This is a genomic window from Nitrospira sp., from assembly GCA_015709715.1.
Classification (GTDB): Bacteria; Nitrospirota; Nitrospiria; order Nitrospirales; family Nitrospiraceae; genus Nitrospira_A.
On the sequence record CP054184.1, the window covers coordinates 288358 to 401929 of the forward strand.

Sequence of the window (113572 nt, forward strand, 5' to 3'; positions counted from 1 at the left end):
GCGGCTCTTTTTGTCGAGCCAGGAGGAAATCTGGAAGGATCATGAATGAGACGGCGACGTTTGAGACAAGCGGGCCTGAGGGGAAGTCTTTGCCGCAGAAGAAGGAAAGTTCTGCCGAGTGGCAGGGACCACAGGAAAGGAGAATGCGTCAGGCCGCGATGACGGAGGCAGCCGCCGGCTGTGCGATGGTCACTGCCCCGTTGAGCCCATAGACCACGTACCCATCTGCGCGGGCGATCGCCGCAGCTTGGAGCGCGGCCCGTACCGTGGCGCGGCCGTCAGTTCCATCTTGCGGACAGAAGCCGATGCCGACACGGGCCATGCACTGACTCTCAACGCCTTCCATGGTAAACGGGAGGGAAACCACGAATTGAATTTTCTTCGCGATGGCCACCAGCTCATGCTCGGATCTCACCTGATCAAGCAGCACCCCAAAAACTCGCTTGCCTAGCCGCCCCACCCCATCGGTCGATTTCAAAGCGCTTTTCACACGAGCCGCCTGGACCCGAACAAACAGAGCGGCGTGGGCAGACTCCTCCCATGCCGGTCCCGTGACCTCCGTCAGGTCGATCACCAACACGGCCACCTGCGCGCCGGGCATCCGGCTTCTCCCGATCGCCTGATTCACCTCTGACGTAAACAGACGGGTCATCGGCAAGCCCGTCACCGAATCGTACGCCTGCCGGTCGTCGGCGCCCGACCCATTCCAGTCGGTTTCCTGTTCATCCATCCGACCTCCGGTGGCGGACATCAGTAGAATAAGGCAGGCGACGGCAATGATCAGGGCCAACGCGGCGAGCCAGGCCTCATCCAGCACTCCGACGAAGGGAAGATGGCTGAGTCCATTGAAGGCCACGGCCCAATAGAGCCCGGCGCCCCCGCAGGTAGTTGTCACGAGGAGTCCGAACCTGAGCCATTCTGCCGCTCGCTCCTCCACTTGGGCGGAAGGAGTCGCGTGCAGGCGCTCTGGCTGCCGAGCTGTAGCGTGAGGGACACGCGCCGCGCGAGGCTTCATACCGCCTGATAGTGGATGGAGATGGATCTGTCGAGAGGGGTATCGGCAGGAGGAAAGGAAAACTGAAGGCAAGCGGACAGGGGCGATCGCCAGGCGCGATCGCCCCATCGCTTCAGGCGTCGACCAGTTGCAGCCTGGCCTTGAGATGGATGATGGCCTTCGAATGAATTTGGCACACCCGCGACTCCGTCACACGGAGCATGGTGCCGATCTCCTTCATCGTGAGTTCTTCGAAGTAATACAGGGACAACACCATACGTTCTTTCTCGGGCAATTCCTGAATGGCCGACTCGAGCACATGCCGGGAGCGCTCACTGACCAACACCGCCAACGGATCGGGCTGGTTCGGGTCGGTCAGCGCCCCCAAGATCTTCTGCCCGTCCGTGTCGTGCACGCCCAAATCATCCAAGCTGATGACCACCGCGCCGCGCGAACGCGTGAGAAACTCCTCCAACTCCTCGATGGACATCTTCAATTCCTTCGCAACTTCCTGATCCGTGGGCGGGCGTCCCAGTCGGTTGAGCAACTCCCCATAGGTCTTCTGCAACAAGGTGATGCGTTCATGCACCGAACGGGGGACCCAATCCATGGAGCGGATCTCGTCGAGCATCGCGCCGCGGATACGGAACTCCGCATAGGTCTTGAATTTGGCTTCGCGTGTCGGATCGTACTTATCCATCGCGTCCATCAGCCCGATGATGCCGACGGAGATCAGATCCTCTGCATCCATATAGGCCGGCAGACGAAAGGCCAAGCGATGGGCCATCGCCTTGACGACATGCGCGAACTCCTGAATGACCCGTTCACGATCCCCTTCGGCAATCGCTTTGCGAGGAACACTCTTCGCAACGGCTGTCTTGCGAGTATCCATCATGGGCCGGCATTCCTTTCAGTCAATGCGTCCGCAGCAGTTGCTGCCAGAGGAACTGGACGGTGCCCTTGGGCAACGCCGGTGGCGTCAAGCGCGCGACCGCCTCGGTCAGGTCCCGGAACGCGCGGCTCGCCGGCGCGTGGGGATATTGATCGATCACAGCCCGTTGCTGAGACACGGCCATGGGCACGTAATCATCGGAGGGAATGGCCCCCAGGTAGTGCACCGAGATGTGGAGAAAGCGGCTGACCGCCAATTCGAGTTTCCGAAACACCCGGGCGGCATCTTTCGGGGACTTGGCCATGTTCACGAGAACGTAGAACCGACGCTCTCGATATTGCCGCAGCAAGACCTTCATGAGGGCATAGGCATCGGTCAGCGAGGTGGGTTCCGGTGACACCACCACCACAATCGACTGGGCCGCCGCCGCGAAATAGGTCACCGTCGAGGAAATACCCGCTCCCGTATCGATCAAGAGGACATCCATCCTCGACGCCAACCGCTCCAACTCCTCCTGCAAGATGACTTGCTGGCTCTCCGTCAGGGTCGTCAGTTGGGAAATGCCCGTGCTCGCCGGCAGCACCACGATCCCCTTCGGGCCGGTCAACGCAATCTCCTCCAAGCGGCAGGTGCCCGCCAGCACATGTTCCAACGTGTACTTGGGCGTCAGCCCCAGCAGAATGTCGATATTGCCCAACCCGAGATCCGCATCGAGCACCAGCACACGTTTGCCCGTCTGCGCCAACGCGATGGCCGTATTGGCCACGACGTTCGTCTTCCCCACGCCACCTTTTCCGCTGGTTACGGTGATGACCTGGGTGCGGGAGGGAATGACGTTCTCTTCGCGGTCCTTGGTCTGCGAGTCCAGCGTGTCCGGCTGCATCGTCATCGTCGTTCCCCTCTTGTTCAACTGCGATCCGTCTGGAAGGCCCTGGTACCGGACGTGGGCTCCGGTACGATCTGTTGATCCCATGGACGATGTGACGTATTGCCGGGAGAACGCACTCGCCCGCCCAACAATAGGTCGCCCAAGCGGTCGACGTGAGCCGCCATGAGATCGTCCGGCACGCGCTGGCCGACTCCCCAGTACGAGAGGGGGACACCGGTGCGATGGCTGGTCTCGAAAATCCCGCCGTAGCCGCTCGTTTCATCCAGCTTCGTAAAAAGCAATCGCAAGGCCGGCAGGTCCACGCATCGGCTTGCGCTCACGACAAGGTCCGGCACACGAGTGCTGGCCGCCAACACCAGGTGGACCTCGATGGGAAGGTCCTCCTGCAACAGCCCGCGCCATCGTTGGTCGGCGATGGGCTCGTAGGGACCGAACCCCGGCGTGTCGATCAAGACCAACTCGGCCTCGCGCGCCTCTCTGATGGCGGCGCGCGCTTCTTCACAGGACCCGGCCACCGCCAGATGGATGCCCAGCACATCCGCATACAGACGGAGTTGCTCCACCGCGGCTGGCCGGTAGGTGTCCATGGTGATCAGGGCCAGACTGCGCTGTTCGACGATGCCATACTTGGTGGCAAGTTTGGCAATGGTCGCGGTCTTCCCCACCCCGCTCGGTCCCACGAAGAGTGCGATTTTTTGGTCGCCTCCCGCCCCCAGCAAGGGCCCGGCCGTCCTCACCTTCGCCAAGAGCACGGTGCGCAACAACTGCAGCGACGAACTGGAACGTGATGCGCCCGGCTCAATCAGGGTCGCCTGCAACTCGCGGAGGCAAGATTCCGCCGTAGCCTGTTCGACCCCCTGCGACAGTAAATCTTCATAGACCCGTTGAAAGGAGTAGACCGTTCCCCGTTCGCCTGCGCCCTCCGCATGGGACAGGGCTCGCACCGCAGAGGATTGCTCCATCGCTCCTTGCAGGGTCTTCTGGAAACGGGTCTCGTCCTTCGGCAAGGTTGGCGGCTGTGCGAGCAGAGCGGGAGCGGCGTCGTCCTGTCCCAGCAGCGGCGCAGGATCGGGCACGACCGCATCGTCTTCGACGGCCGCCATCACCTCCAGCACCGACCCGCCCAACAAACCGAACCCGTTGTCCCAGGAACGAATGCGCTTGGTAGACAAAATCACCGCGTCAGGCCCGAGCGTTTCCTTGATGGAGCGAATGGCGTCATGCATCGACTTCACATGGAACGTCCGCACCTTCATGCCAAGCTCCTCGTCTCACCGGCATCCAACTCGAGGCGAACCGTTTCAATCGCCTGCAATCGCACCACGGTATCCACTTCGTTCAACCCCAGCACCGGAACCGAATGCAGGATTCGGTCCGTGAGCCGGCGCAGGTGCCGCCGCAACGACGGAGAACAGAGGATGACCGGTTGATGCCCGCGCCCGACCATACGCTCCGCGGCTTGCTTCAAAGCAGCGAGCAGTTTTTGTGCCACCATGGGATCCGGAATCCATTGATTCCCCTGTGCCGTGGAATTGGCTTGATCGGCCAAGGTGCGGTCCAGACGCGGGTCTAACCCAATGATCGGTAGTGACCCGTCCGGCGCGAGGTATTGACGAGTGATGGTGCGTCCGAGCGATTGCCTGGCAACCTCTGTCAAAATTTCGGCATCTTTCGTCGTCGGCGCATGGTCGGCAATAGTTTCCAGGATGGTCCGCAGGTCTCGGATCGGCACACCTTCCCGCAGCAGATTCGCGAGGACCCTGACGAGGGTACCCAGAGGAATCAGATTAGGCACGACTTCCTCAACCAGTTTGGGGTGATTTTTACCCAGCTGATCCAGCAGACCCTGCACTTCCTGCCGCCCGAGGAGTTCATGCGCATGGCGTTTGATGAGTTCCGAGAGATGGGTCGCCACGGCCGAGCCCGGATCGACGACCGTATACCCGGCGATTTGCGCCTGCTCACGCGCCTGCTCCGGCACCCACAGAGCGGGCAATCCGAAGGCTGGCTCTTTGGTCGGGAGCCCATGCACGGCACCGCGCTGTGCGGTGCCGGGATCGATGGCGAGCACGTGGGCCGGCATCACCTCCGACTTGGCCAGTTCCACTCCCTTTAACAACACCGCATACTCATTCGGCCGCAGTTGGAGGTTGTCGCGAATATGGATCGGCGGCAGGACGAAGCCCATTTGTTCAGCGAACTGCCGGCGCAGGCCCTTGATGCGGTCGAGGAGCGCGCCGGTCTGTCCGGCATCCACCAACCCGATGAGGCCGTACCCGACTTGGACTTCCATGAGATCCAACGGGGTCACTTGCGTGGTGGGTTCTTCGGCCTTGGCTTGCGGGGCCGCCTGTGCCGGCGCGGCCTCCGCCGCCTTCTGCTGTTCATTCATTTGGTAGGCCATCCAGGCTGTCAGCCCACCCAGTGCCAGGAAGGCCACGTGCGGAAGACCGGGAACCAGGCCCAACGTCAGAAGAATCCCCGCCGCCGTGCCGATGGCTTTCGGTGAGATCAACACCTGACGGGTGATTTCGAACCCGAGATTGACTTCGGACGCGGCGCGCGTGATGACGATACCGGCGGCGGTGGACACGATGAGGGCCGGGACCTGCGCCACCAGCCCTTCGCCGACGGTGAGCAACGTATAGGTTTGCGCCGCGGCCGCCAAGGTCAGTCCCTGCTGCAGGACACCGATAGTCAGACCGCCCAGAATGTTGACGAGGGTGATGACCACGGCGGCGATGGCGTCGCCGCGCACGAACTTGCTGGCACCGTCCATCGCTCCGTAGAAGTCCGCCTCCTGCGCAATGTCCTTTCGGCGCTGCCGGGCCTCCGCGTCATTGATGAGGCCGGCATTCAAATCGGCGTCGATACTCATCTGTTTGCCAGGCATCGCATCCAACGTGAAGCGCGCCGCGACTTCGGCGACACGCCCGGCACCCTTCGTGATGACGACGAAGTTGATGATGACCAGTATGATGAACACGACCAGGCCCACCGTGTAGTTACCGCCCACGACGAAGTTGCCGAATGCCCGGATGACTTCACCCGCCGCCGCCACCCCCTCGTTCCCGTGCAACAGAATTAGTCGAGTCGAAGCGATGTTCAGCGCCAGGCGCAGGAGCGTCACCATCAGGAGGATGGATGGGAAGACCGAGAATTCCAGCGGCCGACGCACCTGCATGCCGACCAGTAGGATGATGATCGACAGGGTGATGTTGAAGCTCAACAGCAGGTCGAGAAAGAATCGCGGCAACGGGATCAGCATCACCATGAGGATGCCGACCACGCCCACGGACATGAGAATGTCCGGGTGTTTCACCAGGGAGGTGGAAGGAACCGACGTCGCCCCTTTGCTCATGACCGCTCCATCGTACAATCCGTCACGCCGTCACCTCAGGCCGGGGGCAATGTACCGCGTACGCGGTACACGAAGGCGAGGATTTCCGCCACGGCGCGATACAGGTTTTCCGGCACCTCATGTCCCACTTCCACCAGTTTGTAGAGGGTCCGAGCCACAAGTTTGTTCTCGACGATCATGACGCCGTGGTGCCGCCCGATTTCGCGAATCTTTTCGGCCACGAAACCGGCGCCCTTGGCCACAACGATCGGGGCGCCCATCGCCTTGGAGTCATACCGCAGGGCAACGGCCAGGTGCGTCGGGTTGGTCACGATTACGTCGGCCGTGGGCACGGCGGCCATCATGCGCTTGCGGGCCATCTCGAGCTGCTTGCCGCGGATCTTGGACTTGACGGTCGGATCACCTTCCGCCGACCGCTGCTCTTCCTTGATCTCGTCGCGCGACATGCGCAGGCTTCGCTCCCATTCATAACGCTGATAGGCATAGTCGGCCGCACCGATCACCGCCGCCGCACCCGCCATCATCAGCGCGGCCTTGAACGTCGCCCATCCCACCGTCGACAAGAGGGTGTCGAGGCCAAACTCGCTTAAAGACAAAAATTGGGCCATGTCCCCCTTGACCGCCAGGTATCCTGTCCAGCCGATCGCCAGGATCTTGAGCCAGGATTTCACCAGTTCTGTCAGCGACCGGAGGGAGAAGAGACGGGACAATCCGCTGGCGGGATTGATACGGGACCAATCCCATTCCAAGCCGTCCTTGCGCCAGAAGAACCCCGTCTGCACTAAATTGGCGCCGACGCCGATCGCGGCGATGCCGCCGACGATCGGACCGAGCGTTAGGAAGACATCCGTCCCGATCTCTCTCAATAATAAGTGGAGGTGGTCCAGCTCCAGCGCCCGATGCGAACTGTCCTCCACCGACTTCGTGAGCCAGACCCGCAAGGTCTCACGCAATCGCTCCAAGATGCCTGGTGCAGTCCAGTAGAGCCCGCCCAGGCTCCCCAACAACCCGACCGCCATGGCAGCATCGCGACTGATCGCAAGTTGCCCCTTGCTCCGCGCATCCGCTTTGCGTTTCGGGGTTGCTTGTTCTGTGCGGTTCTGTGCGCTTTCAGCCATGGCCCAGCACCTTCAGCAACGCCAGCATGTTTTCGACCAGGGTCCTGAATTCCCGCTCGAACAGCGACAGGCTGAACGGCAAGGCCAGCCCCATGGCCAAAAGCCCTGCAGCGATCGTGATCGGAAAGCTGAGGACGAACACGTTCATCTGCGGGACGGCGCGGCCGAGAATCGACAAAATGGTGTTCACGATCAGCAGGGTCGCGAACACCGGCGCCGCCAATTGCAGCGCCACCGACAACATGTGCTGCGCGAGATGAATGATGTCGGCGGCCAGGTATTCGGAGAGGCGCGCGCTGAAAGGTGGCACGACGTCGTAACTCATCCCGATCGCGTGGACCACAAGCAGATGCGCATTAAGTGAGAGAAATACCAGCGACGCCAACGTCATATGGAATTGTGCGACGAGGGGCGCATTCTGATGCGACGTGGGGTCGAGCAACTGGACGGCGCTGAATCCCATTTGAGTGCCGATCAACTCACCGGCCACTTGAATGCCGGCAAACAGCAATCGAACCGCGAGTCCGATCGTGAGGCCGATGAGGAATTCGTTGGCCATGCCTGCGGCGACGAGAAGCGGATCGGTCGGCAGCTGGGGAAGCCGGATGACCGGCGTCAGAACCAATCCCAACATCGTCACCAGCCCGGCCTTGACCGGAATGGGGATCGTCTTGGTGTTGAGGATGGGAAACACGCTGATGATGCCGGCCACGCGGACCAGGAGAATGGAAAACGCCTGGAACTGCGGCAGCGCCAGATGCAACGTGTGGGCGGCATTCATCGCAGGTCGACCCCTTACGAATGGATCAGCATGGGGATGCTGATGATCAAGCGGGTCATGAATCCGATCAACTCCCCCATCATCCAAGGCAGGAACAGGAGCGTGGCCGCGAATACTGCCAGCACCTTGGGCACGAACGTCAGCGTCGCCTCGTTGATCTGCGTCATCGCCTGAAAGGTGCTCACCAGGAGGCCGACCACCAGACTCAGTCCCAGCACGGGGGCGGAGACCAGGAGGGTGGTTTCGATGGCCTGCCGGCCGATTTCTGTGACGGCTTCGATGGTCATGCGTCAGCCTCCTATTGGAAACTCTTGACCATCGATCCGACGACCAGATACCAGCCGTCGGCGAGGACGAATAGAATGAGTTTGAAAGGCAAGGAGATCATCACGGGCGGTAGGAGCATCATTCCCATGGACATCAACACGCTGGCCACCACCATATCGACGATGAGAAAGGGGATGTACAGCAGGAACCCGATCTGGAAGGCGATGCGGAGTTCGCTCAACACGAAGGCCGGGATGATGACATGCGTCGGGACCTCCTCGACCTGGGTGGGCTTCGGCGTGTGCGCCATCTCTAAGAACAATTCCAGGTCTTTGTCGCGCATCTGCTTCAGCATGAACGCGCGGATGGGCTGAATGCCCCGATTCCACGCCTCCTCATATCCGATCTGCTCGGCCAACAGCGGCTGCATGGCGTCCTTGTAAACCGCTTGTCCGACCGGCGCCATGACGAACATCGTCAGAAACAAGGCCAGGCTGATCAGCACCTGATTCGGCGGCACCTGCTGGGTTCCCAAGGCCTGGCGTAGAAACGACAGCACGATGACCATGCGGGTAAAGGAGGTCACCATGATGAACATGGCGGGTGCGAGCGAGAGGACCGTGAGCAGCGCCAGAATCTGCAGCACAGCCGCCACCTGCTTGGGTCCTCCCTGTCCAAGGTCCAAGGTCAGAGAGGGACTTTGAGCATGGGCGGCGGGCACTCCGACGACACAGCAAATCGCGAGCAGGCCGAACAGCAACGAGCAGGAGGGCCGTACGGGAAAGATACGCGCCCGCGTAGACGGTCGCGCTCCCGATTCACTGGGAGACATAGACCCCCTCCTGCCCTTCGCGCGAGGAGCCGTCACCCGAAAGTGGCAGGCCGCCGACGGCCGGAGGCTCCGCCAATAGTTTGCGCAGTTGCTCAGGATCGGTCACCTTTCCTAGCGGGATCAAGTCTGTGGCCGTCGTTCCCACAATCAGAACCTCGCCGGCCACGGCCACGACCATGACCTGTTTCCTGGCCCCGATTTGACCGCACCCGAGAATCTTGACCAGTGGTGTCCCGCTCACCTGCAGCCAGCGTCGCCCGAACGAGGAACGCGCCACGCCCAACAACGCTACGATCACCGCCAGCACCACGGCCAATGCCGAGCCCATCCGCACCACACTGTCCCACAGATCCATCCCGTCGCCTATTCCGTCGATTATCCGAGTTGCTGAATCCGTTGATTGGGACTGACCACGTCGGTCAGTCGGATACCGAACTTCTCATTCACCACCACCACCTCGCCACGGGCCACCAACTTGTTGTTGACCAGGACTTCCATCGGTTCGCCGGCGAGTTTGTTCAGTTCGATCACGGACCCCTGCCCTAACTGCAGCAACTCCCGGATCAACATGCGGGTCGACCCGATCTGCACCGTCACGTGCAACGGAATATCAAGGACGAATTCGATATTCTTGTTCCCCGGCACGACGCTTTGGTGCTCGACCTGCGGAAAGGAGGTCGGTTGTGGAGTAACGGCGGGGGCGGGGTTGGATTGGTCCGTCGAGTCGAGGGTGTCGTCAGTGCCCATGCGCAGTTCTCCTGTAGTCGCGATCCGAACTCAGCTCAACACGTTCGTCACACGGCAAGCGTGGTTGCCCTTGAACACGCCCGGTTGCCCGTGAAATTTCGGATCACCTTCCACGAGGCACACCATGGGGTCGCCGGGATGTTGGTCCAGAAGCAGCACGTCGCCCGGGGCAAAATTCAGCAGATCCTGCACGCTGATGGTGGCGGTGCCGAGCTGCACCGTCATGGCGACCTCGCATTCCCGCAGGGCATCCTTGAACCGGCTTCCCCAGCTGCTGTCCTGCTCCACATTGTCGGCGAAGAGCCCCGAGTACAATTTCTCTTTGATCGGCTCCAGCATGGAATAGGGATAGGCGATGAACATGTCGCGAGAGATGTCGCCCAAGTGCACCTGCAGGGTCACGACCACGACGATTTCGGAGCCCGTCACGACCATGGCGAACTGGGGATTGCTCTCCGAACGGCAGTAGCCGATCTTCAGTTGCATGACCGCTTGCCAGGCCTTTTCCAGATCGACGAGGGCCTGCTGCACCAATTTCTTGATCAGGCGGACCTGAATGGGCGTGAACTCCCTCCCCTCCGGCTTCACGTGTGTCTGCACCTTGCCGCCGAAGAAGAAATCCACGATCAAGTAGACCAACATCGCATCCAGAATGAACAGCCCGTTTCCGCGGAGCGGCTCCATCATGAACAGGTTGAACGAAGAGGGCACCGGCACCTTCTGGATGAAGTCGCCGAACTTGATGATCTGCGTCCCGACGACGCTGAATTCGATCTTCTCCCGCAGCAGGCTGCTCCAGGAAATGGATTGCTGCCGCGTGAATCGATCGTTGATCATCTCCATCGTGGGCATGCGCCCACGAATGATGCGTTCCTGGCTGGTGAGGTTGTAGGCCTTGATGCCGCCCGGGGCTTCCTCTTCCTTGGGAGTCGTATCGACTTCCCCGGACATGACGCCGCCCATCAAGGCGTCGATTTCTTCCTGAGACAGTATCTTGTCCATGAGTCTTCGGCGATCTCGCGCAGCGCTACTGGATGACGAATTCGGTGAAGTAGGCGGACTTCACGGCTTTCTTCGGCAACAGGCCGTTGATGCGTTGGGTCACATCCTCCCGCAACTTGTGTTTGCCTTGTGGGGACCGCGCGGTGACCGAATCCAAACTCGTCAGCAGCACCAGGATGGCGTCTCGGATCTGCGGCGTGCGCGCCTTCACGTCTTCGACGGCGCCGAACCCATCCATTTCCAACTTGATCGTGACCTTCAGGTAGCGCACTTCGGGCGAATCGGCGAGATTCACGATGAAGGGATCGAGGTCGGCGATGGCGGCAGTGCCGCTGGCGACGCCGTCATGCCCCCCGTCCTTGGGGGCCGATTCGCCATGGCCGCCGGCCTTTTCAGCCTGGCCTTCCGCTGCAGGCTTCTCAGCCGCAGAAGGCGCCATCATCTTGAACATCGCAAAGGCTCCACCCAATCCAAGGATCAGCGTTCCCAAGACCATCATGATCACGACCTTCATAGGAATGCTGGCCGGTGGTGCGGGGAGCTTCTCTTCAGCTGCTTCTGCCATACGACCCTCCTGGGAACATTGGTTGCCGGGGCGGTAGGTTGTGCAATGCATATGCCACGGGGGAGCCGCATTGGTGCTGTAGACATGCGACAAACCCACGCGCGATTCCATGCAAACACAAGGGGTTCACCGATAACGACGAAGAGGCGCCTTCGACGAGAAGGTGAGATGAACGGGATTGTCACGCTGCTGACGCGCCCACTTCGCGCGCCGACAGATTGTTGACGACCGAGGGGTGTGCCGGAAGAGGCGAATGCGGACGGCAAACAGGAAGGACGCTCGGTAAAAATTACCGCCCGCGAGTCCGACGCGCCCCACGGAGGCGCGTCGGAACCAGGTCCTGTTACCGCTTGAGGTTGACCAACTCCTGCAGCATTTCATCACTGGTCGTGATGGCGCGGGAATTGGCTTGGAAAGCGCGTTGGGTAATGATCATGTCCACGAACTCTTTCCCGAGATCCACGTTCGACTGTTCCACCGTCCCGGAGAGAATTCGCCCCAATCCGTTGACCGTTGGCGCGCCGACTAAGGCCGCCCCGGACTCCAACGTTTCGATGAAGTGATTTTCGCCCGCGTTCGAGAGTCCGTCAGGGTTCGTGAAGCGGTTCAGCACGACCTGCGCCAAGGCGCGGGTTTGACCGTTCGTGAACTGACCCACGACGCGACCCTGCTCATCCACCGTAATCCGATCCAGACTGCCGGACGAATAGCCGTCCTGCGTCTGACTGATCACGCCGGAGGCGGAGCCATACTGCGTCATCGATGACAGATCCAGCGTCACGGTCTGGGGAGAGGTGGCGCCGTTGGTCAAGGTGGCCGTGATCGTCTGCGTACCTCCGGCCGTCAGGGCACCGCTCGCATTGAAGGTCATCGCGGTTTGTGCCGCCGCCGCACCGCCGTCGATCTGCGAGTACACACCCCACGTATTCGCGGCGGTCTTTCTGAAGAAGAGCTGCAACTGATGGCCGTTCCCCAACGAGTCATAGAAGGTCATACTGGTGGCGAAGTTATAGGTCGTCGCGTCGCTCTCGCTGAATGCGGCCGAGGGTGCCGTGGCATTCGCATTGAGGTTGCCGAGGATTTCTCCGCTGCTGGTCGCCTGGGGCGAGACCGCGCTCGAAGACAGGGTAATCCCCCCGATGGTGCTGGTGATATTGCCGTTGGTGTCTGCCTGGTAGCCCTGCAGGAGCGCTCCGCTCGAATCCACCACCTGCCCCAGACTGTCCACCGTGAATTGCCCGGCGCGGGCATAGAAGTTGGCGCCCGCGCTGTTGCGCAGGAGGTAAAAGCCGCTTCCGTCGATCGCGAGGTCGAAGGTGTTCCCCGTCGTTGTCATCGAGCCTTGGGAAAAGTTCTTCTGCACGTCGTTCATGTAGACGCCCAACCCGATCTGGTCGCTTCCTGATCCACCGGCCAGACTCGAGGAGATCAGTTCTGAAAACGTCGCTCGGCTGGACTTGAAACCGGCGGTCCCGACGTTGGCGATGTTGTTCCCGATGACGCCCATGGCGTTGCCGTAGGAACTCAATCCCGTAACCGCAGTGAACATCGAGGTCAAGATACCCATGCTGCCTTCCTCCTTGTCACTAAGCGCGTGCCGCCTTTTAGGCGACGGCCGTCTCTGTTTCCGTCTTGCCGTTGTTCTGTGCCGCTTCTTGTAAAGACACGCTCTTCTCCATCAGCGTGACCAACTTGGACATCTGCTCGAGCTGCGAGAACTGCGCCGTCTGGGCGATGAACGCCTGGTCGTCGACCGGCTTCAGCGGATCCTGATGCTGCAACTGGGTCATCAACAATTTCAGAAAGTCGTCCTGCCCCAGCGGCTTCGGCCCGTCGCTGGTCTTGAGTGCCGTCGAATCGCTCGTCGTCTTTTGCGTGATGATCTTCGAAAAGTCCATCGCTCCTCCGATCAGGCAAAAATACTCACGCGCCCGTTGCCGTACATCTCCGTCGTCGCCCGAGTCTGACGGTCTTCATCCTTGCTCCCCGTCGGTCGGCCGGAACCTCCTCCCGAGCGTGCCTGCTGCTGAAACTCCCAGGCCTGCTGACCGCCCCCCTGCTGCTGATCCACCGTGACCCGCAACATGCCCATTTCCAATCCCGTGGTCCGCAGCGAAGATTCCAGCGAGGGCCCCTGTTGGAGGAGACCGTGACCGAGCGCGCCATGTTCTGTTCGGATGTGGGCGTGCACCGTCTGGTCGCTCATCATGACGCGCAGGCGCAGGGGCCCCATGTCCAGCGGATCAAGATCCAGCGTGACGCTCTGGGAAAAGGACGTGCTCTCCCGCAGTTCGCTCACACGCTCCGCTGCCGCGGCATGGCGCACCGATGCGTTTCCAGTGGCCTCACCGGCCGAGAGCCCATCACTGGCTATTGTCGCGGGCTGATTCGTCACGGCCATACGTTCCTGGAACGAGGTGCGCATCGCGCCCTCATCCGGCCTGGCCTGTTGTGCGGCAGATTGGTCCCCTGGCGGCTGGTTGAGCAAGTCGTGCTGAGGCTGCTCTTGGGATGGCTCGAAACTGTGATGCCGGCCTGACTCAGTGCTTTCAGCTCCCGACAGCGCAACCGCCGCCTGGGGAGCCTCTTGCGAGGGTCGCTCCGCAGCTTCGCTCTTCTGCTCCGCCATCTTCATGGTCGGAACGGTCATCTTACCTTCGATCGGCTGAGCGGGCTCCTCCTCAACCCTGTTGACCAATTCGGCCGGCACCTCGTCATGATTGGCTGGTTCTTGCTGCATCGGTTGGACGAGAGGTTCGGTCCGCTTCTCGGCCTTGTTCTCGCTCGCTTTCACCTCGCCAGCCTGACCCGGAACGGACAGATTGGCCTGGGCCTCGGTCTCTTCTCCCTCAAGAATTGGACCAGCGTGGCCCTGCTCGACCGCCGTTGGTGCGGTGACGGAGGAAACTGCCTCTACCGTGGATTCGGCGGCCTCGGCAGGGCTCCCCTCCGACGAAACCGAACCATCCTCGTTCGGCTGTGCGACCAAGGCTGCAACCTGCTCGGCGGACAGGGGAGAGACAACCGCTGCCAACAAGATCTCCGCCGGCTGCCCTCGTTCGCTTTTCTTTTGATCTTCGGATTCCTCCGACGCGGAGGGCTTGGCACGGTCGCTTTCGGCAACCTTCTCGTTTTTCGACGCCTGTTCTCCTATCGCTGGCCGCTCCTGTTCCTTGTCGATGATGTTTTGTGATGACTGTTCGGGCTTCGAACTCGAAGCTGGCGAGCGTTTCGCCTGAGAGGACTGTGTCGATGTCTGCCGCGGCCTGGAAGCGCCAGGCTCTGCAGAGAGGCGTCTGGTTTCCGCTCGCTCGAGGATTGATTCGAACCGACTCCCCGTCCCGATTACCGGACGCCCTTCGTTGCGCTCGCCCAGTTCCACGCCCGACCTGCCGCCCTGCGTTGGAAGGTGCCCCATCAATCTCTGAAGATCTATGGCCATGGTCTTTCCCATCCTTGTGGTGACTGCTCCCTCTTTACAAAGGCCATGCCATTCGCGGTTGTACGCAAAGGCCTTGTAAATCTGGAGCCTGCGCTGACGATGACAAGGATTGAGAAGCAGGAAGCGGAAGTTTCTGCAGGCGGTCTCGGCAAAACCTGCCGATGGGACACGGTGCGTGGAGACTACGGAGTGGTGAGGAGCTGCTCGGTCAGTCGGGCAGCGCGCTCAGGCTTTACCTCGGCGAGGATGGCGCCCGCAAACTTGCCCTTAAGCAGGCGCAGCACCTCAACAGCCTTCCGCTCCGGCATGCGTTCGAGACGGGCCGCCGCCTCTTCCGGGGGCATGGCCTCGTAAATCTTCACGAGTTGCGTCTGATTCACGTTGCGCGGGCCGGCTTGAGTTTTCGGGTCCTTGGGCTTGTCGGCTTCAGCGGCCGGCTTGGCCTTCGCCGCAGCCTGACTGCGCTTTTTCTCCGCCTCGACCATCTGTTCATGGCGGGTCACGATCTGTTCGAGTTCCGCCTTCAGCTCCAGCAGATGGGTTTCACTTTCCCGTATGGCCGCCTCGCGTTGATCCAGAAGCCGCCGCCGCTGCTCCAGCATTTCATGAATTTCTCGGGGAGCCATGGTCGCCGGTCCCTGAAGGGCACCCGAGGGAACGTCCGGCTCAGGCCCTTGCTGAGCCGCCCCTTGTCGGCTCGGTTGCGGAGCCGGTTGCTTGCCGGTTTCATCCGCAAGAGCGAACGAAGCCGCCAGACTCAGCACCAGCACGCAGCAGCACGACTGGATGACCGCACCGCGCCTCAGGCCATGCTGCATGTCGGTGGTCTCGGCCGGACGTTCCGCGCTCATTCCCGTTCTCCCGGTCTCAGGGGATTTCTTCGCCAGGCCCGTTCATCGAGCAAGGCCTGGTCCTGACGTTCCTGCCGACGCCTCTGCTCCTGCTGCGCCCGGCTTACCAACAGATCCAATTTCTTTCGATCCCGCATGGCCTCGAGCACCGCGTCACGCTTGGTTGCCCACTGGCTCTGCAGCGAGGTCTGCCGCTCTTCCATGCGCTTTCTGGTTTCAAGGGCCTGGTTCATGGCGTCGAGGGGGGCGAACAATTCCTCCGCCGTCCCGCCCCGGCGCGCCTGTTCCAGGTACGTGTCTGCATCGCACCCGGCCCGCGCCTCCAAGCGCGCGATCCGATCGTTCCACTCCTGCAACTCACGCGCAGCCTCCGCGAGTTCCATCCTGGTCGCGTCCTCCCGTTGCAGCGCATGGGCGCGAAGGACCGTCAGGTTCATTTAATCTTTCCCGCCAGGGCCATCAACTCATCCAGCGAACGAGAGAATCCGACCGGCTGCTGAATTTCCTGCCGCAGGAACGCCGTGATGTCGTCGTGCGCCGACACCGCCTTATCCAACTCTTTGCTGGTGCCGGGCTTATAGGCCCCGAGGGTGATCAAGTCTTCCGATCGACGATACAGAGCCGTTCGTTCCAAGACCAAACGCGCCGCCGCATAGTGCGCCGGCGTCACGATATCCCGCATCACTCGGCTGGTACTGTGCATGATGTCGATGGCCGGAAAATGGTTACGTGCGGCGAGCTCTCGAGACAGCACAATATGGCCGTCCAGGATAGACCGGACGGCATCAGCGACGGGATCGTTGAGATCGTCGCCGTCGACCAGGACGGTGTAGAGGCCGGTGATGCTGCCGCCGCTCTGAGCCGTGCCGACCCGTTCCAGCAGCTTCGGCAGCACCGCGAACACCGAGGGCGTATATCCTTTCGTGGTCGGAGGTTCGCCGATCGCCAGGCCTACCTCACGCTGGCTGTACGCCAATCGAGACAAGGAATCCATCATGAGCAGGACCTGGTTCCCCCGATCGCGAAAATACTCCGCGATAGCCGTCGCCACCAGCGCGCCGCGGATGCGGACCATCGGGGGTTGATCGGAGGTTGCTACGATGACCACCGAACGCGCGCGGGCTTCCGGGGTAAGGTCACGCTCCAAGAACTCCTTCACCTCGCGCCCCCGTTCGCCCACCAAGGCAATGACCCTGACATCCGCCTGGGTGTAACGGCTGATCATGCCCAACAGGACACTCTTACCCACGCCGGATCCCGCGAACACGCCGATCTTCTGCCCCTGCCCGCAGGTCAGCAGCGCGTTGATCGCCCTGATTCCCAGATCGATCGGTTCCGTGATCCTCGCGCGATGGAGCGGATTCAGCGGGGTGGCGTGGAGCGGCACCCGCGACTCGGCACGCACCGGCGGCAAGCCGTCGAGGGGATGGCCGAGTCCATCGAGGATCCGGCCCAGCATGTCCGGCCCGACCGGAACGGAGGCGACGTGCCCCTTCATCACCACGCGGCTGCCCGGCCCGATGCCCTGCATTTCTCCCAGCGGCATCAACAGGACGCGATCTTCGCGAAAGCCCACCACCTCCGCCATGACCGTCCCCTGCCCGCCCTCACGGGTGATCTCACAGACTTCTCCCACGGACGTGAAGGGGCCGGATGCTTCGATGACGATGCCGACCGCCTGGGCGACGCGCCCGGTGACGGACAGCGGTTCGACCTGCTCCAGACGCTCGCTAAGCTTCATCGGTCTCTCGCTTTCGTAGGGCTTCTCCCAACCGCAACAACTGGCTGTCCAGCGTCGCATCGATCAAGAGGCTCGAGGCCTGCACGAGACAGCCACCAGGGCTGATGCCGGGATCCGTTTCAAACTTCAGGGTCAGCGAGCCATGGGGCGTTTGGCTCAATGCCGAGCGCGCCCCCTCCAAGGCCGGCAAGTCCGACGGATGAATACGAATGCGGACCAGGCCGCTTTCGTGCAAGTGACTGAGCGCGCTGCGCACCTGGGTCACGATCGCGTCGCGTTTCTCCGCCACCAGATCACGCAGTACCTTCTGCGCGATCATGAACGCCAGGGAGGCGACTTCCTCTTCCACCGTTTCATGCAGACCACGCCAGGCCTCTTCGAGTTTGGCTCCCAACGAGGCCACCAGCACCTGTTCCTTCTGCCGCACAGCTTGTACCCGTTCAAGGGCGCGCTGCTCGCCTTCGGCGACACCCCGCTCGTACTCCGTCACCTTGTCCTTGTCAGGCGGCTTGCTGCCGGGAGTAAAATCGGCCAAGGGCACCGTCCGCAGGCGAATGTTCCCCGAACGAATCAGCGTGTTCTTGAGCACGGTGTTCTCCTGCCGCAAACGATAGAGTTCCAGCAGTCTGGCGACGGTCAGGTTCACCAAATCCAGTTGGAAAGGTTTGGTCAGGAAATCCGCCGCGCCGGACTTCATCGCCCGTACGGCCAACTCGATATTGCCGTGGCCGGTCATTACGATGCCGAGCAAGCGACTGTCGATTTCGAGGGCGCGCTCCAGAAGGGCAATGCCGTCGGTGCCGGGCAGTTGCACGTCGACCATCAACACCGCGACCGGATGGACGTGCAGGTGGGCCAAGGCCTCTTCGGCAGATCCGGCGGTGATGACCACCTGTCCCGCCGCACGGAGCAATTCACTCAGCAGTTCGCAGATGGGCGGCTCATCATCGACCACCAGGATCGCGCGCGGCGCCAATTCCTTGTCGGGTGCGGCGGCTGGCGTCCTGGGTGAGGCCTGACGCGCGGCAGCGGCTCCCATTTAGACCAATGCCTCGCCTGACCCGCCGCCGACGACGATGCGGCCTTCTTCTTCCAGTTTGCGGCAGACCTTCAGGATGTTCTGTTGCGCCTTCTCGACATCCGACACCTTGACGGGTCCGCGTGTGTCCATGTCTTCCTTGAGCATTTCCGCCGCCCGACTCGACATGTTCTTGAGGAACTTCTCCTTCACCTCCGGCGTGGCGCCACGGAGGGCGATGGGAAGGTCTTCCTTGCTGATCTCCTTCATCAACTCCTGCATCGAGCGGGAATCCAAATCGATCAGGTCGTCGAAGACGAACATGAGGGCCCGGATGCTATCCGCCAGCGCCTGGTCCCGTTCCGTGAGCTTGGCCATGATGGCGCCCTCGGTGTTCTTGTCGATGCGCGTCAGGATGTCCGCCATCAGTTCCGTGCCGCCGACCGACATGCTGGACACGCCCATCGACGCCGACAGAATTTCCTGCAGGCTGTCGCTCAGTTCAGCCAGCACGTCCGGCTGCACCTCTTGCATGGTCGCGAGCCGCAGCGATACATCGGCATGCAGATGCACCGGCAGCAGCGCCAACACGGCGCTGGCCTGTTCGGCCTCCATCTGACCCAAACAGACCGCAATCGTTTGGGGATGTTCGACCTTCAGAATCTGAGAGACCGTCCTGGCGTCCACCCACTTCAGCGCATCGATGCCCGGATAGGTCTTCGTGTTGAGAGATTCCATGATGCGCGCGGCTTTTTCCGGACCTAAGGCCTTTTTGAGGATCGTTTCCATGAACTCCTTTCCCTCAAACTGGACCTCGCCGGAAGAGCTCGCCTGTTCGAATTCCGCGATCACGCTCTCTTCTTCCTGTTTCGTGATATTGGCCGTTTCTTTCATGAAGGTCCCGAGCTTCCGAATGTCTTTCGGATCCAGCGCCTTCATGACCGCGGCCGCGGCCTCTTCTCCGATCGCCCGCAGCAGGATCGCGGCCTTCTGTGCCCCGCTCAACTGTTTATTCATGATGGAGACCGATTAGGCGTTGCTCTTCAACCACTGTTTGACGACCACAGCCGTGTTGGCAGGATTGCTCTTGGCCATCTCCAGGATCTGGGACGGCTGCTTCCCGCTGATGGCGGCTTCGACTTGCCCCACGGAGGCGGGCAGCGCGGGAGTTTGGCCGTCGGTCGCCGCGGGGGCCGACTGAACCAACATCGCCATCAAGGGCCGCACGACCAAGAAGAAGATCAGGAAGAACAGCAGTCCCCCGACGGCATACCGCACGTAGGGCATCCACGCCTTCGTGGAATCCGAGGCGGCTTCCACCCCGACGCCGACCGGTTCCTCCGCGCCCAGACCGAACTGGATGTTCACCACCTCGACCTGGTCCTGGCGCTCGGCGGAATAGCCCATCGCCTTCTTCACGATCTCCTCGATCCGCTTCATTTCCTCCTCCGACCGGGGCACGTACTTCTTCGGCTCTTCCTTTTTTGTCTCCTCGGCTGCGCCTTCCGCCGGCTTTGCGCCACCTTCATAGATCCCGTCGACCAACACGGCCACGGACAATTTCTTGATGGTCCCGGTCGGCTCCACGATTCGTGACACCGTTCGGCTGATCTCGTAATTCACCGTCTCGTTCTTGGTCTGGTTGCTGTTCGAGCTCGTCTGACCGCCTTCGGTTTCCGTACCTCCCGGCACGTTCGATTCCACGCCGGGCACGCCTCCCGACATGGCATTGACACCGCTCGACTTCTCCTGTCCGCGCTGCTCGCTCCGCACGACCTGTCCGTTCGGATCAAACCGCTCCTCCGTCGTCTCGATCTTTCTAAAGTCGAGCACGCTCGACACCCGAACCACGGCCTTGTTCACTCCCACGATCTTTTCCAGCATCGACTGAATGCGGGTTTCGATGTCTTTCTCCAGCGTCCGCTGATATTCCAGCTGCGTGCCGGAGAGGCCGGCCGATTCGTCGCTGGAGGTATTGGACAATAGGTTCCCGTGGCCGTCGACCACGGTCACGTCCCGTGCTTGAAGGCCTTCGACGCTGCTGGACACCAGGTGGACGATCCCCTGTACCTGAGCCTTCGACAGCGAACGGTTCGCCCGTAACGACAACACGACCGATGCCCGCGCACGGTCCTGCTCCGTGGCGAACAGGCGACGCTCCGGCACGGCCAAATGCACTCGTGCCCGCTCGACTTCCGGCATCTGGGTGATGGTCCGCGCCAGTTCGCCCTGCAGCGCCCGGCGGTAGTTCAGTTTCTGCACGAAGTCCGACATGCCCATGGTAGTGCGATCGAAGATCTCATACCCGACCCCGCCGCCATGCGGAAGCCCTTGGCCCGCCATTTCCAAGCGCAGGTCATGGACCTGGGCATTGGGAACCAGGACCGTCGTGCCGCCGTTGGCCGTCTCGTACGGCACCTTGGCATCCTTCAACCGATCGAGGATGGAGGACGCATCCTCCGGCGCCAGATTCGCAAACAATACCTGCATGTCCGGTTGCTGCGTCCAGAGAGTCACGGCGATCATACCGGCCACGGAGCCGGCCAGGGCGAGGAGAATGATGAGACGCTGGTTGATCGTGAAGTGGCTGAACTTTTCAAACATAGGCGATGCTGTCCTTTGATCGGGAAACCTGCGCCCCGGCTAGTCGTGCTTAGATCTGCATGCGCTGAATCTCTTCGTAGGCGGTGACCAACTTGTTGCGCACCTGCATCATCAGCTGGAACGACACATCTGCCTGTTGCAACGCCACCATCGTCTGATGAATGTTGTTGCTCTGTCCGGTTACCAAGGCCTCGACCGCTTGACTGGCGCCCATTTGCGCGTCGTTGATGCTGCTGATGGCGTCTTTGAGCGAGCCCAAAAAGTTCGTGCCGGCCGCGGCTTCGTTCGCCTGCCCTCCCCCCATGCCTTCTGCCCCCTCGATAGGCCGGGGGAGACTCACGCCTGGAATGCGGATATCCGACATACTTACCTCCCGATCTCCAGTGCACGATTCCACATCGTCCGGCTGGCATTGATGGCCTGGACGTTCGCCTCGTAGGCCCGGGATGCGCCGATCATATTGACCATCTCCTCCATCACATTGACGTTCGGCATCGTGACGAAGCCGTTCTTGTCGGCATCCGGATGCCTGGGATCGTAGATGGACTGCCCGGGCTTCTTGTCCTCGATTACCTTGGCGACCTTCACCCCTTCGACGGCATGGCGTGCGGGTCCCGTGGTGACCTGACGAAAGGCCCGCTGGAACGGCGCACCGATCGGCGCCGACTCGAACACGACGTCCCGGCGCTTGTAGGGGCCGCCATGGTTGGTTCGCGTCGATTGGGCGTTCGCGAGGTTGCTGGCGATGACGTTCAAGCGATGCCGTTGGGCATCCAGCGCGGAAACCGACACAGCCAGACTATCCGTTAAATCCATCACACACCTCTCTGTGGAATGATCATGGTTGGCGCAGGTGACAGGGCGTTACGCCTCGGCATCAACGCCCCTCGCGAACGGCACTCAGCAACCCACGGAACTTCATGCTCAAGATGGCCGCCGCCGTGTTGTATTGCTGCGCGTTGTCCGACATCTTGGCCATTTCCAGCTCGATGTTGACCGTGTTGGCATCCAGCGGCAGGTCCCCGGCCGGTACCTCTTCGATTCGGGCGGTCACCTGCTGATACCCCCTGCCCTTCGGTCCGATGTGTCGTGGATCCGTCGATGCCAGCGTGACGGGCAATTTTCCCCGTTGCGCATCGGCCAAGGCTTGCCCGAAATTTAGATCCTTAGCCCGATACTTGGGTGTTTCTTCATTGGCAATGTTGGCTTGAATGATTTGCTGCCTCGCTCCACGAAGGTCGAGCGATCGCCCAAGCAGCTGGATCGTCCTGTCGAAAATGGTCATGGCGTGACGCTCCTTTTTCCTGGCTCGGCGAAAAATGCAAACGGTGTACCGAACAACCCCCTGCCGAGCGCCGGTCCCCCGAGGTTCCTGTTTCACAGGGTCAGCGCACACCAGGCAACTCCGGCAACGCTAGGCAAAATGTGCCGGCACCCTGTGCGCTTTATGCCTTCTCTGTCGCGACCGGATACCCCATCTCGCGATACTCGCGTAACTTGTTCCGCAGCGTCCTGATGCTGATGCCCAATTCCTTCGCCGCATGGGTTCGGTTGTCTTTGACGCGAGCCAGCGTCTTGAAAATCAGCTCTCGCTCCATCTCCCACAAGGATCCATGGGTGGAGGGTATCGCCGCGGCAGGCAGAGGCGGCTCCCCTTCCCGCACCGGAACCGCCCCATCCCCAAGCATCAGGTGATCAACATCGATCGCTCCACCGCCAGCCACCAACACGGCGCGTTCGATGACGTTCTCCAATTCCCGAACGTTCCCCTTCCAAGTTCGACTCTGCAGGTCCGCGACGGCGCGGTCGGTCAAGGTCGGTGAGGTAATCCCATTCCGCTGCGCCGAAGCCCGAAGGAAATGTCTTGCCAGAAGCGGAATATCGCCCGACCGCTCACGCAACGGCGGGACGCTGACCGGAAACACGTTCAGGCGATAGAACAAGTCCTCGCGAAAACGGCCTTGCGTCACTTCGTGATAGAGCGACCGATTCGTGGTCGCAATCACTCGAATGTTGACCGGCACCGGCTCGCGGCCGCCCACGCGATCCACCTCACGCTCCTGCAAAACTCGTAACAGCTTCGCCTGCAAGCCCAGATTCATTTCGCTGATTTCGTCGAGGAAGAGCGTGCCGGTATGGGCCATTTCAAACTTCCCCAGTTTCTTGTTCAGCGCGCCGGTGAAGGCGCCGCGCTCATGGCCGAACAACTCGCTCTCCAGCAAGCTGTCCGGCAAGGCGGCGCAATTGAGCGCCACGAACGGACGATGGGCGCGAGGACTGCGGGCGTGGATGTAGCGAGCCAGCAGTTCCTTTCCTGTCCCACTTTCACCGCTGATCAACACGGTGGCTTGACTGGACGCCACCCCTTCCAACGTCGTCAACAGCCGGATCATCCCGGGGTCCTGGGTCAAGATCGCACGAGCCTCGGTGGTCGCCGGCGCATCCTGTTCGTCCGTGGCCGTCGTGGCCTGCAGATTGAGGATCACCCGCTCGAGCAGATCGGTCGAAAACGGCTTCAGGATATAATCGTTCGCCCCGCACTTCATGGCTTCCACCGCCGTCTCCACCGTGCCGTAGGCGGTCATCAGGACGATGTAGGTGTGGGGCGCCTTCTGCTTGATCGCCTTGACCAAGTCCAGCCCGTTGAGCCTGGGCATCTTCAGGTCCGTCACCACCAACCACGGTTTCATACGTTCGACCTGTTCGATGGCGTCGGCCCCGTCCACCGCGCCCTTCACCTGGTACCCCAGACGGCGCACCGTCTCCGACAACGCCGTCCGCATGGAGGGCTCGTCATCAACAATCAACACGACCCGCGGCTCTTCGGTCGACGCGGATGCTCCCTCCACCGCTTGCTGCACGCTCATGCCTCGTTCTCCTTTTCAATAACTTCCCAGCGCTCTCCGCTCTTCTCGAATCGTTTGAACGGAACGAGCGCCCCCTCTGAGTGAGAGGCTTCCGAACGGGGTCCATGCGGCAAGGTCATCAAGAACGACGTCCCCTGCCCCGGACGGCTCTCCACGTCGATGCGTCCCTGGTGGGCCTCCACCAAGGCATGGACGATGGCCAGACCGAGCCCCGTCCCATGGTCTTTGGTCGTGAAGAAGGGGTCGAAAATTCTGCCCTGCAGGTCCTGCGGAATCCCCACGCCGGTATCACTCACGGTGATGGAAACCGCCGGAGTTTCATCCCAGCGGACGTGCGGAAGGTCGACCGCCACCGTCAGCACCCCGCCGCTGGGCATGGCCTGAACGGCATTCAGGACCAGGTTGAGCAAGACCTGCTTCATCTTGCCCTCATCACACCAGATATGGGTCACATTCGGATGGAGGATGCGGCGGACTTCCACCGAACCGGGAGCGATGGCATGGGCCGCCATCGTCAGCACCTCGTCGAGCAGGGCCTCTACGCCATGCCAGTCGACTTTGGAACAATCGGGTTTCGTGTAACTCAACAGGTTCGCCAACAATCGGTCCATCGATTGCACGGCGACCGAGATATGTTCGGCATAGACCCGCAGATGAGGTTGCTCACGGAGATCGCGCCGGAGCAGCGACGCAAACAGCTCCACGCTCCCGAGCGGATTTCTGATCTCGTGCGCGATGCTGCCGACCATTTGCCCCATGGCTTCCAGTCGGTTCCGCCGCTGCAGACGGCTCTCCAACTGACGGACGCGGGTGACGTCATGTATCAGCACCAACCTCCCGATCAAGGCCCCCGCCTCATCGGTCATATCGGTTTGCGTCAACACGATGGCGCGGCCGTTCGGCAGCAGGACGGGATAGTCGCCGTGATCCCGTCGCAGCTCCCGCAGAATGTCGGCGGCGCGCCGCCCTTGCAACGACGCCTGAGCAACCCCGAGCAGCCGTTCGGCCGAATGGTTGCAGCGTTCCACCATGTCCTGCTGGTCGGCCACGATGACGCCCGTGTCCAGCGACTCGAGGACCGCCGTCACATGGGCGCGCATCGCCTCGGTCTGGCGAAGAGTCTCGCGAAGGCTCTCATTGGTCTGCGCGAGTTCGAGGTCCATCTGTTGAAGGCGCGCGGTCAAGGCCTCGTAGGACTGTTGCAGAATGGTGGCCGCTTGGTCGAAATCCTGGAAGGCTCTGGTTAACAGGTCGTTCTTCGATTGATTGGCATCACACGACTTGACCGTCACCGGCGCCCTCCCTGCCCGACCTGCACCTGCGGGACATCGGCTTGCAACACGCCCGCCATGCGTTGGACCAGGCTATCGGTATGTTCCCCCAACACTCGAAGGCCGCCGCGCGCCAGATCTTGCCGCTTGGTCTCCTTCGCCAAGCGGACGATTTGAAATTGGATCCAAATCGTCTGGTCGGCGCTCGGCCCTGCGATCAACGCCTGTTTGTAAAGGGCCAGGGCCGGCTCAGATCGTTTGGCATAGGCCAAGGCATCTCCATAATGCATGAGTTCCGTCGCCGTCATCTTGGCCCCTTCCTTGGCTGCGGCATCGAACAGGAGGGCGGCTTCGGTGTATTGCTTCGTGGCACTGAGGGCATCGGCCAGCTTCAGTTGCACGATCGCCCGATCTCGATGGCGCGGATGATGCTGCAGCCACTGACGCCCGATCCGAATCAGGCCGGCGACGTTGCCTTCCCGCCGAAGAGCGGTGAACAATCCCATCAGGGCCTCCCCGGTAAACTTGCCCGTCGGATACTGGAGCCGGTAACGTTCGAAGACCGATTTGGCCGCATGAGGATCCTTTTGCTCGAGGTAGCTCTGTCCCAGCCCGATGAGCGCCTCCTCGTGGAAGGACTCTGCTTTCTGATCACGGATCAGGTTCTGGTACAACTTGGCCGCCTTGACGGGAAACCCGACTCGTTGGTGCGCGTCGGCGACTTCAAGCAGGAGTTTTGTACCGGCATACAATCGGTCGGCCTTGGGGCCGTGGCGGTGGAACAGATTCACCAGTTCGAAGTCATCCCCCGCATTCCAAGCTGTTTCCATCCGCGGCTGCAAAAAGATCTTCAACCGAGCCCCGCACTTGGCCGGCCAGGGATCGTCGTCAAATCGCCCTGTTCGCATGACGCCCTGTTCGTAGGCCGCTAACGCCTCATCCTGCTTGCCGATCCGTTCGAAGGCCTCGCCCAAGTGGAACAGGGCTTCGCTCCCCACGGATGAATCTTCATATTGCTTCACACTCTCCTGAAACAGGCGCCGAGGGCTGACCGTCTCACCGGGCTCCAGTTGAAGATTCGAAAGGTGCGCCGTCACGGTCTGACGAAGATTGACGATTCCGTCCTCGGGATCACGATGCTCTTGCACATCGGCATACCGAATACGGGCGGTTGCGGCCACAGGAGCATCGGGATACTGAGTGAGCAGGGCTGAATAAAAGAGCTTGGCTTCCTCCCAATCGCCGGTCTCCCGATAACTGTCGGCAATCCGTCCGAGCACCGTCGGGTTTTCCGGTCTCACGGGATACAAATTGTAAAAATGCAGGAGTTGCTCCCGCATCACCGAAAGACGGTGCGCGTCCCCTGCCGTATCCGCATAACGCAGCAAGGCGTAGGGATCCTTTCGCAGCTCGGCCGGCCATCGAGCGGCAATCATATCGAACACCGCATCCGCATCCTTCATCCGACCCTGCCGATACAGGCTATGGGCCTGCCCGAGCGAAGCGGCCACGGCCAGGCTTGCATCGGTGGTACGCTTGAGGACCGTCTCAAACGTTCGTTCGCTGTCCTTCCATTGACCGGCGCCTTGGAACGCGTAACCTAGCCCCAACATCGCTCTCCCGGCGTCGTAGGAGTCACTCTCGACTTGGCTGAGAGCATGTTGGTAGGCCACCTGCGACTCCTGGTACCAGCCTTCCATGCGGTAAATATCCCCGACTCTCCAGCCCGCACGCTTGGCGTTGAGTGACCTCGACTCTTCCCGCATCAGGGCCTTGTATTGCTCCACAATTTCCATCGGACGGACGTCGGATTGCCCGCTGGCCAATGCGATTTCCCCGAGAAACACCCGAACGGCGGTCAGCAGTTTCGAACGGGGATACTCACGGAGAAGAGGTTGAAAGGCGAGGCGCGCTTCGACCGGTTGCCCTTGGCCATAGAGCTGAACCGCTCGTTCGAACCGTCCCCACTCGGGCAGATCCTGGAGCCGCTCATACCGAGGCCCTGGATCCGGCAAACGCCGCTGAACCAAGTCGGACGGCTCCGGAAGGGTGGAAAGCAGAGTCTGCCGATTCGTGGGCGCGCTCTCGGCTGCGCTACTCTTTGTGCAGACGACAGAGAGCAGGCAGAGGGCGAAGATCGTCGGGAGAAGGACAGAGGCATGCGAAGCAGTAGCGGCTGAGACCTGCATGGTGAGCGGAATTCAGCAAGTCCCATGCCCTCTGGAATGCCGCAGAAACCGGTCATCTGCTTATGAAAGAGCGAGGAGGGAGTTTTTTGCCTGGTACCGCTGTCAGGAAACCCAACAGGTCTGAATCAGGCCGGGTCAAGGAATTGACAGGCGAGAGGCAACGCGGAGCTCCCCTAGTTTTGAATGGAGTAGCCGTGACTCTTGGGGTCAAACCCCTTGCGTTTCAGTTTCTCCACCAAGGTCGTGCGATTGACCTGCAACAGTTGCGCGGCTCGGCTCGTGATTCCGTTGGCTTTTCGGAGGGCTTCTCCGATCAGTTGATTTTCGTACTGTTCCAATTCCTTGGTCAGATTGATGCCATCTTCGGAAAACCGGATGAAATGTTCAGGCATATCGGCCCCCTTCCCGGCGGCCGGTTTGGCCGGACGTTCGGGAAGATCGGCAAGCGTAATCCAGCCCTTCCGCTTCAGGACGGTGAGGCGTTCGATCATATTTTCCAATTCGCGGATATTGCCCGGCCACTCTTCCTCCATCAACCGAGCCAGCGCGTCCGGTTCGATACCCAGGATTTCAGTCCTCCGCAACTGGTTGAACTGCGCAATAAAATGGTTCACCAGTAGTGGAATGTCGCTGCGACGCTCTCGGAGCGGAGGAATGTGGATAGGAATGACGTGGAGCCGGTAATACAGATCTTGCCGGAAGCGGCGGTCCTGAACCGCTTGGGCCAGGTCTTGATTCGTCGCGGCAATAATCCGCACATCGACGTTAATCGTCCTGGTCCCACCAACCCGCTCGAAACAGCGTTCCTGTAAGACACGCAGGAGTTTGACCTGCAAGGGCAGACTCATTTCCCCCACTTCGTCGAGAAAGATCGTCCCGCCATGAGCCAATTCGAACCTTCCCAGTCTCGTGTGAGCCGCCCCCGTGAAGGCCCCCTTTTCATGACCAAAGAGCTCTGACTCCAGAAGATTCTCAGGGATCGCTCCACAATTCACCGGCACGAGCGGACGGTCCCGTCGCATGCTGTTGAAGTGGAGCATCTTCGCGATCAGTTCCTTGCCTGTTCCACTCTCGCCTTGAATCAACACCGTGCTGTCGCTGTCGGCAACCTTCTCCACGAAGTCCAGCACCGTCCGCATCGGCGCGCTGGTTCCCACCAGATGTTCCAGCCGGTATTGGTCGCGCACGGCTTTGCGGAGCAGATGATTCTCTTGTTTCAACTTGTAGACGTCGAGCGCCTTCTTCACCACCACCGCGACGGTATCCGGTTCAAACGGTTTCGTAATGAAGTCGAACGCGCCGGCCTTCATGGCACGAACGGCGTAATCGACCGTGCCGTAACCGGTCATCACGATTGCAATGATCTTGGAATCAACCTTGGAGATACGATCGATGGTTTCCAGCCCGTCGATGCCGGGCATTTGCAGGTCGGTCACCACGACGTGAACCGGCTGGTCCTTGACGGCCTCGACCCCTTCCAAGCCATTGGACACGACGGTCACCTGATGCCCTTCCGCCATCAGCGTTTCCGCCAAGAGCCCCCGCACCGCAGGGTCATCATCGATCACCAGGATGTGAGATTGACTCATAACGCACCCCTCTCCGCTCCAGCAGGAACGCCACGGATGACCGAACCCAGCAACGACGGCATATTGCATCGATGCCGATGGATTTGCGCTTCTATCACAGGCAGGGTCAGCTTATTGGGAATTTGTACTTTATTCAAGTAAAACCAGGACGCAGCAGCAAGGCACTCACACTGATGGACAAGCTTGACACCTTGAACCAAGCACGGTAGGTTTCCCTCGGTCACAACCCCTCGCACGCTGGCGTAGCTCAATCGGCAGAGCAGCGGTTTTGTAAACCGCCGGTTGGAGGTTCGATTCCTCTCGCCAGCTCCACTTTCACCATATCCCGTCGTTTACACACTTCCGCGCCGACGATGACGGAGTGATGCCTTAGGGCTCAGCCCAATCTCCAGCCTCACTTCTTGAATCGATACTTCCAGGGGATAGGCTCATCCCACCTGTGGAAGTACAGTTCGTGGCAGGGACGCGTGACCGTAGCCCGGCGCATCATCACTGATAAGGAGGCACCATGCAGGCTCGATATAGTGGACGGGTTCCCATCAACTGTGGGGTCGTGTTCGCCGGAGAACAGGCGGTGGGTGAAGGCAGGGTTCTCAATCTTTCCCTTCCGGGCTGCCTGATAGAAAGTTCAAAACCGCTGGCCGCCTGTGAATACTTGCGGCTGCGCCTCTTCCTGCCGAAGTCACTCCGTCCCTTGAATGTTCCACTTGCTGCGGTGAGATGGTCTCAAGGCGGAAGGGCCGGCGTGGAATTCATTCAGACTGCGCGAGAGGAGCAGGCTCAGCTCACACGGTTCTTTCGGCAACAGTCAAGCCGCGCGGATGAAGATGAACGAGATATCTGGCAATCCGAGCGGACGGTTAATCATCGGTGAGCGCTTCTGTTTCCGTGAGTTCCGGAACACTCTTCTCGACGCGGTTTTTCACCATAGAGGGATGCAGCCCATACTTCTTCAACATCTTGTAAAAATCCGCGCGGTACCGACCGGCAAATTGCGCGGCCCTGGAAATATTCCCTCCGGTCAACTGAAGTACATTTTGCAGGTAGGAACGCTCGAAGTCCTCTTTGGCTTCGGTCAAGGGCTTCAAAGTCATGTCTGATGACACCCCGATCGCAGGCAGAAGATCCGGCGACACCATGTCCTGCGTGGACATCACCACCGCCTTCTCTACGGCATTCTCGAGTTCACGAACGTTCCCCGGCCAGGGATAGACCATCAGGCGATGCATCGCCGACGGCATAAACCCCCGGACGTCCTTGCCGGCAAGTTTGGCGCTGTGGCGCAGAAAGTGTTGGGCCAACAGCGGGATGTCGTCCTTCCGATCTCGCAAGGGCGGAATGCACAACGGCACGACGGAAATCCTGTAGTAGAGATCGTGGCGGAATGATCCCCCCTTCACCGCTTCATTCAAGTCTCTATTTGTGGCCGCAAGAATGCGCACATCTACCTTCGTGGCATAATCCGCCCCCACCTCGCGCACCTCCCGTTCTTGGACGGCCCGCAACAATTTCACCTGCATCGGCAATGGCATTTCGGCGATCTCGTCGAGAAAGAGCGTGCCGCCGTTCGCGCTTTGAAAGAGTCCGCGTTTTGTTGCGACGGCACTGGTAAAGGCGCCGCGCACATGACCGAACAGTTCGCTTTCGAAGAGCGTCTCGCTGATCGCAGCGCAATTCACCGCCACAAACGGCCCCTTGGCTCGCCGACTGTTCGCATGGAGCACGCGAGCAAGCACCTCCTTGCCGGTTCCGGTCTCGCCGGTCAACAGAACAGTGGCGTCGGAATCGGCTACCTGCGCAATTTGCTGAAACAGTCGCTGCATCGCCGCGCTTCTCGCCACGACGTTTTCCAAACCGTACAACTCCCTGACCAGCGATTTCAGTCGTTGGATCTCACGCGTCATCCGATGTTGGATCAAGGCCTTGTCGATGGTCGCCTTGAGTTCCCTATCATCGAAGGGTTTGGTAAGGTACCCGAACGCTCCGCGCTGCATGGCTTCAACGGCGTTGGGAATACTCCCATGAGCCGTTAGAATAATGACCGGCAAACCCGGTTGTACGCGCAACAACTCCTCCGTCAGCACAAGCCCGTCCTCGCCCCGTAGGCGCAGATCCGTAATCGCCAAATCGTATGTTTCTCGACGGGCCGCCACGAGGGCATCCGAACCGGCCGCGCAGAGGGTCACGGTAAAACCTAGCGAGGATAAGCGCATCCTCAACAGATGCAGCAAACCCTCATCATCGTCTATCACAAGAATCCGCTCTTGCTCCATCGACATCCTTAGGGTTTGGGGGACTCGGAAGGGTGTGGGGACAAGACATTGGATGGCAGTTTGATCGGCCGGGTTTTCTCGCGCATTTCCTGATCGATGCGCTTCAGCGCCTCCAGCTGGCCGGCCAGCTCTTCGATTTTCTTATCGCGCTCTGCGAGCTGTCGTTGTAGCTGTTGAACCATGCCTGGATCGGCGGACATCCGGGAGGTCTCCCGGCGCGCACTTAACGATTCGGCTTTTCGCTCTTGCTCCAGAAGTTCTCGCTGCAAGGTCTCGACCGATTGCGCCTCGATATCCTGTAAGGCGCGTAACTGTTGGATGGTCAACTCACGGTCCAGCAGATCGCGCACGGCTCGCTCGACGGTCTGAGAGAGCACGAAATGACGCTGTGCGATGGCCGGTCCAGACAGCACGGACCGCACCCACGACGGCTCCGGCGACACCTCGCCGCTCTGCAGCAATTGCAGCCACAACCGGCTCGATGCAGCGAGCTGCCCTTTGGGAGCCACGGCGATGACTTTCTCGAAGTAGTGGGCGGCCGCTTCGCGACTTTCATACAGGGCGGCCAACGCGCGCGTGAAGAATACATGATCGCACGTATTCTTACTAGCACATTTCCCTGCCAGGACAGTTTCTTTTCTCTGGAAGGCCGCCAGCATCTTGCTGTCGCCGGCCTCCATCGTCAAATAGGGAGCCCGTATGGCAGGTGGGGGCAACGTGCCACAGGCCGCAACCAGCAGCCCGATCATCGCTCCCCAAACCGCTCGAACGGACCTCATGCCGCGAGCGCCCCGACGTTGGTCAGACACAAGATAAACCGCACAGTCGTTCCCTTTCCGACGACGCTTTCCACCCAGATACGCCCGCCGTGTGCCTCGACCACCTTTTTCGCCAACGCCAGCCCCAGACCGCTTCCCACCGCCGCATTCCGTGCCGTCGTCCGCCCCTGGTAAAAACGTTCGAAGATACGGGGGAGATCCTCGGGCGGAATGCCGGGTCCTCGGTCCGTCACCGACACGAACAGCAAGCCCTCATCAGGATCCGGCTCGATGCGCAGCAGGACCCCTTCACCTTCGGGGCTGAACTTCAATGCATTCGATAACAGATTGTCCAGCACTTGCTCGACCCGTGCGCTGTCGGCCTTGGCCCAGTACCGCTCAATAGGCGCCTCCACCGACAGTCGCACCTGTTTGGCATCTGCAAGCAGCCGAAGCTTGTTGATCGAGATCTCTGCCACGCGCCGGAGATCGGTGGGCCCGAACCGGTAGTCCATCATCCCCGCTTCCATCTTCGACAGGTCCAAGATAGTGGAGATCAGCGACATCAGCCGCCTGCCGCTGTCCGACATGATCCGGAGGGTCGTCCGTTGATCCTCCGTCAACGGACCGGGAATTTCATCGAGCAACAGGTGCGTCCCTTCTTGAATGGAGGCCATCGGCGTGCGGAGTTCGTGCGACACGTGCGCCAGGAATTCCCTCTTGATATCGTCGAGCTGCTGCAGCTTCGCCCCCATCGACTTGACCGTATCGCCCAGTTCTCGTAGCTCACGGGGGGCGCGGCCGTCCAAGGAAGCTCGGAAGTTGCCCTGCCCCATCTCCTGAATCACGCCCTGCAGCCGCCGTAACGGACGCAGTATATTGTAACTGGCGACCGCCGCCAAGCCGAGTCCGAACAGAAGGGCAAGGAGGATGAGGTGGCGCGTCACCGTTTCCGCCTGCAGCAGGCTTTCCCGCGACTCATCCACCCCCACTGCAATCCGCGCTTCGTGCAACCCGATATACTCCCGTAGCGCGGCGTCCATTTCAGCGGCCAGAGCGTTGCGCCGACCTTCAGACACGACGAGCGTATCCGTCGAGGGATTCCCGGTTCTCGCCCGTTCAGTCTGAAAGAGCGTGAGATGAGACTGTTGGATTCGATCGATCTCTTTCAACAGCCGCGCCTCTGCTTCCGTGGCATCCCCGGTCCGCAGCTCCTGCAGAATCGCCTGGAACGTCCTGCGCTCCTCCTCGAAATGCTCCAGAAACGTCGTCGCCTGCACTGCTAAGTACTTCTTCTCGCTTTGGACTTGATCGTAGAAGGAAGCGAGGAGACGTTTAGCGGCGTCGATCTCCGGATGATGGTGAGATCCGACCTCCGTATTCAGCCCTGCAAGTGTTCGAATCTGAAACAGGGCGTAGAGATTGACGGCCGTCATCACCCCGATGATCACGAGGTAGGTCAGGACCAGCCGCCAGAAGATCGAGAGGCGCATGGTGTTACGTCCTTGGGCAGTGTAGGTCCAGGCATACACCACCTGAGGTCTCCCCTCAACAAGTTCTCCGTTTTGCGCGACGAGCTGAATCGGGCCATGGGGCCCTACCGAGAGGGTTATGGGGAGGGGTCTCGAAATTTGGACTGGTAGAGGCGCTGTCGCCGCGACGTGGCGGTGAGGGCCACGAACAGATGCCCCCGGAAAAGGAGCATGGCAACCGTGAGGGGTGGCGTGAGCAGCAATGCCATCGTCCCCGTGAGTTCGGACGAAATGCCCAAGTCGGTCAGCCACGCCGTCAAGATCGTGAACGGAACCAGCAACAGCTGCAGGAAGTCGAGCCCGGCTCCCCGCCCCAGGCGGCTCGAAAGCTTAAAGAAGAGCGAGAGTCCCAACGGAGCCAGGATCAGCGCCATGGGCAGAAACCATTCGATCCAGTTCTCGATCACAAAATCATAACTGCGTCTGATCACGTCCAGGGCCGAGTCATGCCGAGTCAGGTAGATCACCTCCGGCGCGGGATTCAGCAGGATAAACACCAACAGGAGACAGGCGGCGACCAAAAACTGGCTGTCCGGGTTGGCGCGGAGGCTCGTATCCAAGAGCATGGTGGGAATCCACAGCACAAACCCCACTCCAATCACGTCCCAGAAATACTGGCCCATGCTCTCGAACACATCCTGCACGGTGATCCCTCGGAGCCCCTTGATGGCCTGCTCGATCAAGGCGAGCGTCGTGCCGATCAAGAGCGCATTCACCACGCCCATCAGCAGGCCTCCGACCATACCCATGGGTCGGGCCACCATCCCGGCCCCCCACATCAGAAGCGTGAACGCGACGACGGCAAGGATGACGACCCAGCCGCGGACCATAGAGCGGCCGGTCGCCTGTAAGGCATCACGGTACAGATGCAATGTGGACAAGAGCAGCGTCGACACCGGGAAGCTCGAATGATCACACGACGATTTTGCAAGATGGCAACCGGGTGCCAACCCGCTCGGTGGCGGACAATAATCCGTCTGAGCCAAAGAGGTCAAGTCGCCCAGCCCCTCTCTCTACCCCCGCCCTTGACTTGGCCTGCCCTATGATTATGATCTTTCGATAGAAACTCTTACTGAGGAGTCACCCTTATGGATATGAACCGCATGACCGTCAAGCTTCAGGAGGCCTTGCAGAGCGCGTCCGCCGTGGCTATGCGCCGCGGCCATCAGGGAATTGATGTCGAACACTTGCTCTTGGCCCTGCTGGAGCAAGAACGAGGGATTGCGGGCTCGCTGTTCGAGCAAGCCGGGCTCTCCCCTGCTGCCGTGCGCCAGGCAGCAGAGCAGGCCTTGACCAAAGTGCCGCAAGTCCAAGGGCCCGGGGCCGCACCCGGCCAGATCCACTTGACCTCCCGCCTCGGCAACGTGCTCACCAAGGCCGAGGACCAGATGAAGGAATTGCACGATGAATTCCTGAGCATCGAACACATTATTTTGTCCATGGTGGAGGAAGGCGGCGTCTTTCGCCGTCTCAATCTCACACGCGACCGGCTGTTGAGCGCCTTGCAACAGGTCCGAGGAAGCCAACGGGTCACCAGCCAGGACCCGGAAGGCACCTACCAGGCACTGGAAAAGTACGGCCGCGACCTCACACGACTCGCCGGGCAGGGCAAACTCGACCCTGTCATCGGACGGGATGACGAAATCCGCCGCACCATCCAAATCCTGTCCCGCCGCACCAAGAATAATCCGGTGTTGATCGGCGAACCAGGAGTCGGGAAGACCGCCATCGTCGAGGGGTTGGCCCAGCGCATCGTGAAGGGCGACGTGCCGGAAGGTCTCAAACAAAAGCGTGTCGTCGTGCTCGACATGGGGGCCCTGGTGGCAGGCGCCAAATTTCGCGGGGAATTCGAAGAACGGCTGAAGGCCGTGCTGAAGGAAATTCAAGCGGCGCAGGGACAGGTGTTGCTCTTCATCGACGAGCTGCACACGGTGGTCGGGGCCGGCGCAGCCGAAGGATCGATGGACGCCGCCAACCTGCTCAAACCGATGCTCGCGCGCGGCGAGTTGCACCTGATCGGCGCCACCACCCTCGACGAATATCGCAAACACATCGAAAAAGATGCGGCGCTGGAGCGTCGCTTCCAGACGGTTCTCGTGGACCAGCCGAGCGTGGAGAACACGATTTCGATTCTGCGCGGATTGAAGGAACGCTACGAAGTGCACCACGGCGTGCGCATCAAGGACGCCGCCCTCGTCGCCGCAGCCAAACTGTCCAACCGCTATATCGGTGACCGCTTCCTTCCCGACAAGGCCATCGACCTCGTGGATGAAGCAGCCGCGCGGCTGCGCACCGAGATTGACAGTCTCCCGGCCGAATTGGATGAAGTGTCCCGCAAGGTTCTGCAGCTCGAAATCGAGCGGGAGGCGCTGAAGAAGGAATCCGATCCCGGCAGCAAGGCGCGCCTCCAATCCATCGAGAAGGAACTGGCGGAGAAGAACAGCGACCTCCAAGCCCTCAAGACCCGGTGGGAATCGGAAAAGAATTCCGTCAGCAAGCTGCGCAAAATCCGTCAGCAGATCGAAGAGGTCAAACAGACCATCGAGCGCTGCGAACGGGCCTATGACCTGAACAAGGTCGCCGAGCTGCGGTACGGTGAACTGCCACGCTTGGAGCGGGAACTCGAACTGGAGCAACAGCACCTCGGCAAGAAACAGAACGAGAGCCGACTGCTCAAAGAGGAAGTCGACGAGGAAGATATCGCGGCCGTGGTCAGCCGCTGGACGGGCATCCCCGTCACGCGACTGGTCGAAGGCGAAATGGAAAAGCTCCTGAAGCTGGACGAACTCCTCCACCGCCGCGTGGTGGGACAGGAACAGGCTGTGAACGCCGTGGCCGACGCCGTGCTCAGGGCTCGCTCCGGCATCAAGGACCCGAACCGCCCCATCGGCTCGTTTCTCTTCCTCGGCCCGACCGGCGTCGGCAAGACGGAGCTGGCCCGAGCGCTGGCGGCCACCCTCTTCGACGACGAATCGAACCTGATCCGCATCGACATGTCGGAGTACATGGAGAAACACACCGTCGCGCGCCTGATCGGCGCCCCTCCGGGTTATGTCGGGTACGAAGAAGGCGGGCAACTCACCGAGGCCGTCCGTCGACACCCGTTCTCCGTCATCCTCTTCGACGAGATCGAAAAGGCGCACCACGATGTCTTCAACATCCTGCTGCAGGTGCTGGACGACGGGCGGCTGACGGATTCACAAGGCCGGACGGTCGACTTCAAGAACACCGTTCTGATCATGACCTCCAACATCGGCAGCCACCACATCCTGGAGGCTCAACAGGCAGGGGCGTCCTACGACTCGATGAAGGCACAGGTCACCGGCGACCTGCGGAAACACTTCCGACCGGAGTTTCTGAACCGTGTGGATGAAATCGTGGTGTTCCATGCCCTGGGAGGCGAACACCTGATCAAGATTGTGGAGATTCAGCTGGAGCGTCTGCGGGCTCGGTTGGCGGAGCGGCGCATCACCCTGACCGTCACGCCCGATGCGCTCAGGAGCCTCGGTCAACGCGGATACGACCCGGTCTATGGGGCAAGGCCGCTGAAGCGGCTGATCCAGCAAGAAATCGAAACGCCCATGGCGCGTCAGCTTATCAAGGGAGAATTGCGGGACGGCGATACGGCCGTGGTCGACCTGAAAGATGGACACATCGTCATCGTGCCCACGGTTGCGCCTTAAAAGAATGTCAGGAAGGGATTGGTCAGGAGGGCGGTTTCTCGGCGTCGATCAGCCGATAGAGACCGCCCCACCCTTCACGTCGGTTTCTTTGCCGCTCTGCCGTTTCTTTTCCACCCGCCAATCCGTGCTCGACACATCCAACTTGTGTCCCTTGATCGTGTGGAACGATCCGTTGTTGAAGACCACGCGATCCCCCTCACGCAGTTCCATGGCGAAGACGACCGTCCCCGACTCTTCGTGCTTCAAGGACACACTGGTGGGATTTTTAGCCAAGTGGTAGGCGCGCCGTTCATTGAAGGTCAGATTGCTGTCGACGACCTTGGCCATCATGCGTCCGGCTCCGTCGAACAGGGCAAAATTGACCAACAACGCCCGGCTCGGCTGTTTGATCGACAGCTCAAACTGCGGCACGCCCTCGATATCGATGATGCCGTTGGTGTTTTTGTAGAGATTCGACCCGATTTCAATATCCATCCTGCTCCGCTCCCTGCTATGGCGACGGTCGACCCGTCGGGTCTCGTCACGCCTTCTTGATACGATCCAAAATCAACGCGATGCAGCCTCCGAGCAATCCCCCGCCCAGAATGGTCGTCAGCAACTCCACCAGCTTCAATTCCCAAACCGAACCCTGGGCCTGAATGGCTTCACGGATTCCGCCCTGCAGTAGAATCACGGCGAGCGCCATCGTGGCGCCCACGACGAACCACCAGATGAAGACGCGGACCGTATGGTACAAGGGGGAATCCTTCATGCTTCGACTCGACGATCGAAACTTCTGTACTGAATGGCCTCGGCCAAGTGGGCCGGGCCGATACTAGCAGAGTCGGCCAAGTCGGCAATAGTCCTCGCCACCCGCAAAATTCGGCCGTGCGCTCTGGCCGAAAATCCCAGCCGCGCCATCGCCTGTTCCAGCAACGTGCGGCCGGTCACATCCAATGCACAATACTGCTTCACGTGGCGCGGTTTCAATTGGGCATTGGTGGAAATGCCGTCGCGCCGGTAGCGATAGGCCTGCCTCTCCCGGGCCGCGAGGACCCGCGCGCGAATGGTGGCGGAAGAGTCGGTAGCCGGACCATCGTCGCCCAACGCCTGGATCGGCACGGCCGGCACCTCGATTTGGAGATCGAGTCGATCCAACAGCGGGCCGGAGAGCCGACTGCGATACCGTCGCACTTGCGCGCCGCTGCATAGGCAGGGCCTCGTCCGGTCGCCATAATATCCGCAGGGACAGGGATTCATCGCCGCCACCAGCATGAACCGTGCAGGAAACCGCAAGGACCAGGCGGCGCGCGTCACCGTCACGTGGCCGTCTTCCAACGGCTGTCGCAGTCCATCGAGCGTCGCGCGCCCGAATTCACCGGCCTCATCCAGGAACAAGACACCATTGTGCGAGAGCGATACTTCGCCGGGTTTGGGCGTGGCCCCACCACCGATGAGACCTGCTTCGGAAATACTGTGGTGCGGGGCGCGAAAGGGACGACGGCGGATCAGGGGATGGGCAGGCGGGAGTTGGCCGACCACGCTGTGGACACGACTCGTCTCCAGCGCTTCATCGTGATTCAGAAGTGGAAGAATCCCCGGCAACCGTCGAGCCAACATGGTCTTGCCGGACCCCGGAGGCCCCATCATGAGCAGGTTATGACCGCCGGCGGCAGCCACTTCGAGCGCCCGCTTCGCGTGAGCCTGTCCCTTCACGTCGGCAAAGTCGTCTTCGTCCGCCGCATCGAGGCCGACATCCCCCTCACGCATGGGAATCAACGGTGCGATCGGCTGGGTGCCACGCAGAAATTCCACCGCCTCCGGCAGGGTATGGAGGGGATAGACCTTGGTCCCCTCGACCAGCGCCGCCTCCCGCCCATTGTCAGCCGGCAATAGGAGCCCCTGATGATGGCGACAAACCACTCCGATGGACAGGGCCCCGGGGATCGACTTCAAACGTCCGTCCAGCGAGAGTTCCCCAACCAGGACCCGCTCGGCCACGGCGGCATGGGGAATGAGATCTTCCGCGACCAGGATGCCGACGGCGATGGCCAGGTCCAGCCCGGCACCCTCCTTTTTGATGTTGGCGGGAGCCAGGTTGACCGTGATCTTTTTGACCGGAAACTGGAAGCCGCTGTTCTTGAGGGCGGCGCGCACGCGATCACGGCTCTCGCGCACCGTCGCATCCGGCAACCCGACGATGGAAAATTGCGGTAACCCGGACGAGAGATCGACTTCCACTTCAACCAGATGGGCATCGATGCCCACGATCGCGGCACTCAACACCTTGGCCAGCACAATCACCTCCACCGATCAGGCCCACCGCTCGTCGGACCGAGAGTAGCGTGCCTCCCCGCCCTTCTGTATAATGCCGCCCATGCCAGCAGGCACCACCAACCGGGATCGCGGCAGGCGGTGGCTCCCACCGATCTTCTTTTTAACGTTGAACCTCCTGTTCGGCTTACAGGCCCAGGCCGCGAACGGACTACCGCTCGGTCGTACCGCCTCTCCCTATATCGGCTCGGTCATGGCCCTCTTAGCCACCTTCGAAGACGCCGGAGTCTTGCCCCCCGAAGGCACGCCCGACGCCAACCGCATCATCAAGGCGACGATTCAATTTCAATCAGCCTTTCTCAAGAGCCGCCACCCGGCGGTCCAGCAGTTTTTCTCTACGGCGCAGCGCAACAAATTCGGCGCGCGCGCGGAGGAGGTCGAAGCGTCCTTTCGCCAGGCAGGCTGGTCGGGTGATTCCTTCATGGCCGTCATCGAAGCCGGGCAGGCCCCCGAAGCCTGGACCGGTAACGACCTGGCGGATGGATTTCATGAATTCAACATCGGCAAGGCGGATTTCGAGGTGTTGGCCGGGCTCTATCGCAACAGCGTCGCCGTCTTCACCGCGAAGGGGAGCACCTTTCAAGACGTCTATGCGCAGCGGCGCCGGGAAATGCCTGGCGTCAAGTCAGAATGAGAATCTCGAGCGGTCGTCGTCAAAGGAGGCAAGATGGCAACGAAAGCGTACATCCTGATCAAGGTCAAGGCAGGCAAGGGCAAATCCGTGCTCACTGCGCTCAAGGGCATTGCAGGTGTGGAACAGCTCCACGCCTGCTTCGGGCAACCGGACATTTTCGTTTTCATCAACGTCCCCGATGAGCGGGCGCTCTCGGACGTCGTGATCACGCGAATCCACGCGATCGAGGGCGTGGAAGAAACCGATACCCATATCGTCGCGGAAACCTGACTCAGGCGTACTCGACCCGCACGACCCTCCCTCCGTCCCGCGCCGAGAGGTAGCAGGCTTCCGCCGCCTCCACGGCCCTGGCTCCATCTTCGACCGTCACGGGTGGAGGCACGCCCTCACGCACGGATCGGCAGAACGCCCGCAACACGCTCAGGATGGTCGGCTCCGGCTGAATCGACCACTCGCGGGCTCCCGTCTGCGCAGACAGCTGCACGAGCCGTCGCGCGCACCAATCCGCGGACAGCTGCCCTTCCTGTCCGACCAGCTCCACACGCCCGATACGGCCGGACGAGACCCGCGAGACATCCACGAGGCAACGCAGCCCACGGCGAGTCGTGAGGCGCGCGAGCACCAGCTGTTCCGGGCTCAGGGGCGGCACCACGTCCATGTCGCAGGAGACCTGTTCCACCTCGTCGCCCGTGACGACCCGAATGAGATCCAGCAGGTGAATGCCGATTTCCAGCAAACAACCCCGCCCGCCGAACCCCCGCTCCTGCTGCGGATGGCCCTGCGGCTCCATACGGCTGGCGAGGCTCAGCGAGCACAAGGTCCCGACCTCCGGCCGACGCGCGCGCAGCGCCAATACGGTGGGATCGAATCGCAACGTGTGCGCTACCATGAGCAGGTGTTCGGAACGGCCGGCCGCCGCCGCGATAGCTCGGGCATCGTCCACCGTGGCTGCTAAGGGCTTCTCCACCAACAGCGGCTTTCCCGCCTGAATCGCCGCGAGGCAGATGTCGCGGTTGAGCACCGGCGGCGTCACCGCGACCACCACGTCCACGCGTGGATCGTTGATCAATCGATGATAGTCGGCATGACAGGGCACGGACGGCGCATCCGGCACACCTTGATCGGCCTGCCGTCGACTCACAGCCGCCAGGCGCGCCTCAGGCAGGTCGGCGAGAAGGTGCCGGGCATAGCGGCTGCCATGCCGCCCCAGCCCGATCAACCCGACTCCTAAGGGCTTTGAAGCGTCGCGATCCATAATCTTGCGGCACTGTACCGACCCAGGCGCCTGGGGTCAATTGACAATGCCCGAACCCGCTCCCTATAGTACCCGACGATATTCTCAAACCGCCCGCGGTTGATTCAGAAAGGACTCCATCGGCTATGACCACGCAGGCACCGCTCTTTTCCCTCGATCAGATCGGAACCGGAACCGCGCGCTTCACCAGCGGCGCTGCCCTCCCCACCCCGACGGACGTCATGGTCGATCCCTACGCCCGCACGAAAGTCAGTAAGGAAGTGCAGGTGGAATGTATCCAGTTCTGGCCTCAGGAAAAGGGGACCTATCCCGGCATCGTCCTTCTGCACGAGTGGTGGGGCCTGAATTCCCAGATCACCGACCTCGGGGCCAAGCTGGCCTGTGAAGGCTATGGCGTCATCATTCCCAAGCTCTACGGCCGCCTCGGAGGCATGGTCACGGCCAACCTCGAAGTGGCGCAGGCCTTGATGGCCAAGTGCAACGAGCCACTCCTGTTGCAGGACATCAATACCTGCTGTGAGTATCTGAACACCCGGGAGCACATCAAACGCAACATCCACGGCGTGGTGGGATTCGGCATGGGCGGGAGCCTCGCGATTCGATTCGCCTGCCAACGCAAACGGTTGCGGGCTGCCGTTGCCTATTATGGAAAGGTCACGGCGCCCGATCAGCTGCAGAACATGTTTGCTCCCCTGCTGTACCATCGAGCCGAACAGGACACCTGGGCCACCCAGCAAGACGTGGATCTCCTGCAACAGGCTGCCGCGCAGGGCAAACGCATCGAGGTGAAGACCTACCCAGCAACAGCCCACGCGTTCTCCGATGAAACCCGCCCGGACAGCTACCAAGCGACCGCTGCAACCCAGGCCTGGGAACACACCGTCGCCTTCCTCAAGGCTTCGTTTCAGGGAACTTGACCGAGGAGCCTCCTGCGAGATGCCAAGCCGAACCACCGCGATCGCCCTGCTCTTGTACCTGTTCTCGCTCCCCATCCTGCCGGCGGATGTGTACACAGTCCAGGCAGAGGACGCGCCGCCGGCCCCGAAACCAGGCTTACCCAACCGCTTGCCGGCATTCCAGGACGTCGCGATGGAAGTGGCGCCGCAACTCTCGACACTCCCCGGCCAAGGAGACGCGTTGGCGCTGTTCAAAGAAGTCATCGGGCCACGCCTCGGCCTGATCGACCCGGCCATGACGCTCGGAGCCAAGACACTGCCCCCGTCCATGGCGAAAGAGCTTCTGCTCGACGACCTAAAACAATCCGCCGCCGAGCTCGTACGGGGGTTGGCCGCCTGGCAATTGGCCGTGGCTGTCCGAACGCTTCCCGACTCGGCCACCCCGGAGCAGCTGTCAGCGCTGCAGAAGCAAGTGGAAGCGCAAACCCCCTGGTTCACCGCCGGAACGCCTCCGGTGGAGGAGCCGCTGAAACAGCTCCTGTCGCTCACGAAAGACACGGCGCCGCAGCCCCCTTCCCTCCTAGGCGGCCACGCGGCGCAACTGGAGACGTGGGCGATCCAAACGGTGCATCGGGAGTGGTATCGTCTGGCAGGTTGGAAAGACACCGTGCGCCAGCAGCGAGGATTGGCGCGGTTGTGCGGCACGTGGCAGTGGTCGATCCACAACCACCAGAATCATCGTGAAGAGAAGACGGCGGTCATCTTTGCCCCGAACGGCGCGACCTCATCGACCACGCCCGCGGAAATCTCAGTGCTCGGCGACAACGTGTATCTGCGCTGGGAAACCAGAGCCGGCGTGCAAGAAGACAGTTTACTGTTTTCCGGAGAAGGTCAACGGCTGGAAGGCACGTTCGTCAACACCGCGGGCGGCTGGGGTTCCATCACCGGGAAACGCACGGCGACGTGCACCGGCGAAGGGGGCGACAAGCCCGCTAGCGCACCGCGTCGGCATCACCACTAGCCGTGTCGTTCCGCCATACGCTCCACCCCAGGCAGAGCCACCCGGTGATGAACGACAGGCCGCCGAGCGGCGTCACCGCCCCCAGCCATTTGATTCCGGCCAACGACACAAGGTAGAGGCTGCCGCTGAACAGCAGGATCCCCATACAGAGCAGCCACCCGGCTGTCGCCACCAATCGATGGCCGGTTTCGCGGAAGGCCCAGGCTACGACAAACAGGCCGAGGGCATGGTACATTTGGTACCGCGCCGCCGTTTCAAACACCGCGAGCATCGGCGGATCCAAGATCGCTTTCAAGGCATGGGCGCCGAACGCCCCGGCTGCAACGGACGTCGCGGCCAACAGCGCTCCCAACCCCGCAAACTGAGATGACCGAATCGCGCGAGCCATTGCTTCCCCCCAGTCGAGATCACCACACCGGACGCATGCAAGCGCGCGATTGTAGCACGAGTCCTCGGCAGAAATGGGAGTCCCATGCCGCTTGAATGCCCCCGCTGCCTCATGAGCAATCCGGACGCGGTCCAGTTCTGCGAATGCGGCTACGACTTCACGCCCCACTTCCAAGGGCTGCCGTTCAAAAGCGCCGCCGCGCAAAAGCCGAAACGCAAACGTCTGTTCTCAGATGAGATGAGCCGCGGCAGCTTTCTGCTCGGTATCATCTTGATTTGGCTCGCGCTCTCCGTCGGGGAGCTGTATCGCATCCGTCTGGAGCTCCCACGGCACCCTAAAGCCGATCTCGGGGTCAGCAGTCTGTTGGTGGGCTTGACGGACTTGGCTGCGGCCTTGGTCGTGGGAGCGTTGGGATGGGCGTTCGGGTGGATCGTCCTCGCGGCGCAGAGCAAACGCGACGGAAGCCTCTGTCCCAAACGCACCACGTTCTTGGTCACGTTGGTCGCAGCCGCAGTCCTCTTCGCCACCCGCACCATCGAACCATCGGTCCTGGTGCAGCACGTCATGCAGACGCTGTTTGTGCTGGCAATCGCGATCGTGTCGTACTACGCGGGCTGTCGGGGATGGCTGGGAAAATGGTAGGGCGGAGGTCGTTACGCTCTACAGAAGTACAGGTAGCAGTCTGCAAAGTCAGGCTCCGAAATCCTGAGCCGAACTCGTTGCGACGGACGGCCGCATACCAAACCCCACTCCGCAGCCATCTTCGCCAACCGATCGGCCGACACTCCGTGCGTACTCCACAGATTGACCGCCGCTGAACTCAAGGCGACCGTGATCGTCTTCACGGACGGGCCGTAACTGAACTGGTAGTCGGAGCCGCAGCGAAAGAGTAGCAGGACGCCTTCGCGCGACTTGAACCCACGGTGCCCGCAGCTGGGGCAAACCACCGTATCTAATCCCGTGCGAGCATCGTAGGCCCGCGCATCCACCGTCAACCGCCCCTCACACGAACGGACGGGACAGCGGTCGACGGAGGCTCTCCCCTCCATGGCCTCCGCTTCCACGGAATCTTTGGCTCGCGACACGATACCGGCGATGTGATGGCCCATCCCGTCTCTCCCTGCTCAGCTGCTGCAAGTATATCAGACGGCTAACTATAGTCAGGCGGAAGGGAGAAGGGAGAGGAACTGTGAAGCCCCCTTTACACCTTGATCAAACCGGGTACGTGAACATGTGCTGGTCCTGGAAACGCTCCCTCGGCTTTCCCCCCGGTGGGTCAGCCGGAATGTCTACCGCCGGATCAGGGGACGGTTGAGTCCCGCGCATGCGCGGGAACGTCTGAATGCGTGACCCATAAGGCCTGAATTGGGGCTTGAGTCCCGCGCATGCGCGGGAACGTCTCTGTGAGTTCTGTCAGGCGGAACGGACCTGGGCAAGGTGCTGTGTCGTCGATGACGACGTACTCTGTGAAGTATGGCTCTGTGCGGATTGTGCCGGGCTCACCTGGCGGGAGTGAAAACTCCTCACAGCATGGTTCTCAAATAAACAAGCCAAGGGGAGGTTTCTCCCCTTGGCTCGCTCGTTCTCGTTCGTAGCTCAGGATCGCACAATGGGCGACACCACCATGCCAACTAATCCCTTCCCCTCCCGCGTCCGTTCCCTCGCCCTGGTTTGCCGGAACGACCATTCCCCTTGTATTTGACCTTGTGCTCTTCGTAGTAGAGATAGGGTCTATCGGTCTCCAACTCCAGGCTCACGTAGTTGCTCTGATCAAGCGCCAAGGACGAAGGCAACGTCATGCCCACCTGCCAACTTCCGCCTGAGATGGCTCCGCTTCTTTGGACAGAATCTTTCAGTTCCTAAGTGGTGCCGGGCGGTGTACGCCTACGCGGCCGTAGGCCGTGCAGGCACGCTCTCCCAGTACACGCGATCGGGCGTGCGTCCGTCAAGCGCGCGATGCGGCCTGAGCTGATTATAGAAGGTCAGATACCGTACCATCCCGTCCTGGGCGTCTCGGACGGTCTCGTACGCGTGCAGATAGACCTCTTCGTATTTGAGGCTCCGCCACAGCCGTTCGACAAACACATTGTCCCGCCACCGTCCCGTCCCATCCATACTGATCTGGATACCCTGGTCTTTGAGAAACCCGGTGAATTCCTGGCTGGTGAACTGGCAGCCTTGATCCGTGTTGAAGATCTCGGGTGTGCCATACCGGGTGACTGCCTCCCGTACCGCCTCCACGCAGAAGTCTGTGGTCAACGTGTTGGACAGCCGCCACGCCAACACCCGGCGACTGGCCCAATCGAGAATCGCGCATAAATACACGAAGCCACGCCGCATCGGAATGTACGTGATATCAGACGCCCACACATGATTCGGCCGCGTGATCGTCAGCTGACGCAGCAGATAGGGATAAATCCGATGGGCAGGATGCCGCTGGCTGGTCCTCGGCTTCCGATAGATCGCCGCGATGCCCATCCGTCGCATCAGCGTCGCGACCTGTCGTCTCCCAATGGCATGGCCCTCCTGCCGTAACAAATCCCGCAGCATGCGAGCGCCAGCAAACGGATACTGCAGATGGAGCTCGTCGATCCGGCGCATGAGTGCCAGCGTCGCGGCGGAGACAGGCTTCGATTGGTAGTACGCGGTCGACCGGGCCAGCTGCAGCACCTGGCATTGTCGCCCGATCGGTAATGGATGGGTGCGATCACTCATCGCTTTGCGCTCAGCAAGCCCGCCTTGGTGAGCGCGCCTTCTAAAAAATCATTCTCGAGGGTCAGTTGCCCGATCTTGGCATGCAGGGTCTTGAGATCCGGCGCCTCCGACGGCGGTTTTGAGCCGCCAAACACATCCGCCGCCCGAGCCAGCAGCTGTTGCTTCCATTCGGTGATCTGGGTGGGATGGACCCTGAACTGCTCGGCCAACTCGGCCACCGTCTTGTCACCTTTGACTGCGGCCAAGGCCACCTGGGCCTTAAAGGTCGCTCCGTGGTTCCGTCTCGTCCTCTTCATTACCTCGCTCCTTTGTGTCGCCACCTCGCGGTGGCTTTGCTGAAGCCAGGCTACCACTGATCACACTGTCCGAATTTCCGGAGCCCCCTCTGCCATTCATGTAAAAATAGCTGCCGGTGCTGACATTCACATACACGCCACTCGCCGGATAATACTGATACCGGTAGCGTACCTCCTTCGCTCGCCGCCCATGAGCTGGCGCCCAAGACGGAGGGCCGCCTTTCGGAGTCGCCACAATCACCGGTTCCGGGGCAGGATTTCCGACTGATACGCCCACACCAACCCGTGGATTCCTTCCGTCCATGGTACAGCCCGTCAGCAACAGCGCTCCCATGCCGATCAGCAGCAGCTTCTTCATGCCAAGCCCCCCTTGCCCCATATGGGTCCATACACCGCGATACTCTGTTCTGCCAGCAGCTCTCCACCGAAGGTCCTGGCCGAACACTCGTGCGCGCTCTAGAGCAAGGCCAATGCCCTCATCCATGCCCGGAAATCACGGACCGTCTGGGAAGACCCATCTTCACAATTAGTTGATAAGACAATCTGTTTCCAGATCGAGGCAGGGGCAGTTCGCTCAAGACAAGGTGGGCTTGCCCTCGTACAGGGTTCTGCCCTAGGCAAGAATTTGCCCTCCGCAGACAAACCTGCGCAGAGCACTCGACACCGTTCGTCAACAACTTGTATCAGATGGAAGAGGTATTAGTGGTCGTTGCTGCCGGATAATGTCGGCCGCTGATTTCAACGAGGATTCAAAAGATGATGGGGCACCATGGAATCAGGGGCCGACTAGAGAGCGAAACAAGGCGTCCATTCACTCTCTGAAAAGGCGGTGATGCGCCAGCTCGGCCGTCCTCTATGCCCGTTCTTTCGCCGAAACCAAGGAAAAGGGAAAGGATACGAGACTGTGAAAACGACCAACGATGCGAAACCTCTACCCACTGCAGCCCGCTGGCCGGCCGCTCCGGGTCCACGGACCGGACGGCCGAGGGGATCGGGGCGCAGCCCCCGCTTCACTTGATCTATATGGTCAAAGTAGGAGCGTACTTCTTGTTGGTTTAACCGGAACCGACAACTTCCACTGGTGGTCGCAAGCTGGCGTTCGAAAGAAATCGTTGCTTCTTTAAGCCTAGAGATTCATGCCAAGAAAGCCTCGAAATTGGTGCCTAGGAGCACTATAGTCCGATCTCGATAGTCTCGAAAGTGAAAAGACTTCCTTGAGATTCGATTGTGATGAACGACGACTACGAACAGCAGTATTTTTCGACCTATCAAGCGTTCGCTAAAACGGTCAGCTTCATCTTAGAGAAGGCGTTGATAGCTGCCGAACATCTTCCTCGTCCTCAGTCAATCCAGTACCGCGCTAAAGGGATGGAAAGCTTGCGGCGCCGCTTGGCCGAATCGGACAAATTAGACACACAGACGCTGGAGCATGACCGGCGGGATCTCGCTGGCGCCCGACTCATCTTCTACACCAATAACCACGTTAATCGTTTCCTTAATTCGCCACTGATCCACGAAAATTTCGAGATCGAGCCGAACTCGACTAAGATCCATCACCCCACCCCGGAGAACCAAGAAGCGCGATATCGCGCAGTTCACTATACGGTTCGGCTTCGTGAGGATCGCCTACACCTTCCAGAATATGCGAGGTTCGCTTGACCTTCCCCCGTTTATTACACCACGGCCAAGGTTGTTGAGTCCTGTGCCCGATAGGCCCCGGCTTGATGGTTACGAATGAACTCCTGGGGTGTCACATCTCCGATCGCACTATGGGTCCGTTCTTCGTTGTATTCTCACCGCCACGCTTCAATCACGAGCTGGGCTTCCTGCAGGGTCAGAAACCAATGCTCGTTGAGACATTCATCGCGAAACTTGCCGTTGAAGCTCTCGACAAAGGCGTTTTGCACCTCCCGGGTGAATAAAGCGGAGCTGCACGCCGTGCTGTGCCGCCCAGGCATCCAGCGCGGTCCCTGCGAATTCGGGGCCGTTATCCAGGGCGTTTCGGGCAGCGGGCGAGTCAGAAACAGCCGATCGAAAATCCGACACACCCGTGCCCCACCGATCGACACATCGACCTCAATCACGGGGACCTCTTTGGAGCAGAGATCGGTCATCGTCAAACACTTGTACCGCCGGCCCGTCACCAACCGGTCATGCACAAAATCCAAGGCGTAACAGCGCCCTGGCTGCGTGGGCCGCGGGAGCGCGACGCGGGGGACGGCCGTGAGCTTCTTCCGCCGGCGTCGCCGTAACGACAGCCCTTCGTCGCGATAATAGATCCGTTCCACTTTCTTATGGTTCACGCGCCAGCCCTCCCGCCGTAAGCGCACGTAGATCCGGGGACAGCCATACCGCCGTTTATGCTCGGCAATCTCCCGGACCCGGGTTCGCAACGCCTCATCCTCATGGCGTCGATGGCGATACCGGAGCGTCTGGCGATCGAGGGCTAGGAGCCGGCACACCCGTCGCTGACTGAGCCCAAAGCGCTCGGTGCTCCACTGAGCTGCCGCTCGCTTCGCCTTGGGCCCTACCAGTTTTTTGCGGTGATCGCTTTCAACGCTTGGATGTCCAGCGCTTGGTCCGCCACCATCTGTTTGAGCCGCCGGTTTTCGTCTTCCAGTTGGCGGAGCCTCTGCACATCACTCACTTCGAGCCCGGCATATTTCGCCCGCCACTTATAAAAGGTGGCATCCGAGATCCCGTGTTTGCGGCAGAGCTCTGGGACCCCAATGCCCGCCTGGGCGTCTTTGAGTACCGCAATGATCTGTTCTTCCGTGTGCCGTTTCCGTGTCATGGCCCCCTCCTGTAGGGCCCATCTCAACACAGGGCAACTTCCAAACCAATGGTCTAGTTTTCGGGGGGAAGGTCAGGATTACCTGATCCAGGCTGGTTATGAGTTTCAGAAAGTCCAGCAGGATCATGAACGGCTTCTCCAGGGCAAGGAACTCTTCGACAAGAACATCGCTAACTTGCTGGATAATGCGCAGAACAACAACAGGCGTTACGAGATTCTGTCTGGACTGAAAGATTACGCTATTCCTAATTACGACGACCTGCCGGCTGCCTACGAGGGATTGAAAGGTCCTTTGTTGAAGGCAGTCGAAGCCGCACGCACCACGGATCCCGTTCCGATAGAAACATCCTACGGAAATATGGAGGGCTACAAAGCCGATGCGGTAACCAAGCTTGTCGTCGAGATCGTTGGGAGTCTACGCTACGCCGACATTGTTGGAACTCTGCAATTGCTTATCGATATCTATCGGGGCGAGCTAAGTGAAGATATTCGCCAGCAAATTGTGAACGCCGTCAAGAAACTGGCCGAGTACAACATCGACGCCTACAATCGGGTAGGCCCTATACTCCAGATGGCACTGGTGGATCACCTGGCCGGCATGAACGATGCGGAGTTGGACAATATTCGGCCCATCGCTCTTACAGTCTGGGCTGAAGTAGTTAAATCAGATATTGCCGGCACGAATTGGAATGCAGACTCCGTAGTCTTGAGCAGGGGAGCTGTGCCCGTATCCGATCAGCTCATGGAGGTGCGCGACAAGGCGATCAAAGCTCTTTTTGCAGCCTATGATCGATCGACCGACGATGCGCAGAAGCGCGCAGTTCTTTCAGCTCTGGACGCCGCTACACGGACCCCCAATCACGCGCACTACTCCAACCCACTTCAGGTCACTACGCTCAGGGATGCAACACGCATTGTCGACTTCGTGACAGAACGCATTAAGACTGCGAGTTACGAGATCCTGCAGCACTTAGAGCACCGATTCTTCTACGACTTTATGCGGGCGAAGGAGCTTACCGTCGACCCGGAAAATCGGTTCGGTTGTCAGGCTGAAGCAGAGGCGCTCGCTTGCGCCATCGTTAAGTTTCGCGACGCAATCAACGCTGATGAGCAGCTTGTTCGATACAAGGCTCTGGTAGGGTTTGAGTCTGTCTACCCCGGTCACTGGACAGGCGAGAAGTTCGACTACAACGGGAGCGACGAATATCGGCGCAGGGAAACCGAGCGCTACATTGACGAGATCAATGCGGCGAACGAGAGCGATTGGTTCGACCTGCTTGCGCGTTGCGCGGAAACCAGGTCGAATGACCTTGCTACCTTCCCGGTTTTTGGAGAATTCATCCGCAAGTTGGGTGAGCGCAAGCCCGAAATAGCCAGCCGGTTCCTGACAGAGGCTTCGGACAACCTCCGCAACTTCCTTCCCAGCTTTCTCAACGGTCTGGCCCTGAGCGGCCGGTCCGATATCTATGACCGGATCTTAGAGACGGAGCTTGGGTCCCACCGGCGTGGTCACTGGCGAATGGGGCCTTGCGGAAGCCTATCGTGCAAGGAAGCAAGCACTGAAGGAATGGCTGACCGACGAACGGGAACCGGTCAAAGCGTTCGCGGAAGACGAAATCGCCCGGCTCGACCGCGTGATAGCGGCAGAACTGCGCCGTGCTGAGACCCGAAAGGAAATGCGAATTAGGGATTATGACGATGACAACGGGAAGTCAGACGACGATCTGGGGAAGGAAGGCGAACCGGTAGTCCGATAATTTCCTGAGCCATCGCGGTCCCTAAATTCGGGAATGCTCCCTTCCCAGAAGCACCAAGATGCCGTGGCCCTGCCGCCGTGTCTTTCAGCTGGCCGAACGGAGCGGGAAGGCCGTCTGGCCACCCATCCCAACCGTGCCGGTGAACAATGTTCGGACGGGGTTTTTGGAAGAAGATGAGTTCCGGCTCCTGCTCTAGCCTCTTCCTGAGGACCTCAAACCATCGTCATCTTCGCCTACCACACGGGCTGGCGCATCCGAAGCGAAGTCATACCCCTGACATGGCGGCAAGTGGACCTGCATTCTGGAATCGTCCGCTTGGAACCCGGCACGACCAAGAACGATGAAGGTCGTCAGGTCCCGTTCGGGCACCTCGAAGAACTGGACCCAATAATGTGGCAGCAACGCCAATAAAGGCCTGGAGAATCACCTGTAAGGCGGGCGGCAGGCATCGTGGGACGAATCCCGCATGAGTTCCGGCGCACCGCCGTGAGGAATCTGAAGCGGGCCGGAGTCTCCCGCTCAGCGGCGATGAAGCTCACCGGTCATAAAACGGAAAGCGTCTATCGCCGCTACGCTATCGTGTCCGAAGCCGATTTGTCAGAAGGAGTGCTCAAACTCGCGAGGTTTAGGAGGCGCGTAAGTTGTTGATATTGGTGCCCGAGACCGGAATCGAACCGGTACGGGCCTTTTGGGCCCGAGGGATTTTAAGTCCCTTGCGTCTGCCAATTTCGCCACTCGGGCAGCGAACGCACGCGGGGCGAAATCTAACATCGGGGTCCTGGGGGGTCAAGCCGCCGGAACGCCTTGACCGTCTCAGAACGCAAACGGCCTGTCCCCCGCGAGACAGGCCGATGCGTCGCACTTCTCCTGAGCCTATTGAGCCGAACGTGTTAGGCGGCTTGGCCCATCGGTTTCTGCTCATCCTTCTTGACCAAGGCCTTGCTCCGTTCCATCACGTTGGAGACCCCGGTCTTCACCGACCGGCCGAAACGCGTCGCCTGCACCTGGGCACGTTTGGCATACCGTGCCACATCGCGCCTCGTCTCGGCACCCGTCTTCGGTGCGAACAGCAGGCCCAAGGCCGCCCCCACGACCGCGCCGCCGCCGATGATCGCCGCAATCTTCGCTGCCTCACGCCCCTTGGTAGACATCGTGATTCCTCCCCTTTTGTGTAACAAGGTTAACTGTCCACTGTCCTCCGGCGAGAGCTATTCAGGAAGAGAGCATCAACCATGCCACATCGCGCTCATGAAAATGTGGCCAAAATATTTCGCTTTGCACGGCTGCATTAGTCGGGTCTCATAAACGGTGCTGTTTTGTGAACATTGTTTAGCGACAACCGTTTCAGAAAAGCGACAGCTGCGGGCTCTTCAACTGGACGCCTCACAGGATCGGCGAGTGCGCATAACCCAAGGCACCGCGCCTTGCAATGCCGGCCGCGCTCACATAAGATCGCGAAAATTTGTGGAGTCTCCCATGCTGTCTTGGTTCCGCACCATCCCCTATCCCGACATCGACCCCGTCTTTCTCCGGCTGGGGCCCCTGCAGTTCCGGTGGTACGGCCTGATGTATTTGATCGGCCTCACGCTGGCCTACTTCATCATCCTTGCGCGGGCGCGGGCGCAGAAGCTCCCGATGGATAAGGATCAGGTCTACGACATGATCGTCTACGCCGCGGTGGGAGTCTTCGCCGGGGGGCGGCTAGGCTACGTGTTGTTCTACAACCTGTCCTATTACCTGGAGAATCCGCTCAAGATCTTTGCGGTGTGGGAAGGCGGCATGTCGTTTCATGGCGGCTTGATCGGGACCATCATCGCCCTGGTACTCTTCGCCAGGCGGCAGGGTATCACCATTCTGACCATTGCCGACCTCGCTGCCGGTGTGACCCCGGTTGGTCTCGGGCTGGGGCGAATCGGCAACTTTATCAACGGCGAACTTTACGGCAGGCCCACCGACGTGGACTGGTGCATGGTCTTTCCCGCAGGCGGGCCGGCTTGCCGCCATCCCTCGCAACTCTATGAATCGCTCCTGGAAGGACTCCTGCTCTTCACCGTCCTCTGGCTGCTGACGCGTCGGCTGCCGCCGCCGGGCACGATCTTCGGGGCGTTTTTGGTGGGCTACGGCCTCTGCCGGATCGTAGTCGAGTTTTTCCGCGAGCCGGATGCGCAGATCGGCTTTCTGTTCGGCTCGATCTCGATGGGGCAGCTGCTGAGCCTGCCCATGATCGTGGCCGGGACGGTCATTCTGGCCGTCGCCTTTCAACGCAAGAAACCGTTCCGCAGCGAGACTGCTACCGGGGAGAGGCGTCCATGAAGGACTTCTTCTTGAGTTCGAGGTCTCCGTCATACTTTCGCAGCGGCGGGGCGTTCCAAATCACCTTATTTCCAGGAGCCAGGTTCGCCGCCGCGACATAGTGTTTGCGCGCTTCGACCTTGTCGCCCTGACGCTCCAGCACCAAGGCGAGATTGTAATGGGCTTCGGCCAACGCGGGATCGGCCTGAATGGTCGCCAGGTACACCCGCTTGGCTCCTTCCCAATCCGCTTGCGCGAAGAGTTGGTTGCCTTCCTCCAATTGCTGCCCGATCACCGCCGCGGTGCCCACCGGCGCACGCAGTGTCTGCACCTGGGAGGTCCGGCCTCCCGCACAGCCGACCGTCAAGGTCGCCGCAGCCACCATCCACACGAGAGCCTTCATCCTTCCTTCCTCCTCACGTGACCCATCCTCCCATTACCCCGGCACGATCAAGCCATGTCGCAGGAAGATGAACTCAAACCCTGCCACCGGTTCGCCAAGCGCCGTCTCGACCGCCCGGCGATAGAGGCGCGCCTGCTCTCGATAGAGCGCCGCCCGTGCCTCGACCTGATCGCGCGGAATCATATCCGTCTTGTAGTCGGCAATCCAGAGCCGACCATCGAGGCGGTAGAGGACGTCGATCACCCCCTCCAGGATCTGCCGGCCCTCGTTCCAGGGGATTAGGAACGGCACCTCCCGCCCCACCAGCGTGGCGCGCTGAAGGCGTTCGTAGGCCGGTGAATCGATGAAGGTGGCGAGGATCGTACGTACCGCTTCCGCCTCCGGCAGGAGCGGAGGCTGATCGAGCTGGGCCAGCTGCCGGGCAGGATCACCGGCGAAATCCCAATGCTGCAGCAGACGATGGACGAGCGTGCCGACCGCTTTGCCCGACACTGCCTCTTCACGACTGCGTGGCACCCCCTTCACTGGAACGGTAAGTTTCTCGATGAAGTCGGACGGCGAAACCACCAGCGCTTCCGACCGTCGTTCAGCCCAGACACGATCACGCTCCGCCCAGCGATCCATGAGAATCTGGTCGACGACTCCCGGCTCCCATTCGGCTGAGCGAGGCCTCTGCCGCGCCGGCGGACCGTCTTCGCCTGGTACCACCACCTGCCGGAAGGCACCCTGCCCCACCGACAGCGCATCCTGATCAGCCAGCCCCAACTCCGAGCCGACAGCCCGTTCCAGGAGATCGAGCAACGCGCCGCGCACCCGCCGCTTGGGCAGCGCCCCGGACAACACGAGGCGTTCACGCGCCCGCGTCATGCCGACATAGAACAGGCGCCGCCGCTCCGCCTGCTCACGCACCCGGGCCTTTTCGGCCACCAGCACGGCCCCGATGCTGCACCGGTCCCCAAACTCCACCCCCTGCACACCGGTGGACCAATCATGCCAAATCACCGGCCCAGCCGGCCCTCGCGACGCGCCGTCCCCGTGATGCAGCCCCGCGAGAATCACCACTGGAAACTCCAAACCCTTGGCCTTGTGAATGGTCAAGATTCGCACGGCATCCAGCGTATCCTCGGCCAGGGCACTCTCCGCCTCTTCAGGCTGCTCTTCCAGCCGAGTGATGAACAGCCCCACGAACTCCGTCAGCGAGAGGCCGGGACGATCCGCCAGGTCCTCCGCCATCCGTCGAACCTTGAGCAGGTTCGCGACAGCCTGTTCGCCGTGGAGCGACGCTGCCGCAAGCTCCAGCAGGGGCAGCCGTTGAAACAGCAGATCGACCGCCTCCGGCAACGGCACCAGCGGAGCCTCGGTGTGCAACTGTGACAGAATCCGGTAGAGTCGCCCAATCGTTTCGGCTTGCGGATGGTCCCAGCCGGAGAGCCGGTCGATCCGGCGGTAGTCCAAAGCGCCCCGTTCACGGAGTTCGAGGAGCTGTTGATCGGACAGGCCCCCGAGAGGTGCCCGCAGTATCCCCAGGAAGGCGACGCCGTCATGGGGATTCGCCACGCTGCGGAGAAGATTGACCAGGTCGATCACTTCCTGCCGGCAGTAGAAATGTTTTTCTCCATCGATCGTGAAGTCGATCCCCTGCCGGCGCAGAGACTCCAAATACGGTTCCGTCTGGGTCAATTTTCGAAACAGCAAGGCGATGTGGCCGGGCCGCAGACCGGACTCGGACCCTGCGGCACCCGCGCCTTCCTCAGCTTCCGTGAGCAGACGAGCGATCAGGAGCGCGACCTGCTCCGCCTCCACTCTCGTTGCAGCGGCGGAATCCAAGTCATCGTCCTGATCCGCCCTGACCAGACGCAATTCGACCCCTGCGTTGCGGAAGGGGCTGGTGCGGTTCGGTTGCACGGCCAAGGGGACGTTCGGCGGCTGGACCGAGGGCTGCGCCACGAGCAAGGCATCAAACACCCCGTTCACGACCTCCAGCACGGACTGGTGGCTGCGGAAATTCGTCGCCAACTCACAGCGCAACGCCCCGCCATCTTCCAATCGAGCGACCACATGGTCGAACGCCTCGATATCGGCGCGCCGAAAGGCATAGATCGACTGTTTCGGATCCCCCACGATGAATAACTTCCCCTCTTCCAGCCGAGCCTCGCGCCAGGACGTGGCTTGCCGGCCGAGCTGTTCGGCCAGATAGAGCACGATTTCATATTGCACCGGATCGGTGTCTTGAAACTCATCGACCAAGAGGGCGCGGTATTCGCGTTTCAACTGTTCTCGGATGGACGGATGGTCGCGGAGCAATCCTCGGGCCTTGGCGAGCAATCCGTCAAAGGTGAGCCAACCTGAATTGCGAAACGACAGGCGTACCGCTTGCACGAAGGGCACGAGCACCTCGAGCACCTCCTCCATTACCCCATGGTCGACGCTGAGCAGGCGCAGCGCCACCCGTTGGAGCGCCTTCACCTCGTCGAAGTCGTCGTCCGTCCATCCGGTCGGGGCAGTCCCCAGATCCTTCTCCAGCGCCTCCCGGGCCTCCAACGACAGGGCCTCAGGGCCGGTCAATCCGCGATCCAGCAGCAGGCCATAGAGCTGCACGAGCGCGGCCAGCATCGATTCGACCTTGCGCCGTTTGGGGCTGTCGTATCGAAGGAGCAGGGCCTCGGCCTGCCGGTGTTTCTGCGCGAACCAGTCCATCAGACCGACGCTGAGTTCTCCCTCTCTCACCTGCGCTGTCAATCCCTCCAGATCGATCAGGTCGTTGTGGAGGCCATAGGCCAGCTCATACAACTCCTGGAGCCGGAACGATTTGAGCAGGGTCCGCCAACGGGCATGGTCGCGTCCGGTCGCCCCCAATTCGCAATCCAGCCACAGATCCCACTCCATGGCGAAATGGTCGTCGAAGCGCGACCCGTCTTCATCGGTCTTGAACGTGGGCGCGACGCCCGCCTCGATGGGATAGAGCCGCAGGAGATGGGCGGCGAAGCTGTGCAGCGTCCCGATCTGCGCCTTGTCGAGATCACGCAAGGCCGTCTCGGCGCGCGCAACGATCTCATCGATCGTCCAGCCGTACCGCCGGCGGAGATCGGCAACCGACACCGCCCCTCCCCCCGCAGCCTCGCCCTCGCGATCCCGCTCGTTCACCAACGCGCGCAGCCGTTCCCGCAGCCGAACTTTCATTTCCGCGGCCGCCTTGTTGGTGAAGGTCAACGCGACGATCCTGGAGAGAGCCAGCGGATCGGGCCGCCGCATCAGCAAGTAGAGGAGCCGATTGACCAGCAGCGTGGTTTTTCCCGTGCCGGCTCCGGCGATGACCACCACGTTCCGGTCGAAGGTCGTGGCCGCCGCCTCCCGCGCCTCTTGATCGGGAATGGAGAGCGGCTCACTCACGCGGCACCTTCAACGTTCGGAGACTGCGCAGGCCCCCAGCTTCAGCAGATCGATAGGCGCGCCACCAGGTCGGTTGATGCGATCGCCGACAGGCCGCGGCGAACTCACAGTAGCTGCAGTAGGCGTCCGGCAGAATATGGAACCGACCCTCGCGGATACCAGTCAGGATGACGCGCAGGGTTCCCGTCAATGCCTGCCCTGCCGCTCCCTTCCAGGCCGAAGTGGGGAAAGACACCCGCTCCACCGGTGGGCTGCCCTCGGGGAGCAGATAGAGAAAGTCCACTTGCTCCGGTTTGGAACCGGATGGCTCCTCCGTCGAGGACGCAGCGCCCATCAGGCTGTAGAGGGCCGGTTGCAGGCGAGCGGCTCGCAGGCTGGCTTGCAGCAAGTTGCGATCCTTGGCCTCCACGCGGTTGTTCGCGCGGTACTTATAATCGATCACGCGCAGAGCACCGGATTCGGGGTGGCGGTCCACCCGGTCCCAACGGCCCTTCACCAGGGTGGGCTCGACACCCTCATTGATTGGAAGGGTCCCCTTCGCCTCCACTTCGCAATCGATTGGCTGGAATCCTGATTCACGCGCGGCTTCGTGATCCGCCTCCAACGTCGCCAACACCACTCTGGTCACCTGCTCCTGAGCGAGCTGCCAGATCAACGCATAGCCTGTACCGTGAGTCGATGCGTAGGTTTGGAAGGCCTGCCCCACCGACCGTTCGACGACCTCTGCAATCCGCTGTTGGGCCAAGTCGCCGATTGGCTGTCCTTCGCCGATGAATGCCTGGTAACAGAGCCGCAAGGCGTCGTGACAGAGCTGCCCGAGGGCCGCCGGTTCGAGTTCTCCGGAGGAGCCGGCCTGCCGGGATTCCACGCCGAGCACGCGAGACGCAAAATATTGAAACGGGCAACGGGCATAGGTTTCCAACGCGGTGGGTGAAAAGCCGGCCCGGCTACCCTTGGCCCAGAGTTGAACGGGATCGTCCAGCATCCCATCGTGCCCATGAAGCCCAGTCTGGTACCGTTCGAGAATGCCTTGCGCCGCCAATCCGCGACTGAACAGCGCAGCCTCCCTCCCCGTCGCCTCCAGCAGCGACGACGCATCCTGCCCGCGCAATAGCGCATTCACCGTCAACTCCTCTTGGGTCAGCAGCGCGGGTGTGAACAGCGCCTGCCCTCCCCGTTTCGACCATCGGCGCGGCAGCGCCAGGTCGACCGTGAGCCCCACGCCATGGGGTTGGAGGCCAGCCGTTTCGAGATAGGAGGACGGCGTCAGCGGACGACCCGTGGCATCCGCTCGCTGATAGGACAGATAGAGCCGCTCCTGCGCGGAGTCGCGGAGCAGTTCGAAGAGCAGCGCCTCTTCGCCGTACCCCTGCAGCTTCTGATCGATCTTGTAGCCCAGCGTCTCGTTCAGCACCTGGCGGTGATGATCCCGCAGAAACCCGTCCTCATGGATGTAGCGTGGAAAGAGTTCCTCGTTGAGCCCAATGACGAAGAGGGCGCGAAACCCCACGCCGCGTGCCGCCATCGCATCCAATATCTGGACACCGGATTCAGCCGCGTCAGCCTGCGCAGAGGTCGTCCGATCGAGCATCTGTGCCAACACCTCGACCCATTCGCGCCAGCTGACCGTCACCCCCAATCGATCCAGCGACCGGAGTTGCGCGATGAGGCGTGAGAGGGCTTCGCCGACATCGGCCTGGTCGATGTCTTCAGACAAGACGGCATCGGGCGAAACGTTGTCGGGCAGCAGGAGATGCTTCATCGCCAAGGCGAGATAGGCGTCCGTTACCTCGCCGTACCCCCCCTCAGCGGGAAGTTGTTTCACGTCATCGATCAACGCAGCCACATGGGTCCACAGGAGCTGGAGTTGCGGCCGGTCGATCGCCAAGGAACCGAGTTCGTCGCGATCGCCCTCGTCGCCTTCGCCTCGCCCATACCTCACCACCCCTCCGAGCTGTGCCAGCCGTTGCCACTCCTCCTCACCCCGTACGATGCCCAGGGCCTCTAGCGCCAGGCGCCAGAGATCGGGACGTGGGTCGGCGCGGTGAGCCAGGGCTGCGAGCGCTCGATTCCAGGGAGAGGTGAGCACATCCAGCATGGACGGTCGATGCAGCCCATTGGCCTTGAGTTCTGCCAGGTGCAGGAGCGTCTTAACCAACGGTTCTCTCAACAGGGGAACCGTCGCACTGGTCTGGTAGGCAATGCGATGGCGGTCGAAGGCCCGTGCCAGCGCCACCTGATACGGAGCCAGGGTCCGCCCCACCACCCCAATCTCGTCGAATCGGTAGTTGTGAGTCTCGATCAAGTCGAGGATCTGTTTGCAGACCAACGCCACCTCATCCTCCACGCCGGCCGCGTTTCGGACTTCAACCGATACCTGTGATTTCTCCTGGATGACGCTCACGGCCATCGGCAGCTCGGTCTGCTCTCCGACCTCCGCGCCGGCGAGCGGATAAAGGTGCCGTTCCAAGAACTGGCGCGCGAAGTCATAGGAGGGAGTCGATCCGAGCGGGAAATAGACCGTCACCTCGTACGCAGCCGCCAACCGCTCCAGCAGAGTGAGCTGGGTCTGGGTGAGGTCATAGAAGCCGTAATATGAAATCCGCGTGAGCCCTCGCAAGAACGACGAGTCCTGGACGACTTCGCTCATCGCCGCAGCCAAGTCATCCGGCAGCCCGACACCCAACGCCCTCCCCGCTTCCCGGACGGCTGCCTGCAAGGTAAATAACCCCTTGAGCTTTTCTCCATCCTCCGAGGGGAAGAGTCCATCCTCAACGGCCCGCACCGCCACAGGAGGATCCACCGCCGCATCCTTGAGGTCTCGCAGACTGGCCCAAAGTGCGGGCCAGGCTCCCGGCGGAAGTCGGTCTAGGCGCAGGGCTTCGGTGTGGGGTACGTCGCGCTGCCCCAGTTGCTCAAGTAATCGTTCAAAGAATATATCCCCCACCAACTCCAGCGACGAGGAACTCCTCCCAACCGCATTCGTCTGCCGCTCACGATCCAAATGCAAGGCCAGTTGGTGGAAGGAGAGAACATGCACGTTGAGCAGAGGCAAGCGGTGCGTGAGGACGAGCAGCCGCTTGAGCGAGCGGCGCAGCTGATCGGACGGCACGACGAGTGCGATGGCAGCCCGAGGATCTCGCTGCTTCAGGAGACGCAGGTCGCGGACGAGCGACGATTCAAGGGTGGGATGGAATGGGCCGGTGACGAGGCGAAGCATGCGGCGGGTGAAGGCTGCCTAGCCGGTTTCCGGTCCGAGGATCTCTCCGTTACAGTCCACGCAGGCCCAGTCTCCATCGATGAACGACATGGGCTCTCCGCAGATGCCACAGTCGGGCGGGGGCCCCTTGTCGATCACGGGGAGAACCGGCAATTCGAAATCGTCTTCATCAGGAACGGTCATGGTATTTCCCTTTCACGCCCCTTGCGGCCTCATCTTCAATTGCAGCGCTTTCTCCGCGCTTTGCCTGGACGGAACCCCCACGAACGTCAGCCGCCCATCGATGATGGTGGCCGGAACCGCCCGCACGGAATGCCGATTGGCCAACTCTTGGCCATCCGGCGTCGTAATATCCACTTCGCGATAGCTAAAGCTATACTTTACCCTTAATTCCTTCCAGACACGTTTGGCCGAGGGGCAGGCGCCACAGGTCGGCGAGTGCAAGAGCGTGATGTTCGGCATGGACGTCCTCTCTCTTTCTGATGAGCGGATCTTAGCACCCGCGCAAAGGCAGCCGCAAGCAAGGCACCCCTGACATTCTTTCTCCAGGTCGATATACTGGCGCGGTACGCAGGCCCGGTACTCACACCGCTTGAATCGGGAGATACCATGACGCTTCACCCTCGTGCCGGTCAGCCGGCTCAACTCGATCAATTGGTCGATCTGCAGAGACTGGAATCCGCCTATCATGCCGATGCGCCGGATCCCGCCGACCCCCAGCAGCGCGTGAGCTTCGGGACAAGCGGCCATCGCGGCTCTTCACTTCGGCGCACGTTCAATGAAGCTCACATTCTAGCCATCACGCAGGCCATCTGCGAATACCGCACGCAGGCCGGTATCACGGGTCCCCTCTTTGTCGGCAAGGATACCCATGCCCTCTCCGCCCCCGCTCACCGCACAGCCCTCGAAGTGCTGGCCGGTAACCGGGTGCAGATTTTGATTGACCAGGCGGACGGGTACACTCCGACACCGGTCATGTCCCACGCGATCCTCACGCACAATCGCGGCCGGACTTCCGGCTTGGCGGACGGGATCATCATCACGCCCTCGCACAATCCGCCCGAGGATGGGGGCTTCAAATATAACCCCCCTCATGGCGGCCCGGCGGATACCGAGGTGACGAAGGCGATCGAGCAGCGCGCCAATGCACTCCTGGCGGCCGGACTCCATGGTGTCACACGTGTTCCCTACGAGCAGGCCCTGAAGGCTTCCACCACGAGCCGGTATGATTTCGTCGGAACCTACCTCGCGGACCTAATTCACGTGGTCGATCTGGAGCGCATCAAGGCGGCAAAGCTGCGCCTCGGCGTCGATCCCTTGGGCGGCGCAGCACAGGCCTACTGGCGTCCGCTCGCCGAACGGTACGGGCTGGACCTCGAGATCGTGAACGACCGGGTCGATCCGACCTTCCGCTTCATGACGCTGGATTGGGACGGCAAGATCCGCATGGACTGTTCGTCGCCCTATGCCATGGCCTCATTGATCAAGCTGAAGGACCGTTTCGATCTGGCCTTCGGCAACGACACCGACACCGATCGCCACGGCATCGTGACACCAGGGGCCGGATTGATGAATCCCAACCATTACCTGACGGCCTCCATCTCCTACCTCTTTTCCCACCGCCCAGGCTGGAGCGCCAGGGCCGGCGTCGGCAAAACCATCGTGAGCAGCAGCATGATCGACCGTGTGGCGGCGCAAGCCCGACGGCCGCTGGTTGAAGTGCCGGTGGGATTCAAGTGGTTCGTGCCAGGCCTGAAGGACGGGTCGCTGGGATTCGGCGGCGAGGAGAGCGCGGGCGCGGCATTTCTGCGGCGGGACGGAACCACTTGGGTGACCGACAAGGACGGCATCATCATGGACCTGCTGGCGGCGGAAATGTTGGCCGTGACGGGGAAGGACCCGGCTCGGCTGTATCGGGATCTGACCACTACCCTGGGTGATCCGCTGTACGAACGGATCGATGCGCCGGCCACGCGCGCCCAAAAGGCCGTGTTGCAAAAACTTTCTCCCGCGCAGGTCTCGAGCCGGACTTTGGCAGGGGACCCGATCTCGGCCATGCTCACGGAGGCGCCGGGCAACAAGACGGCGATCGGCGGCCTCAAGGTGGTCACGGCGAACGGCTGGTTTGCGGCTCGCCCGAGCGGAACGGAAGACGTGTACAAACTCTACGCCGAGAGTTTCAAGGGCCCGACGCATCTCCAGCAGATCCAGGAAGACGCGCAGGCCCTGATCGGCAAAGTCTTTTCGGAAGCCGGCCTGTAATCTCCGAGAGCGGCTATACTTGGTTTCGTATGTTGCTCTCCGCCAGATGGTTCCTCGCTCTGAGCCTGCTCACCCTTTTGTCGGCTTGTGCCGGTCCCTCTCCACGAGAGGTCCGTCGGGTGGCTGTCCCTGGTTCAGATTGTTGCCGCCCTCAATCCGTGGACGGCAAACGGGAGGCAATCGTCCGTACGGCAATGGACCTCATCGGCGCCACTACGATTGAAAGCCACGGCCGCCGCATTGCCTATGATTGTGCGGGCGTCACGCGCGCCGTCTACCTGGCGCACGGCATCGATCTCTACGACGACGGCGTGGCGGATGGCAAGGAGAACGGCGTACGCCTGATCTACAACCACCTCCGTGCGCATGGTCGGCTCCATCGAGGACCGGCCGTCCAGGCAGGCGACCTCGTCTTTTTCGACAACACGTGGGACTACGATGGGGACGGGCTGGCCAACGATCCCCTGACGCATATCGGAATCGTGGAACGCGCGGAAGCCGACGGCACGGTGGTGTTCATCAGCCGGGTCGCCGGAGCGATCGAACGGTATCGCATGAACCTTTCACAACCCCATGTCCATCGATCGGCGGATGGGCGCCTGCTCAACGACTACATGCGCCGGAAGCGTCGGCTGGATCAGGCTCAGACGGCCTATCTCACGGGAGAGCTGTTTGCGGGGTTCGGCACGCGAGTGATAGAGTATCGTCAACCCTGACGGTACGCCCCATGACGACACCGGATCGTCATCCTCCCTCCTCATACTGCCCCGAGTGCCATCACCCGACGACATGGCAAGACAACCCCTGGCGCCCGTTCTGCTCGGAGCGTTGCCAGTTGCTGGATCTCGGTGCGTGGGCGGGAGGGCAGTATCGAATCAAGGGGTCGAGCCTGACCGTTGGCGGGACAGAGCGGTCCGATCAAGGCGACGAGTGACGACCGGAGGCGCTCGCCCTACTCGCAGGTGTATTCGAGCCCAGGAACGGCCCGCCTAGGAACCCTCCTAGTAGGCAAGAAGGCAGGTGCTCCTGTACCATCGTGCATGCTTCAACGCCTCTCGTTCTCTTGCCTGTTCCTGGCCATTGCTCTCGGAGCCGGCTGCGCCGGCGCCTCGAAAACGCCCCTCACCGGCGCAGTTCGCTATGTGAACATCCGGAATGAAATCACCCCGCGTCAGCTGATCGTCCAAGTCGGAGACGAGGTACGGTGGCAAAATCTCAACCAACACCCCGTCCGCCTACGATTGCTCGAGGATAGGGCTATCGAGGTCATTGCCTGTGATAAGGGTTTTTCCAGGCTAGGCATGCTGGACGACACCGTCACGATTCCCCCGCTGCAGCATGTCAGCCTCTGCTTCTCTCAGCCCACCACCGTTCGTTTCAACGTGTGGCTGGACGCCGATGATCCCCATGGAGCCATGACTCCGACCGGCAGCATCCGCATCGATCCCCCTCGACGACCGAACCGCATCTCCTAACGTCCGCCGGCTGTTTCCTGGTCAGACGGAAGCGGATTCGCCGATCCACGCTAACAGGGAATATTGATCGAGGGATCGCAGAACAGCGGGGGGATCACTGGGGGCCGCATGTAGCGCGACGCGGGGTCTTGTGCCCCCATCGGGGCCGTCAGCGGCGGCCCGCCGGACATGCCTGGCAAGTCCTTGCCGATCGTGCCGAACGATTTGCCTTTGTTAGACGGAGTAGTGACCGGCTGCGGGGCACTGGCTCCGGAAGCGGTGGATGTGATGGTGGCCGATTGTAGCAAGGGGTTCGGCAGGGGTGCCGTTCCCAAGGGCCCTTGAGCCTGCCCCGGTTGCGTCTGCTGCAACCCGGATGGAGGAACCGTCTGGGATCGCGACGGAATCGGCGAAACCATGTACCACAGAACAAGGCCGGCTCCGATCCAGGGCCAAGCCCATCGATGTTTCACGCGAGGCTGTTCTCCGGCTCCGGCCATCGTTACACCAACTGCCGGCAAGGCCAGCTAAAGACCCTGATAGCCGGCTTCTGTCCACCCGGTCGCTGCAAGATATCTTCGCACCAGGCCTTCACGGCCTGGGCGACCTTTTCCATCGTCGGCTCATCCACCGCCACCATGATCACAGTATTGACGCCTGGATAATAGGACACCGCTTCCGCGGGCCCCGTCTCTCCCGCGCCGATGGTCTCAGGCAGCTCGGTGTAGGCCCGCACGTCGCATTGCTCAAGCAATACATGGACCCGCTCTTTCAACGAGGACCGGAATGTGAGCATCAGCATATGCATGTCATCACCTGAATGCTATCTTAGTCCAACCAATCCTTTTCTTTCAGCTTTCGCGGCAGGTATTTCTTCGTCAGATACTGAAAGTCCTTGTTGGCCAGGGCGTCGAGTTCGTACTTCAACCCGCTGGTGAGCATGCGCTTGATTTCCTGCTGCCAGGCCGGCTTCTGGAACCACTGATAGTTCAGCAGTTCCTTCGCCCGGCCGATGTCCTTTTCATTCAATTTGATGCCGACATTGCGCGGCAACTCATAGCGCTCGGGATCGGCGCTGGACAGGCCGATGAACTTGGCCTTCGGGATCGCCATGCGTTGGCTCTCGAAGGCGAGATTGATCGACCCCTGCTTGACGACGGAGTAGATGTAATAGCCCCAGGGATCGTTATCCACCAACACATAGACCGGCAGTTTATATTCCTCATGGAGGCGACGGGCCAAGCGGCGCACGCCGCGCGGCGGCTGGCCATTGCCTGTGAGCAACACGCAATTGTACCGGCGCCAAAATTTATCTTCGGATAGCCGATTCCACTGGGTGCCCTTTTCGACCAGGAGGACGAAATCGGCCGTGCAGCGCCGGATCTCCAGATATTCCGGCTCGACGATGGACGGTACGGAATAGCCGCCCTTGCCGAGTTTGGCGCAATCCACGCGATCGCCGTCGTCCCCGAACACCACCGGGCCGACGATGCTGCCGCTGTTTTCCGCCCGCACATGGAGTTCTTCGCGAAGGGCGATCAGGGACACTTCCAGATCTTCGATGATCGGGTCGGACTCATCCTGGGTATCGAACGTGTTCTCGTGCGAATCGCGGATCGTGTGTTTCGTACGATAGTAAATTTCCCGCAACGAAGTAGTCAGGTTCGCCCGCTGCAGTTCGGACAGGGCGTCGGCCACGAGCATGGTCTGCATGAACTTCTTGGCCATGCCCACGTTGAAAAACGAGCGGGCCTGCGTCTTGCCGCCCATCTCGATCAGTCCCTTCCGCGGGTTGAACGAGACGTTCGACAAGGCGCGCATGGGAATCGCAAAGGTCGGGTCTTTGGTGCGCTGCGCCGCCGTAATGACCACGTCGGCCATCCCGACCAGTTTCTTTTCCACCGCGCCGTTGGGTTTCACTTTCATCCGTGCCATTATTTCTCCGCCTTGTTCGTGCGCTTCATTGGAGCCGGCTTGGGGGTGCGGCGCCGAGACGAGGGCTTGCTCGCGCAAGCAGGTACGGCGGGCTCGGCGGAAGCAGTCTGCGCCTCATCTGTCGCTGGCTGCGCCGCCACATCGACCTCTCCTTCAATCCCCTCCGCCGTCACGATAATCGAATGGGGCAACCCTTCCGGACCGGCTCCCGTCTTGCCCAACGCCTCGTCGGTCTTCGTCCCGCCCGTGCGCGAAGCGGCGATCTTGTGCAGTTGCTCCTTCAATCTCTCCGTCTGGAGGTTGCCGCCCTTCAGCCGGTTGCAGGCGTCCACGACCTCCTCGATGTAGAGATCAAAGATATTGCGACGCCGGAACTCGTTGGCGGCCCGTTCCCGACGCCGCAGGAAGAGTCCCAGCCGCCGCCCAGCCTCACGTAGAGCCAGTGTGATTTCCTTCTGGATCTCATCGTAATCCGCAATGGCCTCTTTCGATTCGCTGGTGAAAGGCACCCACACCGACGCCATGTGGACGAAGATCACCATCGGACCGCCCGGCAAGGCCCCACGCGACTGGCTCACGCCATAGTTGCGCCAAGAGGTGGTGAGCACCGCCTTGAACGTGGAACAGGCCGATTGCTGATACAGCAATGGGACCCGATTCGCATACCGAATCACACGCGCGAGTTCCGCATCCTGGTCGTCGGCTTCCCCCTCCGCCAGCGGCATGGAGGCCGCCTGCGGCTTTTCGACCTCATCCGGACTCTTTCCGTACGCCAACCCCACTTCGATGATGAACGGATTGCCGCGATAGACGGCCGGCGGCCTGCTGACGGCCGTATAGAACTCGCCCTTGATCTGTTTATAGAGCCCCGACAGGATCGCTTTTTCGCCGATCGGTGAAATGCAGTTCGTCGGCGGGGCCATGATCTTGGTGCTTTGGAGCGTCTTGTAGAGGGTCTCCGCCGCCTGGTGTTTCACGTCACGCGGTTTCGTGCCGGGAGACAGCTTGGAGGCTTTGCAGATCTCCTCGGCCAAGGCGGGAGATACGCGACAGAAATCACTCGCAAGAAACCCGGCCACCGTATGGCTCTTGGCATCCTGCAACATCTTCAGCAGCATCCCGAATTCGATGCCGTACGGGTGGGGCTTGATCTCTTTGGGTGAGGGCGGCAGTTCATGATAGGTCCGCGGATATTCCTTTGTCTCGCCCTCCGGTGTCCGGTAGAGCAAACGCACGTGAGGATTCGCGATCGACGTTTGCTCCAGCCATTCGTCGACTGAGGCGCGCCCTTTCTGGTAGCGCCCTTCGACTTCGAGCGACACCTCGGTGCCCTGCGCCTGCGTCCACTCGATCCGCTTATTTTCATGCACCAAGGGCTCGTTCTTCTTCGTGTCGATCTGGACTTCGAAATAGTGTGCGACGGCGCGCGGGCCGGTGCGTGAGATGACCTTCACCGGCTTGCCCGTCGTGAGCTGGGCATACATGCCGGCGGCCGAGATACCGATCCCCTGCTGGCCCCGGCTCATCCGCATGCGATGGAACTTGGACCCGTAGAGCAGCTTGGCAAAGATGCGTGGGATCTGTTGGCGGACGATACCCGGACCGTTGTCGGTCACGGTGATGCGAAAGCGCGTCGCCTGGCTGGGAGCTACCGTCGTGTGCCCGTTCTGCACTGGTTCCAAGGCCACGATGACCTCCGGCAGGATCCCCGCCTCTTCACAGGCATCCAGGGCGTTGTCGACCGCTTCCTTCACACAGGTCAGCAACGCCTTTCGCGGATTGTCGAAGCCGAGCAGGTGTCGGTTCTTCGTAAAGAACTCGGACACCGAAATCTCACGCTGACGCGCCCCCATTTCCACAGCCGTCACGGCGGAGGCAGTCCGCTCCGCGTCTTGAGGCTTCTTGCGGGAGGACGGGGGCGCGGGTGGGGAGATCTGAGAGGGGGATCGTGACGCAATGGAAGAGAGATACGCTGTCGATGATGTCTTGGTGGCCATTCAACCTCTCGTGCAAGTGATCGGAACGAATCGGCTCGGGCCGTGCTGCGTGATACGTAATCTCTCGTCGTTTACAGGGAACGATTCATGGAGTCAAGCCTTGATGACATTCCTTTCCCTGAGGCCGGCGCCCAAGAGAAGCGCGACGATAAGAGAGGGAATGCGGGACGACAGGCAGGAAGGATTTGGGTGGGAGGAGCACGCACCTAACCGAGGAGAGCTAGGTACGGCGGGAATCTCGGGAGGATTTCAGGCTTCCCGGTACGAGCCGGGCATGCACACCGTCCTCAGCGCTCGATTCCCTTTATGTCCAATATTCCCTCGGGGCGTTAACTCCTCCCACGTGAGTACCTTAGGCTCGTCTCGCCCGGGGAGTCAAGGGCAGGCTGCCAGGGCATCTCCTAGTGGCGGCGAAGCATGAACGATTCCATCGTACAGTTGGTAGCGCACATTTCTCCTGTCCGACGGAAATGTCCGCTCTATCGCGGAGGAAAGCGCGTCGGGGATGAGCCCGGCGCCCTTTCCTTCGGATCGATTGACGATGAACCGTCCGATTTGTGAAAGGAGGCTGACGATGCCGATTCTCTTATGGTTGCTCGGAGTGCCGGTAAGTCTGATTCTGTTATTGTGGCTGTTCGGCGTCATTGGGTTCTGATCGTTACCCTTGCGCCAACTTGTGAATCTCATCGATCAGCGCTTGTAGCGAGGCCACCGCCTTGCGGCGCTGCGACAAGGTCAACAGCCGGTCCATTTCCAAGAGGAGGGTGCCGAGACCGACGCGCAGTTCCTTGAGTCCCGTGAAATAGGCCTCCGGTCCGCTCTGCTCCATGCCGCCGAACAATCGCCGGAGACCGCTCACTTTGCTCTCTGGCGAAGCCGACTGGCGCAGGAGTGATACCAACTCTTGATGACGTTGTCTCCGATACCGCCACCATTCCCGCTGGATCTCCGACAGGGCAACGGCATAACGCCGTAGATGTTCCGACTGTGCCGGCGTCAGAGGGCCGATCCATTCTTCGACAAGGTCGAGGATCTTGCGGCTGCGTTCATCCGCTCGTTCCGCCACAGGACGAGCCAGCGCACGGGCAGCTTTGTTCTCCTCTTTGCTCAAGATCTGTTCCAGGTGCCGGATTTGCGATTCGGTGAGACCCGTAAGGACGGCGCTTCCGTCGGGGAGCAGCCGTTCTAGGAGGTCTCCGCGAAGGGCATTGTAGGACCGGAACAGCCAATCCAAATCCTCCGGGGTCAACCCTTGTGCAACGCGCTGCTGAAGATCGTGGAGGAATTGCTCGTATCGGGGCAACGCTTCGAGGCGATGCCGTACCAGGAGCAGCTTCATTCGGGAACTGACGTCCCGTCGCTGGGCGGTGCTGAGATCGAGGTAATGATCCAGCTGCCACCGAACCATCCAGTCGGCGTGCTTGTAACCGAAACTGAGAGCGCACCCGCTCATTTCCGCTCTGTGTTTTCATGAGCCCCGACAACCACTATTCATGAACCAGCGGACGGTGCGATGCCTACTCGGGGTTTCCCGAGTACGGTGGAGCGGTGCGCCTCAGTACTGTGAAAAAAGCAAACATACTACCTCACACTCATCATATCGTACCAAGGAGGAACTCCATGAAGGTTGTCTTATATTCCCTACTTGCCCTGACTCTCATCTCGTTGGCCGCCTGTTCCAGTTCACCGACCGCGTCCAAGACAAGATCCGAAATGGAGGCCGGGACCAAAACCGGGACGGTGAAAAATATCGTGATCACCGAGACCATCACCCCGACCAGTTTGACGGTGCGAGCCGGAGATGAGGTCCGATGGATCAATCAACGGCAGGAGCCGGTCACGGTGAACATCGATGGACCGCTGGAGCACAACGTGTCCTGTCGCAAGGGTTTCTCGAAAGCCATGGGGATGGGCATCGACAACTCCACGACCCTCTCCAGCAACGAAACGGCTGGACTCTGCTTCAGCCGCATCGGCACGGTGAACTATTCCGTGCGACCCTCGTCGGATTCGAGCGCCTCGCTCGCGACCACGCAGGGTTCGATCTCGGTGCAATAAGGCACGTAATCGTCAACGAAAAAGGCCGCTGTTTCCATTCAGGGAACAGCGGCCTCGTTCATTCGTGACGACGGGAAATGACTCCGCTCATCGGCTCGGTTTTCTCGTGCGGCTCCTGCTTCCGCCGCCGTTCGCCTTTGCGAGTAACGTTTCTTTCCGCTTCAGTACCTTCGCCTCCAGCTCTTCCCAGTCGATGTCGCATCCCTCGGCCTTCGGCAGGAGTTCCTCTTCTTCTTCCTCGATATGGTGTTTCACCAACTCGCTCAGAACGCTGAACTTGGCCTGAAACTTCTCATCCGACGGCTTGAGCTTCTTCAACTCTGCGATGAGGACATGGACGACGTGATGTTCTTCGACCGCCTCGTTCATCATCGCGTCGTCGTCGATCGTTGCCCGAATGGCCGGATAAATGAGCCGCTCCTCGAGATCTGCATGGATGTCCAATTCCTGCATCGCCGTCTTGGCAATCTCCCCTCGCTCACGCCCCTCGGCGGTCTCGAAGTCTTCAAACAGCCCCTTCACCTTCTGGTGGTCCTCTTTCAGCATGTCGAACACCGTAGACGTAAACCCTGCTGTCTGCGCCATGATTCTCTCCTTTCGTAAAGGTCGACCGGCGATGTGATACCCGTCGCACGCTATCATGCTTTGCGCGCGCGCCGACCTCGGAGACACCCTAGTTTAGGTCAACATGGCTGGGTCAGGGGCTTGGGGAAGGTGGAGATCGTCGCGTAATCGTCATGCGGTGGAGCCACGCCACCTCCACCCGCACATCGCTCCCGATCGGGCAATAGGAGGCGGCGGAGGTATTATTGCTTTCGACTCGCGCGCGCAGGGTCTGCCCCTCCCCTTCGACGTCCAGCACGCCAAGATGTTCGTGCAGATCGACGATACAGGGGATGGCTCGCGCGTCGCGATCTTGAGGAATGGACCGGACCACGATCGGCTCTTGCAGGGTGACCAGATCGTTCGGCTGAAATGTGGGGCCCTCACGGGCCTCCATCATCGTCAGCCAGACGGCCCCCGCCGTCAACAAGCCCAGGACCGCAAGGATCAGGGGAGCCGAGCGAGGGGATTGGACTTTCACCCAGCGAACGAAGGTTCGGACACCGATCGCCAAGAGAAGGCCGACGAACGCCACCAGCAGCAGGATCAGCCCGCCACGCACGTTCATGCCGCCCCGTCACCTCGATCGGCCAACCCGCTCGACCTCACTTCTTGCGGTACACGTTCAGGCCGATCTTTTCCTCGCGGCCGGGGATCGTCACGTTCCCCTCGGTGGAGGCGATGATAGTCGTCTTGCCGGATGCGGAGGGGCCGAACTCCTTGGCCAAATCCACTCTGATGGTCAAGATGGTGCCGTCGACGGTCAACTCCACATTCTTCATGCCATCATCCTATTCATTGAGCACGAACGTGACCTTGAGCGCGACGCGATACTGGCTGATCTTGCCGTCCTGGATGTCCACCTTTTGGTCTTCGACCCAGGCGCTCTTCACGTTCTGTAGGGTCTTGTTGGCCCGAGCGATACCGATCTGAATGGCATCCTCGAAACTCTTTGGAGAGGCGGCGATGATCTCGGTCACACGCGCGACAGTCATGATACCCTCCCTCGTTGAACGATGGACAGCCGAATGCCACTCCCAGGCTAGGCCGACCTCCCACCTCTGTCAAGCCCGTCCCCGGGAAACACCTAGGTTGACTTCCAGGAGGGCACCGCATAGGCTACCGCCCGATCGACGGTCGTACGAGCGGATGGGAGACCTTCCATGCCGACCGAAATCGAGCTCCAGATCAGCCCCCTGTTCTCCACGCCCCTGCTCGTCTTTACCCCTGCGTCTCATGCGCACATCAACAGCCAACTCTCCAAGCTGATCCTCGAACGTGAAGCCAGCGTACCGGCTCATCGGGATGCCGAAGTGGTCGGCTGGTCGTCTCCGCACGATTTGTCGATGCTCGACTGGGCCGGCGGACCGCTCAAGGAACTCTTCGCCCCGGTTCTCGAAGTCGCCAAACAGGTCACGAGCTTTTCGGATCGGTGCGAGCGAGCGGGCTGTCGGCCCGAGTGGGAGGTCGTGGAGGTCTGGGCCAACGTGCAACGGCACGGCGGCGCCAATGCAGCCCATTCACATCCGGGCAGTTTCTGGGCCGGCGTCTATTATGTCGATGTCGGCGAGGTCTCAGCGGATCGGAGCCAAGGAGGAGAACTCCAACTGTACGACCCGCGAGGATGTCTGCCTCGCATGCTGGCTCCGTACCTGCGATACAGCCTGACGGAACTCCATGATGCAGGTACCAGCATCTCCTTTACCCCGATCTCGGGGCAATGCCTGCTGTTCCCAGGATGGCTCTTCCATGCCGTCAAGACCTATCGAGGAACGGCTCCTCGCATCAGCGTGGCGTTCAACCTCGACCCGGTTCTCCAGTCGACCAGGACGGTCGGCGCAGCCCGGCAGGAAGCCGTCAACTCGGTTCACCGTTGACCATCTCGGTCGAATACCCGGCTCAGGCGGGAACGCTACGGCAGGTCGTGGGCTTGGACGAAGAGGGCCTGCTCCAGCGTCCGGAAGAACTGCTGATAGGGCTCGGGGGTTTCAACAGCCCTGAGATAATACTGTGCACTCGCACGGACGACCAGTTGTCCCTCCCCTCGTGGACGGACCGTCACCGTCAGCCGCACCAAATCGCTCCGGTGATAAAAGGGGCCCCACGACCGAAAGTGCCGGGTAAGGATCAACAAACCGTCGTCGCGGTACACATAGTAGGAAGGATCATGCAGATTCGGCGCCTCGTAATCGTCGAACTTCTTGCCCGAAACGATGCCGAGTTCCTCGTCCAAGACCTCCACGACAAATCCCAAGTCCTGGAATGTGGACACGACGGCTCGAATCGTTTTGAGGCGGTCGGTCGTATCGAACGATCGACTTTGCGCAGCCCGGACCTTGACTTGACTCGATTCGGACAGCCAGATCTGATCCCTCGATTCCCACTGGTTCTCGTGGCGCCATTCATAGGGCGAACAGGCCGTCACCATCCACAGTCCCACCAGCAAGGCAAGGGGCGGCAGCCGCCCTGTCGCTCCATGACACGCGAGTCTGTGCGGGATCACATCCACCCGCCTACTCCTTCGTGAGGAACAACGACCGCTCCACCGCCGCAAAAAAATTCTGATACACCTTGGGATCGTCGATCGGTTTATTGTTGTAGATGGCATTGGCGCGCACCATCGTGCGGCTATCCTCTTGCTGACGCACCGTCACCGTGACACCCAGTACATCCAGATAGTTGGGCTCGGCAAATCTGGCCGCGGTGACGAGGCCGAGTGGTTCGTTCGCGCGTTCGATGATGAAGCCCAGGTCCTGCAGCGCGGCAATCACTCCCCGCATGGCGACGGTGCGGTCCTTCACCTCGAAGGTCCTGGTCTGCGCGCTCCGGATTTTCATCTGGGCATCCGTCGGTGTGAACAGTTCCTGGCGAGGCTCCGGTGCCGTGCACCCGTAGAGAGAGAGCAGCCCCATCCATAACACCAGCGTCCGGAAAGATTGTGATCGAGTCATGCGACCTCACGGCTAAATCGTATGGGCTTCCAGAAAAACGGCCTTCGAAAGTTTGGCAAAAAACTGCTGATAAATTTCCGGGTCACGGATCATTTCCATCGTCTGTTCTCCGGGCGGAATGTAATTACGGTCGGCCTGCCCGTCTCCCTTCCAGACGACCCGATAGAATATGATCCGAACCTCCTGCCTGGCCCCCTCGTGGTTCAACGGGCGGGCTACGAGGGCGGCGGCGATCTTCTGGTGCAGATCCACCGGCATCACCACATGGCCCATCGAGAGCAACCAGGTCAACACCCGGCCGATATCCTGTCCGTACTCGCGCGCACTCCGCTCCTTGGCCGCCCGCAGGAAGCCGACTTCGCGCACGCTTTCTTCGATCTGGAAGCCGAGGTCCTGGAGTGCGGCGGCCGACGCAGACAGCAGTTCTTGTTGGTTCGAGGTCTCGAAAAAGCGTGTCTGCATCGCTCGATGGGCGCTGCTTTCCGGCGCCAGTTGAAACAGCTCCGCCGGTTGCGTGTGCGGCACGCAGCCGGCAATGGACAGGGCGAAGGCGAACGATGCCGCCGCCACGAGACCGACAGCGACACGACGACCGAATGCAGAGGGGAGGCTAGAACTGAGTGGCATTGTAGGCAAAGTCGCGGACCTTCTTTTCCTCGTCGTATTTGATGATGATCGTCAGGGTCCGTTGGCGCTGGGAGCTGGACCGATCGCTCGAATTCGTGCCGAGAATGATCAGGCCGGCGTAGGACGAGCTGGCCGTGTCCACTCGATCGGTCGACACCTTGTCATAGATCCACACCTCCCGACGCTTGTCATCGGTCGTCACGATATTCGGCGATCCCAGCAGCTCCGCCACTTGCGCGGCGGACATCCCCACCTTCACTTCGCCTTGCACGCGACCGACCGTCAACCGATCTTCCTTGATCTCTGCCTGTTTGCCGCCGCAGGCGGACAACCCCAGCACCGCACACAAGCCCAACACGACACCAGCCGCAATCCGTTTGTTCGTGGCCTTCATCTGGTCTCCCTTCTTCTGCTTGTCCGGTGGAGCGACTCCACCCGCGCCCCATGTTACCCTGTTCGCCCTCAGGGCGCAAAGATTGCCCTCTCCACGCAGGTCATGGTTGGACAATTACCTGTCGACAGTTACAATGCAGGCACCAGGAGGAGACCCATGTCGACAACGGAATCCATGTCAGTGGAAGCAGTTCAAGCAGCCTGGGCCTCGTTGCTAGAGCGCGTACGCATCGGCGTGTTGTTGACCATGCGACAGGGGCACCCTTTCGGCTCCCATGTCCCTTTTCTGCTCGGGGAGGACTGGTCCCGTGTCTACGTGCACCTCAGCCGCCTGGCGTTGCACACCCAACACCTGTTGGACGACCCGCGCGTCAGCCTGTTCATTGCGGAGGCGGATGAACCGGGCAGGAATCCCCTGGCCCTGCAACGCATGAACCTCCGAGGAACAGCGGCGATCCTCTCCAAGAGCGACCCCGCGTACGACGACGTGCAGCAGCGCTATCTCGCCAAGTTTCCCCAATCACGGATGCTGTTCGGCTTCGCAGACTTCGCCCTCTGGACATTTCAAATGAGCGAAGCGCATCTCGTCCTTGGTTTCGGCCAAGCCTATCAAGCCTTCGCCGCCGCACCGGGACAATGGATTCACCAGAAGCCTGCTAAACAATCCTGAGCCGTTCCGGCTCAGCCCCTCGAAAGCAGGAGTGTCTCGACCGAAGGCACGATGGTACCGCCGCGACGCAGGCCGTACTCTGCGCGCTGTTGCGCGAGCCCATCGAAAGGGACATTCATCATGGTCGTCGTTTGCATCGTGATCCTTGGATACATGGTTCTGTTGCTCGGTTTGGCAGTCGCTTCGCCAGGCATCGGCCTCACGGGAGCCCTGCTCGCCCTGGTCCCGGACGACTGGCGGGACTGGGCCCATGTTCCGGCCTATGGAATATTGGCGTGGTTGGTAATGCAGGGATTTCGACTGCGCGGATGGCCGCTCCCCTATGCCCTGTTGAGCGGTCTCGCTGTCACGGTGACCTTCGGTTTGTGGACGGAAGTGGCCCAGGGGTCCATCCCTGGACGGGAGGCGTCCCTTCCGGATCTCGCGAAGGACGGCGCAGGCGCTCTCCTTGCCGCAGTCATGATCGGCTGCCAAACGCTGATCGGACGGCCTGCCGAGATAGCGGGATCGCAAGCAATCGAAGAGTTGTCTCAAACCAGGAAAGGATCACGGGAACGATGAGCACGGCCTATCGCGAGCGGGGGAGCAAGCGTCTCCCGGTGCAATGTCCGATCTACTACTCCAATGGAAACTTCCAGACCATCGGCCTCACGGAAGATTTGACTCCCTTCGGAGGGCGCATTCGCGGCCGCGAGGCGGTCAGCGTGGGCATGGAACTGGTCGTCATTGTCATTCAACCCACCTCCGACCAAGCCATGCTTATACGGCGCGCCACCGTCAGATGGGCCCAGGGCGCCCATTTCGGCCTTACCTTCTCGGCCGTTCCTCCTCAGTCCGAGTCTGAACTCAAAGCCATGGCCACGCTTATGCTTCCCGGACTCTGGTCCTGCCTGAATTGAGAGCCGGGCGCGGTGGCACGTCTGCGGACCTTCTTCCGGCTACTTCCGGTGCGAATGGTCCGCAGGATGCCGCCCTTCCCCGAAGAATAGCTCCATCAGCATGAACATCATCATGAGCAGCGCACCGAGCCCGATCGCTACGGCCCAGTTTTCCCACGACATGTTCGATCCTCCTCGGCATGACCCTGGGAACCGCAGGTCTGTTCCCAGCCTGTCTCCGTTATCTCGCTGAGCGGTGCAGATGCAGGAGCGTCTCAAGTTTCCACAAGGGAATGCTGTCGACCTCGCCCTTCCTGCTGCTCAAGGCCAATCCTCCGATGAACAAGATGATCAGCCCCATGCAGGCCAGGATCAGGAAGCCGCGAGGCACATCAGGCGAGGCGGTCGAATGCCGCGCGACCACCATCGCTTCAACCGGCTTGCTCTCCATCGAAGCCATCGCCTCCATCGTGCCCTCGCTTCGGAGAGCGGCTACCGTGGCGCTGGCGAGCTGCACTTGCTCCGCCGCCTTGGCCGCTTCGTAACGATCCTGCGCCTGAATGACTTGGACGAACGCGCGGCCGAGTCGTTCCTGAATCGCCGCCGTCATTCGATCCTCTTCCTGCACGGCTTCCACGATCGACCGTCCTAGTGCGGGCTGCCTCATCGCCTCAAACTGGTCATGCATGCGCTGGCCGGTCAGCTCGGCCGTGCGGATCAGATTGGCATTAAAGTCGCTCGCATAATGGTCCGCCGAGAGAATGCCGCTGCCGATCCCACGACGCGTGTGGTTGACGATGGTCTTCCCCATGACGTACTGCACGCGCGCGCCATGGTCGACTTCCTGGCCCAGAGCGGTCAACTCCGCCAACACCAAAGGGCTCATGAGTGTGGTTTCCGACAGTTGGTACTCAGTGATGGCGTGGTTCAGCTCGGCAGCGGCAACCGAAATCGCCTGATGGGCCTCTCGATCCACCCTGGCGTCGGCCACGATGGCCCGCCCTAAGGTCGGTTGCAGATACTCCATCCCATTGCCGACCTCCACAGCGGACGGAGCGGCAACGGAAATCGAGACCGACGGAGCGTGCCAAAATCCATCGGCGGCGGTCACCAACAGATACCCCCCGAACAGAGTGGCGACCAATCCGATGGCCGCCATGACATCGACGAGATCGTATTTTCGTCCCATGGCACCCTCCTTGATGGAGTATGGTTATTCGTCACGAGGGAAACGTGCGAACCGTGCGTTGACACAAGAGACGACATACAGACACCGAAGTCTTTCCATGGAGCGTCCCTCCTTGGTTGTGTTCGAAACGATCAGTAGACGGCCGGAATGAAGAGTCGAGCGGGAGAAAGGGGCAGACCCGGCTTGGTCACAGCAGCTGGTCTCTTCATGACACAAGACCATAGCACCACCAAGTGTACGTGGTATGACCTTCTTTGATCAGTGTACGCCGCTCAAAAAATGCGGTCAATACGGTGAAAAGCGAGGCGGGGCGCGGCCTCGCAGTCGCCCGATCCTACATGGCCCTGGATGAAAGAATGCGCCTTGGCCCTACCACTCTTCACATAAAAGTTTGTACTATGCGCGCCCATGCACGACGTCGGTCTCACCAAGCCCTTCAACCTGACCGATGTTCCGAGAGGCCTGCCCCTCTTCGGCCACCTGTGGGCGTTCAAGCAGCGGCCGCTGGGGATGATGACGGAATGGTGGCAGCAGCAGGGCGATGCACTCCGCTTTCGGCTTGGGCCCACGTCCCTGTACCTCTTCAGCCATCCCGACCTGGCCGAGGAGGTGCTCGTCCAGCAATCCGACCGGTTCGTGAAGGTCTACGAGCACGGGCGCCCCACCGGCCTCGCGCTGGTCCTGGGTAACGGACTGGTGACCAGTTCCGGAGAAGTGTGGAAGCGACACCGACGCATCATTCAGCCTGTTTTTCACCGCCACCGCATGGCGGCGGTGGCCGATCGGATGGTGCAGGTCGGGGAGCAGCGGCTCGCCGACTGGGCGGCCCGAGAGGAACAACCGGTCGATATCGCGGTGGAAATGATGCAGCTGGCTCTGGAAGTGATTTCACAGACGATGTTTCACACCAGCGTAGCGACCCACACCGACCAAATCAGCCATGCGCTGCGCGTGAGCTTGAAGTATGCATTCGACTCATTCCACAACCCGCTCCAACTCCCCCTTTGGCTGCCGACCCCGCGCAATCGTGCATTTCATGCCGCCATCCGATTCCTCGACCAATTGATCTATGGTTTGCTCGCTGAACGGCGTCGAAGCGGGGCAACGCATGACGATCTCCTGGACTTACTCCTCCGGGCTCGCGACGAGGAGACCGACGCCAGGCTCAGCGATCGGGAGCTGCGGGATGAAGCACTGACGATCTTCGCCGCCGGACACGAGACCACTGCCAATGCGCTCGCCTGGACCTGGTACCTGCTCGCGACTCACCCCGCGGCAAAGGCACGCTTCCACGAGGAAGTGGACCGCGTGCTGCAAGGGCGACTGCCGACCGCTGACGACCTCCCTTCCCTCGCCTACACCCGCGCCGTCTTCGACGAATCGCTCCGGCTGTATCCGCCGGTCCCCGCGGTCCAACGCAAGGCGGCGACGGCGACGTCAGTCTGCGGCCTGCCTCTCCCGGCGGGCGCCGTGGTCCTCGTCTGCACGTACAACCTCCACCGACATCCGGCCTTTTGGCAGGCCCCCAACCGATTCATGCCGGAACGATGGTTGGATGGCACACGACCGCCTGTCCGCGGCGCCTACCTCCCATTCGGTGCCGGGCCGCGGGCCTGCGTGGGAACGCACTTTGCGACGGTGGAAGCGCAACTGTTGTTGGCGCTGATCGGGCGCCGCTACGATCCTCAACTGGCGCAGGAGCACGTTGAGCCGGACGTCATGGTGACGTTACGGCCGAAAAACGGCATTCGCATGTGGCTCCGACCGAGGCGCGTTGGCCGCCCCGGTTGAATCCATTCGGGTCTTTGGTTAAGTTACCGGTTGATGACCATCTCCCGCGCACGCCTCATCCTCCTTGCCTGCGCGAGCGGTTTTCTTTATCCACTTTCGTTCCCCGCGTTCGATCTCGGCGCGCTCGCCTGGCTGGCCCTGGTTCCCCTTCACCTCGCCGTCGAATATGTCTCGCCCGGCCGCGCCTTTCGGCTGGGCTGGATCGCCGGAACCCTGGCCTTCACGGGCTCGATGTTCTGGGTCATCACGGCCATGAACCTCTACGGGAAGGTGCCGCTGCCCATCGCCATCCTGGTCATGTTGTTGCTCACCGTCTACCTGGGCCTCTATCTGGCGATCTATGCAGCGGGACTCTGCTGGATCAGGTCGGCCTTCCCCACGTTGGGATTCCTGCCCGCCCCGTTCCTGTGGGTCAGCTTGGAACTGATTCGCACCTACGTCCTCACCGGCCTCCCGTGGGTGCTCTTCGGCTATTCGCAATACCAGACGCTCTCCATCATTCAGTTGGCGGACCACTTCGGCGTGTACGGGGTCTCGTTCCTCTTGGTCTTGGTGAACGCGGCGCTCGCGGAAACCATTCTGTGGAGCATCAAGGCCTATCGGGGGTTCCAACGCCATTCGTTTCCCTGGCCGTCCGCCGCCGCCGCCGTCGCAGGCGTCGGCATGGCGCTCTTTTACGGTGTCACCCTGCTCTCCGCCGCCGACCAGGTGCCGGTGCGCACCCTTTCCGTGGGGGTGGTGCAACCGAACGTCGAGCAGGCCCAGAAGTGGGACGTGGCGTTCCGGCAGGAAACCATGGGGCGATTCGCACGCCTGACGGCCGACCTGGGACCCGACGTGGATCTCATCGTCTGGCCTGAGGCCGCCACCCCCTTTGTCTTTGAATTGGAGCCCCAGTATCGAGCCATCGTAAGCGACATGGCGCAACAGGCCGATGCGCCGCTGCTCTTCGGCAGCCCAGCCCTGCGGCGGTACCCCGATGGTCGACCGTTTCTGCTGAACAGCGCGTACCTGCTCGCGACGGAGGGCCAAATCCTCGGCCGCTACGACAAACAACACCTCGTGCCCTTCGGCGAATACATCCCCTTTCACAATTCCCTCCTCTTCTTTTTGGACAAACTAGTGGAGGGGATCGGGGACTTCGAGGCCGGGCCGGGACCGACTCTTCTGATGTTCAAGCCACGGGAAAAGGTGCCTCCCATGGCGGCCGCCGCCACCGCGCCGGACTTTCATGTAAAGTTCGGCGTCGTGATCTGTTACGAGGTGATCTTCCCCAACTTGGTGCGGCAATTCGCGGCGAACGGTGCGGATTTCATGGTCACCGTCACCAACGACGCTTGGTTCGGCCCCTCCTCGGCACCCTACCAACATTTCGGCATGGTGGTGCTGCGCGCGGTGGAAAATCGCATGGCCTTCGCGCGGGCCGCGAATACCGGCATCTCGGGGTTTATCGATCCCTACGGTCGCGTGACGCAACAATCGTCCATCTTCACGCAGACGGCGCTCAAGGACACGATCATGCTCAGCCCCCAACGAACCTTTTACGCGCAATACGGTGATCTCTTCGCGTACGGCTGTGTTATACTCACCGCACTTTTGTACCTGACCGGGTACTTCTCGCAGAACACAGAACCTGCCGGTGGCTCCCCAGCCGGTCGACCAGCCTGAGAGGAAAGGAACAGCCATGTTGGATGATGCCCGTGCCCGTGTGCGCGCCCTTGCGGAACAACTCGCCGAACTACGGGGGCATCTTTGACCTGGCTCGGATGACGGCTGAGCTCAACGATCTCGACGCAAAAACCGCCGAACCGGATTTCTGGAAAAACACACAGGCTGCCGCCAAGGTGAACCGCCGTAAGGCCACGCTCGACCGCGAGTTGACTCGTTGGCGAGAGACGGAACGCCGTCAGGTCGACCTCGAAGCGATGTTGGAGCTGGCCCTGGAATCGGCAGACCCCGGCCTCGAACAGGAACTGGCGAGCGAACTCGATCAATTCGAAAAGGCCGTCGCCCAGCTGCGCATCGAATTCCTGTTCTCGGGAGAGCTGGACGGTAATAATGCCATCTTTTCCGTCCACCCCGGTGCCGGAGGCACGGAATCGCAAGACTGGGCCCAAATGCTGTTGCGCATGTATGTGCGCTGGGCCGAACAAAAGGGCTTCAAGGTCGACACGCTGGATTTCTTGGCCGGTGACGAAGCGGGCATCAAGAGCGCCACCCTGTCCGTGACGGGCCCCTACGCCTACGGCTATCTGAAGGCCGAGGCCGGCGTGCATCGTCTCGTCCGGATTTCTCCCTTCGATGCGAACAAGCGACGCCATACGTCCTTCGCCTCGGTCTTCGTCTACCCCGAGCTCGACGATGACGTGGAAGTGGTGGTGGAGGACAAGGACCTTCGCGTCGATACCTTCCGTGCCGGCGGCGCAGGGGGACAGAACGTCAACAAGGTGGAGACGGCGATCCGCATCACGCACATTCCCACCGGAATCGTCGTGCAATGTCAGAATGAACGTTCGCAGCTCCAGAACCGCAACGGCGCCATGAAGATCCTGAAGGCCCGCCTGTTCGAGGTGGAGCAGCGAAAGAAAGAGGCCGAGTTCAACGCCATCGTCGGTGAAAAAAAGGACATCGCCTGGGGCAGCCAAATCCGGTCCTACGTGTTTCAGCCCTATCAAATGGTGAAGGACCACCGCACCGGCTACGAAGTCGGCCAGGTCAACGCGGTGATGGACGGCGAGTTGGACGGCTTCATCGAAGCCTACTTGAAACGCAAACTGACCGGCGGCAAGGCGCCGGAGGCGGTCGGCGTCAAGGACGACGACCTGTAACGACGAGAGACCCCTACGATGGATGACGCGAACGATCAACGGCAACAACGTATCAAGAAACTCGATCAGCTGCGCGAACTCGGTGTCTCTCCCTACGGAACACGTTTCGAGGTGAAAGATCGTGCGGGGCAACTGATCCGCTGGCACAGTGAGAAACCCAAGGAGGTCCTCGAGCAAGAGCAGGTCGCCTGCACCATTGCGGGCCGCATCGTCGGATTGCGCCGTTTCGGCAAGGCCGCCTTCGCCGTGCTGCAAGATGGTGCGGATCGCCTACAGGTCTATCTCAAAAAGGACACGCTCGGGGAGCAGGCCCATCGCGTTGCGGAAGGACTCGACCTTGGCGACTGGATCGGGGTGACCGGGATCCTCTTCCGGACCAAAACCAATGAGTTTACGGTCGAGGCCAAGACGCTCACCTTCCTCAGCAAGGCCCTTCGGCCCCTGCCGGAGAAGTGGCATGGCCTGACGGATGTAGAGACCCGCTACCGGCAACGGTACGTCGACCTCATCGCCAACCCGCAGGTCCACCAGATTTTCGCCTTACGGAGCCGCATCATCGCCGGCATACGCGCCTTTCTGATCGAACGCGGGTTCCTCGAGGTGGAAACCCCGATGATGCATCCCATTCCCGGCGGGGCGGCGGCCAAGCCCTTCGTGACCCACCACAACGCCCTGAGCACCGACCTCTACCTGCGCATCGCGCCGGAGCTGTATTTGAAACGGCTCATCGTCGGCGGGTTCCCGCGGGTGTTCGAGATCAACCGGAATTTCAGGAATGAGGGCATTTCGACGATTCACAATCCCGAGTTTACGATGCTGGAGTTCTATGTCTCCTATGCGGACTATCAGGACCTCATCATCCTCACGGAAGAACTCTTCGCCACCTTGGCGAACACCGTGCTCGGCACCACCACCGTTGAGTACCAAGGCACACACATCGAGCTGGCGGCGCCCTGGCGACGGTGGTCTTACCACCAGGCCATCTTGGAGGTAAACGCCCTTCCGCCTTCCGTGTTGAAGAATCGCGATGAAGCCCTGGCGGCCGCCAAACGACTCGGGGTCGAGGTCGATCCCAAGGCCTCGCTGGTCAACATTCTGAACGAGATTTTCGAGGAAACGGTGGAGCCTCGCCTCCAACAGCCGACCTTCATCACCGACTACCCGATCGAGATCTCTCCCCTCGCACGCCGGAAGGATTCCGATCCCTCCCTGACCGATCGATTCGAGCTTTATATTGCAGGACGCGAGATCGCCAACGCCTTCTCCGAGTTGAACGATCCGCTCGATCAGCGAGAACGGTTCGAAGCGCAGGCGGCCCAACATGCCGCCGGTGACGAGGAAGCCCACCGCGTGGATGAGGATTTCCTGCGGGCGTTGGAATACGGCATGCCGCCGACCGCGGGCGAAGGGATCGGCATCGACCGACTGGTGATGCTCTTCACGAATCAGGCCTCGATCCGCGATGTCGTGCTCTTTCCCCAGCTGAGGCCTGAAAAATAGCGATGGCTCTGCCCTACGAAATTTTCATCGGTCTCCGGTACTTGCGGGCCAAGCGGCGCAACCGCACCATCTCCTTCAATACGATCGTCTCCATCGTCGGCATCACGCTCGGCGTGGCGGCGCTGATCGGCACGGTCGGCATCATGACCGGCTTCAAGGAGGACATCCAAGCGAAGATCCTCGGCACCACGGCCCACATCCTCGTCAACGATCGCATGAAGGATTCGATGGTGGAGTACGAGGAGCAGGTCAAGAAGGTCGCAGGAGTTCCGGAGGTGGTCGCCGCCACGCCCTTTATCTTCCGGCAGGTGCTGCTGACCTCCTCATCCGGCGTACAGGGCATCATCCTGCGTGGCATCGACCCGGCCAGGGAAGGCCAGGTCACGGAACTGGCCAAGAACCTCGTAACGGGCAATCTCGACGATTTGAAGCAGCCCGTGAAGGTCGCGATTCCCGAGAAGGAGCGCGAACCGAACGGGCCAGACAGCGCCATGCGGCCCGGCATCATACTCGGCAAGGAACTGTCGATGCGGCTCGGGGTCTTTCCCGGCGACAGCCTGAACGTCGTCTCCCCCGTCGGTCCGATCACCGGGGCCAGCATGACGCCGAAGATCCGGCCCTTCGTGGTCGTAGGCATCTTTCAATCGGGCATGTATGAATACGACTCTTCCCTGGCTTATATCGAATTGGGGGAAGCCCAGAAGTTTTTCAACATGGGCACCAGCGTGACCGGTATCGAGGTCAAGGTGACCGATGTCTTCCGCGCCGGCGATATCGCCCGCTCCATCGAACAGACGCTGGGCTTCTCGTTCTGGGCCAGAGATTGGATGCAGATGAACCGCAACCTGTTCTCCGCCCTCAAGCTGGAGAAGACCATGATGTTCCTGCTCCTGGTGCTGATCACGATCGTCGCCTCCTTCAATATCGTCAGCACCCTCACGATGATCGTCACGGAAAAGCAGCGGGAAATTGCGATCCTCAAAGCGATGGGAGCGACCCGCAAGGGCATCATGCGGATCTTCATGTTGAATGGGCTGATCATCGGCTGCTCCGGCGCCGCGATCGGCGTGCCGCTAGGATACGCGTTTCTCTGGCTCATCCAGACCTTTTGGACCTTCGACCCGACCGTCTATTACATCTCCCGGATCCCGGTCCATGTCTTGGGGTCGGATGTGGCCTTGGTGGCGGGATCGGCCATCCTGATCAGTTTCGCCGCGACACTCTACCCCTCACTCCAAGCCGCCAAACTCGATCCGGCGGCGGCCTTGCGGTATGAGTAATCAAATCCAGCCATGATCGACGTCGTCGGACTCTATAAATCCTTTCCGATGGGGGGGCAGGAGTTGGTGGTGCTCAACAACATCAACCTGCGCATCCAACGGGGTGAGATGATCGCCATCGTCGGAGCATCCGGTGCCGGGAAGAGCACCCTGCTCCAGATCCTCGGCACGCTGGACCGGCCGACCAGCGGCACGGTCACCTTCGACGGCCAGGATCTGTTTCAACTGAATGAGCAACAACAGGCCGATTTTCGGAACCGCCGCGTGGGGTTTGTCTTCCAGTTTCACCATCTGCTTCCGGAATTCACGGCGCTGGAGAATGCTTGCCTCCCGGCCATGATTCAGAAACGCGACCTGGCGGATGTCGCCGGTGACGCGACAAAGCTGCTGCGCGAAGTGGGATTGGGCGAACGCCTCCACCACAAACCTGGTGAACTGTCCGGCGGGGAACAACAGCGGGTGTCGGTCGCCAGAGCCTTGATGCAGCAACCGGACCTGGTGTTGGCCGACGAACCGACAGGCAACCTCGATACCCATACGGGAGACGCGTTGTTCGCCCTCCTGCGTCAACTGAATCGTTCACGCGGCACCACCTTCGTCATCGTCACGCACAACGACAAACTGTCATCGCAGGCGGACCGCATCATTTCCATGCAGGACGGCATGATCGTCCCGGCATAGGCCCGCGCAGGCCACGGTGAATTCTTGACGGCTTCGACGCCTTTTCGTAGACTGACGCAGCGATGACACCTCGGGCAATCCGAACGAAAAAGATGGCTGCCGGCGTGCTGGCTGTACGAATTTTTGCGCTGTGTGTGGCGCTCCTCGCGCCGCTCGAAGCGATGGCCGTGGAATTTGTCTTCGTGGGATCGCGACAGATGGGGATGGGCGGAGCCGGTGTGGCCACCACCACCGACTCCCTCGCCACCTACTGGAATCCCGCCGGCATGACCATGAACAAGAAATTCGACATCCGCTTCCAGGGCGGGGGGCAGGTCGTCGACCGCGGCGACGTGTTCGACGCGATGAAAGACATCAACAATCTGAACCTGAACGATACCTCAGCAGGCAATATCGCCCGGCTGCAACAGGTGATCGACCGCATCAACCGTCCGGGCACCAACCTGACCGCGACCGGGTCCGGGGGATTCTACGTCAAGGGCAACTTCGGGGAACATGCCTTAGGATTCAGTGTCTCGGACGTGGCGACCGGCGGCGCCTTCCTGCGGGGGCCGGTCGGATTTACGAACAACGGCGCCAACCTCAGCGTGAACGGCCAGTTGGCGATGAACGGCTTGGAAGCCAGGCAGGCGGCGCTCTCCTATGCCTATGCCTTCCTGGATCGCATGTTTTCCATCGGCGTGACCGGCAAGGTGATTCAAGGTGCGGCCTATTCGGGTGCTACGAATATTCGAGGCGCCAGCGACGACGTGCGCGTCTTCGAAGATATCGGCCGCGCGAAGATCTCCACCGCCCTCGCCGTGGACGTGGGCGCCATGTTCCGTCCCTCCTCGTGGTTGCGGATGGGCATCGTCGCCAAAGACATCAACGCCCCCACCTTCGATGCGCCGAACGGCGACAAGTTCAAGCTGCTGCCGCAGGTCCGCACCGGCATCGCCGTCAATCCTTACAACTCCCTGACACTGACGGCGGATGTCGACATCACGAAAAACAATACGCTCGTGCCGGGACTCCAAAACCAATTGCTGAGCCTGGGCGCGGAACAGACGATTCTGTCGGAACTCCTGTCGTTCCGACTCGGCGCCTTTAAGAATATGCAGGATGCCAAGACCCCCTTTATCCCCACGGCGGGCTTCGGGCTTCGCGTCCTTGCCTTGCGCATCGATATTGCCGGCGGGTATGATTTCAGGGACCAAGCCGCCCTGGCATCAGGGTCCATCGCGTTGACCTTCTGAGCGTCCGCACAGGCTGAGGATCTGATAGACTTTTCTTACGACCATGACGAGACGCTCCAGCCTCAGGATCACGACCTGCTTTCTCCTGTTACTATCCACACTGGTTACCGGGTGCGGCGGTTTGCAGGAAATGTGGGAAGGCCCCGCAGCCCGTGGGTTTTATCCCAAAACCATGGCCATTCTGCCGATTTCAGGCAACTACGACAGTGCGCGAGAAGACGTAGAAGAAGTGGTGGCAAAGGTCTTGATCAAGAGCCGACGGGTGGAAAAGGTCGTCCCGCCCGATCAAGTCACCGACACCTTTCAGACGACGAAGGATGCCTTCGATGCCCTCGTCACCTATTTTTCCAGGATGGAAACCACCGGCCAATCCGACAAGGCCTCCGCTATCAAGATCGGGCACGCCCTGGGAGCAGATTCCCTCCTGGTGGTGAAGGTGAATGCCTGGGAGTATACGAGAGAAGAGGGGGACAACATCGCGCGGGTTGGGCTGAGCATGCGGTTGGTGGATGCCGTGAACGGCGCCATCGTCTGGAAAGCTCGGCATCAGGTCCAGGAAAGCTACCTGTTCATTCGACCCGACATGCGGGACCTCGCCACCAAGCTGGCCTCCGACATGATCAAGTACATGCCGCCGGAAAAACGCTGATTCTTCTTTCCGCCCTCGTCGCCGTTTTACCGGCTTCTCCGAAGGTTATCGATCGCCAGCCCGAACTGATTCGAGAGGCTGGCCAGCTCCAGCACATCCCAGTTGCTGAAGGGTTTGCCGCTGCGCCGGTTGGCGACCTCAAGCACACCTACGGATCGGCTCCCGGCTCGAATCGGCACCGACACCAGGGACGTCACTGGAAACACGGATTGCCATCCCTGCGGCGCCGACACCCAAGGCGCCAAGTTCTCCTGCTTGAGCAGAAGCGGTTGCCCCTTTCGAAACACCTCTACGGCACTGGGCGATTGCAGCATCAAGCCCGCTGCTCCCCGCTCCCCTCCCATTGCGCAGAGCGTGAGCGTCCCATCGTCGCCCGCCAAGAACAATGCCCCCGCCTCTGCCTCGACGAGGCGTACCGCGGCCTCCAATGCATGCCGCAACTTGTCCGATTCCGGGAGCGAGGAATTCAACAGGTCGCTGACCTGTTCCATGTTTTGAATCCTGAGAATCTTGGCGGCGTACTTGCGCGTAAGCCGGGCATGATCCAGTGCCACGGCCAACCAGGGCTCAACCGCCCCGACCACCGTCCCGATGACCCGCGCAGCCCGGCGGTCGAGACCGGCTAGGCTTATCACCACCAACCCCTCCAACCGTCCGATCCGATGCAGGCGAAAGGCCCGCAGTTCGCCGCAGGCGACACGGACGTCCTGTTCCGCCTTGGCCAGAAGTTCCTGCCACTCCGGGGTCGCCGAGGCATCGGACCCGCCTGCTTCCGCCAAACAGATCATCTCGCGCGTCTGCTCGTCGCGCAGGTAGATGGCAACCGCCGCTGTTTTCGTCAGTTGTCGAAAGGCTTGGACGAAACCGGCCGCCACAACGACGGGCGACCGTCCTTCTTCTTCAGAGCCGCTGACGATGCCGAGAAGCCGTTGCTGCAGCGTGCGGATCATGCGATCGCCCTCGCCGGATTTTGAGCGGCGAGACGGGGCTTTTCCACCTCGAACGATTGCCGTTGCGACGGATAGGCTCTTGCGGGGTGAGCGTCGGATCTTCGAACGAGTCACAGCCATGGCATCTCCTCAATAGGTCGTGAACGATGACAGGGCAGGGATGCTTCAGACGATTGGTTATCGCGAATGGAGTGACCGGCACATCGATATGGGCCTGTGCGGTCGATGAAAGCGGGAACGCGGCACGCAACCGCGACGTTAGGCCGGTTGCATGGCGGTCTTGAGGGAGCGAACGAATGCGCCGACTTCTTCGACAAGCCGGCCGTCCTGCCCATGCTCCTCCACGCGACGCACGATGGCGCTGCCGACGATCACCCCGTCGGCCGCTTCGGCCACCCGCGCGGCATCGTCGGGAGTCGCCACACCAAACCCCACAGCAACAGGCGTCTTCGTCTGCTTTCTGATCTTCGCGACGTTGTCGCGCACCCCTGCCATATCGTTCAGTTTAGCCCCGGTGATGCCGGTAAGGGAAACATAATAGACAAATCCGCCCGATTCCTTGGCTACATACGCACGCCTGGAGACCGTGCTGGTCGGCGCCAACAAAAAAATCAAATGCAAACCGGCCGCCGTCGCAGGACCACGGAGCGGGCCCGCTTCGTCGGGCGGCATGTCCGGCACGATCAGCCCATCCACTCCCGCTTCGACTGCCTGCCGGCAGAACTCCGCTTCACCGAAGGCATGGATGGTGTTGTAGTAGGCCATCAGCACGATCGGGATCTGCGTGGAGGTCCGCAGTCGCCGCACCGCCTCCAGGATCCCACGCAACGTGGTTCCGCTGCGCAGACCTCGCTCGGCAGCCGCTTGAATCACCGGACCGTCGGCGATCGGATCCGAAAACGGCACGCCGAGTTCGATGATGTCGGCCCCGCCGCGCTCAAGCGCCAACACCACCTGCTCGGTTTCCTGAAGCGACGGATCGCCGGCCATGACATAGGTGATGAGGGCCTTTTCGCCCTGCCCTTTCAAGCGAGTGAAGCACGCATCCAAACGATTCACCGCCGCCTCATGCTCTTTGCCCAATGGTCGCGAACGACGTCCCTGCTGCGCCGAGTTCACAAGGTCACCCCTTTGATTCTGGCCACCTGCTGCACATCCTTGTCGCCGCGACCGGACAGATTGACGATCAAAATGTGGTTCTTCTTCATAGTCGGCGCGCGCTTCACGACCTCGGCAATGGCATGGGCGCTCTCCAGCGCCGGCATGATGCCCTCCTCGCGCGTCAGGAGGTCGAAGGCCGCCAAGGCCTCATCGTCGGTCACGGACGTGTACTGGGCGCGATCGGTGTCTTTGTAGTAACTGTGCTCCGGCCCGACCGCGGCATAGTCCAGCCCCGCTGAAACGGAATGGGTCAGGTTGACCTGGCCGTTTTCGTCTTGGAGGAGATAGGTCATGGTGCCTTGCAGCACACCGGGTCGGCCGCCGGCGAAACGCGCGGCATGTTTGCCGCTTTCGATGCCAAGCCCGCCGGCCTCGACCCCGATCAACTTGACCTTCTTGTCCGGCACGAAGGCATGGAACAGCCCCATGGCGTTGCTCCCGCCGCCGACGCAGGCCACCAAACAATCCGGTAATCGCCCTTCCAAAGCCAGGATTTGTTTGCGGGCCTCGCGCCCGATCACAGACTGAAAATCGCGGATCATCATGGGGTAGGGATGCGCGCCGAGCACGGACCCCAACACATAATGGGTCGTTCGGACGTTGGTCGTCCAATCACGCATGGCCTCGCTGATGGCATCCTTCAAGGTGCGACTGCCGGCATTCACTCCGGTGACCGTGGCACCCAACAGCCGCATGCGAAAGACGTTCAGCGCCTGCCGCTGCATGTCCTCCGTGCCCATGTAGATTTCGCATTGCAGGCCGAACATGGCCGCCACCGTCGCCGTCGCGACGCCATGTTGCCCCGCGCCCGTTTCGGCGATGATGCGGGGCTTGTTCATGCGACGCGCCAAGAGGGCCTGACCGATGGCATTGTTGATCTTGTGAGCGCCGGTGTGGCAGAGGTCTTCACGCTTCAGGTAAATCTTGGCTCCGCCCAACCGCTTCGTCAGACGTTGTGCGAAATACAGGGGCGTGGGGCGTCCCACGTATTCTTTCAGATAATGCGCGAATTCAGCCTGGAACCGTTTATCACGGCGCGCGCTGTGATAACGCTCCTCCAACTCCAGCAGGGCCGGCATGAGAGTCTCGGGGACATAGCGTCCCCCGTAGGGACCGAACCGCCCATGTCGATCTGGTATGGCCATGTCTCGTCCTTCGGCTAAGCGTGAAGAGTCAAAGTATAGACAGCGCAACTAGACGGAGACAAGCCGGACAGCTTGCACGAAGGCTCGCACCTTCGCGTGGTCCTTCATGCCCGGACCGACCTCGACGCCGCTGCTGACATCGACGCCATAGGGTCTCACCAGCCGGATCGCCTCCTCCACATTCTCCGGCGTGAGTCCTCCGGCCAGCACAATGGAGGCCGCCGTGGCCGCTTCAGCCGCCAGCGACCAATCGGCGACTTGTCCCGTTCCCCCGTAGGCCGCCGGCGAATAGGCATCCACAAGAAACCCCCGCACCCCGGCCCGTCCCTGAAATTCCGCCAGCGCGAGAAACGACCCCCGATCCCGCAAGCGAATGGCCTTGATGATCGGCCGACCGAGCGCCTCGCAATACGTCGCCGGTTCATCCCCATGGAGCTGGGCCAAGGCCAGCCCGCAGCCGTCCATCAGATCGCGCACGACCTTGACCTCTTCGTTGACGAAGACCCCGACGGGCAGGACGAACGGCGGCAACGTCTGGACGATGGCCTTCACCATCTGCGGCTCCGCGCAACGCGGGCTCTTTTTGTGGAACACGAAACCGACCGCATCGGCACCGGCCTCCACCGCCACCGCCGCATCTTCCAGATTGGTCAGGCCGCAGATTTTGACCTTCACCGCCATGGGGTCAGCAACTCGTCTTGCTTTTTTGCATGCCGTAGAAGCCGCGATAGGACCACTGGCAGGCTTGGCCCTTCCCGTTGAACGTGAGTCCGATCACATCCTGCCGTCCATCCTGCTGCGGAATCGACCACTCACAGACTTCGCTGCCGTCCTTGAAGGAGTGACATTTCGTCGGGATCCCCATCTCCTTGATACGCTCGTCTTTGGTGCTGCCCATCCAGGCGTCCCACATGGGGGAAAATTCATGGATCTCCTGGTTGACGCAGCCGGATACCGTCAGCACGGCGGCCACGATGCCCGACACCAGCAGGGATTTCATCGACTCTCCTTCTTGGGCTTATCGCCCAGCAACTCACGAATCTTTGCCCCGATGTCCTGCGCGCGGATCAGCGATTCGCCGATCAGCATGGCATGGACTCCCGCCTCGACCAATCGCTCTACGTCGCCCCGTTTGTGGATGCCGCTTTCGCTGACGACCAGCTTGTCCGCGGGAATGCGTTTCACCAGTCGAGCGGTGACGCCGAGATCGGTGGAAAACGTCTTCAGGTCCCGATTGTTGATCCCGATCAGCCGGACATCGGGTAACCATTCCAGCACGATGTCCACTTCACGTTCATGGTGCGTCTCCACCAGCACGTCCAGCGACAACTCCTTCGCCAAGGCGAAAAAGTCGATCAGTTGCTGTTTCTCCAGCCCGGCCACGATGAGGAGTACCGCATCGGCGCCGTAAGCCCGCGCCTCGTAGAACTGAATGTCCGCGACCATGAACTCCTTGTTCAGCGCGGGGAGGCCGACCTGCTGTTTGACCGCAGCCAGATAATCCAGGCTCCCCTGGAAAAAGTCCTTGTCCGTCAACACGGACAGCGCCGAGGCGCCATGCTCGCGATAGGCTCCCGCGATCGCCACGGGCTCGAACCGCTGTTCGAACTCCGGTCGCAATAATCCCAAACTGGGCGAAGCCTTTTTGACCTCCGCGATCAACGCCGGACGTTCGGGCCGGCGCATCGCGTCCAGCGTCACGGCGAATCCCAAGGTGGGCCCGGCGTCGCGGATCCGGTTCTTGAGTTCGGCCAAGTACCCGCGGCTGCTTTTGTGGCGGATCTCGGCCTTCTTATGCTCGAGAATACGATCCAGAATCACGATGTTGCTCTGCCTTTTTGCTGTAGGCGATCAATTTGTCCAACTTGTCCATGGCGGCGCCGGTGTCGATCGTCCGCTCCGCCAGGTGAAACCCTTCCTGCAGCGTCTTCGCCTTCCGACCGGCTACCAACGCCGGAGCCGCATTCAGGCAGACGATATCGCGCTTTGGTCCCTTGCAGCCCCGCAGGATATCGCGGGTGATCATCGCATTGTCCTCGGCATTTCCCCCGAGCAATTCCTTGGGTCTCACCCTGGCCACCCCAAAGGTCGACGGATCGACCATATAGGTGGAGACCACCCCCGCCTTGCCTTCCGACACCCGCGAACGATCCGTCACCGTGATTTCATCCAACCCGTCCATACCGTGGACGACGAAGCAATGTTGCGACCCGAGATGCACCAACACCTTGGCGAGCAACTCGGTGAGCGCCGCATCGAACACGCCCACCACCTGCAGGCGAGCGGAGGCCGGGTTCGTCAAAGGCCCCAGGATATTCAGCAGCGTTCGGACGCCCAGTTCTTGCCGCGGCCCGGCGCACTGTTTCATGGCGCTGTGGTACAGCGGCGCGAACAGAAATCCGATCCCCACCTCGTTGATACAATCCGCCACGAGATCGGGCGAGAGGTCGATCGTCACGCCAAGCGCGGCCAGCACGTCGGCGCTCCCCGACTTGGATGAGACCGACCGGTTGCCGTGTTTGGCCACCGTCAAGCCGGCTCCTGCCACCACGAAGGCGGCGGTGGTTGAAATGTTGAACGTATGGGCGCGATCGCCCCCGGTGCCGCAGGTGTCCACGACCTGGGTGTCTGCGACGGTCAGCTTCGTCGCCCGTGCCCGCATGGCGCGCACCGATCCGGCGATTTCCTCGACGGTTTCGCCTTTCATCCGCAGCCCCATCAAGTATCCGGCGATCTGGGCCTGGGTTGCGGCTCCATCCATGATTTCGCCCATGACGGCTTCCGCTTCCTGTTCCGTCAGGTCGATCCGTTCGGCCACTTTACTGATGGCATCTTTGATCATGGGTGCGTCGCCGCCCACCGGCAGGTCCTGCGGTTGCGGGTTACAACTTCAGGAAGTTCCGAAGCAACTCCTTGCCGGCGGTGGTGAGGATCGATTCCGGGTGGAATTGCACCCCCTCGATTCCCAAGGTTCTATGGCGCATCCCCATGATCTCTCCCTCGGCAGTCTCGGCGCTGATCTCGAAGCAGGGGGGCAGATTCTTGCGGTTGACGATCAAGGAGTGGTAGCGGGTTGCCTCGAATGGATTGGGCAGATTCCGAAAAATCGTACGGCCGTCGTGGCGGACCATCGATGTTTTGCCGTGCATCAAGCGCTCCGCACGAATGACTTCGCCGCCGAAGGCGACCGCCAGGGACTGGTGTCCCAGGCACACACCCAGCAACGGTAATTTGCCTCCGAAATGGCGGATGGCGTCCACCGAGATACCCGCCTCCTTGGGCGTACAGGGTCCCGGCGAAATGACCAACCGTCGCGGCTTCAGCGCTTCGATCTCGGCGATGGTGATCTTGTCGTTCCGGTAGACCACGACCTCTTCCCCCAGCTCGCCGAAATACTGCACGAGGTTATAGGTGAAGGAGTCGTAATTATCGATCATCAGCAACATGACAGACACCCATCGCCCGCCGTCTGTACGGCACCCGAGCGGTTCACGCCCTCACTCCAAACCCTGCTCGGCCAGTTCGATCGCCTTCATCATCGCCCGCGCCTTGTTGCAGGTTTCTTCATATTCATGTTCGGGCACCGAATCGGCGACGATCCCCGCGCCGGCCTGAATGTAGGCCCGACGCCCCTTCATCACCACGGTCCGGATGTTGATGCACATATCCATGTTGCCCGAGAAGCTGAAGTACCCGACGGCGCCCGCGTAGGGGCCGCGCCTGGTCGGCTCCAACTCCTCGATAATCTCCATCGCCCTGATCTTCGGCGCGCCGGAGACGGTCCCGGCAGGGAAGCAGGCGCGCAACACGTCGTAGACCGATTGTCCCTTATCCAACTGCCCGGTCACTTGCGAGACGATGTGCATGACATGGGAGTAGCGTTCCACCTGCATGAGGGACTCCACCTTCACCGACCCCCTGGCGGCCACTCGCCCGACGTCGTTACGTCCCAGGTCCACCAACATCACATGTTCGGCCCGTTCCTTTTCATCCGCCAGCAGGCGCCGCCCAAGGTCCTGGTCTTCCTCCGGCGTGTGCCCGCGCCTCCGCGTGCCGGCGATGGGCCGGAGCGAAATCTGTCCCTCTTCGCAGCGCACGAGGGTTTCCGGCGAAGACCCGACCAGCTCCACGCCCGCCACCCGCAGGTAATACATGTAGGGCGAGGGATTGATGACCCGCAGGGCACGGTAGAGCTGAAAGGGCGTGGTATGGATCTGCGTTTCCCACCGCTGCGACAGCACGGCCTGGACGATGTCGCCGGCCCGGATATATTCCTTCGTTCGTATCACCATCTTTTCATAGTCCGCCCGGTTCATGTTGGGCGTGAAGGTGATCGGTTTCCGGCGACGGGTCTGCCGCAACTGCCGCAGCGGTCGCTTCAACCGGGCGATCATCTGCTCGATTCGCGCGGTGGCATGGCAGTAGGCCTCGCGGATCGCCCGTTCCTTGGTCGATTCCACGTACGCGTTGGCAACGACTTTGATCTTCTGCGACACATTGTCGAAGATGAGCAATGTGTCCGTGAGCAGGAAGGCGAACTCCGGCATGCCGACGCTGTCTTTGCGCAATGCCGGCAGGTCTTCGAACGTTCGGACCATGTCGTAGCTGAAATAGCCGACGGCTCCACCGACGAAGCGAGGCAATCCCGGCACCGTCACGGGACGATACTCGTCCATCAGTTCGCGCAGCCGCTCCAATGGATTGCCACGACTCTGAATCCGAATCCGCTTCTTCCCACGAGTCAGCACGAGGTCGCCCTCTTCCTCGTGGATCACGGCAGACGAGCCGCTGCCCAGGAACGAATAGCGCGCCCAATTCTCCCCACCCTCCACGCTTTCCAGGAGGTAGGCCGTCGGGCCGTGGTCGATCTTGGCGAACGCCGACACGGGGGTTTCAAAATCCGCCAAAATCTCCCGGTACAGCGGAATCACGTTGCCGTCCGCTGCCCTGGCGCGAAATTCGTCGAGTGTCAGGGAGTACTGTGGTCTGCGCATCACGTCACGACCGATGGGCTAGGGCTGGCTGACGATCAATTTCTGTCCGACCTCGATGGTGTCTTTCGTCAAGTTGTTCCATTTCCGCAACTTATCGACCCCGACATGGTACTTCTGTCCGATGCGATACAACGTTTCGCCGGCCCGAACCGTGTGGGTCATGGCGACCTCGGACGACGCCGGGGCGTCGAACGCATCCAGCGCGCTCTGCTCACGGCCCAGCACATCTCTGCTCCCCTCGGCCTTCAATTCTGCGGCGACATCGTTTTTCAGCGCCTGATCGACGGCCGCGGCGAAATCCGACTTCACCGCCGCGGCGGCCTTCTTGGCTTTGGAGGGAATGGTGGTCAACCGCTTCATATCCTCCTGGGCCTTCTTTTCCAAGAGAGCGGCCTCCTTCATGGCCTGCGCCTCTTCTTGGATTTGGGCGGCCTGCTGCCGTACGGCTTCGACCTGCGCGCTCAGTTCACGGTTGCGCGCTTCATACTCCGAGAGTTCACGCTTCGTCCGTTTCACTTCACTATCGAGCTCGGCACTCCGTTTTTCTTCCTGCGCCAGGAGCCGCTGAAAGTTCAAACTACGGGCCTTTTCGGCCTCGTATTTTTCCGACATGACGCAGCCGGTCGTGGTCAGGCTCCCCATCAGCACCAGGCCGACCCACACCCACCTACGCCCCGTTCGTGCATTCGACTGGTTCATCACATCGCTCCTTCATGAAGGCCACGAAACGCGGCCAGAGAAAGCCGTAAGGATACGGTCCAAGGCAGCGAAAGTCAAAGTGAAATGGGCCGCTTCACGTTTGACCCCTTCCCCGACCCTGTGCTACGGTTTCCGAAACACCGACTCGACAGCGCATTCTATCCAATCACCCACGCGAAATACCATGTCGACCCATTCCCAGCGGGCGGATGCTCGCACCGTCACCGTCCAAGGCGTCACCCTGCATCTGGCCCAACCGATGACGATGACGCAGGACTGGATCGGCAACCGGGAGATTCTCAAACAATTGCTCGCCTGCTGGCTCGTCATCGACGAACGCGACCTGCCGCTCTCTCCGCGGATCACCGGCCAGCCGGGAATCGGGAAAACGACCCTGGCCATGGCCGGCGCCCGCGAGCGCAAGCAGGACCTCTACGTGTTTCAATGCACGGCGGATACCCGTCCCGAAGACCTGCTGGTGACGCCGGTGCTGGCCGAATCCGGCAGCATTACGTACCACGCCTCGCCCCTCGTGACGGCCGTCCTCACCGGCAGCATTTGCGTGCTCGACGAAGGCAATCGCATGAATGAAAAGAGCTGGGCCTCCTTAGCCTCGCTCCTCGACCATCGGCGTTGTGTCGAGTCGATCGTGGCGGGCATCCTCATCCAGGCCCACGAGAATTTCCGCTGTTGCGTCACCATGAACGAAGACGCCTCAACCTACGAGGTGCCGGATTACATCCTCTCTCGCTTGCAGCCGACCTTGGGCATGGGCTTCCCCACGAGGGATGACGAGCTCGCGATTCTGCGTTACCACCTGCCCTTTGCGCCGGCCGAGATGTTGGCCTTGACCGTCGAGTTTCTGCAGGAGGCCCATCAGCTCAGCCTCGACTATTCCGTGCGGGACGGCATTCATCTGTTGCAGTATGCCCTCAAACGTCGCGCGCAGGATCCGGCCCATCCCCTGGCCGCCGACGCCGCCTGGCAGGAAGCCCTGATCAAGGTCTTGGGCGAGGAAGCCCTCGACCTCCCGGCGCAGTCTCGTCGCCGGCAACGCGCCCTGGGTGATCGGCCCCTCCCGCAAGGGCTTGGTGATTTCTTTTTTGAGAGCGACGACCCTCTGCACCCCGGCCGATGATGGCAGCGCCCGCATCACGCCCCAATTCCATCTTTCGCCTCTCGCCGCGCCTCGACCTGTTCCCCATCCTCCACGGGAGCGGAGACATCGCGCAGGAAGTGCGGGAGCGGTTGATCAGCCGCCCGGTCGATTGTCTGGCGGTGCCGCTCCCACCGTCTTTCGAGCGACCGCTCGAAGAAGCCGTCGCCGACCTGCCGACCATCAGTGTGATTGTGCAGCAGGAATCTCGATCGGATGGCGGCACCGCTGTGAACTACGTGCCGGTCGATCCGTGTCAACCGGTCATCATGGGCATCCGGGTCGCGATGGGTGAAGGCATCCCGCGCGCCTATATCGATCGTGAGGTCGTGCCATTCCAGCCCCTCCCCTTTCTGTCGCCCGACGCCTATGCGCTGAAGCGCCTGCCCTATGCGGCCTATGTCGCCGCCATGGTGCCGATCCTGAATCCACCGCCCGAAGGATCGCAGCAAGCGGCACGCATCGCCTGGATGGCGTTCCAACTTCACCAGCTGGAGTTGGAATACGACTCCATCTGTTGCCTCTGTCACCTGGCCGACTGGCCCTGGATTCGCCAGGCCTATCAACAGCGGGCGGAATATCAGATTCCCGTCTCGACGGCGGATCGTCCCGAACGATACCTCGTCGAGCCGTCGACGCTCTATTTTGTCTTGGGTGAACTGCCGTTCATCACCGAACTCTACGAACGCCGCCGCGCCACGCTCCACTCGGATCGCCACCTGTCGATCGATGGGATCAAGGAACTGCTGTTGGCCGCTCGAAGCCGTTGGCAAGCCGCACACGATGCAGACGGGAAATCGGTGCCCACCTGGGTGACACCCCACCTGCTCCAGCAATACCTGCAGTACGTGCGTAACCACGCTTTATTGGACCGCCGCCTCACGCCCGATCTCTACACGTTGGTGCTGGCCGCCAAACAGATGGCCGGAGATGATTTCGCCATCCACCTGCTGGACATCGCCAAAACCTATGGATATCAGGAGGACGGGCCTTCGTATCTCCCCCACGTCTCCGCCGGTCTCGACCGGCTGGCGCTCCCGACCGACGAGGTCGTATCCGCCACCAACCGGCTCCAGGGGACTCCGTTGGTCTGGCGTTCGTTGGCGCTGCGCCCGCAGCCGCCGAAACAGGTCAGCCGACGCTGGTCCTATTTATGGAATCCGCACCGCCAATGTTCGTGGCCTCCGGAAGACAGCAAGATCGAAAGCTTCCACACCCACGTCCGCGAACAGGCCAAGGCCATCATCGGGTCGGATTTGGCCAAGGTCGAAAAGTTCACCACCTCGATCAAGGACGGCATCGATCTGCGCGAGACCCTCCGCCACTGGTACACACGCCATCAGCCGCGGCGCTCGCGGAACCCGGAGATCTATGTGCGGGAAATTCCGCCGGCGCGGGGCAACGTCGATACGGTCATTTTCTTGTTCGATACGCCCGCCGATCCAGACACCTATAGCTGGCAAGCCACCTGGTACGCGGAACATGCGCAGGAATCCACCCTCTGCTTCTATGCAACATCGTTCTTGAACCACATGATCGCGCCGGGCATCGGACAGTCACGATACGGAGGGGCCCTCTTCATGTTTCCTCCGCGCCCCATCCCAGACATCTGGCACGACGAGGCGCTTGGCTTTGCCAAGACGCTCGAGGAACGGCTGATCGCCGCCGGCGCCGTGCATTCTCGCGAGGCCCACCTCGCGCTGGTCACGCCGGTTCCGCCTCGGGCAGCCTGGCGCCGCATTGCCACTCATTTCGGCCGCCGCATCGTCCCGCTCCCCTTGAGCCGATTTTCTGGCCAACTGATCGATCGCCTGCGGCGGTTCCACGTCCTGAACGGGCACGAGATCCGCAGCTTCGCCGCCCAATTCATTCGTGAGTAGACGGGATGAGCCACCCTGATGTTCGACGACGGATCGACGACCTCCGGAAAGAAATTCGCCGGCATGATGATCTGTACTACACGAAGGATCGTCCTGAGATCTCCGATGCCGCCTATGATCGCCTCTTTCGCGAACTCCAAGACCTGGAGGCCGCCCATCCCGACCTGATTACCCCCGATTCGCCGACCCAGCGGGTGGGCGCACCGCCGCTCGACGAACTGACGAAGGTCCCGCACGAAAAGCCGATGCTCAGCCTCGACTCGATCATGGAAGAAGCCGAGGTCTTGGCCTTCGACGCCCGCATGAAACGGGAATTGGAAACGGAGCAGGTCGCCTACACGACCGAACCCAAATTCGACGGCCTTTCGGTGGAGTTGGTCTATGAAGAAGGCAGGTTCCTGCGGGGAGCCACCAGGGGCGACGGGCTGGTCGGCGAAGACGTCACGATCAACCTCCGGACGATTCGGTCGCTTCCCCTGCAGTTGCAGACCCATCCGAAGCCGCCGGATCGATTGGTCGTGCGCGGCGAAGTATACATGCGCTTAGACGAATTCCAAGCTTTGAATCGCCGGATGACGGAGCGGGGCGAAGAAGCCTTCGCCAATCCCCGGAACGCCGCGGCAGGCTCCTTGCGGCAACTGGACAGTCGTATCACCGCTGCGCGGCCCCTCACCGTCACCTGTTATGACATCATGGCCCTGTCGGGTTCACACCCGCAGACCCACTGGGAGGAGTTGGAAGCCCTGGCCGCCTGGGGTCTTCCCGTACCACAGCATCGGCGGCACTGCCGCTCCATCGAGGAGGTGCTGGTCTTCCACCGAGACACCGACGCCAAGCGGGAGTCCCTGCCGTACGAGATCGACGGCATCGTGGTCAAACTGGACCGGCGCGACTGGCAACAACAGCTCGGCAGCAAATCACGCAGCCCCCGTTGGGCCATCGCCTACAAGTTTGCGCCCCGAAAGGAAATCACGATCATCCAGGATATTGCCGTGTCGGTGGGCCGCACCGGCACCCTGACGCCGCTCGCGCTCTTGAAGCCGGTCGAGGTCGGAGGGGTCACGATCAGCCGGGCCACCCTGCATAACGCCGATGAAGTCGCCCGCAAGGACGTGCGTGTCGGAGACCATGTGAAGGTCGAACGAGCCGGCGACGTCATCCCCGCTATTGCGGAACGGGTCCCTGTGCCGGGCGAGACACGTCAGGCCCCGTTTCAGATGCCCACCACCTGCCCGATCTGCGGCTCCGCCGTCGCACGCGAGGGTGCCTATTTCTACTGCACCGGCCAAACCGTCTGCGGCGCGCAGTTGAAGGGCGCCATCGAACACTTCGCATCCAAGAGCGCGATGAACATCGATGGGCTGGGAAAAAAGACCGTGGCGCAGCTGGTAGATCGCGGGTTGGTGCGCAACCTGGCTGATCTCTTCAGTCTCACGAAAGAACAGTTGCTCACGTTGGATGGTTTTGCCGACCGCTCTGCGACCCTGTTGCTCGACTCCATCAAGCGGAGCAAGCAGGCCACGCTGGAGCGGTTGCTGATGGGGCTTGGCATCCGGCAGGTGGGGCAACACATCGCGCGGGTGCTGGCGAAACACTTCGGCCGCCTGACCTCGCTCATGGCCGCGACCGAAGAGGAGTTCCTTCAGGTTCGCGAGATCGGACCGGAAATCTCTTCCAGCCTGGCCTCTTTTTTCGCAGAGGCGCGCAATCGCGAGGTGATCGATCGTCTGATCGAGCGAGGCCTCACGATCGCCCCTCCGTCCGCAGCAGCGGCAGCCCCATCGGCTTCGTTCGCAGGGAAGACCTTCGTGTTCACGGGGGGCCTGACAGGCTACAGCCGTGATGAGGCCAAACAGGTAGTGGAGGCGCGCGGCGGGCAGGTCTCGTCAAGCGTCAGCAAGAAGACGGCCTACGTCGTAGTCGGGACGGATCCCGGATCCAAGCTCGATCAGGCCCACAAGCTGGGGGTCGCCATTCTCACGGAGGCGGAGTTTACCGATCTCCTGACCCGTGGGTGACATGCACCGGCTCGTCGGCGACGGCGTCATGCGCGGCGGGGTGTTTGTCTTCCTTGAAGATGTTCACGCTCTTGATCACGCGCGGATCGGCCTCGTGAATCACGAGGCGGCAGTTCGCGATGTGCACTTCCTCTCCCACCTTCGGAATCCTGCCCAGTTCATGCTGGATGAGACCGCTGATGGTCACCGCGTCGTCACCGAGGTCGACCTTGAGGAAATCGTTGACCTTCCGGACTTCGGTCCGCCCGTGAACTAGGATTTGATTTTTCCCGATGCGCTTGATCAGCTCTTCCGTGATGTCGGTTTCGTCGACAATCTCGCCGACCACTTCTTCCAAGAGGTCTTCGAGCGTCACGAGGCCCATGACCCCGCCGAATTCGTTCACCACGATCGCCATATGGCGCTTGTCCAATTGGAACTGCTTCATGAGGTCGTCGGCCGATTTCGTGTGCGGCACGAAGAGCGCCGGGATGGCGATGTCGCGCAGCTTCATCTCGGTATGCCCCTGGGCCAATGCCGTCAACGCCTTGGTCTTGTAGAGAATGCCGATGATGTTGTCCAAGGTGCCTTCGTACAGCGGAATGCGCGAATACTTCGACTTGAACAGGAGTTCCTTCGCTTCTCGGAGGGGCTGGCTGCAGTCCAGCGAGAACATGTAGATACGCGGCGTCATGCAGTCTTCCGCCGTGATGTCCTTGAGCTGGAAGACGTTCTTGATCATTTTCACTTCCTGCGCCTCGATCACGCCGCTCTTGCCGCTTTCCTCCAGCATGATCTTGAGTTCTTCCTCGGTCACGAAGGGGACGTTGAGCCCCTTGCCTCCGGTCAGCTTATAAATCAGCGGCACGACAAAAAACATGATCGGCTTGAGCAGTTGTTGCGCCGCATAGGCGGGATAGGCCATGTTCAGGACGACCGGCACCGAATACTTCGCGGCTAAGGTCTTGGGCACGAGGTCCGCAAAGACCAACAGGACAAAGGTGAGGATACCGACCAGGACGGCAAAGGCTTCACCCAACACCCCTTCCAACCCCTGACCGCCGAATCGATTGAGGGCGATGATCGTGGCCAGCGAGGCGGTCGCGGTATCGACCAACCGATCAGCCACCAAGATGGTGAGGAGCAACCGCTGGGGATCGGTGCGGAGGTGCAAGGCCATCTCGGCCCGCTTGCTGCCGGTATCGGCCAAGGTCCGGAGCTTGGTGTCGTTGACGGAGTAAAACCCCACCTCGACGACGGAAATCACTGCCGACAAAAGCACGAGAAACGTCAAAACAATAATGTCCATAAGACCTATCGATAATTAGGGTGTGGAATGAGGGTGCGGTCGTGGCAGGTGGAACCCCTCGCCGGACCATACTGGCTGGTCCAAACGGCAGGGCTTGCCGGAGGTCGTGAGAAGATGACCTGATACGGTCCTCTCGGGCCACTATCATCCATCGGGTACTACAATTAGCATAGGCCGAAAGACGCATCAAGCGTTCCCGGGAAACTTCTGAGGCTGTCCTCCAGAGACTCAGTCCGTCTCTTCATCGCGGATGACGAAGGCCTCGCTGTCCAGCGCTGCCTTCAGCCTGGCTGATGCTCGTTCTGCGGCGGCCTCCGTTTGGAACCGACCGGCATAGACCCGATACCGGCGCCCCACCGGCAAGTCGACGGCGACCATCTTCGAGCCGGGATAGGCATCCTGTAAGCGTTGCAGCAACACCCTCGCGTTGGTTGGGTCGGCGAAGGCTCCCACTTGGACCCGCAACACGCCAGGCAGGCCATTGTTCCCCTGATAGTCCACGACCCGCAGTTCCACCTCATCGGTGCCACGCCCCACCATTCCCATGGCCTGGGCACCAGCCAGAGAAAGGTCCAGAATCCGCCCCCTCACGAACGGCCCACGATCGTTGATCCGCACCGTGACGTGCCGCCCATTCGTCAGGGAACGCACGAGTGCCACTGATCCCAGCGGCAAAGTCCGATGGGCGGCGGTGAATTGATGCATATCGTAGACTTCTCCATTCGCCGTGCGGTTGCCGTGAAAACCGGGACCATACCATGAGGCACTCCCCCGCTCGACGAACCCCACGGGGTATCCAGGCGGGTACGACGGCCGGGAGGGACTCCAGCTGGAGCAGCCGCTGAACCAGACTGAGAGGAGCAAGAAAACAAGGGGAAGAAGAAGGCGTCTTGGAACTGTCCTCTTCTCCCCCATGACGAGGTTGGTCAAAATTCGTCGAGAGACTGGGTGCGGAGCACGCCGAGCGCTTTGGTGGTGTTCGAGACGGTGAGCACGACGATCGCCCGTTTGCCTTCCCGCGAGGGAGTGCAATACCCGCATTTCACGTTGATGCGGGCCCTGGTCAATGAATCGGCCACCTGTTTGAGGGCACCGGGTTTGTTTTCCAGACTGAGGATCAACGCCGTCTCCTCCCGGAATTTGATCTTGGCCTTCCGGAGCGCAACACGCGCCGTATCCACATCGGCCACGATCAACCGCAGTTTGCCCGGACCGGTGACTTCCGGCGCGGAAAAAGCCTTGATGTTGACCCCTGCTGCGCCAAGGACGGCCGCGACCTCAGCCAGCACACCAGGTTTGCTCTGTCCACTCACCACGAACTGCGTCGTTGTCGGCATCGGCACCTCTCCCTCTGCTGAGCCTCTCGCTCAGCCACTGTCGTTGCCATCGGTACCCGGAAAGCCATAATGCACGTAATCCTCCCATACTTGCCTGAGCGGATCAACCCAAAGATCGCTCCTGACGCCGCACTTACAGCTTCGTCCACCGGTCTGCCAACTTTTTCATGAGCTGCGGCATGGTCGTGTACTCCATCTCGTCCAACGGCAGGCGATGCGGCTCGAACGGGCCATGCAGCCGCAGCACATCCGCGATGCGGTTCGCATCCCGGCGCGCCTCGTCGTAGGAGGGGTCGTCGAACATATCACGAGGACCGATCAGCCGCCCATCCGCAAGCTGGAATCCCGCGCAGGCCACACGGGGCGGACCGTCGAACCTGGTCGGCGTCGCTTGCCTGAGCGACACCGGCATCAAGGGGCCATAGTGCGAGCCGCGCATCCAGCCTTCGATGATCCAAGGATACCGGAACGGTTCCATCACCTCCCCGACCGCCGGAAAATTCTGCTGGGCCCGCACGATCATCACGGGATCGTCCTTGCCGACATACTTGCCCGCGATCAACGAGAGTTTTTCCGTGGACGACACGGCCGCGATCTCCCTGCCCGCGCGGGCGAATACCTGCTTGACGGTATACCGCCCCGGCGAGCCGATAAACATCAGCATGTCGTACAGATCTTCCGGACAATCAAAGGTGATCTTCTTGTGCTCATGGATGTCGTGAACCTCGAAGCGAAACCCTTGGTGCAAGGTAGGCGCAATGACCAAACCGGCGGTCGTAAAGGGATCGGCGAACATCTTGTACAACGGCAGGTTCCAAGCTCCCGCCGAGGTCTTGTCCGCCATGAAGATCAGTACCGGTTCCGATTTCCGCTCAACAAACTCCATCTCCGCCACGCCCGGCCCCTGCCCGCGAACGTTTCCGCTGAAGGCATCCGCCAGCAGATCCTGTCCGGCGCCATACAGATGGAGGTCCTTGGCTGTCTGCGTTCCGGCTTCGAACGTCTCCCAGGCCAATCGATGTACCCCCTCGTGGTCCACCCCCCGGCGATGTGTCATGATCAGTTGCAAATCATCGCCGCAGGCCGACACCGCATAGTCCACCAGCAAGCCGCCGGCCTTCGCCGTCTCCAGTTTCTCCTTCGCCCCGTCAATCAGTGCCGGATGGATGGATGAATGGCCGACCCACCCGCCGATGTCCGCCTTGATCACACTCAACGTAATGGTTTGTGACTGTTGTTTGGTTGTTTCAGTCGCCATGCTGCACCTCATGTTTGAGCAAGACCGGCTCCACGATCGACTGAACATCAGCAAGGCCAATGCCCGCGAGTGGGGCGAGGAGAGGGGAGAATTCCGACGAATTGCGAGGTGTCGTCAGATTCCAAGACATGCGTGCCGTGGAGAGTCGCCACAACAGCGAGCGAGAGCTGTAGCAGAAGGCAGCAGCGTGTATGGAAGGGGTGTCAGCTCAACGCCTTCAGGCCGATCTTCACGAAAGCAGGGAGATTAGGCTGATCCTCCAGGTTGAGAAAAAAGGCCTTGTCATCGGCGATCGTGAGCGGGTCGAGTTCGAGCGGGATCAGAATCTTGGACAGGGGTTCGGCCGCGCGGACGGCGACCCTGGTCGGTCCCGTCAGCTCTCGCTCACCCGCGAGGGGCAAACGCGGCCTCAGGTCCACCCCCGTGTCCTCCAACTCATCGAGCGCCAAGGTCCATTCCTCCTGCCTGGGCATGCCTCGGACCAGGCTTCGCGCCAATGCGCGCGGGACGGCCCCTGGTTGTTCCCGTTCCCTCGCCAATTCCGGCAGGCGTTGGAGGGCCTCCTTCAGCACCTGGGTAGCCGCTTTCAGGGTCACAGCCCCGACCATGGGATCGGCCGTCACCTGCTCAAGGAACAACTGTCGCGCAAGTCCGCCCACGCGGATCTCCTCTCCAACCGCCCCCAGTCCACGCATAAGGCTGGGCAACCCATAACGGGCCACTCCATTGACCATGACCAAACGAATCGCCGTTTCCTTGGCGGTCACCAACGCCTCATAGGGATCGCCTGTGGTGCCGGTCACGACGAGCAGATCCGCCCGTTTCTCCGGCTCTAACGATCCGAGCGCAGCGTCCCACCGCAGAATCGCCGCCGCCTCTCTCGTGGCCATGGCGACGAGATCCCGGTCGGTGAACAGGCCCCCTTCCTGCTCACTGACCAAACGCGCCACCTTCAGTTCGCAGAGGAGATTCTTGCTGCCGGAGGGCGACCAATCGGACCCAAGGCCGATCCGGACGCCGGCTTCCTTGGCCGCCTTGATCCTGGCCGTCTGCCCGTACAGCAGCAGATTGCTGAGCGGCGACCAAATCATCGCTCCTTGGCGCTCTCCGAAAATCCCGAAATCTTCAACCGTAAGGGCAGCACAGTGGATCCCGGCCAATGACCGCCCGATCGCCCACTCGTCGTCCGCCACCTTGAGCGCCAGGAAATGCTTGCGGGCAGTCTCATCGATCCCTTCACTCAGATGGAGTAAGAAGCAACTTGCCTTCTTGAGTCGTACAAGGAATTTGGCGGCATTGCGCGCCTCGACATCCGCCACGCGGGTTAGGGCTTCCGGCAGGGCTGCGTCGTTCGTATGTTCCACGTTCCGCACCAGCCCCTCATAAAAGCGACGGAGCCCCGCATTGCTGAAGAGCTGAATGCCTTGGCTGGTCGTCACTCCGCCCAAGAGCCCCTTGCACTCTACGTAACGGACCAAGGCCGGCACCAATTCCGGCGTCTTGCCGAGGATCTGCATCGGGCCGCTGATGAGGGCCCGGTAGGCCGGGGTCCCGGCCCATTGGTCGCGGTTCGTAAACCGTCGTGGGACGGCCCACAGACGGAGGATGTTGTAGGCCAGATGGTTGTGGAGCTCGATGAGACCGGGGAAGATGGTGCCGCGGCTGTTCACCACCGGGACCGTCTGAAATCCCTCCGGCGGAGCCTCCCCCGCCTCTCGTACCGCCACGATCGCTCCCTGTTCGATGTAGAGCACCCCACGGGGTAAGACCGTGAAGGCGTCATCCATCATGACCACTCGGCCGCTGAGCGCGAGTTTCGGACCGATGAGGGGATCGATCGGGTGGGAGCCGGCCTTTCTCGTGGCGCGCTTGCTCATGTCTGGCTCACGATTCCCTTCGGAACCGTCACCGTAATCGTGCGCCGCTTGGCCAGGGCATCCGCCCCCACACGACGGGCCCAGTTGTCCTGATTCCGCATCCAGGCCGGCAAGCCCGGCGGAAAGTCCTGATCCGGAATGGCCACCTTATCCCCCGGCAGCCACCCCTCGCCATATGGAACCAACGGACGCACGGTATCCGGCTGCGTGATCGCCGAGTGAAGGACGGCCAACGCGTCGTTCCATTTTTTCAACATCGCCTTGGTGGCCGTCCGCAATTTTTCCTTGTCGCCCTTCGACGAACTCTCCGGTTGCGTGGGATGGGTGATCGCCGCATAGGCGGCGGTCGCATTCTGGCCGGTCGGCGTGGCCCGCCATTTCTGCCAGGCCTCGTCGGCCAACATGCCCAACGCGATCACCACCTCGACCTGAGGAGTGACCAGCGCATCCAGCCACCGATGGCGGTAGGCGAGGATCCCCGGCGCCTTCCTGTGTTTCGAACTCACGCTGCCGTAGACGCTGTACAGGAACGTGTTGATCATCACGTAGCTACGCTCGATGCCCAGCTTGGCCAAGAATCCCTGGACGCGCTGGCCCGCCTCCCCGACGAGAATGCGGCGCACGATCGTCTCGTTCTGCGCCGGATCTTGGCCGATCAGGAGGACGCGCGCCGAGCCATCCAATCGCCCCCGGTGGAAAATCGGTCCCCATTCCATGCGAAAGTCCTTCGCCGGATAGACGGTCTCATCCGGATAGTCTTCACAAAGGCCCTTGAACGGTTCCTGCCCATAGCCAGGATCGAATGCTGTCGTCATATGTTCCTCCTCGACTTATAAGGACCTCTGGGCACCCCTTCATGCCATATCCTGAGCGATCTGAGAAGAGGCCGCCATCGGAATCTCAGGCGAGATTGGTTCACTGTATCTGCTCCAGCTGCCCCTTCTCCCCGACCTGCAGCAGAACCAACCTTCGATTCAGCACACCTTTCGCATTGAAGGAGGCGGGTCCCAGCAGCGCCGGAAGCGCATCGGCTTGCTCTAAGTACGCACGAAGCCGCTTGCCGGCTGTGCCCCCTGCACGGATTCCAGCCAGAATCAGCTCGGTGGCTTCATAGGCCTGGGCGGCGAAGGGAGTCGGTTCAGCATGGTAGCGGAGCCGATAGGCCTCGACAAATGCTTGAACGGCCGGCGCTTTGCTCTCCGCAAAAAAACTGTCGACGAAGATGCCCCCCAACAGTGACCTCTCGGGAAAGTTCGCCAGGTCTGGGCTGTGCCAGGCACTGCTGCCAAGCAGCCGCACCTTCACATCCTGAAAGCGCAATTGGGCGGCAATCAGGGCAGCCTGACGAAAGGCTCCAGGCAAGTAGATGGCATCGAGCCCTCGACGCGATGGAGTGCCATGCTTCTTTTGAGCTACGCTGGCCCCGGATGGTCTTCTTTCGTGAGCCCGACTATCGTCTTGTAGACGCCTCCGAACCGCAACTTTCAAGCGCGTGACCTGAGCGGTAAAATCTTGTTCCTCCTCCTGGTAAGACTCCACGTCGACCACCTCCCCGCCCCGTCGACGCACCTCTTCCGCGAATGATTGCGCGAGTTGTCGCCCGTAGCCGGCTGCAGGATGGATGACCGCGAACCGCCGATAGCCCAAGCGGCCCATCGCGTAGGCCACGATCCCTTCCGCTTGCAATGGGTAGGTCAACGCGGTGCTGAATGCGTAAGGACTGAGCTGCCGCACATCAGATCGTGTGGCCGCAGGGGTGATGAGCGGCACGTGGGCTCCCTCAACGAGCCTCGCGGCTTCCTCCAACTGCTGAGACGCGAGGGGACCGATCACCCCCGACAGCCGCGGTTCGTCCAGTAAGACGTTCAGAGGTTGTTGCACAGCCCTGTCGCCTCTCGTGTCTCGCACAACCAGTCTGACCACCGTCCCACCCTCGCGGTTCCAACGGTCTACGGCAAGCTCAACCCCATGGAGGCATTCCTGGCCGTAGGCCGCCATGGGACCGGTGAGGGGCAGCAGCGCGCCGACCCTGTACAACGGGACGGCGTCGGCTTGGGCGGGACGAGACAACAATGGAGGCGAGACCGGTGGGCCTGGCTTCTGATTCGGAGGAGCCTGACAGGCGGCGGCAACGAAGAGGACGATCAGGAAAGCAACGATTCTGGAAGGAGCGACTGTTCGATTGGACGATGAGCCATACATCGAACGCGGTCCCCTGTGTAAGGGCAAGCCACGGCCACGCTACCTCACCTGGAGCAAGACCTGCTGCCGAAATCCTGGGGCGCTGGTATTGAAGAGCGGTCTTCCCGGCTCGCGCATGGATAGTTCGATCGCGGCGGCTGTGCGTTGCCGTTGTTTCCCTGTCCGTAACACTTCATTGAACCAGTCGACCGTCATCGGCTTGCCCAACAAATAACGCGTTCCATTCGTGAACCCGAGCCGGTGACTGGCCCACCATCGTTCGACCAATTGAGGATTGGGCCAAGGCAAATCTTCGTCTGGATCGATCTCGATGTTCTCGTCTTCCGGATTTTCCGTTGGGCCTGCTTCGAAGCCCTCCGGTTTCTCGCCTTCCAGATCTTCGTAGGCCAGATCGGTACCGGTGATCATCGTGAAGGATTCTCCCGCCACGCGAGCGACCTCCGGCTTCGCCATCCGTTCGATCAGCCAGGGAATCCCGGCCGGATCGCCGATCACGCCAAGTCCTTGCACCGCCATGCGGAGGGTCTCGGGTCGGCCGGCCAATTCACGCTGCCACTCGTGGGCCGCCTGAAGGGGCATCCGCCTCAGCGCCATCGCGCAGGCTGATTCGGCCCTTTCTCCACCCTGCTCAGCCAGACGCTGCAAGACCGGAATGGCGGAAGGTTCACCAAGCAAAGCGCCGGACCAAGCAGCCCAAAAGCGGCTGGTTGGATCTTCACTATTGAGATTGGATTTCACGACTGGGAGTAGGTCGTTGCGCCCGAGCTCGCCAACAGCCTTCAGGGATCGAGCCTTCAGCGAGAGATCGGTCGCAGAGAGACTATCGAGCAACGCAGCACCGGGGTCTTGGCGATGCACCGCAGAGGCAGCAATCCCAATCTGCCTCTGAATGGATGATTCAGCCGTCAGCAGTCGTTGGATATGGGGGGAAGCCTGTGCAAAGGGAATCCAGCCGAGCGCCGAGACGAGTCCGCGAGACAGTTCCATGGACGCGCCCCCGACTGAAAGCACCTCGTTGATCCGATTCCCATCCCCGCTTTCAAACGCCAGCACCGCCGCTGCGAAGACCTCGCCAGGCTCTCGCTGCCCCAACCCTTCTCTGCAGAATTCCCACCCCGCATCGCCGGCAATGCGCAGTCCATCAAGATGCGCCTCGATCCGGTCATCCAGCTTGGCCAGATCTTTCAGCGCATAGTGCGGCGCATGGACGGCGTTGTTGCGAAGGAGCCAGAGAAATGCGGCTTCTTCAGCGTGCTGACTGACAATAGATACAATAATCGGTGCCATCTGTTCCGTTCAAACAGTCTAAAAAGACGGCCGTTCTCTTTATCGGCTCAAGCCGTTGATGGTCGAACTCCTGCTTGACATACTGATGCTCTGTAAATATGCTCTGACATATGCGAACAACTGTCCGTCTAGACGATCACTTACTTCAGTCAGCCAAGCGCTATGCTCAAGAAACGGGTCGAACTCTGACCGGTTTCATCGAAGATGCCTTGCGTCAAGCCCTCGCCACACGTCATCCCAAGGTACGACGAACTCACGTAAAGCTCACAACGGTCAAGGGCCACGGCGTCCGACCGGGCATTGACTTGGATGATTCCGCCTCCTTACTGACCATGATGGAAGAGCCGCGTGATTCTGCTTGATGTGAACGTTCTCGTATATGCACACCGGGAAGACGCTCCGGATCATCGCGCGTACCTGAGTTGGCTCGAAGACCTGATTAATTCCGACCAAGCTTACGGCCTTTCGGACATCGTGCTGAGCGGTTTTATCCGCATTGTCACGCATCCGAAAGTGTTTACTCCCCGCAGCACCATTCACCAGGCGATTGCGTTTGCACAGGAACTACGCGGCCAACCTAACTGTATGGCCATTGCTCCAGGTCCCCGCCACTGGGACATCTTTTGTCGTCTCTGTAAGGAAGCCGACGCCAAGGGAAATCTCGTGCCCGATGCGTACTTGGCTGCACTGGCTATCGAAAGCGGGAGCGAATGGGTCACCACTGACCGCGACTACCGCCGCTTTCCAGGCTTGCGCTGCCGCCACCCTTTGCAGTGACAGAAGTGCTGCTCAGGACAATGGCTGCCGCGAACACTTCGTCAGCCGCTTTCTGACCCAACCCTTCTTTGCAGACTTTCCATCCCGCATCGCCGGCGATCCGCAATCCATCGAGATGCGTCTCGACACGATCATCCAGCTTGGCGAGGTCTTTCAGCGCATAGTGTGGCGCATGGATAGCATTGTTGCGAAGCAGCCAGAGAAAGGCGGCTTCTTCGGCGTGTTGCTGAACAATGCTGTCGATGAGCTGTTTCATAAAGCAACGCCAGCAGAAGCCAATCTTCCATCGACGTACATTCCATGCTTCAGACAAAATTGGAAAGCAGCACTTAACCCCTATCATCCCCTTATTCTTTGTCCTCTAATAAGCACATTTATGCTATGTGTCAGTCGCTTCTGCCAGTGGTTCTAAAGTAACATCTATAAATCGACCTTCTTGAATTCGTTTTGCGACCCTCTCGCTCACGATAACATCCCCTCGCGATTCCGCAAGCCGAAACATGAGCAGATCGAGGGCTTTCGCAGGATCTATGGTCAAGCTTTCAAAAAACTGCACATCCGCCAGTGGTCTGCTTATTGAAGTGGACATATTGGCTACCGCGACCAAGCCTATGACATTGACGACGAGGTAATTATCAATTCTTCGGTCCCTCCGAGTGTCGGATACAACGGCAGGAAATGTCTGAAGGTTGTCCACCCCTGCAGCTCGCAGTGTTTCAACTAGACGTGCACTCATGAGCTCTGCGCCGGGGTAATAATCACTAAGCTCCAATTGATCACTTTCGTCACTTGCCAAAGAAAAAGGCCATGGTAGAGTCAGCTCTTCTTCATTTACCTTTTCACCAGACATTAAAGTCTCATCATAGTTGTCTTCTTTATGCATATAACCGGAGTAGAGGTTGAGATTTGCACCAAGGCGATAGTACATGATCACTTGACCTCATCGGGTAGGCGACTTTGGTTGATTGCCCTTCATCCATTTGGGCAGGGCAAGTTTCTTCAGTCGGTCACTCCACCATAGAGATGCGGGTTTACTTATAAATATTCTGTTAGCATCGATGAGTGACTTAATAATCCCAGAAACTTGATCCATATGTTGCACTAATGATTCAAGCGGCTGTACCGTCTTCTTTCCCGAGTCGGGCTTACATATAGAACACGAATCCATGTGTGCTTGGGCAGAATTTTGCACCCGACGGAGAAGGTTATCGACCGTATCTAAATATCCATTAGCGTGGATTCTTGCCTCTTCGTCATCATCCACTGGTGCCTCATAGGCTGCAGCGCGATGAGACCCCTGATGTAACTGCCGATTGGTTATTTCCATTACTTCGAAAGCAATTGTGAGCTTAAGGTTGTCGTCACCATCTGCGGATCTCCACTCCACTAATGGCGTTGCATACGGCAAACAGTAACCATTGTTTGCATGATCAGTGTCGTAAAAAGTATCCGCAGCCAGTTGGTACTTCTTGCTTTTCGTATATCCTTTCGCAAGAAATGTACACACTGGGTGTCCCGGCAAGTGATTCTTTGGAATGAGGTGATGTGCCTGTACCGGAAAATGCGTGGAACTCAGATTGTCAAAGGACCATCTATAACCAGTGACTCCGGGCTTAGCGATAAAGGGCGTCGGGCCTCCAAGGTAGCCCTGTTTCTTATCCGTATCCTTCTCCATATTTCGATATAACCGCGCTCCCGAGCAGTCCTTATAAGTACCCCATTCATTGATGCGAGATTTCCAAGGTTTCGGATCCCTTTTCTTGCCATCGCAGTACTTATCGCTTGCGAGAGAGCGCTCAAATGCATTAGCGACTTGTTCCCCAATATCCATACCTGTCATCTCCTAGAGGCAACTACCTGTAAATAGCTGTAATTTAGCCCATGATATTCTTCTTATTGTGAAACAGCGGATCTCCCAACCG

General features: G+C 60.8%; 116 protein-coding genes, 2 tRNA genes and 3 pseudogenes (1 of these 121 cut by a window edge). 35 read left to right on the forward strand and 86 right to left on the reverse strand.

Translation table 11 applies throughout. From position 1 onward, the window contains the following. Positions 1–148 precede the first annotated feature (148 nt). From HRU82_01300 to HRU82_01440, 29 genes and pseudogenes are all read right to left on the reverse strand, one after another. Complete coding sequence (locus HRU82_01300) at positions 149–1015, reverse strand: GGDEF domain-containing protein (GenBank protein ID QOJ33667.1); 867 nt, start codon at positions 1013–1015, stop codon at positions 149–151. Between the two features lie 112 nt (positions 1016–1127). Further along, positions 1128–1889 (reverse strand): FliA/WhiG family RNA polymerase sigma factor, encoded by a 762-nt coding sequence (locus HRU82_01305; GenBank protein ID QOJ33668.1) that lies wholly within the window; start codon positions 1887–1889, stop codon positions 1128–1130. A gap of 19 nt (positions 1890–1908) precedes the next feature. Beyond that, the gene (locus HRU82_01310) at positions 1909–2775 is read right to left on the reverse strand and encodes a MinD/ParA family protein (protein QOJ33669.1); all 867 of its coding nucleotides are present in this window, start codon (positions 2773–2775) and stop codon (positions 1909–1911) included. A gap of 17 nt (positions 2776–2792) precedes the next feature. Next, on the reverse strand, positions 2793–4031 hold the full coding sequence (gene flhF / locus HRU82_01315; protein ID QOJ33670.1) for a flagellar biosynthesis protein FlhF: 1239 nt from the start codon (positions 4029–4031) through the stop codon (positions 2793–2795). Further along, the gene (gene flhA / locus HRU82_01320) at positions 4028–6136 is read right to left on the reverse strand and encodes a flagellar biosynthesis protein FlhA (GenBank protein QOJ33671.1); all 2109 of its coding nucleotides are present in this window, start codon (positions 6134–6136) and stop codon (positions 4028–4030) included. The genes flhF and flhA overlap by 4 nt, the downstream gene beginning before the upstream one ends. A 35-nt stretch (positions 6137–6171) precedes the next feature. Continuing rightward, the gene (gene flhB / locus HRU82_01325) at positions 6172–7254 is read right to left on the reverse strand and encodes a flagellar biosynthesis protein FlhB (protein QOJ33672.1); all 1083 of its coding nucleotides are present in this window, start codon (positions 7252–7254) and stop codon (positions 6172–6174) included. Next, entirely contained in the window at positions 7247–8035 is a 789-nt protein-coding gene (gene fliR / locus HRU82_01330; protein QOJ33673.1) for a flagellar biosynthetic protein FliR, read from the reverse strand. The genes flhB and fliR overlap by 8 nt, the downstream gene beginning before the upstream one ends. Positions 8036–8049: 14 nt before the next feature. Then, positions 8050–8322, reverse strand: a complete 273-nt coding sequence (gene fliQ, locus HRU82_01335; protein QOJ33674.1) for a flagellar biosynthesis protein FliQ — start codon at positions 8320–8322, stop codon at positions 8050–8052. Positions 8323–8333: 11 nt separating this feature from the next. Next, positions 8334–9134 (reverse strand): flagellar type III secretion system pore protein FliP, encoded by an 801-nt coding sequence (fliP, locus tag HRU82_01340; GenBank protein QOJ33675.1) that lies wholly within the window; start codon positions 9132–9134, stop codon positions 8334–8336. Beyond that, positions 9121–9489 (reverse strand): flagellar biosynthetic protein FliO, encoded by a 369-nt coding sequence (locus tag HRU82_01345; GenBank protein QOJ33676.1) that lies wholly within the window; start codon positions 9487–9489, stop codon positions 9121–9123. The genes fliP and HRU82_01345 overlap by 14 nt, the downstream gene beginning before the upstream one ends. Before the next feature lie 20 nt (positions 9490–9509). Further along, a pseudogene (gene fliN, locus HRU82_01350) lies at positions 9510–9767 on the reverse strand (flagellar motor switch protein FliN). Positions 9768–9911: 144 nt separating this feature from the next. Then, the gene (gene fliM / locus HRU82_01355) at positions 9912–10883 is read right to left on the reverse strand and encodes a flagellar motor switch protein FliM (protein ID QOJ33677.1); all 972 of its coding nucleotides are present in this window, start codon (positions 10881–10883) and stop codon (positions 9912–9914) included. 25 nt (positions 10884–10908) lie between these two features. Then, complete coding sequence (locus tag HRU82_01360) at positions 10909–11448, reverse strand: flagellar basal body-associated FliL family protein (GenBank protein QOJ33678.1); 540 nt, start codon at positions 11446–11448, stop codon at positions 10909–10911. 343 nt (positions 11449–11791) lie between these two features. After that, positions 11792–13015: a flagellar hook protein FlgE gene (locus HRU82_01365; protein ID QOJ33679.1), complete on the reverse strand. Its 1224-nt coding sequence runs from the start codon at positions 13013–13015 to the stop codon at positions 11792–11794. Between the two features lie 37 nt (positions 13016–13052). After that, the gene (locus HRU82_01370) at positions 13053–13346 is read right to left on the reverse strand and encodes a hypothetical protein (protein QOJ33680.1); all 294 of its coding nucleotides are present in this window, start codon (positions 13344–13346) and stop codon (positions 13053–13055) included. Between the two features lie 11 nt (positions 13347–13357). Beyond that, on the reverse strand, positions 13358–14890 hold the full coding sequence (locus HRU82_01375) for a flagellar hook-length control protein FliK (GenBank protein QOJ33681.1): 1533 nt from the start codon (positions 14888–14890) through the stop codon (positions 13358–13360). Between the two features lie 182 nt (positions 14891–15072). Then, positions 15073–15741, reverse strand: coding sequence for a hypothetical protein (locus tag HRU82_01380; GenBank protein ID QOJ33682.1), 669 nt, complete (start codon positions 15739–15741; stop codon positions 15073–15075). Beyond that, positions 15738–16178, reverse strand: a complete 441-nt coding sequence (locus HRU82_01385; GenBank protein ID QOJ33683.1) for a flagellar FliJ family protein — start codon at positions 16176–16178, stop codon at positions 15738–15740. The genes HRU82_01380 and HRU82_01385 overlap by 4 nt, the downstream gene beginning before the upstream one ends. Beyond that, positions 16175–17482, reverse strand: a complete 1308-nt coding sequence (locus tag HRU82_01390; GenBank protein QOJ33684.1) for a FliI/YscN family ATPase — start codon at positions 17480–17482, stop codon at positions 16175–16177. The genes HRU82_01385 and HRU82_01390 overlap by 4 nt, the downstream gene beginning before the upstream one ends. Next, positions 17472–18521, reverse strand: a complete 1050-nt coding sequence (locus tag HRU82_01395) for a response regulator (protein QOJ33685.1) — start codon at positions 18519–18521, stop codon at positions 17472–17474. The genes HRU82_01390 and HRU82_01395 overlap by 11 nt, the downstream gene beginning before the upstream one ends. Further along, entirely contained in the window at positions 18522–19517 is a 996-nt protein-coding gene (fliG, locus tag HRU82_01400) for a flagellar motor switch protein FliG (GenBank protein ID QOJ33686.1), read from the reverse strand. It abuts the gene before it with no gap. Between the two features lie 12 nt (positions 19518–19529). After that, positions 19530–21104 carry a flagellar M-ring protein FliF gene (gene fliF, locus HRU82_01405; GenBank protein ID QOJ33687.1) on the reverse strand — a complete coding sequence of 525 codons (1575 nt, stop codon included), beginning with the start codon at positions 21102–21104 and terminating at the stop codon, positions 19530–19532. A 49-nt stretch (positions 21105–21153) separates the two neighbouring features. Beyond that, positions 21154–21468, reverse strand: a complete 315-nt coding sequence (gene fliE / locus HRU82_01410) for a flagellar hook-basal body complex protein FliE (protein ID QOJ33688.1) — start codon at positions 21466–21468, stop codon at positions 21154–21156. A 2-nt stretch (positions 21469–21470) separates the two neighbouring features. Continuing rightward, positions 21471–21920 carry a flagellar basal body rod protein FlgC gene (gene flgC, locus HRU82_01415; protein QOJ33689.1) on the reverse strand — a complete coding sequence of 150 codons (450 nt, stop codon included), beginning with the start codon at positions 21918–21920 and terminating at the stop codon, positions 21471–21473. A 61-nt stretch (positions 21921–21981) separates the two neighbouring features. After that, on the reverse strand, positions 21982–22389 hold the full coding sequence (gene flgB, locus HRU82_01420) for a flagellar basal body rod protein FlgB (protein ID QOJ33690.1): 408 nt from the start codon (positions 22387–22389) through the stop codon (positions 21982–21984). Positions 22390–22549: 160 nt separating this feature from the next. Continuing rightward, on the reverse strand, positions 22550–23971 hold the full coding sequence (locus tag HRU82_01425) for a sigma-54-dependent Fis family transcriptional regulator (protein ID QOJ33691.1): 1422 nt from the start codon (positions 23969–23971) through the stop codon (positions 22550–22552). Beyond that, positions 23968–25263, reverse strand: a complete 1296-nt coding sequence (locus HRU82_01430) for a PAS domain-containing protein (protein ID QOJ33692.1) — start codon at positions 25261–25263, stop codon at positions 23968–23970. Before HRU82_01430 ends, HRU82_01425 begins: the two co-directional genes overlap by 4 nt. Next, a complete protein-coding gene (locus HRU82_01435; protein QOJ33693.1) occupies positions 25260–27431 on the reverse strand; it encodes a tetratricopeptide repeat protein in 2172 nt (723 codons plus the stop codon). Before HRU82_01435 ends, HRU82_01430 begins: the two co-directional genes overlap by 4 nt. A gap of 173 nt (positions 27432–27604) precedes the next feature. Beyond that, entirely contained in the window at positions 27605–29020 is a 1416-nt protein-coding gene (locus HRU82_01440; GenBank protein QOJ33694.1) for a sigma-54-dependent Fis family transcriptional regulator, read from the reverse strand. Positions 29021–29256: 236 nt separating this feature from the next. Between HRU82_01440 and HRU82_01445 the strand changes: the two genes are divergently transcribed. Then, positions 29257–29332: transfer RNA gene (locus HRU82_01445), tRNA-Thr, on the forward strand. Positions 29333–29528: 196 nt separating this feature from the next. Next, positions 29529–29894 (forward strand): PilZ domain-containing protein, encoded by a 366-nt coding sequence (locus HRU82_01450; GenBank protein QOJ33695.1) that lies wholly within the window; start codon positions 29529–29531, stop codon positions 29892–29894. Here the strand turns inward: HRU82_01450 and HRU82_01455 are convergent. From HRU82_01455 to HRU82_01470, 4 genes are all read right to left on the reverse strand, one after another. Beyond that, on the reverse strand, positions 29881–31293 hold the full coding sequence (locus HRU82_01455) for a sigma-54-dependent Fis family transcriptional regulator (protein ID QOJ33696.1): 1413 nt from the start codon (positions 31291–31293) through the stop codon (positions 29881–29883). The two genes, HRU82_01450 and HRU82_01455, sit on opposite strands and share 14 nt — an antisense overlap. Positions 31294–31301: 8 nt before the next feature. Further along, on the reverse strand, positions 31302–32072 hold the full coding sequence (locus HRU82_01460) for a hypothetical protein (protein QOJ33697.1): 771 nt from the start codon (positions 32070–32072) through the stop codon (positions 31302–31304). Next, a complete protein-coding gene (locus tag HRU82_01465) occupies positions 32069–33544 on the reverse strand; it encodes a HAMP domain-containing histidine kinase (GenBank protein QOJ33698.1) in 1476 nt (491 codons plus the stop codon). The genes HRU82_01460 and HRU82_01465 overlap by 4 nt, the downstream gene beginning before the upstream one ends. 116 nt (positions 33545–33660) lie before the next feature. Beyond that, positions 33661–34479 (reverse strand): hypothetical protein, encoded by an 819-nt coding sequence (locus HRU82_01470; GenBank protein ID QOJ33699.1) that lies wholly within the window; start codon positions 34477–34479, stop codon positions 33661–33663. A gap of 192 nt (positions 34480–34671) precedes the next feature. On the opposite strand from HRU82_01470, the gene clpB reads away from it, so the two are divergent. Beyond that, complete coding sequence (gene clpB, locus HRU82_01475) at positions 34672–37266, forward strand: ATP-dependent chaperone ClpB (protein QOJ33700.1); 2595 nt, start codon at positions 34672–34674, stop codon at positions 37264–37266. Positions 37267–37314: 48 nt separating this feature from the next. Here clpB and HRU82_01480 read toward each other — a convergent pair whose 3' ends face one another. The 3 genes from HRU82_01480 to HRU82_01490 are packed head-to-tail and all read right to left on the reverse strand — an operon-like array spanning position 37315 to position 39543. Further along, positions 37315–37740 (reverse strand): hypothetical protein, encoded by a 426-nt coding sequence (locus HRU82_01480; protein QOJ33701.1) that lies wholly within the window; start codon positions 37738–37740, stop codon positions 37315–37317. A gap of 46 nt (positions 37741–37786) precedes the next feature. After that, a complete protein-coding gene (locus HRU82_01485; GenBank protein QOJ33702.1) occupies positions 37787–38017 on the reverse strand; it encodes a hypothetical protein in 231 nt (76 codons plus the stop codon). Beyond that, on the reverse strand, positions 38014–39543 hold the full coding sequence (locus tag HRU82_01490) for a YifB family Mg chelatase-like AAA ATPase (GenBank protein QOJ37073.1): 1530 nt from the start codon (positions 39541–39543) through the stop codon (positions 38014–38016). The genes HRU82_01485 and HRU82_01490 overlap by 4 nt, the downstream gene beginning before the upstream one ends. Positions 39544–39622: 79 nt before the next feature. On the opposite strand from HRU82_01490, the gene HRU82_01495 reads away from it, so the two are divergent. Both HRU82_01495 and HRU82_01500 read left to right on the forward strand, forming a co-directional pair. Next, a complete protein-coding gene (locus HRU82_01495) occupies positions 39623–40213 on the forward strand; it encodes a hypothetical protein (protein ID QOJ33703.1) in 591 nt (196 codons plus the stop codon). A gap of 33 nt (positions 40214–40246) precedes the next feature. Then, positions 40247–40483 (forward strand): Lrp/AsnC ligand binding domain-containing protein, encoded by a 237-nt coding sequence (locus HRU82_01500; protein ID QOJ33704.1) that lies wholly within the window; start codon positions 40247–40249, stop codon positions 40481–40483. A gap of 1 nt (position 40484) precedes the next feature. On the opposite strand, the gene HRU82_01505 is transcribed toward HRU82_01500, so the two are convergent. Next, positions 40485–41468: a Gfo/Idh/MocA family oxidoreductase gene (locus HRU82_01505; protein ID QOJ33705.1), complete on the reverse strand. Its 984-nt coding sequence runs from the start codon at positions 41466–41468 to the stop codon at positions 40485–40487. Positions 41469–41593: 125 nt separating this feature from the next. Here HRU82_01505 and HRU82_01510 point away from each other — a divergent pair, with 125 nt between their 5' ends. Next, complete coding sequence (locus HRU82_01510) at positions 41594–42385, forward strand: dienelactone hydrolase family protein (protein ID QOJ33706.1); 792 nt, start codon at positions 41594–41596, stop codon at positions 42383–42385. A gap of 19 nt (positions 42386–42404) precedes the next feature. Continuing rightward, positions 42405–43385, forward strand: a complete 981-nt coding sequence (locus HRU82_01515) for a hypothetical protein (GenBank protein QOJ33707.1) — start codon at positions 42405–42407, stop codon at positions 43383–43385. On the opposite strand, the gene HRU82_01520 is transcribed toward HRU82_01515, so the two are convergent. Further along, complete coding sequence (locus tag HRU82_01520; protein ID QOJ33708.1) at positions 43357–43773, reverse strand: DUF423 domain-containing protein; 417 nt, start codon at positions 43771–43773, stop codon at positions 43357–43359. The two genes, HRU82_01515 and HRU82_01520, sit on opposite strands and share 29 nt — an antisense overlap. 111 nt (positions 43774–43884) lie before the next feature. Between HRU82_01520 and HRU82_01525 the strand changes: the two genes are divergently transcribed. Further along, the gene (locus HRU82_01525) at positions 43885–44415 is read left to right on the forward strand and encodes a hypothetical protein (GenBank protein ID QOJ33709.1); all 531 of its coding nucleotides are present in this window, start codon (positions 43885–43887) and stop codon (positions 44413–44415) included. 11 nt (positions 44416–44426) lie between these two features. On the opposite strand, the gene HRU82_01530 is transcribed toward HRU82_01525, so the two are convergent. From HRU82_01530 to HRU82_01545, 4 genes are all read right to left on the reverse strand, one after another. After that, on the reverse strand, positions 44427–44882 hold the full coding sequence (locus HRU82_01530; GenBank protein QOJ33710.1) for a hypothetical protein: 456 nt from the start codon (positions 44880–44882) through the stop codon (positions 44427–44429). 522 nt (positions 44883–45404) lie between these two features. After that, entirely contained in the window at positions 45405–45572 is a 168-nt protein-coding gene (locus HRU82_01535) for a hypothetical protein (protein QOJ33711.1), read from the reverse strand. Between the two features lie 85 nt (positions 45573–45657). Further along, positions 45658–46784 (reverse strand): IS3 family transposase gene (locus HRU82_01540; protein QOJ33712.1). Its coding sequence is split into 2 segments (ribosomal slippage): positions 45658–46529 and positions 46529–46784, totalling 1128 coding nucleotides; the frame shifts between segments, so codons are not numbered across the junction. Further along, the gene (locus tag HRU82_01545; GenBank protein QOJ33713.1) at positions 46747–47142 is read right to left on the reverse strand and encodes a hypothetical protein; all 396 of its coding nucleotides are present in this window, start codon (positions 47140–47142) and stop codon (positions 46747–46749) included. Before HRU82_01545 ends, HRU82_01540 begins: the two co-directional genes overlap by 38 nt. 872 nt (positions 47143–48014) lie before the next feature. On the opposite strand from HRU82_01545, the gene HRU82_01550 reads away from it, so the two are divergent. Continuing rightward, positions 48015–48443 (forward strand): hypothetical protein, encoded by a 429-nt coding sequence (locus HRU82_01550; protein QOJ33714.1) that lies wholly within the window; start codon positions 48015–48017, stop codon positions 48441–48443. Positions 48444–48457: 14 nt separating this feature from the next. On the opposite strand, the pseudogene HRU82_01555 reads toward HRU82_01550, so the two are convergent. Beyond that, positions 48458–49578 (reverse strand): annotated as a pseudogene (locus HRU82_01555) (IS3 family transposase). Here HRU82_01555 and HRU82_01560 point away from each other — a divergent pair. The 3 genes from HRU82_01560 to HRU82_01570 all read left to right on the forward strand — a co-directional run bounded on the left by HRU82_01560 (position 49577) and on the right by HRU82_01570 (position 51746). Further along, complete coding sequence (locus HRU82_01560) at positions 49577–51241, forward strand: hypothetical protein (GenBank protein QOJ33715.1); 1665 nt, start codon at positions 49577–49579, stop codon at positions 51239–51241. The pseudogene HRU82_01555 and the gene HRU82_01560 sit on opposite strands and share 2 nt — an antisense overlap. Before the next feature lie 152 nt (positions 51242–51393). After that, positions 51394–51531, forward strand: a complete 138-nt coding sequence (locus HRU82_01565; protein QOJ33716.1) for a hypothetical protein — start codon at positions 51394–51396, stop codon at positions 51529–51531. A 23-nt stretch (positions 51532–51554) separates the two neighbouring features. After that, positions 51555–51746 (forward strand): tyrosine-type recombinase/integrase, encoded by a 192-nt coding sequence (locus HRU82_01570; protein ID QOJ37074.1) that lies wholly within the window; start codon positions 51555–51557, stop codon positions 51744–51746. Positions 51747–51986: 240 nt separating this feature from the next. On the opposite strand, the gene HRU82_01575 is transcribed toward HRU82_01570, so the two are convergent. Together HRU82_01575 and HRU82_01580 are read right to left on the reverse strand one after the other, a co-directional pair. Continuing rightward, a tRNA-Leu gene (locus tag HRU82_01575) sits at positions 51987–52076 on the reverse strand. A 149-nt stretch (positions 52077–52225) separates the two neighbouring features. Continuing rightward, on the reverse strand, positions 52226–52486 hold the full coding sequence (locus HRU82_01580; GenBank protein QOJ33717.1) for a YtxH domain-containing protein: 261 nt from the start codon (positions 52484–52486) through the stop codon (positions 52226–52228). 346 nt (positions 52487–52832) lie between these two features. Between HRU82_01580 and HRU82_01585 the strand changes: the two genes are divergently transcribed. Then, positions 52833–53648, forward strand: coding sequence for a prolipoprotein diacylglyceryl transferase (locus HRU82_01585; GenBank protein QOJ37075.1), 816 nt, complete (start codon positions 52833–52835; stop codon positions 53646–53648). Here the strand turns inward: HRU82_01585 and HRU82_01590 are convergent. The 5 genes from HRU82_01590 to HRU82_01610 are packed head-to-tail and all read right to left on the reverse strand — an operon-like array spanning position 53626 to position 61102. Then, a complete protein-coding gene (locus HRU82_01590) occupies positions 53626–54030 on the reverse strand; it encodes a tetratricopeptide repeat protein (GenBank protein ID QOJ33718.1) in 405 nt (134 codons plus the stop codon). The genes HRU82_01585 and HRU82_01590 overlap by 23 nt on opposite strands. Positions 54031–54063: 33 nt before the next feature. Further along, entirely contained in the window at positions 54064–57420 is a 3357-nt protein-coding gene (locus HRU82_01595; protein QOJ33719.1) for a UvrD-helicase domain-containing protein, read from the reverse strand. Then, complete coding sequence (locus HRU82_01600) at positions 57413–60640, reverse strand: exodeoxyribonuclease V subunit gamma (protein QOJ33720.1); 3228 nt, start codon at positions 60638–60640, stop codon at positions 57413–57415. Before HRU82_01600 ends, HRU82_01595 begins: the two co-directional genes overlap by 8 nt. A gap of 18 nt (positions 60641–60658) precedes the next feature. Continuing rightward, entirely contained in the window at positions 60659–60823 is a 165-nt protein-coding gene (locus tag HRU82_01605) for a hypothetical protein (GenBank protein QOJ33721.1), read from the reverse strand. 12 nt (positions 60824–60835) lie between these two features. Beyond that, on the reverse strand, positions 60836–61102 hold the full coding sequence (locus HRU82_01610; GenBank protein ID QOJ33722.1) for a thioredoxin family protein: 267 nt from the start codon (positions 61100–61102) through the stop codon (positions 60836–60838). A gap of 147 nt (positions 61103–61249) precedes the next feature. On the opposite strand from HRU82_01610, the gene HRU82_01615 reads away from it, so the two are divergent. The 4 genes from HRU82_01615 to HRU82_01630 all read left to right on the forward strand — a co-directional run bounded on the left by HRU82_01615 (position 61250) and on the right by HRU82_01630 (position 64377). After that, positions 61250–62902, forward strand: coding sequence for an alpha-D-glucose phosphate-specific phosphoglucomutase (locus HRU82_01615; protein ID QOJ33723.1), 1653 nt, complete (start codon positions 61250–61252; stop codon positions 62900–62902). Positions 62903–63060: 158 nt separating this feature from the next. Continuing rightward, a complete protein-coding gene (locus HRU82_01620; GenBank protein QOJ33724.1) occupies positions 63061–63618 on the forward strand; it encodes a C40 family peptidase in 558 nt (185 codons plus the stop codon). Positions 63619–63629: 11 nt separating this feature from the next. Continuing rightward, on the forward strand, positions 63630–63836 hold the full coding sequence (locus HRU82_01625; protein QOJ33725.1) for a DNA gyrase inhibitor YacG: 207 nt from the start codon (positions 63630–63632) through the stop codon (positions 63834–63836). A gap of 106 nt (positions 63837–63942) precedes the next feature. Further along, positions 63943–64377: a hypothetical protein gene (locus tag HRU82_01630; GenBank protein QOJ33726.1), complete on the forward strand. Its 435-nt coding sequence runs from the start codon at positions 63943–63945 to the stop codon at positions 64375–64377. Between the two features lie 50 nt (positions 64378–64427). Here HRU82_01630 and HRU82_01635 read toward each other — a convergent pair whose 3' ends face one another. The 4 genes and pseudogenes from HRU82_01635 to HRU82_01650 all read right to left on the reverse strand — a co-directional run bounded on the left by HRU82_01635 (position 64428) and on the right by HRU82_01650 (position 68159). Further along, entirely contained in the window at positions 64428–64856 is a 429-nt protein-coding gene (locus HRU82_01635) for a hypothetical protein (GenBank protein ID QOJ33727.1), read from the reverse strand. Between the two features lie 2 nt (positions 64857–64858). Next, entirely contained in the window at positions 64859–65164 is a 306-nt protein-coding gene (locus tag HRU82_01640) for a hypothetical protein (protein QOJ33728.1), read from the reverse strand. A 20-nt stretch (positions 65165–65184) separates the two neighbouring features. Then, complete coding sequence (locus HRU82_01645; protein ID QOJ33729.1) at positions 65185–66291, reverse strand: DNA topoisomerase IV subunit A; 1107 nt, start codon at positions 66289–66291, stop codon at positions 65185–65187. Positions 66292–66425: 134 nt separating this feature from the next. Then, positions 66426–68159: pseudogene (locus HRU82_01650) on the reverse strand (DNA topoisomerase VI subunit B). Between the two features lie 546 nt (positions 68160–68705). Between HRU82_01650 and HRU82_01655 the strand changes: the two are divergent. Continuing rightward, a complete protein-coding gene (locus HRU82_01655) occupies positions 68706–68849 on the forward strand; it encodes a hypothetical protein (GenBank protein QOJ33730.1) in 144 nt (47 codons plus the stop codon). Positions 68850–68946: 97 nt separating this feature from the next. Here the strand turns inward: HRU82_01655 and HRU82_01660 are convergent, their stop codons facing one another. Next, positions 68947–69696, reverse strand: a complete 750-nt coding sequence (locus tag HRU82_01660; GenBank protein QOJ33731.1) for a hypothetical protein — start codon at positions 69694–69696, stop codon at positions 68947–68949. Between the two features lie 212 nt (positions 69697–69908). Here HRU82_01660 and HRU82_01665 point away from each other — a divergent pair, with 212 nt between their 5' ends. After that, positions 69909–70346, forward strand: coding sequence for a hypothetical protein (locus tag HRU82_01665; GenBank protein QOJ33732.1), 438 nt, complete (start codon positions 69909–69911; stop codon positions 70344–70346). 87 nt (positions 70347–70433) lie between these two features. Here HRU82_01665 and HRU82_01670 read toward each other — a convergent pair whose 3' ends face one another. From HRU82_01670 to HRU82_01685, 4 genes are all read right to left on the reverse strand, one after another. After that, positions 70434–70931, reverse strand: a complete 498-nt coding sequence (locus HRU82_01670) for a hemerythrin domain-containing protein (GenBank protein QOJ33733.1) — start codon at positions 70929–70931, stop codon at positions 70434–70436. A gap of 112 nt (positions 70932–71043) precedes the next feature. Next, positions 71044–71517 carry a hypothetical protein gene (locus HRU82_01675; protein QOJ33734.1) on the reverse strand — a complete coding sequence of 158 codons (474 nt, stop codon included), beginning with the start codon at positions 71515–71517 and terminating at the stop codon, positions 71044–71046. A 37-nt stretch (positions 71518–71554) separates the two neighbouring features. After that, the gene (locus HRU82_01680; GenBank protein ID QOJ33735.1) at positions 71555–71731 is read right to left on the reverse strand and encodes a hypothetical protein; all 177 of its coding nucleotides are present in this window, start codon (positions 71729–71731) and stop codon (positions 71555–71557) included. 9 nt (positions 71732–71740) lie between these two features. Next, the gene (locus HRU82_01685; GenBank protein QOJ33736.1) at positions 71741–71944 is read right to left on the reverse strand and encodes a dodecin domain-containing protein; all 204 of its coding nucleotides are present in this window, start codon (positions 71942–71944) and stop codon (positions 71741–71743) included. A 168-nt stretch (positions 71945–72112) separates the two neighbouring features. Here HRU82_01685 and HRU82_01690 point away from each other — a divergent pair, with 168 nt between their 5' ends. Then, entirely contained in the window at positions 72113–72826 is a 714-nt protein-coding gene (locus tag HRU82_01690) for a hypothetical protein (protein ID QOJ33737.1), read from the forward strand. A gap of 35 nt (positions 72827–72861) precedes the next feature. Here the strand turns inward: HRU82_01690 and HRU82_01695 are convergent, their stop codons facing one another. The 4 genes from HRU82_01695 to bamE are packed head-to-tail and all read right to left on the reverse strand — an operon-like array spanning position 72862 to position 74921. Further along, positions 72862–73458: a hypothetical protein gene (locus tag HRU82_01695; protein QOJ33738.1), complete on the reverse strand. Its 597-nt coding sequence runs from the start codon at positions 73456–73458 to the stop codon at positions 72862–72864. Positions 73459–73462: 4 nt separating this feature from the next. Continuing rightward, entirely contained in the window at positions 73463–73900 is a 438-nt protein-coding gene (locus tag HRU82_01700; GenBank protein QOJ33739.1) for a hypothetical protein, read from the reverse strand. Positions 73901–73912: 12 nt separating this feature from the next. Then, on the reverse strand, positions 73913–74470 hold the full coding sequence (locus HRU82_01705; protein QOJ37076.1) for a hypothetical protein: 558 nt from the start codon (positions 74468–74470) through the stop codon (positions 73913–73915). Between the two features lie 40 nt (positions 74471–74510). After that, on the reverse strand, positions 74511–74921 hold the full coding sequence (gene bamE / locus HRU82_01710) for an outer membrane protein assembly factor BamE (protein QOJ33740.1): 411 nt from the start codon (positions 74919–74921) through the stop codon (positions 74511–74513). A 156-nt stretch (positions 74922–75077) separates the two neighbouring features. Here bamE and HRU82_01715 point away from each other — a divergent pair, with 156 nt between their 5' ends. The 3 genes from HRU82_01715 (at position 75078) to HRU82_01725 (ending at position 76489) form a co-directional block, all read left to right on the forward strand. Then, positions 75078–75590, forward strand: a complete 513-nt coding sequence (locus HRU82_01715; GenBank protein QOJ33741.1) for a pyridoxamine 5'-phosphate oxidase family protein — start codon at positions 75078–75080, stop codon at positions 75588–75590. A gap of 120 nt (positions 75591–75710) precedes the next feature. Then, positions 75711–76151, forward strand: coding sequence for a VanZ family protein (gene vanZ / locus HRU82_01720; GenBank protein ID QOJ33742.1), 441 nt, complete (start codon positions 75711–75713; stop codon positions 76149–76151). Next, the gene (locus tag HRU82_01725; GenBank protein QOJ33743.1) at positions 76148–76489 is read left to right on the forward strand and encodes a PilZ domain-containing protein; all 342 of its coding nucleotides are present in this window, start codon (positions 76148–76150) and stop codon (positions 76487–76489) included. The genes vanZ and HRU82_01725 overlap by 4 nt, the downstream gene beginning before the upstream one ends. Positions 76490–76709: 220 nt before the next feature. Here HRU82_01725 and HRU82_01730 read toward each other — a convergent pair whose 3' ends face one another. Next, the gene (locus tag HRU82_01730; GenBank protein ID QOJ33744.1) at positions 76710–77657 is read right to left on the reverse strand and encodes a hypothetical protein; all 948 of its coding nucleotides are present in this window, start codon (positions 77655–77657) and stop codon (positions 76710–76712) included. 408 nt (positions 77658–78065) lie between these two features. Here HRU82_01730 and HRU82_01735 point away from each other — a divergent pair, with 408 nt between their 5' ends. From HRU82_01735 to HRU82_01770, 8 genes are all read left to right on the forward strand, one after another. Continuing rightward, positions 78066–79448 (forward strand): cytochrome P450, encoded by a 1383-nt coding sequence (locus HRU82_01735; GenBank protein QOJ33745.1) that lies wholly within the window; start codon positions 78066–78068, stop codon positions 79446–79448. 33 nt (positions 79449–79481) lie between these two features. Then, entirely contained in the window at positions 79482–81116 is a 1635-nt protein-coding gene (lnt, locus tag HRU82_01740; GenBank protein QOJ33746.1) for an apolipoprotein N-acyltransferase, read from the forward strand. Between the two features lie 16 nt (positions 81117–81132). Continuing rightward, a protein-coding gene (locus HRU82_01745) for a peptide chain release factor 2 (GenBank protein ID QOJ33747.1) occupies positions 81133–82276 on the forward strand; the annotation gives its coding sequence in 2 pieces (ribosomal slippage) (positions 81133–81189 and positions 81191–82276; 1143 coding nt in all). A gap of 18 nt (positions 82277–82294) precedes the next feature. Next, a complete protein-coding gene (lysS, locus tag HRU82_01750; GenBank protein ID QOJ33748.1) occupies positions 82295–83776 on the forward strand; it encodes a lysine--tRNA ligase in 1482 nt (493 codons plus the stop codon). A 2-nt stretch (positions 83777–83778) separates the two neighbouring features. Then, positions 83779–85056, forward strand: coding sequence for a lipoprotein-releasing ABC transporter permease subunit (locus HRU82_01755; GenBank protein ID QOJ33749.1), 1278 nt, complete (start codon positions 83779–83781; stop codon positions 85054–85056). Positions 85057–85068: 12 nt separating this feature from the next. Beyond that, positions 85069–85737: an ABC transporter ATP-binding protein gene (locus tag HRU82_01760; GenBank protein ID QOJ33750.1), complete on the forward strand. Its 669-nt coding sequence runs from the start codon at positions 85069–85071 to the stop codon at positions 85735–85737. Positions 85738–85799: 62 nt separating this feature from the next. Then, positions 85800–86972 (forward strand): conjugal transfer protein TraF, encoded by a 1173-nt coding sequence (gene traF, locus HRU82_01765; protein QOJ33751.1) that lies wholly within the window; start codon positions 85800–85802, stop codon positions 86970–86972. Between the two features lie 172 nt (positions 86973–87144). Further along, positions 87145–87621: a hypothetical protein gene (locus HRU82_01770; GenBank protein QOJ33752.1), complete on the forward strand. Its 477-nt coding sequence runs from the start codon at positions 87145–87147 to the stop codon at positions 87619–87621. 26 nt (positions 87622–87647) lie between these two features. On the opposite strand, the gene HRU82_01775 is transcribed toward HRU82_01770, so the two are convergent. From HRU82_01775 to HRU82_01820, 10 genes are all read right to left on the reverse strand, one after another. Further along, complete coding sequence (locus HRU82_01775) at positions 87648–88691, reverse strand: GAF domain-containing protein (protein QOJ33753.1); 1044 nt, start codon at positions 88689–88691, stop codon at positions 87648–87650. A 138-nt stretch (positions 88692–88829) separates the two neighbouring features. Beyond that, positions 88830–89630 carry a tryptophan synthase subunit alpha gene (locus tag HRU82_01780; protein QOJ37077.1) on the reverse strand — a complete coding sequence of 267 codons (801 nt, stop codon included), beginning with the start codon at positions 89628–89630 and terminating at the stop codon, positions 88830–88832. A 56-nt stretch (positions 89631–89686) separates the two neighbouring features. Further along, the gene (gene trpB, locus HRU82_01785; protein ID QOJ33754.1) at positions 89687–90877 is read right to left on the reverse strand and encodes a tryptophan synthase subunit beta; all 1191 of its coding nucleotides are present in this window, start codon (positions 90875–90877) and stop codon (positions 89687–89689) included. A 48-nt stretch (positions 90878–90925) separates the two neighbouring features. After that, complete coding sequence (locus HRU82_01790) at positions 90926–91558, reverse strand: phosphoribosylanthranilate isomerase (GenBank protein ID QOJ33755.1); 633 nt, start codon at positions 91556–91558, stop codon at positions 90926–90928. A gap of 4 nt (positions 91559–91562) precedes the next feature. Next, positions 91563–91877, reverse strand: coding sequence for a hypothetical protein (locus tag HRU82_01795; GenBank protein ID QOJ33756.1), 315 nt, complete (start codon positions 91875–91877; stop codon positions 91563–91565). Next, a complete protein-coding gene (trpC, locus tag HRU82_01800; protein QOJ33757.1) occupies positions 91874–92698 on the reverse strand; it encodes an indole-3-glycerol phosphate synthase TrpC in 825 nt (274 codons plus the stop codon). Before trpC ends, HRU82_01795 begins: the two co-directional genes overlap by 4 nt. Beyond that, entirely contained in the window at positions 92670–93719 is a 1050-nt protein-coding gene (trpD, locus tag HRU82_01805) for an anthranilate phosphoribosyltransferase (GenBank protein QOJ37078.1), read from the reverse strand. Before trpD ends, trpC begins: the two co-directional genes overlap by 29 nt. 40 nt (positions 93720–93759) lie before the next feature. Continuing rightward, entirely contained in the window at positions 93760–94323 is a 564-nt protein-coding gene (gene pabA / locus HRU82_01810; protein QOJ33758.1) for an aminodeoxychorismate/anthranilate synthase component II, read from the reverse strand. A 51-nt stretch (positions 94324–94374) separates the two neighbouring features. Then, positions 94375–95871, reverse strand: coding sequence for an anthranilate synthase component I (gene trpE, locus HRU82_01815; GenBank protein ID QOJ33759.1), 1497 nt, complete (start codon positions 95869–95871; stop codon positions 94375–94377). An 18-nt stretch (positions 95872–95889) separates the two neighbouring features. Then, a complete protein-coding gene (locus HRU82_01820; protein QOJ33760.1) occupies positions 95890–96570 on the reverse strand; it encodes a LysM peptidoglycan-binding domain-containing protein in 681 nt (226 codons plus the stop codon). Between the two features lie 184 nt (positions 96571–96754). Here HRU82_01820 and HRU82_01825 point away from each other — a divergent pair, with 184 nt between their 5' ends. From HRU82_01825 to ligA, 3 genes are read left to right on the forward strand one after another with little or no spacing between them, the layout of a single operon-like run. Next, entirely contained in the window at positions 96755–97708 is a 954-nt protein-coding gene (locus HRU82_01825; GenBank protein QOJ33761.1) for an AAA family ATPase, read from the forward strand. Continuing rightward, positions 97708–99606: a hypothetical protein gene (locus HRU82_01830; GenBank protein QOJ37079.1), complete on the forward strand. Its 1899-nt coding sequence runs from the start codon at positions 97708–97710 to the stop codon at positions 99604–99606. The genes HRU82_01825 and HRU82_01830 overlap by 1 nt, the downstream gene beginning before the upstream one ends. A gap of 5 nt (positions 99607–99611) precedes the next feature. Beyond that, on the forward strand, positions 99612–101624 hold the full coding sequence (gene ligA / locus HRU82_01835) for an NAD-dependent DNA ligase LigA (GenBank protein QOJ33762.1): 2013 nt from the start codon (positions 99612–99614) through the stop codon (positions 101622–101624). On the opposite strand, the gene HRU82_01840 is transcribed toward ligA, so the two are convergent. The 8 genes from HRU82_01840 to HRU82_01875 all read right to left on the reverse strand — a co-directional run bounded on the left by HRU82_01840 (position 101599) and on the right by HRU82_01875 (position 110873). Beyond that, positions 101599–102912 carry an HlyC/CorC family transporter gene (locus HRU82_01840; GenBank protein ID QOJ33763.1) on the reverse strand — a complete coding sequence of 438 codons (1314 nt, stop codon included), beginning with the start codon at positions 102910–102912 and terminating at the stop codon, positions 101599–101601. The genes ligA and HRU82_01840 overlap by 26 nt on opposite strands. A 228-nt stretch (positions 102913–103140) precedes the next feature. Next, the gene (locus tag HRU82_01845) at positions 103141–103953 is read right to left on the reverse strand and encodes a septal ring lytic transglycosylase RlpA family protein (protein QOJ33764.1); all 813 of its coding nucleotides are present in this window, start codon (positions 103951–103953) and stop codon (positions 103141–103143) included. Beyond that, on the reverse strand, positions 103839–104249 hold the full coding sequence (locus HRU82_01850) for an ACT domain-containing protein (GenBank protein ID QOJ33765.1): 411 nt from the start codon (positions 104247–104249) through the stop codon (positions 103839–103841). Before HRU82_01850 ends, HRU82_01845 begins: the two co-directional genes overlap by 115 nt. 133 nt (positions 104250–104382) lie before the next feature. Next, positions 104383–105507, reverse strand: coding sequence for a fructose 1,6-bisphosphatase (locus HRU82_01855; protein QOJ33766.1), 1125 nt, complete (start codon positions 105505–105507; stop codon positions 104383–104385). A gap of 203 nt (positions 105508–105710) precedes the next feature. Then, on the reverse strand, positions 105711–107384 hold the full coding sequence (locus HRU82_01860; GenBank protein ID QOJ33767.1) for an amidohydrolase family protein: 1674 nt from the start codon (positions 107382–107384) through the stop codon (positions 105711–105713). Beyond that, on the reverse strand, positions 107381–108199 hold the full coding sequence (locus tag HRU82_01865) for a uracil-DNA glycosylase (GenBank protein ID QOJ33768.1): 819 nt from the start codon (positions 108197–108199) through the stop codon (positions 107381–107383). Before HRU82_01865 ends, HRU82_01860 begins: the two co-directional genes overlap by 4 nt. Before the next feature lie 100 nt (positions 108200–108299). Further along, positions 108300–109586, reverse strand: coding sequence for an ABC transporter substrate-binding protein (locus HRU82_01870; protein QOJ33769.1), 1287 nt, complete (start codon positions 109584–109586; stop codon positions 108300–108302). Positions 109587–109625: 39 nt separating this feature from the next. Then, positions 109626–110873 (reverse strand): TIGR02270 family protein, encoded by a 1248-nt coding sequence (locus HRU82_01875; protein ID QOJ33770.1) that lies wholly within the window; start codon positions 110871–110873, stop codon positions 109626–109628. A gap of 348 nt (positions 110874–111221) precedes the next feature. Between HRU82_01875 and HRU82_01880 the strand changes: the two genes are divergently transcribed. After that, a complete protein-coding gene (locus tag HRU82_01880) occupies positions 111222–111650 on the forward strand; it encodes a type II toxin-antitoxin system VapC family toxin (protein QOJ33771.1) in 429 nt (142 codons plus the stop codon). Here the strand turns inward: HRU82_01880 and HRU82_01885 are convergent. The 4 genes from HRU82_01885 to HRU82_01900 form a co-directional block, all read right to left on the reverse strand. Further along, positions 111589–111906, reverse strand: a complete 318-nt coding sequence (locus HRU82_01885) for a hypothetical protein (GenBank protein QOJ33772.1) — start codon at positions 111904–111906, stop codon at positions 111589–111591. The two genes, HRU82_01880 and HRU82_01885, sit on opposite strands and share 62 nt — an antisense overlap. A gap of 123 nt (positions 111907–112029) precedes the next feature. Further along, on the reverse strand, positions 112030–112578 hold the full coding sequence (locus HRU82_01890) for a hypothetical protein (protein QOJ33773.1): 549 nt from the start codon (positions 112576–112578) through the stop codon (positions 112030–112032). Between the two features lie 12 nt (positions 112579–112590). Then, complete coding sequence (locus HRU82_01895; GenBank protein QOJ33774.1) at positions 112591–113481, reverse strand: AHH domain-containing protein; 891 nt, start codon at positions 113479–113481, stop codon at positions 112591–112593. A 43-nt stretch (positions 113482–113524) separates the two neighbouring features. Beyond that, positions 113525–113572: the end of a DUF4150 domain-containing protein gene (locus HRU82_01900; protein ID QOJ33775.1), read on the reverse strand. Its footprint extends 333 nt past the window's final position; the window shows 48 of its 381 coding nt (coding positions 334–381); its start codon lies off the right edge, out of view; it ends in the stop codon at positions 113525–113527.

Bases quoted from the DNA above. Each gene is read 5' to 3' on its own strand.
- HRU82_01855 (QOJ33766.1), bottom strand. From the start codon at position 105,507: ATGGCGACTGAAACAACCAAACAACAGTCACAAACCATTACGTTGAGT.
- flhF (QOJ33670.1), bottom strand. From the start codon at position 4,031: ATGAAGGTGCGGACGTTCCATGTGAAGTCGATGCATGACGCCATTCGC.
- HRU82_01690 (QOJ33737.1), top strand. From the start codon at position 72,113: ATGCCGACCGAAATCGAGCTCCAGATCAGCCCCCTGTTCTCCACGCCC.
- HRU82_01465 (QOJ33698.1), bottom strand. From the start codon at position 33,544: ATGCGCCTCTCGATCTTCTGGCGGCTGGTCCTGACCTACCTCGTGATC.
- HRU82_01345 (QOJ33676.1), bottom strand. From the start codon at position 9,489: ATGGATCTGTGGGACAGTGTGGTGCGGATGGGCTCGGCATTGGCCGTG.
- HRU82_01500 (QOJ33704.1), top strand. From the start codon at position 40,247: ATGGCAACGAAAGCGTACATCCTGATCAAGGTCAAGGCAGGCAAGGGC.
- HRU82_01395 (QOJ33685.1), bottom strand. From the start codon at position 18,521: ATGGGAGCCGCTGCCGCGCGTCAGGCCTCACCCAGGACGCCAGCCGCC.
- HRU82_01360 (QOJ33678.1), bottom strand. From the start codon at position 11,448: ATGGCAGAAGCAGCTGAAGAGAAGCTCCCCGCACCACCGGCCAGCATT.
- lnt (QOJ33746.1), top strand. From the start codon at position 79,482: ATGACCATCTCCCGCGCACGCCTCATCCTCCTTGCCTGCGCGAGCGGT.
- flhA (QOJ33671.1), bottom strand. From the start codon at position 6,136: ATGAGCAAAGGGGCGACGTCGGTTCCTTCCACCTCCCTGGTGAAACAC.
- HRU82_01845 (QOJ33764.1), bottom strand. From the start codon at position 103,953: ATGCGGGTATTGCACTCCCTCGCGGGAAGGCAAACGGGCGATCGTCGT.
- fliF (QOJ33687.1), bottom strand. From the start codon at position 21,104: ATGTTTGAAAAGTTCAGCCACTTCACGATCAACCAGCGTCTCATCATT.
- HRU82_01660 (QOJ33731.1), bottom strand. From the start codon at position 69,696: ATGGTTCGGTGGCAGCTGGATCATTACCTCGATCTCAGCACCGCCCAG.
- HRU82_01630 (QOJ33726.1), top strand. From the start codon at position 63,943: ATGCTTCAACGCCTCTCGTTCTCTTGCCTGTTCCTGGCCATTGCTCTC.
- flgC (QOJ33689.1), bottom strand. From the start codon at position 21,920: ATGGATTTAACGGATAGTCTGGCTGTGTCGGTTTCCGCGCTGGATGCC.
- HRU82_01615 (QOJ33723.1), top strand. From the start codon at position 61,250: ATGACGCTTCACCCTCGTGCCGGTCAGCCGGCTCAACTCGATCAATTG.
- fliR (QOJ33673.1), bottom strand. From the start codon at position 8,035: ATGAATGCCGCCCACACGTTGCATCTGGCGCTGCCGCAGTTCCAGGCG.
- HRU82_01830 (QOJ37079.1), top strand. From the start codon at position 97,708: ATGGCAGCGCCCGCATCACGCCCCAATTCCATCTTTCGCCTCTCGCCG.
- flgB (QOJ33690.1), bottom strand. From the start codon at position 22,389: ATGACCATTTTCGACAGGACGATCCAGCTGCTTGGGCGATCGCTCGAC.
- HRU82_01825 (QOJ33761.1), top strand. From the start codon at position 96,755: ATGTCGACCCATTCCCAGCGGGCGGATGCTCGCACCGTCACCGTCCAA.
- ligA (QOJ33762.1), top strand. From the start codon at position 99,612: ATGAGCCACCCTGATGTTCGACGACGGATCGACGACCTCCGGAAAGAA.
- HRU82_01580 (QOJ33717.1), bottom strand. From the start codon at position 52,486: ATGTCTACCAAGGGGCGTGAGGCAGCGAAGATTGCGGCGATCATCGGC.
- HRU82_01375 (QOJ33681.1), bottom strand. From the start codon at position 14,890: ATGGCCATAGATCTTCAGAGATTGATGGGGCACCTTCCAACGCAGGGC.
- clpB (QOJ33700.1), top strand. From the start codon at position 34,672: ATGGATATGAACCGCATGACCGTCAAGCTTCAGGAGGCCTTGCAGAGC.
- HRU82_01495 (QOJ33703.1), top strand. From the start codon at position 39,623: ATGCCAGCAGGCACCACCAACCGGGATCGCGGCAGGCGGTGGCTCCCA.
- HRU82_01440 (QOJ33694.1), bottom strand. From the start codon at position 29,020: ATGAGTCAATCTCACATCCTGGTGATCGATGATGACCCTGCGGTGCGG.
- fliE (QOJ33688.1), bottom strand. From the start codon at position 21,468: ATGTCGGATATCCGCATTCCAGGCGTGAGTCTCCCCCGGCCTATCGAG.
- HRU82_01535 (QOJ33711.1), bottom strand. From the start codon at position 45,572: ATGACGTTGCCTTCGTCCTTGGCGCTTGATCAGAGCAACTACGTGAGC.
- lysS (QOJ33748.1), top strand. From the start codon at position 82,295: ATGGATGACGCGAACGATCAACGGCAACAACGTATCAAGAAACTCGAT.
- HRU82_01600 (QOJ33720.1), bottom strand. From the start codon at position 60,640: ATGCTTCGCCTCGTCACCGGCCCATTCCATCCCACCCTTGAATCGTCG.
- HRU82_01545 (QOJ33713.1), bottom strand. From the start codon at position 47,142: ATGAAGAAGCTGCTGCTGATCGGCATGGGAGCGCTGTTGCTGACGGGC.
- HRU82_01390 (QOJ33684.1), bottom strand. From the start codon at position 17,482: ATGAAGCTTAGCGAGCGTCTGGAGCAGGTCGAACCGCTGTCCGTCACC.
- fliM (QOJ33677.1), bottom strand. From the start codon at position 10,883: ATGGACAAGATACTGTCTCAGGAAGAAATCGACGCCTTGATGGGCGGC.
- fliG (QOJ33686.1), bottom strand. From the start codon at position 19,517: ATGAATAAACAGTTGAGCGGGGCACAGAAGGCCGCGATCCTGCTGCGG.
- HRU82_01370 (QOJ33680.1), bottom strand. From the start codon at position 13,346: ATGGACTTTTCGAAGATCATCACGCAAAAGACGACGAGCGATTCGACG.
- HRU82_01895 (QOJ33774.1), bottom strand. From the start codon at position 113,481: ATGGATATTGGGGAACAAGTCGCTAATGCATTTGAGCGCTCTCTCGCA.
- HRU82_01515 (QOJ33707.1), top strand. From the start codon at position 42,405: ATGCCAAGCCGAACCACCGCGATCGCCCTGCTCTTGTACCTGTTCTCG.
- HRU82_01380 (QOJ33682.1), bottom strand. From the start codon at position 15,741: ATGAGCGCGGAACGTCCGGCCGAGACCACCGACATGCAGCATGGCCTG.
- HRU82_01685 (QOJ33736.1), bottom strand. From the start codon at position 71,944: ATGACTGTCGCGCGTGTGACCGAGATCATCGCCGCCTCTCCAAAGAGT.
- HRU82_01520 (QOJ33708.1), bottom strand. From the start codon at position 43,773: ATGGCTCGCGCGATTCGGTCATCTCAGTTTGCGGGGTTGGGAGCGCTG.
- HRU82_01655 (QOJ33730.1), top strand. From the start codon at position 68,706: ATGAACGATTCCATCGTACAGTTGGTAGCGCACATTTCTCCTGTCCGA.
- HRU82_01365 (QOJ33679.1), bottom strand. From the start codon at position 13,015: ATGGGTATCTTGACCTCGATGTTCACTGCGGTTACGGGATTGAGTTCC.
- HRU82_01730 (QOJ33744.1), bottom strand. From the start codon at position 77,657: ATGGGACGAAAATACGATCTCGTCGATGTCATGGCGGCCATCGGATTG.
- HRU82_01665 (QOJ33732.1), top strand. From the start codon at position 69,909: ATGAAGGTTGTCTTATATTCCCTACTTGCCCTGACTCTCATCTCGTTG.
- HRU82_01560 (QOJ33715.1), top strand. From the start codon at position 49,577: ATGGCCCCCTCCTGTAGGGCCCATCTCAACACAGGGCAACTTCCAAAC.
- HRU82_01680 (QOJ33735.1), bottom strand. From the start codon at position 71,731: ATGAAGAATGTGGAGTTGACCGTCGACGGCACCATCTTGACCATCAGA.
- HRU82_01525 (QOJ33709.1), top strand. From the start codon at position 43,885: ATGAGCAATCCGGACGCGGTCCAGTTCTGCGAATGCGGCTACGACTTC.
- HRU82_01850 (QOJ33765.1), bottom strand. From the start codon at position 104,249: ATGCCGACAACGACGCAGTTCGTGGTGAGTGGACAGAGCAAACCTGGT.
- fliQ (QOJ33674.1), bottom strand. From the start codon at position 8,322: ATGACCATCGAAGCCGTCACAGAAATCGGCCGGCAGGCCATCGAAACC.
- HRU82_01455 (QOJ33696.1), bottom strand. From the start codon at position 31,293: ATGGAGCAAGAGCGGATTCTTGTGATAGACGATGATGAGGGTTTGCTG.
- HRU82_01625 (QOJ33725.1), top strand. From the start codon at position 63,630: ATGACGACACCGGATCGTCATCCTCCCTCCTCATACTGCCCCGAGTGC.
- HRU82_01775 (QOJ33753.1), bottom strand. From the start codon at position 88,691: ATGGCTGTGACTCGTTCGAAGATCCGACGCTCACCCCGCAAGAGCCTA.
- vanZ (QOJ33742.1), top strand. From the start codon at position 75,711: ATGGTCGTCGTTTGCATCGTGATCCTTGGATACATGGTTCTGTTGCTC.
- traF (QOJ33751.1), top strand. From the start codon at position 85,800: ATGACACCTCGGGCAATCCGAACGAAAAAGATGGCTGCCGGCGTGCTG.
- bamE (QOJ33740.1), bottom strand. From the start codon at position 74,921: ATGAAGGCCACGAACAAACGGATTGCGGCTGGTGTCGTGTTGGGCTTG.
- HRU82_01450 (QOJ33695.1), top strand. From the start codon at position 29,529: ATGCAGGCTCGATATAGTGGACGGGTTCCCATCAACTGTGGGGTCGTG.
- trpD (QOJ37078.1), bottom strand. From the start codon at position 93,719: ATGATCAAAGATGCCATCAGTAAAGTGGCCGAACGGATCGACCTGACG.
- HRU82_01530 (QOJ33710.1), bottom strand. From the start codon at position 44,882: ATGGGCCATCACATCGCCGGTATCGTGTCGCGAGCCAAAGATTCCGTG.
- HRU82_01550 (QOJ33714.1), top strand. From the start codon at position 48,015: ATGAACGACGACTACGAACAGCAGTATTTTTCGACCTATCAAGCGTTC.
- HRU82_01675 (QOJ33734.1), bottom strand. From the start codon at position 71,517: ATGAACGTGCGTGGCGGGCTGATCCTGCTGCTGGTGGCGTTCGTCGGC.
- HRU82_01670 (QOJ33733.1), bottom strand. From the start codon at position 70,931: ATGGCGCAGACAGCAGGGTTTACGTCTACGGTGTTCGACATGCTGAAA.
- HRU82_01510 (QOJ33706.1), top strand. From the start codon at position 41,594: ATGACCACGCAGGCACCGCTCTTTTCCCTCGATCAGATCGGAACCGGA.
- trpB (QOJ33754.1), bottom strand. From the start codon at position 90,877: ATGGCCATACCAGATCGACATGGGCGGTTCGGTCCCTACGGGGGACGC.
- pabA (QOJ33758.1), bottom strand. From the start codon at position 94,323: ATGTTGCTGATGATCGATAATTACGACTCCTTCACCTATAACCTCGTG.
- HRU82_01425 (QOJ33691.1), bottom strand. From the start codon at position 23,971: ATGAGCGTGCAGCAAGCGGTGGAGGGAGCATCCGCGTCGACCGAAGAG.
- HRU82_01885 (QOJ33772.1), bottom strand. From the start codon at position 111,906: ATGAAACAGCTCATCGACAGCATTGTTCAGCAACACGCCGAAGAAGCC.
- HRU82_01485 (QOJ33702.1), bottom strand. From the start codon at position 38,017: ATGAAGGATTCCCCCTTGTACCATACGGTCCGCGTCTTCATCTGGTGG.
- HRU82_01820 (QOJ33760.1), bottom strand. From the start codon at position 96,570: ATGAACCAGTCGAATGCACGAACGGGGCGTAGGTGGGTGTGGGTCGGC.
- HRU82_01385 (QOJ33683.1), bottom strand. From the start codon at position 16,178: ATGAACCTGACGGTCCTTCGCGCCCATGCGCTGCAACGGGAGGACGCG.
- HRU82_01860 (QOJ33767.1), bottom strand. From the start codon at position 107,384: ATGAGCAAGCGCGCCACGAGAAAGGCCGGCTCCCACCCGATCGATCCC.
- HRU82_01870 (QOJ33769.1), bottom strand. From the start codon at position 109,586: ATGTATGGCTCATCGTCCAATCGAACAGTCGCTCCTTCCAGAATCGTT.
- HRU82_01755 (QOJ33749.1), top strand. From the start codon at position 83,779: ATGGCTCTGCCCTACGAAATTTTCATCGGTCTCCGGTACTTGCGGGCC.
- HRU82_01310 (QOJ33669.1), bottom strand. From the start codon at position 2,775: ATGACGATGCAGCCGGACACGCTGGACTCGCAGACCAAGGACCGCGAA.
- HRU82_01790 (QOJ33755.1), bottom strand. From the start codon at position 91,558: ATGGCGGTGAAGGTCAAAATCTGCGGCCTGACCAATCTGGAAGATGCG.
- HRU82_01640 (QOJ33728.1), bottom strand. From the start codon at position 65,164: ATGCATATGCTGATGCTCACATTCCGGTCCTCGTTGAAAGAGCGGGTC.
- HRU82_01480 (QOJ33701.1), bottom strand. From the start codon at position 37,740: ATGGATATTGAAATCGGGTCGAATCTCTACAAAAACACCAACGGCATC.
- HRU82_01610 (QOJ33722.1), bottom strand. From the start codon at position 61,102: ATGCCGAACATCACGCTCTTGCACTCGCCGACCTGTGGCGCCTGCCCC.
- HRU82_01645 (QOJ33729.1), bottom strand. From the start codon at position 66,291: ATGGCACGGATGAAAGTGAAACCCAACGGCGCGGTGGAAAAGAAACTG.
- flhB (QOJ33672.1), bottom strand. From the start codon at position 7,254: ATGGCTGAAAGCGCACAGAACCGCACAGAACAAGCAACCCCGAAACGC.
- HRU82_01890 (QOJ33773.1), bottom strand. From the start codon at position 112,578: ATGTACTATCGCCTTGGTGCAAATCTCAACCTCTACTCCGGTTATATG.
- HRU82_01460 (QOJ33697.1), bottom strand. From the start codon at position 32,072: ATGAGGTCCGTTCGAGCGGTTTGGGGAGCGATGATCGGGCTGCTGGTT.
- HRU82_01565 (QOJ33716.1), top strand. From the start codon at position 51,394: ATGCCGTGGCCCTGCCGCCGTGTCTTTCAGCTGGCCGAACGGAGCGGG.
- HRU82_01770 (QOJ33752.1), top strand. From the start codon at position 87,145: ATGGCCATTCTGCCGATTTCAGGCAACTACGACAGTGCGCGAGAAGAC.
- HRU82_01435 (QOJ33693.1), bottom strand. From the start codon at position 27,431: ATGCAGGTCTCAGCCGCTACTGCTTCGCATGCCTCTGTCCTTCTCCCG.
- HRU82_01635 (QOJ33727.1), bottom strand. From the start codon at position 64,856: ATGGCCGGAGCCGGAGAACAGCCTCGCGTGAAACATCGATGGGCTTGG.
- HRU82_01300 (QOJ33667.1), bottom strand. From the start codon at position 1,015: ATGAAGCCTCGCGCGGCGCGTGTCCCTCACGCTACAGCTCGGCAGCCA.
- HRU82_01725 (QOJ33743.1), top strand. From the start codon at position 76,148: ATGAGCACGGCCTATCGCGAGCGGGGGAGCAAGCGTCTCCCGGTGCAA.
- HRU82_01605 (QOJ33721.1), bottom strand. From the start codon at position 60,823: ATGACCGTTCCTGATGAAGACGATTTCGAATTGCCGGTTCTCCCCGTG.
- HRU82_01795 (QOJ33756.1), bottom strand. From the start codon at position 91,877: ATGAAATCCCTGCTGGTGTCGGGCATCGTGGCCGCCGTGCTGACGGTA.
- HRU82_01700 (QOJ33739.1), bottom strand. From the start codon at position 73,900: ATGACTCGATCACAATCTTTCCGGACGCTGGTGTTATGGATGGGGCTG.
- trpE (QOJ33759.1), bottom strand. From the start codon at position 95,871: ATGCGCAGACCACAGTACTCCCTGACACTCGACGAATTTCGCGCCAGG.
- HRU82_01505 (QOJ33705.1), bottom strand. From the start codon at position 41,468: ATGGATCGCGACGCTTCAAAGCCCTTAGGAGTCGGGTTGATCGGGCTG.
- HRU82_01590 (QOJ33718.1), bottom strand. From the start codon at position 54,030: ATGAAGGCTCTCGTGTGGATGGTGGCTGCGGCGACCTTGACGGTCGGC.
- fliP (QOJ33675.1), bottom strand. From the start codon at position 9,134: ATGTCTCCCAGTGAATCGGGAGCGCGACCGTCTACGCGGGCGCGTATC.
- HRU82_01875 (QOJ33770.1), bottom strand. From the start codon at position 110,873: ATGGCACCGATTATTGTATCTATTGTCAGTCAGCACGCTGAAGAAGCC.
- HRU82_01865 (QOJ33768.1), bottom strand. From the start codon at position 108,199: ATGACGACAGCATTCGATCCTGGCTATGGGCAGGAACCGTTCAAGGGC.
- HRU82_01760 (QOJ33750.1), top strand. From the start codon at position 85,069: ATGATCGACGTCGTCGGACTCTATAAATCCTTTCCGATGGGGGGGCAG.
- HRU82_01735 (QOJ33745.1), top strand. From the start codon at position 78,066: ATGCACGACGTCGGTCTCACCAAGCCCTTCAACCTGACCGATGTTCCG.
- HRU82_01840 (QOJ33763.1), bottom strand. From the start codon at position 102,912: ATGGACATTATTGTTTTGACGTTTCTCGTGCTTTTGTCGGCAGTGATT.
- HRU82_01715 (QOJ33741.1), top strand. From the start codon at position 75,078: ATGTCGACAACGGAATCCATGTCAGTGGAAGCAGTTCAAGCAGCCTGG.
- HRU82_01305 (QOJ33668.1), bottom strand. From the start codon at position 1,889: ATGATGGATACTCGCAAGACAGCCGTTGCGAAGAGTGTTCCTCGCAAA.